Source organism: Desulfovibrio sp. GTC20076, assembly GCF_055385905.1.
The window spans coordinates 1,774,656-1,887,738 of the sequence record NZ_AP039366.1 but is presented as its reverse complement, the minus strand read 5'-3'; the positions used below and the strand labels follow the sequence as shown (position 1 = coordinate 1,887,738).

The 113,083-nt window shown below is 58.2% G+C and carries 105 protein-coding genes, 2 tRNA genes, 1 pseudogene and 1 riboswitch (2 of these 109 only partly in view); of the genes and pseudogenes, 78 read left to right on the top strand and 30 right to left on the bottom strand.

The genetic code is table 11. The features are described from left to right. Both ACZ495_RS08350 and ACZ495_RS08345 read left to right on the top strand, forming a co-directional pair. On the top strand, positions 1-172 hold the final stretch of the coding sequence (locus tag ACZ495_RS08350) for an amino acid ABC transporter ATP-binding protein (protein ID WP_012624227.1). The gene continues 596 nt to the left of window position 1, outside the view; 172 of the gene's 768 nt are visible here — the last part of the coding sequence; the start codon falls outside the window, past its left edge; its stop codon occupies positions 170-172. Between the two features lie 175 nt (positions 173-347). Beyond that, positions 348-1,598: a tRNA-specific 2-thiouridylase gene (locus tag ACZ495_RS08345; RefSeq protein ID WP_041723869.1), complete on the top strand. Its 1,251-nt coding sequence runs from the start codon at positions 348-350 to the stop codon at positions 1,596-1,598. Between the two features lie 187 nt (positions 1,599-1,785). Here the strand turns inward: ACZ495_RS08345 and ACZ495_RS08340 are convergent, their stop codons facing one another. Together ACZ495_RS08340 and ACZ495_RS08335 are read right to left on the bottom strand one after the other, a co-directional pair. Continuing rightward, positions 1,786-2,793 (bottom strand): DUF3298 and DUF4163 domain-containing protein, encoded by a 1,008-nt coding sequence (locus tag ACZ495_RS08340; RefSeq protein WP_464262042.1) that lies wholly within the window; start codon positions 2,791-2,793, stop codon positions 1,786-1,788. Positions 2,794-2,876: 83 nt separating this feature from the next. Continuing rightward, on the bottom strand, positions 2,877-4,097 hold the full coding sequence (locus ACZ495_RS08335; protein WP_012624230.1) for a sodium/hydrogen exchanger: 1,221 nt from the start codon (positions 4,095-4,097) through the stop codon (positions 2,877-2,879). A 309-nt stretch (positions 4,098-4,406) separates the two neighbouring features. Between ACZ495_RS08335 and ACZ495_RS08330 the strand changes: the two genes are divergently transcribed. The 3 genes from ACZ495_RS08330 to ACZ495_RS08320 all read left to right on the top strand — a co-directional run bounded on the left by ACZ495_RS08330 (position 4,407) and on the right by ACZ495_RS08320 (position 7,509). Beyond that, a complete protein-coding gene (locus ACZ495_RS08330) occupies positions 4,407-5,693 on the top strand; it encodes a YIP1 family protein (RefSeq protein WP_012624231.1) in 1,287 nt (428 codons plus the stop codon). Between the two features lie 311 nt (positions 5,694-6,004). After that, the gene (locus ACZ495_RS08325; RefSeq protein WP_012624232.1) at positions 6,005-6,790 is read left to right on the top strand and encodes a hypothetical protein; all 786 of its coding nucleotides are present in this window, start codon (positions 6,005-6,007) and stop codon (positions 6,788-6,790) included. A gap of 128 nt (positions 6,791-6,918) precedes the next feature. Beyond that, the gene (locus ACZ495_RS08320) at positions 6,919-7,509 is read left to right on the top strand and encodes a TrmH family RNA methyltransferase (RefSeq protein ID WP_041723871.1); all 591 of its coding nucleotides are present in this window, start codon (positions 6,919-6,921) and stop codon (positions 7,507-7,509) included. Between the two features lie 142 nt (positions 7,510-7,651). Here ACZ495_RS08320 and ACZ495_RS08315 read toward each other — a convergent pair whose 3' ends face one another. Beyond that, the gene (locus tag ACZ495_RS08315; protein ID WP_012624234.1) at positions 7,652-8,242 is read right to left on the bottom strand and encodes a cyclase family protein; all 591 of its coding nucleotides are present in this window, start codon (positions 8,240-8,242) and stop codon (positions 7,652-7,654) included. A 112-nt stretch (positions 8,243-8,354) separates the two neighbouring features. Here ACZ495_RS08315 and ACZ495_RS08310 point away from each other — a divergent pair, with 112 nt between their 5' ends. After that, a complete protein-coding gene (locus tag ACZ495_RS08310; RefSeq protein ID WP_296986458.1) occupies positions 8,355-8,879 on the top strand; it encodes a MarR family winged helix-turn-helix transcriptional regulator in 525 nt (174 codons plus the stop codon). A gap of 70 nt (positions 8,880-8,949) precedes the next feature. Here the strand turns inward: ACZ495_RS08310 and ACZ495_RS08305 are convergent, their stop codons facing one another. After that, the gene (locus ACZ495_RS08305; RefSeq protein WP_012624236.1) at positions 8,950-9,585 is read right to left on the bottom strand and encodes a hypothetical protein; all 636 of its coding nucleotides are present in this window, start codon (positions 9,583-9,585) and stop codon (positions 8,950-8,952) included. 216 nt (positions 9,586-9,801) lie between these two features. Here ACZ495_RS08305 and uvrA point away from each other — a divergent pair, with 216 nt between their 5' ends. Next, positions 9,802-12,762, top strand: coding sequence for an excinuclease ABC subunit UvrA (gene uvrA / locus ACZ495_RS08300; protein WP_012624237.1), 2,961 nt, complete (start codon positions 9,802-9,804; stop codon positions 12,760-12,762). A 347-nt stretch (positions 12,763-13,109) separates the two neighbouring features. Here the strand turns inward: uvrA and ahpC are convergent, their stop codons facing one another. Beyond that, a complete protein-coding gene (ahpC, locus tag ACZ495_RS08295) occupies positions 13,110-13,676 on the bottom strand; it encodes an alkyl hydroperoxide reductase subunit C (protein ID WP_012624238.1) in 567 nt (188 codons plus the stop codon). A 397-nt stretch (positions 13,677-14,073) separates the two neighbouring features. Between ahpC and ACZ495_RS08290 the strand changes: the two genes are divergently transcribed. Beyond that, positions 14,074-14,538 (top strand): Fur family transcriptional regulator, encoded by a 465-nt coding sequence (locus tag ACZ495_RS08290; RefSeq protein WP_012624239.1) that lies wholly within the window; start codon positions 14,074-14,076, stop codon positions 14,536-14,538. Positions 14,539-14,890: 352 nt separating this feature from the next. After that, positions 14,891-15,136: a FeoB-associated Cys-rich membrane protein gene (locus ACZ495_RS08285; RefSeq protein WP_012624240.1), complete on the top strand. Its 246-nt coding sequence runs from the start codon at positions 14,891-14,893 to the stop codon at positions 15,134-15,136. A gap of 440 nt (positions 15,137-15,576) precedes the next feature. Here ACZ495_RS08285 and ACZ495_RS08280 read toward each other — a convergent pair whose 3' ends face one another. Beyond that, positions 15,577-15,978: an acyl-CoA thioesterase gene (locus ACZ495_RS08280; protein ID WP_041723875.1), complete on the bottom strand. Its 402-nt coding sequence runs from the start codon at positions 15,976-15,978 to the stop codon at positions 15,577-15,579. Between the two features lie 123 nt (positions 15,979-16,101). Between ACZ495_RS08280 and ACZ495_RS08275 the strand changes: the two genes are divergently transcribed. Next, positions 16,102-17,178 (top strand): MltA domain-containing protein, encoded by a 1,077-nt coding sequence (locus ACZ495_RS08275; protein ID WP_012624242.1) that lies wholly within the window; start codon positions 16,102-16,104, stop codon positions 17,176-17,178. 118 nt (positions 17,179-17,296) lie between these two features. On the opposite strand, the gene fabZ is transcribed toward ACZ495_RS08275, so the two are convergent. The 7 genes from fabZ to ACZ495_RS08240 all read right to left on the bottom strand — a co-directional run bounded on the left by fabZ (position 17,297) and on the right by ACZ495_RS08240 (position 26,661). After that, positions 17,297-17,764 carry a 3-hydroxyacyl-ACP dehydratase FabZ gene (gene fabZ / locus ACZ495_RS08270; RefSeq protein ID WP_012624243.1) on the bottom strand — a complete coding sequence of 156 codons (468 nt, stop codon included), beginning with the start codon at positions 17,762-17,764 and terminating at the stop codon, positions 17,297-17,299. A gap of 294 nt (positions 17,765-18,058) precedes the next feature. Continuing rightward, positions 18,059-18,604: an OmpH/Skp family outer membrane protein gene (locus tag ACZ495_RS08265; protein WP_012624244.1), complete on the bottom strand. Its 546-nt coding sequence runs from the start codon at positions 18,602-18,604 to the stop codon at positions 18,059-18,061. 205 nt (positions 18,605-18,809) lie between these two features. Then, complete coding sequence (locus tag ACZ495_RS08260) at positions 18,810-21,236, bottom strand: N-acetylmuramoyl-L-alanine amidase (protein WP_464262041.1); 2,427 nt, start codon at positions 21,234-21,236, stop codon at positions 18,810-18,812. Between the two features lie 205 nt (positions 21,237-21,441). Further along, on the bottom strand, positions 21,442-21,774 hold the full coding sequence (locus ACZ495_RS08255; RefSeq protein WP_394026259.1) for a CGGC domain-containing protein: 333 nt from the start codon (positions 21,772-21,774) through the stop codon (positions 21,442-21,444). 228 nt (positions 21,775-22,002) lie between these two features. Continuing rightward, positions 22,003-24,765, bottom strand: coding sequence for an outer membrane protein assembly factor BamA (gene bamA, locus ACZ495_RS08250; RefSeq protein WP_464262040.1), 2,763 nt, complete (start codon positions 24,763-24,765; stop codon positions 22,003-22,005). Next, positions 24,746-25,432 carry an ABC transporter ATP-binding protein gene (locus tag ACZ495_RS08245; RefSeq protein WP_012624248.1) on the bottom strand — a complete coding sequence of 229 codons (687 nt, stop codon included), beginning with the start codon at positions 25,430-25,432 and terminating at the stop codon, positions 24,746-24,748. Before ACZ495_RS08245 ends, bamA begins: the two co-directional genes overlap by 20 nt. Positions 25,433-25,434: 2 nt before the next feature. Next, the gene (locus tag ACZ495_RS08240) at positions 25,435-26,661 is read right to left on the bottom strand and encodes a lipoprotein-releasing ABC transporter permease subunit (protein ID WP_072311774.1); all 1,227 of its coding nucleotides are present in this window, start codon (positions 26,659-26,661) and stop codon (positions 25,435-25,437) included. Positions 26,662-27,466: 805 nt separating this feature from the next. Between ACZ495_RS08240 and ACZ495_RS08235 the strand changes: the two genes are divergently transcribed. From ACZ495_RS08235 to ACZ495_RS08210, 6 genes are all read left to right on the top strand, one after another. Beyond that, a complete protein-coding gene (locus tag ACZ495_RS08235) occupies positions 27,467-28,039 on the top strand; it encodes a cytochrome c3 family protein (protein ID WP_394026254.1) in 573 nt (190 codons plus the stop codon). Then, entirely contained in the window at positions 28,036-28,482 is a 447-nt protein-coding gene (locus ACZ495_RS08230) for a hypothetical protein (RefSeq protein WP_012624251.1), read from the top strand. The genes ACZ495_RS08235 and ACZ495_RS08230 overlap by 4 nt, the downstream gene beginning before the upstream one ends. Before the next feature lie 138 nt (positions 28,483-28,620). After that, on the top strand, positions 28,621-30,888 hold the full coding sequence (locus ACZ495_RS08225; protein ID WP_464262039.1) for a nitrate reductase: 2,268 nt from the start codon (positions 28,621-28,623) through the stop codon (positions 30,886-30,888). 8 nt (positions 30,889-30,896) lie between these two features. Continuing rightward, positions 30,897-31,226, top strand: coding sequence for a chaperone NapD (locus tag ACZ495_RS08220; protein ID WP_464262038.1), 330 nt, complete (start codon positions 30,897-30,899; stop codon positions 31,224-31,226). Continuing rightward, positions 31,223-31,747 (top strand): 4Fe-4S dicluster domain-containing protein, encoded by a 525-nt coding sequence (locus tag ACZ495_RS08215; RefSeq protein WP_012624254.1) that lies wholly within the window; start codon positions 31,223-31,225, stop codon positions 31,745-31,747. The genes ACZ495_RS08220 and ACZ495_RS08215 overlap by 4 nt, the downstream gene beginning before the upstream one ends. Further along, positions 31,744-32,643 carry a 4Fe-4S binding protein gene (locus ACZ495_RS08210; protein ID WP_464262037.1) on the top strand — a complete coding sequence of 300 codons (900 nt, stop codon included), beginning with the start codon at positions 31,744-31,746 and terminating at the stop codon, positions 32,641-32,643. The genes ACZ495_RS08215 and ACZ495_RS08210 overlap by 4 nt, the downstream gene beginning before the upstream one ends. Positions 32,644-32,840: 197 nt before the next feature. On the opposite strand, the gene lysS is transcribed toward ACZ495_RS08210, so the two are convergent. After that, positions 32,841-34,427: a lysine--tRNA ligase gene (gene lysS / locus ACZ495_RS08205; protein WP_371261795.1), complete on the bottom strand. Its 1,587-nt coding sequence runs from the start codon at positions 34,425-34,427 to the stop codon at positions 32,841-32,843. A gap of 208 nt (positions 34,428-34,635) precedes the next feature. On the opposite strand from lysS, the gene ACZ495_RS08200 reads away from it, so the two are divergent. The 4 genes from ACZ495_RS08200 to ACZ495_RS08185 all read left to right on the top strand — a co-directional run bounded on the left by ACZ495_RS08200 (position 34,636) and on the right by ACZ495_RS08185 (position 38,298). Continuing rightward, positions 34,636-35,199 carry a glycine cleavage system transcriptional repressor gene (locus ACZ495_RS08200; RefSeq protein ID WP_072311762.1) on the top strand — a complete coding sequence of 188 codons (564 nt, stop codon included), beginning with the start codon at positions 34,636-34,638 and terminating at the stop codon, positions 35,197-35,199. Positions 35,200-35,379: 180 nt separating this feature from the next. After that, entirely contained in the window at positions 35,380-36,765 is a 1,386-nt protein-coding gene (locus ACZ495_RS08195) for a PFL family protein (RefSeq protein ID WP_012624258.1), read from the top strand. Between the two features lie 224 nt (positions 36,766-36,989). Continuing rightward, positions 36,990-37,316, top strand: a complete 327-nt coding sequence (locus tag ACZ495_RS08190) for a hypothetical protein (protein WP_012624259.1) — start codon at positions 36,990-36,992, stop codon at positions 37,314-37,316. Positions 37,317-37,887: 571 nt separating this feature from the next. After that, a complete protein-coding gene (locus ACZ495_RS08185) occupies positions 37,888-38,298 on the top strand; it encodes a DUF1090 domain-containing protein (RefSeq protein WP_464262036.1) in 411 nt (136 codons plus the stop codon). A gap of 101 nt (positions 38,299-38,399) precedes the next feature. On the opposite strand, the gene ACZ495_RS08180 is transcribed toward ACZ495_RS08185, so the two are convergent. From ACZ495_RS08180 to thiC, 3 genes are all read right to left on the bottom strand, one after another. Then, the gene (locus ACZ495_RS08180; RefSeq protein WP_012624262.1) at positions 38,400-39,185 is read right to left on the bottom strand and encodes a sulfite exporter TauE/SafE family protein; all 786 of its coding nucleotides are present in this window, start codon (positions 39,183-39,185) and stop codon (positions 38,400-38,402) included. Between the two features lies 1 nt (position 39,186). After that, the gene (locus ACZ495_RS08175; RefSeq protein ID WP_041724676.1) at positions 39,187-39,534 is read right to left on the bottom strand and encodes a DMT family protein; all 348 of its coding nucleotides are present in this window, start codon (positions 39,532-39,534) and stop codon (positions 39,187-39,189) included. A 419-nt stretch (positions 39,535-39,953) separates the two neighbouring features. Continuing rightward, positions 39,954-41,234, bottom strand: a complete 1,281-nt coding sequence (gene thiC, locus ACZ495_RS08170) for a phosphomethylpyrimidine synthase ThiC (RefSeq protein ID WP_012624264.1) — start codon at positions 41,232-41,234, stop codon at positions 39,954-39,956. A gap of 53 nt (positions 41,235-41,287) precedes the next feature. Next, positions 41,288-41,398: riboswitch (TPP riboswitch) on the bottom strand. 272 nt (positions 41,399-41,670) lie between these two features. Here thiC and ACZ495_RS08165 point away from each other — a divergent pair. Then, the gene (locus ACZ495_RS08165; RefSeq protein ID WP_041724677.1) at positions 41,671-43,035 is read left to right on the top strand and encodes a TrkH family potassium uptake protein; all 1,365 of its coding nucleotides are present in this window, start codon (positions 41,671-41,673) and stop codon (positions 43,033-43,035) included. 257 nt (positions 43,036-43,292) lie between these two features. After that, positions 43,293-43,952: a potassium channel family protein gene (locus ACZ495_RS08160; protein ID WP_012624266.1), complete on the top strand. Its 660-nt coding sequence runs from the start codon at positions 43,293-43,295 to the stop codon at positions 43,950-43,952. Positions 43,953-43,974: 22 nt separating this feature from the next. Here the strand turns inward: ACZ495_RS08160 and ACZ495_RS08155 are convergent, their stop codons facing one another. Continuing rightward, a complete protein-coding gene (locus ACZ495_RS08155) occupies positions 43,975-44,889 on the bottom strand; it encodes an IS481 family transposase (RefSeq protein WP_464262035.1) in 915 nt (304 codons plus the stop codon). A gap of 262 nt (positions 44,890-45,151) precedes the next feature. After that, positions 45,152-46,261 carry a M48 family metallopeptidase gene (locus ACZ495_RS08150; protein WP_296984990.1) on the bottom strand — a complete coding sequence of 370 codons (1,110 nt, stop codon included), beginning with the start codon at positions 46,259-46,261 and terminating at the stop codon, positions 45,152-45,154. Positions 46,262-46,434: 173 nt separating this feature from the next. On the opposite strand from ACZ495_RS08150, the gene ACZ495_RS08145 reads away from it, so the two are divergent. The 7 genes and pseudogenes from ACZ495_RS08145 (at position 46,435) to ACZ495_RS08115 (ending at position 58,476) form a co-directional block, all read left to right on the top strand. Further along, complete coding sequence (locus tag ACZ495_RS08145; RefSeq protein WP_464262034.1) at positions 46,435-46,926, top strand: FlxA-like family protein; 492 nt, start codon at positions 46,435-46,437, stop codon at positions 46,924-46,926. 131 nt (positions 46,927-47,057) lie between these two features. Then, positions 47,058-47,633, top strand: a complete 576-nt coding sequence (rbr, locus tag ACZ495_RS08140) for a rubrerythrin (protein WP_012624269.1) — start codon at positions 47,058-47,060, stop codon at positions 47,631-47,633. A gap of 980 nt (positions 47,634-48,613) precedes the next feature. Then, positions 48,614-50,017, top strand: coding sequence for a TolC family outer membrane protein (locus ACZ495_RS08135; protein WP_464262033.1), 1,404 nt, complete (start codon positions 48,614-48,616; stop codon positions 50,015-50,017). 266 nt (positions 50,018-50,283) lie between these two features. Further along, a pseudogene (locus tag ACZ495_RS08130) lies at positions 50,284-53,046 on the top strand (type I secretion system permease/ATPase). 643 nt (positions 53,047-53,689) lie between these two features. Next, positions 53,690-55,072 carry an HlyD family type I secretion periplasmic adaptor subunit gene (locus ACZ495_RS08125; RefSeq protein WP_041724680.1) on the top strand — a complete coding sequence of 461 codons (1,383 nt, stop codon included), beginning with the start codon at positions 53,690-53,692 and terminating at the stop codon, positions 55,070-55,072. Positions 55,073-55,093: 21 nt separating this feature from the next. Further along, positions 55,094-57,244, top strand: coding sequence for an HD domain-containing phosphohydrolase (locus tag ACZ495_RS08120; protein ID WP_012624273.1), 2,151 nt, complete (start codon positions 55,094-55,096; stop codon positions 57,242-57,244). An 80-nt stretch (positions 57,245-57,324) separates the two neighbouring features. Continuing rightward, on the top strand, positions 57,325-58,476 hold the full coding sequence (locus ACZ495_RS08115; RefSeq protein WP_464262032.1) for a glycosyltransferase: 1,152 nt from the start codon (positions 57,325-57,327) through the stop codon (positions 58,474-58,476). Positions 58,477-58,795: 319 nt separating this feature from the next. Here ACZ495_RS08115 and ACZ495_RS08110 read toward each other — a convergent pair whose 3' ends face one another. After that, entirely contained in the window at positions 58,796-61,678 is a 2,883-nt protein-coding gene (locus tag ACZ495_RS08110; protein WP_012624275.1) for an EAL domain-containing protein, read from the bottom strand. 888 nt (positions 61,679-62,566) lie between these two features. Between ACZ495_RS08110 and ACZ495_RS08105 the strand changes: the two genes are divergently transcribed. Continuing rightward, on the top strand, positions 62,567-62,881 hold the full coding sequence (locus tag ACZ495_RS08105) for a helix-turn-helix domain-containing protein (protein ID WP_012624276.1): 315 nt from the start codon (positions 62,567-62,569) through the stop codon (positions 62,879-62,881). 50 nt (positions 62,882-62,931) lie between these two features. On the opposite strand, the gene ACZ495_RS08100 is transcribed toward ACZ495_RS08105, so the two are convergent. Next, positions 62,932-64,044 carry a pyridoxal-phosphate-dependent aminotransferase family protein gene (locus ACZ495_RS08100; RefSeq protein WP_407844730.1) on the bottom strand — a complete coding sequence of 371 codons (1,113 nt, stop codon included), beginning with the start codon at positions 64,042-64,044 and terminating at the stop codon, positions 62,932-62,934. 298 nt (positions 64,045-64,342) lie between these two features. Between ACZ495_RS08100 and ACZ495_RS08095 the strand changes: the two genes are divergently transcribed. From ACZ495_RS08095 to ACZ495_RS08065, 7 genes are all read left to right on the top strand, one after another. After that, positions 64,343-65,722, top strand: coding sequence for an amino acid permease (locus ACZ495_RS08095; protein ID WP_012624278.1), 1,380 nt, complete (start codon positions 64,343-64,345; stop codon positions 65,720-65,722). A gap of 287 nt (positions 65,723-66,009) precedes the next feature. Then, positions 66,010-66,903, top strand: coding sequence for a DMT family transporter (locus ACZ495_RS08090; RefSeq protein WP_012624279.1), 894 nt, complete (start codon positions 66,010-66,012; stop codon positions 66,901-66,903). A gap of 572 nt (positions 66,904-67,475) precedes the next feature. After that, a complete protein-coding gene (locus ACZ495_RS08085; protein ID WP_072312208.1) occupies positions 67,476-67,700 on the top strand; it encodes a FeoA family protein in 225 nt (74 codons plus the stop codon). A gap of 14 nt (positions 67,701-67,714) precedes the next feature. Then, positions 67,715-67,939: a FeoA family protein gene (locus ACZ495_RS08080; RefSeq protein WP_012624281.1), complete on the top strand. Its 225-nt coding sequence runs from the start codon at positions 67,715-67,717 to the stop codon at positions 67,937-67,939. Next, positions 67,936-70,416 (top strand): ferrous iron transport protein B, encoded by a 2,481-nt coding sequence (feoB, locus tag ACZ495_RS08075; protein WP_464262031.1) that lies wholly within the window; start codon positions 67,936-67,938, stop codon positions 70,414-70,416. Before ACZ495_RS08080 ends, feoB begins: the two co-directional genes overlap by 4 nt. 18 nt (positions 70,417-70,434) lie before the next feature. Then, on the top strand, positions 70,435-70,752 hold the full coding sequence (locus ACZ495_RS08070) for a hypothetical protein (protein WP_012624283.1): 318 nt from the start codon (positions 70,435-70,437) through the stop codon (positions 70,750-70,752). A 65-nt stretch (positions 70,753-70,817) separates the two neighbouring features. Beyond that, positions 70,818-71,642, top strand: coding sequence for a DUF4198 domain-containing protein (locus tag ACZ495_RS08065; protein WP_012624284.1), 825 nt, complete (start codon positions 70,818-70,820; stop codon positions 71,640-71,642). A 302-nt stretch (positions 71,643-71,944) separates the two neighbouring features. Here the strand turns inward: ACZ495_RS08065 and ACZ495_RS08060 are convergent, their stop codons facing one another. The 5 genes from ACZ495_RS08060 to ACZ495_RS08040 form a co-directional block, all read right to left on the bottom strand. After that, complete coding sequence (locus ACZ495_RS08060) at positions 71,945-74,374, bottom strand: CehA/McbA family metallohydrolase (RefSeq protein WP_012624285.1); 2,430 nt, start codon at positions 74,372-74,374, stop codon at positions 71,945-71,947. A 1,004-nt stretch (positions 74,375-75,378) separates the two neighbouring features. Next, a tRNA-Thr gene (locus ACZ495_RS08055) sits at positions 75,379-75,454 on the bottom strand. A 71-nt stretch (positions 75,455-75,525) separates the two neighbouring features. Continuing rightward, positions 75,526-76,173 carry a ribosome biogenesis factor YjgA gene (gene yjgA / locus ACZ495_RS08050; protein WP_012624286.1) on the bottom strand — a complete coding sequence of 216 codons (648 nt, stop codon included), beginning with the start codon at positions 76,171-76,173 and terminating at the stop codon, positions 75,526-75,528. A gap of 26 nt (positions 76,174-76,199) precedes the next feature. Beyond that, a complete protein-coding gene (locus ACZ495_RS08045) occupies positions 76,200-77,111 on the bottom strand; it encodes a 4-hydroxybenzoate octaprenyltransferase (protein ID WP_394026227.1) in 912 nt (303 codons plus the stop codon). A gap of 148 nt (positions 77,112-77,259) precedes the next feature. Continuing rightward, positions 77,260-78,066: a MogA/MoaB family molybdenum cofactor biosynthesis protein gene (locus ACZ495_RS08040; protein WP_012624288.1), complete on the bottom strand. Its 807-nt coding sequence runs from the start codon at positions 78,064-78,066 to the stop codon at positions 77,260-77,262. Between the two features lie 152 nt (positions 78,067-78,218). Here ACZ495_RS08040 and queF point away from each other — a divergent pair, with 152 nt between their 5' ends. The 4 genes from queF to ftsY all read left to right on the top strand — a co-directional run bounded on the left by queF (position 78,219) and on the right by ftsY (position 83,496). Then, positions 78,219-78,722, top strand: coding sequence for a preQ(1) synthase (queF, locus tag ACZ495_RS08035; RefSeq protein ID WP_012624289.1), 504 nt, complete (start codon positions 78,219-78,221; stop codon positions 78,720-78,722). A gap of 83 nt (positions 78,723-78,805) precedes the next feature. Then, the gene (gene murJ, locus ACZ495_RS08030) at positions 78,806-80,536 is read left to right on the top strand and encodes a murein biosynthesis integral membrane protein MurJ (RefSeq protein ID WP_464262030.1); all 1,731 of its coding nucleotides are present in this window, start codon (positions 78,806-78,808) and stop codon (positions 80,534-80,536) included. Positions 80,537-80,557: 21 nt separating this feature from the next. Beyond that, complete coding sequence (locus tag ACZ495_RS08025; RefSeq protein WP_296984694.1) at positions 80,558-81,643, top strand: hypothetical protein; 1,086 nt, start codon at positions 80,558-80,560, stop codon at positions 81,641-81,643. A gap of 218 nt (positions 81,644-81,861) precedes the next feature. Then, positions 81,862-83,496 (top strand): signal recognition particle-docking protein FtsY, encoded by a 1,635-nt coding sequence (ftsY, locus tag ACZ495_RS08020; RefSeq protein WP_464262029.1) that lies wholly within the window; start codon positions 81,862-81,864, stop codon positions 83,494-83,496. A 195-nt stretch (positions 83,497-83,691) separates the two neighbouring features. Here ftsY and ACZ495_RS08015 read toward each other — a convergent pair whose 3' ends face one another. Then, positions 83,692-85,053: a tetratricopeptide repeat protein gene (locus ACZ495_RS08015; protein WP_464262028.1), complete on the bottom strand. Its 1,362-nt coding sequence runs from the start codon at positions 85,051-85,053 to the stop codon at positions 83,692-83,694. 744 nt (positions 85,054-85,797) lie between these two features. Between ACZ495_RS08015 and rpsJ the strand changes: the two genes are divergently transcribed. From rpsJ to ACZ495_RS07865, 30 genes are all read left to right on the top strand, one after another. After that, positions 85,798-86,115: a 30S ribosomal protein S10 gene (rpsJ, locus tag ACZ495_RS08010; RefSeq protein ID WP_006008400.1), complete on the top strand. Its 318-nt coding sequence runs from the start codon at positions 85,798-85,800 to the stop codon at positions 86,113-86,115. Between the two features lie 12 nt (positions 86,116-86,127). Further along, positions 86,128-86,757, top strand: a complete 630-nt coding sequence (rplC, locus tag ACZ495_RS08005) for a 50S ribosomal protein L3 (protein ID WP_041723886.1) — start codon at positions 86,128-86,130, stop codon at positions 86,755-86,757. 11 nt (positions 86,758-86,768) lie between these two features. Beyond that, a complete protein-coding gene (gene rplD / locus ACZ495_RS08000; RefSeq protein ID WP_012624295.1) occupies positions 86,769-87,401 on the top strand; it encodes a 50S ribosomal protein L4 in 633 nt (210 codons plus the stop codon). Positions 87,402-87,403: 2 nt separating this feature from the next. After that, entirely contained in the window at positions 87,404-87,694 is a 291-nt protein-coding gene (gene rplW / locus ACZ495_RS07995; protein ID WP_012624296.1) for a 50S ribosomal protein L23, read from the top strand. 2 nt (positions 87,695-87,696) lie between these two features. After that, complete coding sequence (rplB, locus tag ACZ495_RS07990; protein ID WP_012624297.1) at positions 87,697-88,545, top strand: 50S ribosomal protein L2; 849 nt, start codon at positions 87,697-87,699, stop codon at positions 88,543-88,545. 9 nt (positions 88,546-88,554) lie between these two features. After that, a complete protein-coding gene (rpsS, locus tag ACZ495_RS07985) occupies positions 88,555-88,839 on the top strand; it encodes a 30S ribosomal protein S19 (RefSeq protein WP_012624298.1) in 285 nt (94 codons plus the stop codon). Between the two features lie 9 nt (positions 88,840-88,848). Continuing rightward, on the top strand, positions 88,849-89,187 hold the full coding sequence (rplV, locus tag ACZ495_RS07980; protein ID WP_012624299.1) for a 50S ribosomal protein L22: 339 nt from the start codon (positions 88,849-88,851) through the stop codon (positions 89,185-89,187). Between the two features lie 3 nt (positions 89,188-89,190). Beyond that, the gene (rpsC, locus tag ACZ495_RS07975; protein WP_012624300.1) at positions 89,191-89,832 is read left to right on the top strand and encodes a 30S ribosomal protein S3; all 642 of its coding nucleotides are present in this window, start codon (positions 89,191-89,193) and stop codon (positions 89,830-89,832) included. Further along, positions 89,832-90,245 carry a 50S ribosomal protein L16 gene (gene rplP / locus ACZ495_RS07970; protein WP_012624301.1) on the top strand — a complete coding sequence of 138 codons (414 nt, stop codon included), beginning with the start codon at positions 89,832-89,834 and terminating at the stop codon, positions 90,243-90,245. Before rpsC ends, rplP begins: the two co-directional genes overlap by 1 nt. Continuing rightward, positions 90,245-90,475, top strand: a complete 231-nt coding sequence (gene rpmC / locus ACZ495_RS07965) for a 50S ribosomal protein L29 (RefSeq protein ID WP_012624302.1) — start codon at positions 90,245-90,247, stop codon at positions 90,473-90,475. Before rplP ends, rpmC begins: the two co-directional genes overlap by 1 nt. 1 nt (position 90,476) lies before the next feature. Continuing rightward, positions 90,477-90,740 (top strand): 30S ribosomal protein S17, encoded by a 264-nt coding sequence (gene rpsQ / locus ACZ495_RS07960; RefSeq protein WP_012624303.1) that lies wholly within the window; start codon positions 90,477-90,479, stop codon positions 90,738-90,740. Positions 90,741-90,749: 9 nt separating this feature from the next. After that, positions 90,750-91,118: a 50S ribosomal protein L14 gene (gene rplN / locus ACZ495_RS07955; protein WP_012624304.1), complete on the top strand. Its 369-nt coding sequence runs from the start codon at positions 90,750-90,752 to the stop codon at positions 91,116-91,118. 9 nt (positions 91,119-91,127) lie between these two features. After that, positions 91,128-91,460 (top strand): 50S ribosomal protein L24, encoded by a 333-nt coding sequence (rplX, locus tag ACZ495_RS07950; RefSeq protein ID WP_012624305.1) that lies wholly within the window; start codon positions 91,128-91,130, stop codon positions 91,458-91,460. 9 nt (positions 91,461-91,469) lie between these two features. Further along, entirely contained in the window at positions 91,470-92,009 is a 540-nt protein-coding gene (gene rplE / locus ACZ495_RS07945) for a 50S ribosomal protein L5 (RefSeq protein ID WP_012624306.1), read from the top strand. Positions 92,010-92,019: 10 nt separating this feature from the next. Further along, the gene (locus tag ACZ495_RS07940; RefSeq protein ID WP_012624307.1) at positions 92,020-92,205 is read left to right on the top strand and encodes a type Z 30S ribosomal protein S14; all 186 of its coding nucleotides are present in this window, start codon (positions 92,020-92,022) and stop codon (positions 92,203-92,205) included. A gap of 103 nt (positions 92,206-92,308) precedes the next feature. Beyond that, entirely contained in the window at positions 92,309-92,689 is a 381-nt protein-coding gene (gene rpsH / locus ACZ495_RS07935; protein ID WP_012624308.1) for a 30S ribosomal protein S8, read from the top strand. Positions 92,690-92,700: 11 nt separating this feature from the next. Further along, complete coding sequence (rplF, locus tag ACZ495_RS07930; protein ID WP_012624309.1) at positions 92,701-93,240, top strand: 50S ribosomal protein L6; 540 nt, start codon at positions 92,701-92,703, stop codon at positions 93,238-93,240. A 10-nt stretch (positions 93,241-93,250) separates the two neighbouring features. Then, positions 93,251-93,610, top strand: a complete 360-nt coding sequence (gene rplR / locus ACZ495_RS07925) for a 50S ribosomal protein L18 (protein ID WP_012624310.1) — start codon at positions 93,251-93,253, stop codon at positions 93,608-93,610. Between the two features lies 1 nt (position 93,611). After that, entirely contained in the window at positions 93,612-94,124 is a 513-nt protein-coding gene (rpsE, locus tag ACZ495_RS07920) for a 30S ribosomal protein S5 (protein WP_012624311.1), read from the top strand. Positions 94,125-94,126: 2 nt separating this feature from the next. Continuing rightward, on the top strand, positions 94,127-94,303 hold the full coding sequence (gene rpmD / locus ACZ495_RS07915; RefSeq protein ID WP_012624312.1) for a 50S ribosomal protein L30: 177 nt from the start codon (positions 94,127-94,129) through the stop codon (positions 94,301-94,303). 19 nt (positions 94,304-94,322) lie between these two features. Then, positions 94,323-94,784 (top strand): 50S ribosomal protein L15, encoded by a 462-nt coding sequence (gene rplO / locus ACZ495_RS07910; RefSeq protein WP_012624313.1) that lies wholly within the window; start codon positions 94,323-94,325, stop codon positions 94,782-94,784. A 226-nt stretch (positions 94,785-95,010) separates the two neighbouring features. Beyond that, the gene (gene secY, locus ACZ495_RS07905; protein ID WP_012624314.1) at positions 95,011-96,324 is read left to right on the top strand and encodes a preprotein translocase subunit SecY; all 1,314 of its coding nucleotides are present in this window, start codon (positions 95,011-95,013) and stop codon (positions 96,322-96,324) included. Between the two features lie 17 nt (positions 96,325-96,341). Further along, complete coding sequence (map, locus tag ACZ495_RS07900; RefSeq protein WP_012624315.1) at positions 96,342-97,136, top strand: type I methionyl aminopeptidase; 795 nt, start codon at positions 96,342-96,344, stop codon at positions 97,134-97,136. Between the two features lie 137 nt (positions 97,137-97,273). Further along, positions 97,274-97,387 carry a 50S ribosomal protein L36 gene (rpmJ, locus tag ACZ495_RS07895; RefSeq protein ID WP_005027799.1) on the top strand — a complete coding sequence of 38 codons (114 nt, stop codon included), beginning with the start codon at positions 97,274-97,276 and terminating at the stop codon, positions 97,385-97,387. 15 nt (positions 97,388-97,402) lie between these two features. Next, positions 97,403-97,771, top strand: coding sequence for a 30S ribosomal protein S13 (gene rpsM / locus ACZ495_RS07890; protein WP_012624316.1), 369 nt, complete (start codon positions 97,403-97,405; stop codon positions 97,769-97,771). Between the two features lie 124 nt (positions 97,772-97,895). Continuing rightward, entirely contained in the window at positions 97,896-98,285 is a 390-nt protein-coding gene (gene rpsK, locus ACZ495_RS07885; RefSeq protein ID WP_012624317.1) for a 30S ribosomal protein S11, read from the top strand. 44 nt (positions 98,286-98,329) lie between these two features. Further along, a complete protein-coding gene (gene rpsD, locus ACZ495_RS07880; protein ID WP_012624318.1) occupies positions 98,330-98,956 on the top strand; it encodes a 30S ribosomal protein S4 in 627 nt (208 codons plus the stop codon). Positions 98,957-98,968: 12 nt separating this feature from the next. After that, entirely contained in the window at positions 98,969-100,012 is a 1,044-nt protein-coding gene (locus ACZ495_RS07875) for a DNA-directed RNA polymerase subunit alpha (RefSeq protein ID WP_464262027.1), read from the top strand. Further along, positions 100,002-100,514: a 50S ribosomal protein L17 gene (gene rplQ, locus ACZ495_RS07870; protein WP_464262026.1), complete on the top strand. Its 513-nt coding sequence runs from the start codon at positions 100,002-100,004 to the stop codon at positions 100,512-100,514. Before ACZ495_RS07875 ends, rplQ begins: the two co-directional genes overlap by 11 nt. 114 nt (positions 100,515-100,628) lie before the next feature. Continuing rightward, a complete protein-coding gene (locus tag ACZ495_RS07865) occupies positions 100,629-101,033 on the top strand; it encodes a hypothetical protein (protein WP_464262025.1) in 405 nt (134 codons plus the stop codon). 218 nt (positions 101,034-101,251) lie between these two features. On the opposite strand, the gene ACZ495_RS07860 is transcribed toward ACZ495_RS07865, so the two are convergent. Further along, a complete protein-coding gene (locus ACZ495_RS07860) occupies positions 101,252-101,965 on the bottom strand; it encodes an SDR family oxidoreductase (protein ID WP_464262024.1) in 714 nt (237 codons plus the stop codon). Positions 101,966-102,487: 522 nt separating this feature from the next. Between ACZ495_RS07860 and selD the strand changes: the two genes are divergently transcribed. The 7 genes from selD to ACZ495_RS07825 all read left to right on the top strand — a co-directional run bounded on the left by selD (position 102,488) and on the right by ACZ495_RS07825 (position 111,388). Beyond that, positions 102,488-103,546: a selenide, water dikinase SelD gene (gene selD, locus ACZ495_RS07855; protein ID WP_081428274.1), complete on the top strand. Its 1,059-nt coding sequence runs from the start codon at positions 102,488-102,490 to the stop codon at positions 103,544-103,546. A 425-nt stretch (positions 103,547-103,971) separates the two neighbouring features. Continuing rightward, positions 103,972-104,055, top strand: a tRNA-Leu gene (locus ACZ495_RS07850). Between the two features lie 28 nt (positions 104,056-104,083). Next, positions 104,084-105,442 (top strand): trigger factor, encoded by a 1,359-nt coding sequence (tig, locus tag ACZ495_RS07845; protein ID WP_464262023.1) that lies wholly within the window; start codon positions 104,084-104,086, stop codon positions 105,440-105,442. Positions 105,443-105,535: 93 nt separating this feature from the next. Next, positions 105,536-106,144: an ATP-dependent Clp protease proteolytic subunit gene (locus tag ACZ495_RS07840; protein ID WP_012624324.1), complete on the top strand. Its 609-nt coding sequence runs from the start codon at positions 105,536-105,538 to the stop codon at positions 106,142-106,144. A gap of 2 nt (positions 106,145-106,146) precedes the next feature. Then, positions 106,147-107,439, top strand: a complete 1,293-nt coding sequence (clpX, locus tag ACZ495_RS07835; protein ID WP_012624325.1) for an ATP-dependent Clp protease ATP-binding subunit ClpX — start codon at positions 106,147-106,149, stop codon at positions 107,437-107,439. A 675-nt stretch (positions 107,440-108,114) separates the two neighbouring features. Beyond that, complete coding sequence (gene lon, locus ACZ495_RS07830) at positions 108,115-110,556, top strand: endopeptidase La (RefSeq protein WP_464262022.1); 2,442 nt, start codon at positions 108,115-108,117, stop codon at positions 110,554-110,556. A 409-nt stretch (positions 110,557-110,965) separates the two neighbouring features. Beyond that, on the top strand, positions 110,966-111,388 hold the full coding sequence (locus ACZ495_RS07825; protein ID WP_072312336.1) for a YbjQ family protein: 423 nt from the start codon (positions 110,966-110,968) through the stop codon (positions 111,386-111,388). A gap of 241 nt (positions 111,389-111,629) precedes the next feature. On the opposite strand, the gene truA is transcribed toward ACZ495_RS07825, so the two are convergent. Together truA and ACZ495_RS07815 are read right to left on the bottom strand one after the other, a co-directional pair. Further along, a complete protein-coding gene (gene truA, locus ACZ495_RS07820; RefSeq protein ID WP_464262021.1) occupies positions 111,630-112,409 on the bottom strand; it encodes a tRNA pseudouridine(38-40) synthase TruA in 780 nt (259 codons plus the stop codon). After that, a protein-coding gene (locus ACZ495_RS07815; protein ID WP_296984742.1) for a MotE family protein crosses the window boundary here: on the bottom strand, positions 112,409-113,083 show its 3' portion. The gene runs 708 nt beyond the window's last position; 675 of the gene's 1,383 nt are visible here — the last part of the coding sequence; its start codon lies off the right edge, out of view — the gene reads right to left on this strand; its stop codon occupies positions 112,409-112,411. The genes truA and ACZ495_RS07815 overlap by 1 nt, the downstream gene beginning before the upstream one ends.

Genomic DNA, 113,083 nt, shown 5'->3' with positions numbered 1-113,083 from the left:
AGAGGGTATGACCATGGTCTGCGTCACCCACGAAATGGGCTTTGCCCGTACCGTGGCGGACCGTCTTATCTTTATGGACCAAGGGCAGATCGTTGAGCAGGGCAGACCGGAAACCCTGTTTACTACCCCCCGCCATCCCCGCCTGCGCCAGTTTCTGAACCAGATCTTATAGAACAGGCGGTCTTTTGGGCAGGAGGGGTAGTTTTGTAAAGCAGGGCTGCCCTTCCTGCCATACTTTTTCCATCAAAATACCGGCGCTTGAGACGCCAGAAACGCCGCCCGCCCGTTCGGTGTCCAGCCTAGCAGTGGAGGGAAAACCAGTGGATTGCGGCGGCAGAGACCATGCGATGTCTACCGGTAACAGCACGTTATCCAATACCGTGGCCGTGGCCGTAAGCGGCGGCGTGGACAGTCTTTGCGCCCTTGTCATGCTGCAACAGGCAGGATACAGCGTATTGGCGCTGCACGGTCTTTTTTTGCCTGATGCCGCTCCTGAACCACCGCCTGGCCTTGCTGCGGCCTGTGCGGCTCTTGGCGTACCCCTGCATGTGGCAGACCTGCGGCCTGTTTTCGAGCGAGAAGTGCTGGCTCCCTTTGCCGCTGCCTACGCTGCGGGCCGCACGCCCAATCCCTGCGCACTATGTAACCGCGCCATAAAATTCGGTGCCTTGTTTGATGCCGCCATGGGGCTGGGCGCGCAGAGGCTGGCTACCGGGCACTATGCGCGGCTGGCCGCCGCGCCGGAAGACGCAGTGACGGCCCTTCTGCCGGAAGGACTGGACCCGGCGGCATCTCGGGACAATGCCCGCATTTCCGCCGTTGACAACGGTTGCGGCTGCACGGAAGGGCGGCATGGCGTGAGTGGGGCGCATCCGCCCCTGCTGGCTGCGGCGCATGACGCCGCCAAGGACCAGAGCTATTTTTTGAGCCTTGTACCGCGGGAGCGGCTGGCCCGGGCCTGTTTTCCGCTTGCGGAACAGGACAAGGCCCGCAGCCGTGAAATTGTGGCCCGGGCGGGTCTGGCCGTGCCTGTTCCCAATGAGAGCCAGGATATCTGCTTCGCTCCGGTTGTGAGTGGGGCTGCAACTGCGGGTCTGGCTGCTGCCGATGCCTACCGGCCTTTTCTTGAACGCCGCTGGCAGAAGGCCGCGCTTGTGCCGCCTGGTCCGGGACCCGTCTTTTTGCGTGATGCCGCGGGGGGACTGCGGGAGATCGCCCGGCACAAAGGCCTCTGGCGCTATACCGAAGGGCAGCGCAAGGGCTTGGGCATAGCCCACAGCGAACCCCTGTATGTGCTCGCCAAGGATGGCACGGCCAATGCCCTTGTGGTGGGGCCGCGCGCCTTGCTGGGCGTCACACGCTGCCTCACGGGCGCGGCCAACGTGTCCCTGCCGCAGCAGTACTGGACCGGTGAACTGCTGGTGCGCCTGCGGCACAGGCAGAAACCGTCGCCCGCTGTGGTGACGCTGGACGCCTCGGGTCGCCTGGATATATGTTTTGCGGAACCGCAGTTTCCTTCTGCTCCCGGGCAGGTCGCGGCTGTGTACGACGGCCGGGGGCATGTGCTGGCGGCCGGCATTGTGGAGACTATGACGTAGGCAGTGTTATGCTGATATGCTTTGGCTGTGAAGCAGATGAAGAGCTGCTTGCCTTGAAAGGCTTCCGCTCTAAAAGATAACTACGCTAAAAAGCCCCGACCGGTCTGCGGTCGGGGCTTTTTGATATTTGTGCCCATGTCCTGTGCCTGTGTGGAATCAGGCCGGCAGCACAGCCAGCAAGCACAGCTTATTTTCCCCAGATGCTCAGCAACGGTCTGGCGGCCAGCAGTTGGTCCAGAGGCATGTCTACCTTTTGCGCTCCGGCCGCCCAGGGCGCTACCTGGTATGGCTGAAAATTGATGCGCACTCCCTGTGGGGTCAGGGTAAGGCTGGCGAAATTTTCCGGTACGGGGTTAAGCCCCGTGCGCAGCATCTGTTCCTGCCGCATGCCGCCAAGACGCCGGGAAAGCTCGTTGTACGACCATTCGGACATGAGGCTCAACGCTGCATCAGGATCTTCGAAAAGGTCCACAAGGCCAAGTCGTTGTCCCGTAAGCAGGCTGTAATTGAGGGTCATGACGTCAAGGTTGCCGTGCGCACCGCCGGTATAGGTCCAGACTTCAAAGGTAATGCTCAGTCCTGCGGGCGAGGGGGCGGTAATGCTGTAAGATGCCCACAGTTCGTAAGGCGGGTGTTCTCCATCAAGGCCAGGGCCTGTAGAAAGGCCCGCCGCGCTACTGCTTTGATCGAAAGCCGTGGCAATGCCCGTGACCCACTGGCGGATGTCGCCGTCGATCTGTTTACTGCCCACGGAAGGATAGCTGATATTGATCACGGGGCTGCCCGGTTCGTTATGGACAAGCTGATGCTCGATAATGCCGGGTCTGCGCGCGCCGGAAATAATGGCAGCGGCGCTGTCGCGGGCGGACTGCTCCGCAGTGTCGGCACTGTCCTGTCCGGCGGCGTTGGTTCCGGGGGCATGGGCGTGATTTTCGGGCGCGGTATGCCCGGCAGGCTGTATGGGATGTGCGACATCGCCGTCAGGGGCGATTTCCGTCACATCAGCGATGGCTGTGAATTCTTGTGAAAGGGCGGGGGATGGCGTCTGCTGGTCCGGCATACGGGCCGCTTCGGCCGCTCTTTCTCCAAGCAGCAAGACCAAGAGCAGAAGAGACAAAAGGCGCGGCATGGATATAATACCTTGATAACCAGTAAAATGTGAAGGCGAAACTGCTTGCCCGAGGTACCGTTCCATACGTGCTCTCCGGCCATGCAGGCCGTTGATGCAAAAGTGCGGGCGGCGGCCTTGCCCCGCCCGCAACAGTATACATGCTTTGATTAAACTTTGAAGCCCTTGCGAAGTTCCCAGGTCTGCCGCCAGTTCTTGACAAGCAGAATCACCGCCAGCACAAGGTATACCTTGGCGTAAAACAGGTGCAGACGCAACGGGTCGTGGGGCAGGCCCAGAAGGCTCTCCAGATGCACCTCGTATAGCGGCGAAAGCAGCTGGAGGCTGAAGAGCAGCAGCAGCCACACGGCCTCACGCACATGCAGGCGCAGGTCCAGCAGCAGGGCCACGGCGAAGAGAGACTGCCCGGCTGTGAGTAATATTTCCTGAAACTGGTGTGTGTCAAGGTTTATGGCAGGGCTGAGGCCACCGGAAGAAACCGCGTATACACCGGGTATCATGCCAACCAGCAGGGTCCATTGATTAAGTTTTGACGAAAGCAGGCAGCCCAGGGCCAGTCCGGCGTTGCCTCGCGAGGCGAACATGACGGCCACGATAAATTCCGGCGCTTCCGAAGCCAGGGGGGCGATCCATTGTACCAGAAGAAATTCGTTGATATTCAACTGTTTTCCGCTGGCAACAAGCCCTTCGCTGAAAGATTCGGCATTGCCCAGAATAACTAGGGCCGAAAAAATAAAAATAGCCCCCACAGTGCGCAGCCGTATTTTTTTTGCCAGCCTGGCAAGAACTTCGGCCGGGCCTTCCAGTTCTTCTTCCTCCACGGGGCGGCGCATGATGATAAGTATATACCACACGTAAATGCCCAGAAGAACCAGACCGTCCACCCAGGTCAGTGAACCCTTGATGGGGATGAACAGGGCATAAATCGTGGCCATGGCCAGAAAAAGCACGTCGGTGCGTTTGTCGTCGTTGAGGGTTACCGCCGAGTGAAAGCGCCCGGCAAAGATCAGCACGATGGCCGACCAGCCCACGCCGATAAGCAGCCTGTTGGCGCCGGTCATATTGGCGATGGCATAGTGCGAATAGGGGCTTTCGGGATGCTGGCCGGCCATCCAGGTAAAGTACATGTCCACCGCATATTCGGGCAGCACGGCGATAAAGGCCACCACAGCCACTGCCACGGCCTGCGGCATGTCCATCTGCGCCACTTCACAGGCCCAGGTGAGCAGAAAGGATGCGCCGAGAATGGCCATGCCTGAAAGCAGCGTCACGATAAACGGAGAAATGTCCGGCGGAGCCAGATGCAGGGCAAGACCGGGAATGGTCATGAGCACTGCCAAAATGTAGGGCCGTAGGGCGCGTATGTTCATGATGTCTCCTTAAAAATAAAAAAAGACCTTGGCGTTGACGCCAAGGTCTCACTAATCGGCTTACCGACGGCGGCACCAGGCCCGAAAGCCATGCTGTTGATACCGCCCGGGTTTCAAGAACCCAGTTACTCCCCTTGTAGCAGCCAGCCTATAGCCACTCAGCAACGCTGTCAACAATAAGAGCTCTTTCCAGGCACACGTTTTTTGTCAGCGCGGCAAGGGCAGCGGCGGCCCCTTGCCAGCGCCGGGGCCTGCAGATAGTATAAAAAGGATTCGTGCCCATCTTTTGAGTTTACCGAGGAGAGTCTAGTGAACATTACCTGCCCGCGTTGCGGCTTCAGCCGCCAAGTGCCCGCCGACCGTCTGCCTGCGCGCGCGGTCATCGCCACCTGCCCCCATTGCGCCTGCCGCTTCCGTTTCGGGCCGTCCACGGGGGAACACGAAGTTCTGCCGGACGCGCCACAGGCGGAGCAGCAGGAAACCGCACACGGGGGCAATGCCGGTACACCTGCTGCTTCGGCTCAGGATGCCGCGCCAGATGTGGACGGACCTTCTCCTGCGCGCGGCCCTGAAGAAGACGATCCGCTGCCCCCCGGCGCCATTGTGCCGGGTTCCTCTCCCGGGACTTCCGGCCGGTCGGGTCGGGCAGGACAGGAAGCGCACGAGGAGTACAGCAGCAGGGAAGAAACTTCTGCGGGCGAAACGCGGCCTTTTGACCCGCGCAGCGCCAGAGGGGAAGAACATGCTGAGGAAGACCCCCGTGCCGCAGCCAGTCGCGCCTATGAACGTGAATACGGGCGCTATGGAACCAGGGGCGGCGCGGGAGGCGAGAACGGCAGCGTACATGACGACCGTGACATACATGACGCCCACGGTGCCCGTAATGAGCGTAATGCTCGTAACGAGTATGGCCGTAACGCCGAAGACGGGGGGGATCCCTATGGCGGACACGGCTATGATGACGAATATGACCATGCGGAAAGCGGCATCCCCTGGGAAACAGCCCCCGAACCGGATGGGTGGATAGCGGCATTTTACCAGACCTGCATGCGGGTCATGTTCGGAGCGCAACGCTTTTTCAGTCAGGTGCAGCCCGGTTCGCCGCAGATGCGCGCCCTGATTTTCTATCTGCTGGTGAGTGTGGTACAGGTTGTTGTGGAACGTGTCTGGTCGGGTGTGTTCATGTCGCTCATGGCCCCCAGTGCCGCCTCGGACCCGCAGCTTGAAAAGATGCTGGTCATGCTTTCGCCGCAGATGAGCCTGCCGATGGTCATGCTTATAAAAACGGGCATGTCCGTCATTCAGCTGTATGTGCTCAGCGCACTCATAAATTTTACCTATGGCTTTGTGCGCGGCAACCGCACCGACTTCAGCCAGGTGTTTCAGGTGATGGCCTATTCCGCAGCGCCCACCCTGCTGTGTGTGGTTCCCCTGCTGGGGTCTCTTGTGGGTTTTGTCTGGATGGTGGCCTGCGTGCTGATAGGCTGCCGCGCGGCCCTCAAGCTTACCTGGCCGCAGACCCTTATGGGGCTTGCTCCGGTGGTGCTACTGCTCGCCCCCCTGATTTTGCAGATTTTTCAGGCGGCACGGATGTAGGCCTGAAGCATGGCGTTTGCCCCCAATAGGCATCGCCGCCCGGCTGTTTCTTTGTGGACGGCCGGGCGGCGATACTTTTCAGCGCCGGTCGGCGCCTGCCGGGTTGCCGTATCCTGTCGTGCTGAAAGTCCCTGTTTGGCACGTTTCTGGCATCTGACAGGAAAATGGCACACACTGTGCCGCCCCACAGCGTTGGGGCATGCGGGGGCTTTTAACGGGAACGGCATTTCATCAGCTACAGTAGCCGCCGGTCAGCAGTTGGCAAGGTGAATGCCAGCAGCAGCGTGCGGCGGCCCCGGCCAGGAGAAAATATGCATACCTGCCTGAAATTTTCCGGAACGTGGCGTGAACAGGGCCTTGCAGCATGTGCATGGCCGCTGGCACGCATGGTCATGACCGTGGCGCTGGGCCTGCTGCTTTTTTTGCTTTGGGGCTGCTCGCGTGCTCCTGACGACAGCCGCCGTACCTATGATTTTACCGGCGACCTGAGCACGCCCATACAGGTGCAGGTCAACAATTTTGTGCGGCGGCAGCCTCCGGCCATCTACGTGCGTCCCATGGAGCCTCTGGGCTATCGCCCGACCGCGCTTTTTGTGCCTTTGCGGGCCGTGCAGCAGATCAAGGACCCCGTGACCTTCAGCACTATGTTTTCACGCCAGATCTGGCAGGTGTGGCTGTCGCTCAACGCTTTTTCGGCGCTTGAGTATGACGCCAAGGCCGGGCCTTTTGACCCGCAGCGCGCCCTTGCTCTTGCGCGTGCACGCGGGGCCGACATGCTGGTGGGCGGGTACATCAACCATTATATGGACGGTGGTTCCGGTGGCACCAGTTCGCTTTCGCTGGCCATTGAGGTGTATGACGCCAAAAGCGGTACGCTGCTGTGGTCCATGGCTCAGGGAGGGCTTATGGATGCCCGGCAGGTTCACGATTTTTATCTGTTCTCCATCACGGAAGTTAACCCTGAGGATCCCGCAGGCCTCATAGCCCGCGCCCTTGCCTGGGACATGGGGCGTCAGGTACTGGGATGGGTGGACCCGAGCCGTCCGGCAGGCAGGGAATCTTCGTGGACGGACATGCTGAAGTCCAAGGCATTCTGAGGGGTGTGCGCCTGCCCCTGCTCAAGCCCCCGGAACCTGTTGCCGGGGGCTTTTTGCGATGTGGCTTGCCTGCGCGGGTTTTTTTTGAGAAGTATCAGGACCTGAACAGAACAGCAAAGGAAGACCTCATGACCAAGGAACCCACGGAACGGCGCAAGGCCCGTCTGCTTGAAGTGCTGGCCCACCGCCAGCCGGACCTCACCCTGGTGCTGGCAAATATTCACGATCCGCATAATGTTTCAGCTATTTATCGTTCGTGCGATGCCTTTGGCGTCAGCCGCGTCAACCTGTATTATACCAATACGCCTTTTCCCGCGCTTGGGCGCAAGACATCGGCCTCCGCCAGAAAATGGGTGGAGAGCGCGCGCCACAAAGACAGCGCAGCGCTTATGGAAAGCCTGCGCGGGCAAAACATGCAGGTGCTGGCCACATCCTGCTCGCCCACGGCCCGTCCGCTGCGCGACTGGGATTTTACCCGTCCCACAGCCGTCATTATGGGCAACGAGCACAGCGGTGTAGAACCGGAACTGTTGCAGATGGCCGATGGCGAGCTTTATATCCCCATGTACGGGATGATCCAGAGTTTTAACGTATCTGTGGCGGCGGCCATTATTTTGTCCGAGGCTGCCCGTCAGCGGGAGGCCGCAGGCATGTACGCCACGCCGCGCATGGCTGCTGCGGCTCTGGAGGAAAAACTGCAGGAATGGCTGGAGAAATAGCCCGTTGCAGTCACGGAGTTTTTACCGCGCCGCTTTCCCGATGATATGTGCCGGAGAAAGCGGCGCGGCCGTTTGTGGCGGCACGCCTGCCTGCGGGTACGGTACGGGGGCTGCCGCCATACCACGGCGTGACCGTCCGGCTTCAGTCAGCCGCAAGCTCGGCCACAATGCGGCAGGGCAGGCCGGTGCTGCCCTCAAGGCGCAGGGGAAAGGTTCTGACCACAAACGTTTTTGCCCCTGCGGCAGTGCACAGTGCTCCAAGATTGTAGACGTTTTCCACCACAAATGTACCGGCTTCCGCACAGAAGAGGTCGGCTTTCCTGTGTTCTCCGGGCAGGCGCACTCCGGCGCAGTCTACTCCGATCATGGCCACACCCTGTTGCGTCAGGTTTTCCAGCAGCTCCCAGGCAAGCTCCACCGGAGTGTGAACGTAAGCCTTGTCGGCATATGCATGCTCTTCCAGCACGCCTGTGCGCAGAAACACAAAATCTTCTGCCTCAATGTCCTGCATGGGCAGGTCACTTGCCGTTATGTCGCGGCCCCTCACGTGGCGTACGTCAAATACCCGTCCCTGCCGTGTAAAATATTCCTGGGGCCAGGCTTTGCCCATAAGGTCAAGGTGGGTTCCCACATGGCCAAAAAGCTCCAGGGCAGGGTGTGGCAGGGTGGCAGTGGTGGCGGAAAGGGCGTCAAAAGTTTTTCGTGTCAACGGAAGGCTCAGGTCAATAAGCATTGCTTCTCCTTTTACTGCATATTTGTTTCCCGGGAAACAATGTAGGCATGTTTTGCTTCCTGGTCAACAAAAAGATGTTACACTGTTGCCCGAGCAAGCACAGGGAGAGGATATGTCTGAAAAAGAACAGTTAAGGCAGAGAGTTATCAACGGTCTTGTGCATCTTTCCCAGAGGATGGAAGAAGTGAACGGGCTGTTTGACAAGGCCGGCAACAATCTTGCGCAGGTGGAGCTTGGCGGGCTGATTTTGACAGAAATGCACTTTCTGGCCCTTATTGCAGGCGATGAGCCGGTCAACGGTGTCGCCGCAGCCAGAAAACTGGGGATGACGCGGGGCGGTATTTCAAAAATGGCGGCCAGGTTGCAGGTGGGGGGCTTTGTTCAACCGCGCAGGCTCCCCGGCGATAAGAAAAGCCTGTTGTACGAGCTGACGGACAAGGGGCGGCGGGCTGCGGACACGCACCGCACACTGCACAATCTGGCAGAAGATCTTTTATGGGAGCGCCTCAAGGCCAGCCCGGAAGAAGAGCTGGAGCGCTTTGCCCGCATGCTGGCCCGCACGGCAGAGGCCCTGGGCGAAGCAAACAGGCAGGTGCGCATCAATGCCACGGCCCTGCTGGCGGGTGAAAAAAAATAGTCCCTCCGGGGGGAGGGACCTGATGGATTGCGGCGTTTGCGGTTAGTGGCGGATCGCCCGAAATGCCCTGTTACTGCATTTCACTATGCGGCTGCACATGCTTTTCAAAGTTTTTGCCGTTCCACTGATAGCCGATATCGTTGGCTACCGGCACATGGGCCATGCCTGTGCTTGTCCAGAACAGGGGCTGCGCCCGCAGGCCGCCAAGGCCAAGGCAGATCATGACGGTGGCCTGAACGTCCGGCGGCAGTTTCTGGTCCTTGCCCAAAAATTCTTCCACAGGCGGCTCTGGTGGTGTGTCCACAGGCACAAGGCGGCCAGAGGCGTCCATGCGCCATAATTCTACCGTGCATACGGGGCCGCCCAGCGTGCCGACGGCCGCATCCACGGCGTCGCTGCCGTTATGCCGGAAAAGGCGCAGGGCTACGGCCACATCATGAAAAGGAAGGGTGGCGAAAACCATGATATCTTCGGTTTCTCCGGCCACTTCCCAAAAATCGGCCTGCCCGTTGACGAGCAGTTTCTGCTTTTCAACAGAGCCGAGGCCTTCAGGGGTATTTTCAAAAATACTTTCGGGCAGGGCGGCAAAAACTTCTCTGGCGCTGCGCTCATGCCCGACGGCAGCCGCGGCACAGTGGAGTGTCAGGGTGGTTGTCAGGGCGAGGGCCAGAACAAGAAAAACAGTGCGTGAGCGCTGGCGAAACATAGCATACTCCCTCCGCAAGACAGTTTGATGGACTTGCGGTTCGTAAAAATTTTTATACCGTGTTTGCCATTGTTTGTCCACGCAGGAACAAATAAGTTCTTTCATATTGATTTAGTAATGAAAACAGGCTATTAATTACATTCATTCCTGTTAGTCGCGTATGGGCGCGGCATCACCATCTTGCCAAGCGGCCCTGCCGCGCTTACATATGCCCGCATGAACACCAGCACCAACAAGTCCTGCATACATATCGAAAAGGCCCGTCAGCACAACCTTAAAAACATCAGCCTGGACATCCCGCGGGATGAGCTGGTGGTCATTTGCGGGCCTTCAGGCTCGGGAAAGTCCACTCTGGCCTTTGACATCGTGTACGCCGAGGGGCAGCGCCGCTATGTGGAGTCCTTATCGGCCTACGCCCGTCAGTTTCTGCCCCAGATGGACAAGCCCGATGTGGAAAAAATAGAAGGGCTTTCACCCGCCATTTCTCTTGAGCAGCAGAGCGTTTCGCGCAATCCGCGCTCTACCGTGGGTACGGTGACGGAAATTTACGACTTTCTGCGCGTTTTTTTCGCCCGGCTGGGGCGTATGTACTGCCCCCAGTGCGGCCGGCCCATCGAAGCCCGCGCTGCTGATGAAATCATCGCTGATATTCTTGCCCTGCCCCAGGGTACAAAATTTATGGTGCTGGCCCCTCTTGTGGAACTGCAGAAAGGTACGCATCAGGACAAGTTTAAAAAACTCAAGGCTGAAGGCTTTGCCCGTGTGCGCGTCAATGGGGCCTTTCACACGCTGGATGACGTGCCCGCTCTCGATAAAAACAAAAAACACAGCATTGACCTTGTGGTGGACCGTCTGGTCAATAAAGAGGGCCTGCGCGGGCGTCTGGCCGACTCGGTGGAGCTGGCCCTGCGCTACGGCGAAGGGCGGCTTGTAATCCACCTGCCCGACAGGGCTGCCGCCGGTGAAGAGGCCGACACCGTGCACTCCACCTCATCTGTGTGCACGCACTGCCGCATTTCCCTGCCAGCGCCCAGCCCCCAGCTCTTTTCTTTCAACGGCCCCCAAGGAGCCTGCCCACGCTGCGTGGGACTTGGCGGGGTGGACTATTTCGAGCCGCGCCTGGTCGCACCCAATATGGGGCTTTCGCTGAACACGGGAGTGCTTCTGCCTTGGGCCACGGGCAAGATGTTCAGCCGTTATGAAGAGGCGCTCAAGGCGCTGGGCAAGCGTTTCAGGTTCAGCCTGTCCACACCGCTGGAAGAATTTTCTGAAGACGCCCTGGCTGCGCTTTTTTATGGCGAGGACGAACACGGCAGACCTGCGCGTTCTTCTCAGGGCCTGCGCCGTAACTGGATGGGCGGCAATGTGGCCCTGGGGGCCGGCGGCGACTACCAGAGCGAGCATTTTACCGAGGCCAGAAGTGCCGGAGATGTAAGCGTAACTGCAAAACGCTGGCCCGGCGTGATTCCCCTGCTGGAAAGCGGTATGCAGTACGGCGATGCCTGGCGCGAAGCGCTTTCACGCTACCGCCAGACCATGGACTGTCCGGACTGCAAGGGCGCGCGGCTCAATGTCAACGCGCTTTCGGTGCGTGTGGACGATCTGAATATTGCGGATTTTTGCAATCTTTCGGTGGAGCGCGCCCTGGAATGGCTGGACAGGCGCACGTTCACGGGGCGCCATGTGGTTATTGCCGAGCCGCTCATGAAAGAGCTGACCCACCGTTTGTCCTTCATGCGCAGCGTGGGGCTGGAATATCTTTCGCTGGGGCGCTCCATGTCCACCCTTTCCGGTGGCGAGGCGCAGCGCATCCGGCTGGCAAGCCAGCTCGGCTCCGGCCTTGTAGGGGTGACCTATGTGCTGGACGAGCCGTCCATCGGTCTGCATCCGCGCGACAATGAGCGGCTGCTGGGTACGCTGCGCTCGCTTCAGGCTCGTGGCAATACGGTGCTGGTGGTGGAGCATGACGAGGCCACCATCTGCGAGGCTGATACGGTTATCGAGCTTGGTCCCGGTTCCGGTGCGCACGGCGGGGACATCATGTTTCAGGGCAAGGTGGACGATCTGCTTTCTCAGGCAGATACGCTGACGGCCCGCTATCTGCGTGGCGACGACACCATCGCTCTGCCCGATGCCCGGCGTGAGCCGCAGGGCGAGCTGGTGCTGCACAACGTGACCACCAACAACCTGCGCAATGTGGAATGCCGCATTCCCCTTGGCGTACTGACCTGCGTGACGGGCGTTTCCGGCTCGGGAAAAAGCTCGCTGGTGGTTGATACACTCTACAAGCATCTGGCCCTGAACCTGGGCCTGCGCGTGGACCAGCCCGGCACCATCGGCGGCCTGGCATATGAGGGCGGGGCTGCCCCTGTGGAGCGAATCGTGGCGATCGACCAGACGCCCATCGGACGTACCCCGCGCTCGAATCCGGCCACCTATACAAAAATATTTGACGAAATACGCAATATTTTTTCCATGACGCAGGACGCCCGCAAACGCGGCTACAAGCCGGGGCGTTTCAGCTTTAACGTGCGCGGCGGGCGTTGCGAAGCCTGCGGCGGCGATGGGCAGATACGGGTGGAAATGCACTTTTTGCCTGACGTTTACGTTACCTGTGACGTGTGCAAGGGCAAGCGCTATAATCACGAAACCCTTGAGGTGCGCTACAAGGGCCTGAATATCGCTGAGGTACTCAACCTTACCGTGCGGCAGGCCAGGGAACTGTTTGAAAACTATCCCGCGCTGGAGCGTCGCCTGGCAGTGCTGGAAGAAGTGGGGCTGGAATACCTGCGGCTCGGGCAGCCCGCCACCACACTTTCCGGGGGCGAGGCCCAGCGCATCAAGATCTCGCGCGAACTGGGCAAGCGTTCCCTGCCCGGAACCATGTACATCCTGGACGAACCGACCACGGGCCTGCACATGCACGAAGTGGGCAAGCTCATCAAGGTGCTGCACGCTCTGGTGGACAAGGGAGCCAGTGTGGTGGTCATCGAGCATAATACCGACATGATTCTGGCTTCGGACCATGTTCTTGATATGGGACCGGGCGGTGGAGAAAACGGCGGGCTGATTGTTTCCGCAGGTACCCCCGAGGCCATCGTGGCTGACCCCCAGTCCGTCACCGGGCGTTTTCTTATGCAGGAACGGCTGGACAGGATAAAGCGGCGCAAAAGCTGAGCGCACAGCGCACCGTACAGTCAGGATTGCACGGCGCGTGATGCAGGCAGCCGTGTGCGTAGATGCCGGGTGCTGCTCCGTGAAAATCCGGTACTGCAAAGATCAGGGAGTGGAAATATTGGGGGGCAATATCACAGGGACATTTTTTACACCGGTCGCGTCCCATATGGGCCAATTCCGGCGTAAAAAAGGCCTCTCCTTGTCCCTGGCAACACATACGTGTGTTGAAAATATGTTCTGACCAGATAACGATGATGGATATAAAGGAACCACCCGCGTAAGCGGGTGGTTCCGGTTTGGGGACAGTGCCAGAGGAGGGGTGAGGCTATGGGACTGAGAAATACAGGCTACAGCTTGCCCACCAGGTCAAGGCCGGGCTTAAGGGTGGACTTGCCGGGCTTCCAGCGGGCGGGGCATACCTGATCGCCGTGCTGGGCCACAAACTGGGCTGCTTCAAGCTTGCGCAGCAGCTCTTCGGCATTGCGGCCGATGCCGAGGTCGTGCACTTCGTAAGCTTTGATGATGCCTTCGGGGTTTACAATAAAGCTGCCGCGCAGGGCCTGACCGGCCTCTTCAATCAGCACATGAAAAGCGCGTGAAAGGGTGCCCGCACTGTCGGACAGCATGGGGTATCTGATTTTGGCTATGCTTGGGGAAGCATCGGCCCAGGCTTTATGCACAAAGGCGCTGTCTGTAGAGACAGAGTAAATTTCGCAATTGAGTTTTTTGAAGTCTTCGTAGGTGTCCGACAGGTCTTCAAGCTCTGTGGGGCATACAAAAGTAAAGTCGGCAGGGTAGAAAAAGAAAATGGACCAGTGCCCCAGCAGGTCTGTGTCGCATACATTTTTCAGCTCACCCAGGTGATATGCCTGCACATTGAAGGGTTCAACCTTGGAATTGATCAGATTTGCCATATTATTTTCCTTGCAGGCGGAACGCGCGTACGGCTCCGGAAAAGGTTGTGAATCGTCCTGTTTGAAAACAGTATTCAATCCTAATAAAAATGTCAAGTCTGTTGTAAAAATCCAGTGCAGCCAATGAAAAAAACTATGGCTGTACTCTTTGATTTTAAACCTTATATACAGGCTAGCGAACGGGAAGCAAAGGGGCAAGGCCTTCACGCTGTAGGGATTACCGGGATTTAAGCCCGTGACAGGTTCTTGTAATTCATTGCTTTTTGTTTGAAAGTGCGTCACAAGTAAGGATGCATTATCTGAACATTTCAACATAACGGACTCGAAAAACTCGCGCTTTGTTTTTCTTGGCATGAACGTGGAAAATATTTTACATTGCTCCCGGGGGTAGGCAATTATGACAGCAACACAGCTTAACGCCTGCCTGGCGGACTTTCTGGAGTTCATGAACCGCAAGGGCCTGAACACCACATCGCAACGGCGCATCATAGCCGAAGCCTTTTTTGAGCTGCCGGGCCACCACTCTCTTGAAGAGTTTTATCAACACATCCTGCAGCGCGATCCGGGTATCGGGCAAACTACAGTATACCGTACCCTCAAGCTGCTCTGTGACGCCGGTATGGCTATGGAAATTCACTTCAGCGACGGAATCACCCGCTATGAAGTAGCTAGGCCCGACAGTCACCACGACCATCTGGTCTGTCTGCAGTGCGGCAAGATCGTGGAAATCTGCGATCCACGCATTGAAACACTTCAGCGTGAAATGGCCGAAAAATACGGCTTCAGGTTGCGGGGCCATGTACACAACCTGTACGGCCTGTGCGAAATGTGCCGTACCCAGGCCGCTGAAGAAGACAAGTAAGAGTTTCATGCGGTTGCGGCAGGGGTGCAGCCTGCGTACCGCATGAAACTGCTTGCTGCTGGCGCAACAGGCTCGCCTGTTGCGGTCCCTTACGCAGCCGTCACATGTTTGTGGCCGTGAGTGGCTGGCAAAAACTACGGCCTGCGCCTGGTTTTGTCGCGGCGCAGGGATTTGGTGCGTCCTTGTTCGGGCGGCAGTGCGCTCGAAGCTGTTTCTGCTTTTCTTTATCCTTGAATATCCGTGCCGATTGGGTACAAAATGCGTTTATGCCATCGCGAGATAAAAATCGGCTTTTTACGAACTTGACTTTCATTTTCGATAAGAGCACTATGCAAGCGTGAGGTGATCTGAGATGGACATACAACTGATTATCGTGGCGCTCTGTATTGCAGCCGCAGCTTTTTTTGTTATCAGGCGTATGGTGCGCGCCATGCGCAAGGGCCAGTGCGGTTGTGGCTGCGACAGTGGTTGCGGCAGCACTGACCGTTCGCGGGAAATGTCCTGCTGCTGCACGGGGAAAAGCGCGGATGACGATGAGGCCCGGCGTCTGGAGTCTGCCCGCATCGATTCCGGGCATAAACCCGAAGAGCGCCAATAGGTTCTACACAGGCCGCTTCCTGCCGTTTTTTGTGGAACAGCCTATTTTTTCAGGCCGCCTGCGCGGTCATATACGGCCGCTATTTTCGGCCATTCACGGCTGGATGCCGTTGCTGCCGGAGCCTTTCCATCGGCAAAAGCGGTCAGCCTTGCCAGACAACGCCCCCTCCGCCCGTGTCTGCGCCGCCGTGCGGCGTTGGATAGCGGGAAAGTAAAGGCCCCGGAATATTCCGGGGCCTTTCAACATGTGTGGCCTGTTTTGGGGTGGATTTGCCGAGAAGCATCAGATTGCGCCAGTGAGGCACAGAAAAGCCGTTGTACTGCCCGGGGTGGTACGGGTATCCACCGCAGATTTTCCGTCGATTCCGCAGGTTCTTTGCGGTTGCGCCATGCAGTTCCAGCGTTCGCCGGCGGTGTTTTGTTTCCGGTTTTTCCGTTTGTTCAGGACAAAGATTTTCCGGCATCAAACGTGAGGCTGCGGAACCAGTCCGGCACGGGTACGGGGCGGCCTTCGGCGTTGACCAGAGCGTGCTGGGTCATGCCGGTAGCCAGAAGGCGCTTCTTGTCCTCGCTCCATATCTCATATACAAAGCGCATTGAGGCTCGCCCCCATTCGCTGATGCCCGCCCGCACCAACACAAGGTCGTCATAGCGGGCAGACGAGCGGTAGCGGCACTGGGCCTCGCGAACCGGCAGGATGATGCCTTTCTTCTCCACCTCGGCGTAGCTCATGCCGCAGCGGCGGATGTACTCGCTGCGGGCACGCTCGAAAAGGTGCAGATATTCAGCATAATAAAGAACGCCCATTGTATCAGTTTCACCATATGAAACGCGATGGGGCATCCAGATATCAGGAGTGGGGAACTCTTCATGCACGCGAATGCTCCTTGTTTATATGCACCTTGCACTTGTGGCGCGGTCGACCGGCCCTGTGGGGTCAGACCGGTTCTGGCGGCGCTGCTGCTCATGTGTCTTCTGCTCGGGGCCTGCGGCAAAAAGGTGGCCCCGCCTTCTCCAGAACCCGTGGGACCGCCCGTGGCTTTTGAAAGCCCGGAATTTTTTGTAAGCTGCCTGAAGCCTGTCAATCAGGACCTGACCAGCTGGAAAGATATGGCTCCTACCGTGCGCAAGTCTTTGCGCTATGTCAACAGCAAGCCCGCCACGGCCATTGCCGTGCAACGCCCGGGGTTGACCGTGACCTGGGGCGAGCTTTCGCGCACGTTGACCCGGCTGCAGGAGCTTTTGCCCCGTCTGGACAGGGAACCGGAGCTTTTTCTGGCAAACTTCCGCTGGGTGGAAGTGCCTGACGGCATAAAATATTCGGGCTATTACGAACCTGTGGTGCGCGCCAGTCGCACACGCAAGCCAGGGTATACCCAGGCCATCTACGGGTTGCCGCCGGACCTCAAAAAGGTGGCGGCCAAGCGCGGGCGCTACTATGACCGTCGCACCATTGAAGAAAAACAGATACTGGCCGGCAAAGGCCTGGAACTGGCCTGGGCCGCCGACCCCGTGGACGTATTTTTTCTGGAAATTCAGGGTTCAGGCCGACTGGTTTTTGACGACGGAACCCAGGCCTATATCAACTATGCAGGTCAGAACGGCCACAAGTATAAAAGTTCCGGACGCATCATGCGTGAAAAGGGCCTGCTCCGGGAAGGGCATATATTTGAGCAGCGCCAGTGGTTCAAGGATAATCCGCAGCGTGTGCGCGAGATACTGAACGAAAACCCCAGCTATGTCTTTTTTCGGTACGGAACCCGGGGACCAACCGGGGCCACGGGGCAGGTGGTGGACGAGTGGCTGTCGCTGGCTACGGACCGCACCTTCATCCCTTTGGGCTCTGTTGTGGCTTACGGCGTGAACATTCCTGACCAGCAGCGCGGCAAGGTCCCGCTGCGCGGTATCGGCTTTGCCCAGGATGTGGGGGGCGCCATCAAGAAAAACCGTATAGACGTGTTTTGTGGCGGTGAGGAAAGAGGCAATTATGTGGCCAGTCATCTGGATGCCAGAGGCCCGGCCTGGGTATTGCTGGCAAAATAAAAAACGGACGTCTTGGGCCGGTTGAGGCAAAGCCCGTTTGCAGCCTAGGGAGCATTATCCCCAGGCTGCAAACGGGCTTTTGTATGCTTGAATGTTTTCAGCGCTCTTCAGCGTGTGTTCAGTCTTTGGGCCTGTCGCCGATGGCGGCGGTGATCTGTGCTTCCGCAGCCAGCTTGCCATCTACAAAGGCGCGTGCTTCCATCTTGCAAAGTTTGAGTTTCATGCGGATGTTGGAACACTCGAGGTCCAGGCGATCGCCGGGGACCACTTGACGGCGGAACTTGACGCCGTCAAGCCCGGTGAAGAGAAAAAGCTTGTCGTCCAGGTCGCCCATGCCTGATGCAGCCAGCAGGCCGCCTGTCTGGGCCAGGGCCTCAAGAATGAGCACACCGGGCATAATGGGCGCGCCGGGAAAATGCCCCTGAAAAAACGGCTCGTTGAATGTGATGTTTTTGTACGCCTTGATATGCGAACCGGCAACGCATTCCACCACCCTGTCCACCAGCAGGAAGGGGTAGCGGTGGGGCAGCAGGCGCAAGATGCGCTGTATGTCCATGCTCTGGCTCTGTGGAACTGAATCCTGCATATTGTTCTGGCCTCCTGGCGAATTTGGCGTGTGTGTGACGGCGGCATCGCCCCTGCGGCGCTTTGCCTTGCGCCCACTGGAAGTTTTTATCTTTGTGATGTATGCGCAATGCTTGCTAGAGGTTCATCCGGCTGTTCGGCTGCACAGATGATCGCACAGGTGCGCCATCAATGAACGCATCGTGGCAGGCGCCTTGCCCGCGCAGCCTTCAGAACAATGGAAGGCGGCATTGCTGCAAAAAAAAGCCTCTCGCCCCGTCAGGGTCGAGAGGCCGTGTCGCTTTATTGCGGGGGCTTATTTTTTGCCGCCCTTGTCGTTCTTCTTTTCTTTGTAAAGTCTGTTCACTTCGGTGAGCACGTCCTGGGTCAGGTCCATTGACTGGTCGGCATACAGAACGCCGCCCGCGGTCACGTCCACCACAAAGTTGAAGCCCTTGGTGCGGGCCACTTCATAGGTAGCGCTGAAGACCAGGGTCACCATGTCCTGACGCAGCTTCACTTCTTCCTGCTCAACCTTGCGCAGGAAGTTGCGGGTCTTCTGGTCCAGGTCCTGTTTGGCGCGGATGAACTCCAGCTTTTTTTCTTCGCTGACCTTGGGATTTTTGAGCGATTCGGCCTTTTTCTTCAGGGCTTCGCCCTGCTTTTCCAGTTCGGCGCGTTCTTTGCCGAACTTCTGTTCCATCTGCTTTTTGGCGGCCTCGGCGGGTTCGCTCTGCGTGGCCACAGTTTGCATGTCCACTACGCCAATCTTGGCGGCGGGCACGGCGTTGCTGTCAGCCGCAAGGGCCGCTCCGGCCATGAGCATGCAAACCGCTACGGTCATCATCAAAACCTTGCGCATGTAAAGTACTCCTTCCCCGATTGCTGTTTTTATATTCGTCCTTGCGGAATTGGGATGACCCTTGCGCCGTAAGAAACTTGTATAACACTGTTTTTTGTGTATGGCCCATGCGCTGCACAAGCCGGGACCGGACCTTGCCGCGCCAGTGTAACTGGGCTTTATTTTTGCTGATACGACAGCACGGCATACATTTGAAATCCCTGCATCACATAGCATCGGCGCTTTCGGGCGTCAAGGAATTCTGGGCAGTCCGCCTTTTAAGCAGTCTGTCTTTGTATGCAAGTATGCCTTCAGCCAGTCCCTCGGCCAGTGCAAGACGATATTTGGCATTGGCGAGATTGCGGGCTTCGGCGGCATGGGTGCAATAGCCAAGTTCCACCAGCACAGCGGGCATTTGTGCACCGAGCAGTACGTGAAACGGCGCAGACTTGACCCCGTTGTTGCGGACGGCATACTCTCGTTTTTTCAGGCGGAACATGCTAAGTCGCTGAATATCCTGTGCAAGCCTGCGTGATTCGTCAACTCTGGCATTGAGCATAACATCGGCCAGCATTTTCTGCATGTCGCCCAGGCGATGGTCGCTGCCAGAGTTTTCAAGGGCGGCCACCTGGGCGGCCTCGCTGTTGCTTGCCAGGTCAAGGTAGTAAGTTTCAAAGCCGTTTACGGAGGGGTCTTCATTGGCATTGACATGAATGGACACAAAGATGTCCGCCCCGGCGGCATTGGCTCTGGTTGTCCGCTCCCGCAGTGAAAGGCCTGTATCCCTGGTGCGGCTGTACACTACGTCCACACCGTTGGCCTGCAGGAGGCGCCCCAGGGTCAGGGCCACGTCCAGGGTGATGGCACGTTCGAGAATGCCGTTATGATTGGTTCCGGGATCGCGTCCGCCGTGTCCTGCATCAATGAAGACCGTGCGCAGAGTCAGGCCGAGCTGACGGGCCATATCGTTGACCTGGCGGGAGTCCGGCAAGGGGGTTTCACGGGTCGGCGCAGGTTTGCCCTGCTCGGCAAAGGCCGCGCCGGATGCCTTGCGCGGAGGCAGGGGAGTGTTGCCCGCAGCCACGCGCAAGACGATGCGGCACGGGTTGCTTTCCACCTGGGTGTCAAAGCGTCGCACATCCCTGAAGCTGAACTGCATGACCGCGCCGCCGCCCTTGCGGTCACGCACGCGTACCGACTGCAACAGGCTGCCCTTGATGGTCACGCCCTGGCGGACATCCTTTACGACCGAAGCATTTTCCAGCTCGATATACAGGCTGGATGGAGCGCCTTTTTTCCCTTCCACAAGTTTTGCGTTGTAGCGGGCCGGAGAGGACAGCTCAAGCACGATTTCGACAGCGTTTTTGTTCAGGGAGTTCCACGAGAGCATATGTACTTCAGGTGAAACCGCTGCGGGCGGAGTAGGGTCTGCCTTGCCTGCCTGGGCTGCGCCGGACTGCCCTGTGAGGCGCGCGCGCATATCTTTGGCCTGGGGCAGCATGTCGCCGTGAGAATAGAGTGTGGCGATGGCGTCCAGCAGTTCCAGAGCTTCTGCAGTCTGGTTCAGCCGGTCGGCATCAATGATGGCCGCGCGCAGAAGTGCATCGTCAGCCAGGGCGCTTTTGGGAAATTCCTGGGCCAGGCTGAGGTACAGGTCGCGGGCTTGCCTGTACTCGGCAGGCAGGTGCGAGCAGTCCGCCAGCGCTTCCTGGCTTGCAGCCGCGCGAAAGAGCGCGCCAGGCGAAATGGCCCAGTTTTTACGGCTCTGATAGATACGCAAAAATTCTGCGGCCAGCTCTTCCCACGGCTGCCGCCAGCAGGAACGCACCTTGTCGGCGCGCAAGGCCTCCATATCAGCCTTGGCTTTGCGGTAGCGCGGCAGAAGCTGGTTTTGCGGCAGAGGAGCCGCCAAGGCCGCCGCAAGGCCGGGAGTGGCAGCGGCGACCTGTGCTGCGGAGGGGGCAGCGTTTGCGGCAGGGGAATTGCCGCCTTGTGCAGCCGGGGCCGGCTGGTCTTCAACGGCAGCCTTGTTTTCAGCCACTGCCACCTGGCGGGCTTCCGGCGCGGTGCGCCCCTGCGCGGAGGCCAGCAGGGTCTTTTCCAGCGCCAGAGCCTCGGGCAGCATGTCGCCCTTGGGGTACTGGCTTTTGATCCGCCCGATCAGTTCCAGCGCGCCCTTGTCGTCTTTAAGCCACGCGGCGCGAAGCTTGGCGGCGTGAAACAGCGCATCGTCGGCAAGGCGGCTGTCTGCATGGCGCAGGGCAACGGATTCGTAGCATTCGATGGCCTTGCGGGCATCGGCTTTGGCAAAGGAGCGGCGGGCGAGTTCTTCAAGGCTTTCCGCAGCGCGGAAGAGGGCGGCGGGCCGATTGGGCCAGCCGGGGTCAGCATCATAGATTGCACGGAATTCTGCGGCCAGCTTTTCCCACGGCTCGCGCTGGCCCGAGCGCTTGGCATCCATGCGCAGGCTTTCAATGCCCGCCTTGGCGGTATCGTAGCGTTTGGCTGTGGGAGGCAGGGAGGTGTAGCCCGTATCGTAAAAGCAGACCACCAGCAGGCAAAGGGCCAGCAAAAAGGCCAGGGGAGGCGCAAGCCGCCTGAGACCGCTTCTGGTCGAGGGCTGGGGTCGGGGGCTTTTTGCTTTGCGGGCCACGGAGACTCCTTGCTTGTCCTTGCGGCGCGTCCGTCAAGCTTATGACATGGCACGGCGCGTGAAAAATTCCTTATAGCCCTTGTGGGGCAGGTAATTCAGACTGTCGCAATCTTGCGCGCATGGCAAAAGACTGCGTATGTTTTGTTATTTGCATAAAGCATGCCGAAAAAATACACAACCGGAGGTCAAACGCATGCCTGCCCAATCAGTGGGTGTAGTCCATAATCCGTATGGAATCTCCAACGGCGCGGGTCACGACCTCACGCATTTTTCTGGCAAACGGGCAGGGGTAGCCAATGGGCGTACCTTTTTGAATACAGGACGCGAAGACAATGGTGTCGGCGCCGCGTTTAACGAGTTCCTGAGCGCGGAGCACGACTTTTTTGCCGGGACAGCCGCCGCAGGAAATGAAGCCCGTGATATTGATGTCCTCTTCAATACCCTCGAATGCCCCTTTTCTTTCGCGCACCATCTTGAAATCCGTGCTGCCCGGGCAGAAATCTTCTGTTTGCATGCATCTGATAATGCCGATGTCCATTATTTTCTCCATCAGGCGTGTCATATAAGGTGAGCAGAAAACTGAAAAGACGTGAAGCCTGGCCGGACCGCCGCACCGCAATGAAAACACTGCGGGGGAGAAGCCTTGACCTGCAAGGTTTCTCCCCCGTGGATGTTACGTCTGAACGGCTGCAAGCCGTGTGGGCATACTGTTCATCTATTCCGGATACCGTCCAGGGGATGGCTCCAAGTCCGGCTCAAACCCGGCCTAAAAGAACTGCCCCATGCTGAATTCGATTCTGCCCGGAGGCATTTCCTTATCGTAATCCTGCACCAGGGGGATGCCGTAAGCTATGCGCAGGTCGCCCATGGGAGAGCGCCAGCGCAGCTCCAGGCCGGTAGAGGCGACGATGTATCTGTCCCATTCGTCGCCCATGGTCTTGGAGTCAATGTTGAAGCCGGTGTCCACAAAGGGTACCAGAGCAAGCCCCAGGTCTTTCTGGAATGTCCAGATGTACTCCAGGTTGCCGACAGCCATGCGGTCGCCGCCGATCTGTTCGTTGCCGTGCTTGTAGTCGCGGGGCGAAAGGTCGGAGTAGCTGTAGCCGCGGATGGTGTCCATGCCGCCGACCCAGAAACGTTCAAACACGGGGACCCTGTCACTGGTGTTCTGGAACACACCGCCCACGCGTCCACGCAGGTGGACAGTGTTTTGCGGGTTGAAGGACCAGAAACCCTGCCAGTCGGCCACGCTCTTGACGAAGTTGTCTGTACCGCCAAGGCCGCCGCCGCCGTATTCAGCCCACAGGCGGGCAATGGTTCCCTTGGTGGGGCGTTCCTTGCTGTCGGTGGTATCGCGCAGGATGCGGCCCGAAACGGCACTGGTCCAGTTGATGCCCTTGTAGTCCTTGATGTAGGGCGAGCTGTTGTCAGCCACATCGTACAGGTGGTAGCGCTCAAGGCGATAGCCCACGCCCACGGACGTGTACTCGCCGATGGGGTAGCCGAAGCGCACGGTGTCGCCTATGGTATCCTTGGTGAAGTTGTCCCAGTAGTCGTGGGTGTAATAGATGTCGTTGCCGAACGAAAGGTCGGTATCGTACACACGCGGGTTGGTGAAGGACAGGGTTCCCGATGTGCGCCGCCAGGAGAAGAAGCCCTGGAGCTGCAGCCAGTAGCCGCGGCCGAAGAGGTTGCGCTCCATAATGGAGGCCGTGACGCCCACGTCATAGTAGCTGGAGTAGCCGATACCGCCCATGATGGCGCCGGTATTGGTTTCCTTGACCTTGACCTTGAGGTCCACTTCGTCTTCCTGCCCGGTGGGGATAAGTTCCATATCCACGACAGAGAAGTACCGCAGGCGGTTCAGGCGTTCGTTGGAGCGGCGCAGTTTGGCCCCTTCATACATGTCGCCGTCGCCCAGGCGCATTTCGCGCAGGATGACGTTGTCGCGCGTTTTGGTATTGCCTTCAACCACCAGGCGGCGGATGAAGACCTTCTGCTTTTTGTTGATCAGGTAGCCTACGTCCACCTGGTCGCTGCCGTCTTCTGCCTTGATGAGCTTGGTGTCCACCTCGGCGAAGGCGTAACCGTAGTCGGCGTAGTGGTCTGTCAGGCGCTTGGAGTCTTCCTGCATGACCGTCAGGGAGAAGTAGTCATTGGACTTTTTCCAGTCATCCATCTGCACCACTTCGAGCATATTGTCTTCGCTGTCGATGACGTCTCCGGCAAAGACCACGTTGCGCACGGTATAACGGGGACCTTCGTTGACCACAAAGGTGACGTAGATGCCATCGTCCTTGTAGTCTACCTGAGGTGCGCCGACCTGGATGTCGATGTAGCCTTCATTGAGGCCGTAGGCCGCAATGGCGTTGGTATCGCGCTCGAGGTATTCCTCTTTGAGCACGCCCGAGCCGGTGAGCCAGGAGAAAATGCCCCGCGGCTTGAGGGCAAGGTATTTGTCAAGGTCGCCCCGGCTGAGCTTGTTGAGGCCCTCGATGTTCACTTCTTTGACGTAGAGCTTGTTGCCCTCGTCCACAGTGATGACCAGCACTGCACCGCGCCCGCTCTGGCGGTCTTCAAGACGGTAATTGACCTTGGCAAGGTAATAGCCTTCCTTGCGGTACAGTTCGGTAATTTTTTGCAGGTCGTCGGAAAGCACCTGCTCGTTGAGCACGTTACCGGTTCTTGTGCCCATGGCGGCAATGACGTCTTCCTGGTCCACACCTTTGGACCCTTCGACAATGATGTTGTCGATGCGGGGTTTTTCCACCACGGTGAAGACCAGCACGTTGCCTTCAAGGCTGGCCTGCACATCGCTGAAATATCCCATTTCCCAGATGCGCTTCACTTCCTCGTTGATGGCGTGGGCATCGGGGGTGTCACCTTTGCGGATGGTCAGGCGCATGAGTACGGTATCCGGATCCATAACGCTCATACCGCGAACCTGTACATCGGCCAGGCCGCCCTTGGCCGCCGTGGGCGTACCCATGGGCACAAGGCCGGGGCCGTCGTCGCCGGACTGCGGGGCGGCGGGGGCAGCGCTGGCTCCCGTGAGTTCCGCAGCGCGTCCGGCCAGGGTGCTGGCGCAGTCGCTGAGGGCTACGAGCGAGTTGCGCTCAAAACCTGCGGGTACGGCTTCGCCCTGCTGCACGGGCACAAGGCGCGTATCCATGTTGAAGCCGTCGCCAAGCTGGTTGAAGCTGCCGTAAATGACAAGCTGCGCTCCGGCCTGACGGCCCAGGGCGCGCGCCGTGGCAAGGTCAATGGTTTCACCGCTGCTGCGTTGCAGTTGCCGCGCCGTATTCATAGGCACAACGCGCATGCCGCTTTGCTTGAGCTGGTCAGTGATGATCTGGGGTACGTCCTGAGCGGCATTGGGCATTTCCGGTCCGGCATTTACCTGAAAGGGCAGCACCAGAACAAGAGGCCCCTGTGACGCGCCGGCCTCGCGGGGCATAAGCTGGACGGCGCATACCAGAGCGGTGACGCAAAGAATGTTAGACAGGATATTACGCAAGATTTTTTTCATACAGTGTCCCCGCTTTCAGTTCCAGGATGCGGCCCATACCCGCGGCCAGTTCCCGATTATGCGTCACGACCACGAGAGTCATGCCCAGCTCGCGGTTAAGTTCATTCATAAGCGCGCCCACCTGCTCTCCGGTATGTTCGTCCAGATTGCCGGTGGGTTCGTCAGCCAACAGCACGCGCGGGCGCATCAGCACCGAGCGGGCGATGGCTACCCTTTGCCGCTCGCCGCCGGAAAGTGTGGCTACCTTGCCGTCCATACGGGCCGCAAGGCCGACGCGTTCAAGCATTTCCCGGGCCTTGGGCATAACGGCTGACTGGCGTTCACCGCCGATGATGGCCGGCATTGCCACGTTTTCCACTGCCGAAAACTCCGGCAAAAGGTGATGAAACTGAAAAACGAAGCCCAGGGTTTTATTGCGGAAGGCCGCTTTCTGGTCAGGTGTCATGTGGGCCATGTCCTGCCCGTCAAAATAGACGGCGCCCGTACTTGGAGTATCAAGAGCACCCATAAGATGCAAGAGGGTGCTTTTGCCCGAACCGGAAGCCCCCACAATGGCAAGAGCTTCGCCTTCGTTCACAACCAGGCTGATATCTTTGAGAATTTCAAGATTTTCCCCGGGTGCGGAAAAAATTTTGTTCACATCGGAAAATTTGTAGAGTGCAGACATGGCTACTCGTAGCGCAGGGCTTCCGCCGGTTCAAGGCGGGCCGCCTGGCGGGCCGGGTAAAGTGTGGCCAGAAAGCACAGCAGCATGGCGCTGGCCCCCACGATGAGCACATCGCTGAGGGTGATGCTGATGGGCAGGTGGTCGAGAGTATACACGTTTTCAGGCAGCTTGATGAACTGGTAGCGCTTGAGCAGCCAGCCCACTGTAAGGCCGAGCACATAGCCCAGCAGCGTACCGATAACGCCGATGATGCTGCCCTGGAACATGAAGATGCGGCGTATCATGCCGCGTGTGGCCCCCATGGACATCATGATGGCGATGTCGCGTGTTTTTTCCATCACCAGCATGACAAGAGACGTCACAATGGAGAAAGAACCAATAAGCACCACCATGGTCAGCAGGATGAACATGCCTATCTTTTCCAGCTTGAGGGCTGCAAAGAGGTTGGCGTTCATTTCCATCCACGAGCGCACATAAAAGGGCGATCCCAGTTCGGTGGCTACGCGGCTGGATATCTGATCGGCCTTGAAGAGGTCGTTCACGGTCAGTTCCACGCCCGAAAGATATTTTTCGGGCAGGCCGAGCACATCGCGGGCTGCGGAAAGATGCACGAACGCCAGGGACGAGTCGTATTCAAACATGCCTGTCTTGAAGACGCCCACCACCTCGAAGGGGCGGATGCGCGGCGCGTAGCCCGATGCGGTCTTCTGCCCGGACGGGGAGAGCAGGTTCACCCGGCTGCCTACCGTAAGGCCAAGGCGCTTGGCCAGTTCTTCACCGATGATAAGGCCGGGCGCGCCTTCTTTTTGCAGGTCGGCAGCAGAACCGGAACGCATCTGGCGCAGCATGGAGAGCACACGCGGCCCGGATTCAGGGTCAATGCCGCGCAGTACCACGCCCTTTACGCCGTTGGCAGTTGAAAGCATCACCTCGGTATAGACAAAGGGGGTGGCCCCGGTAACGCCCTTGATGGAACGGATGCGCTCCAGCAGGCCGTCATCGTTTTCAAAGGCCGAGGGCAGATAGGACATGACTATGGCGTGTGAATTGGCGCCGAGGATCTTGTCCCGCATATCGGTGGTCATGCCGTTGTACACGCCAAGCACCACCACCAGCGCGCCAACGCCGAGTGCCACGCCCAGAATGGACATGAGCGATATGATGTAGATGAAGGTCTGCTTGCGTCTTGAAAACAAATAGCGCAAGGCCACGAAGAGTTCGAACGACATTTGCGGCATATTGGCCCAGCTTGGCAGGATATTCAAGATATTTTTTAGAAAATGCTCCTGCCGCCGGTTTCCCGGTGGCAGAACTCCCCACATGGACGCAATAAAGGCGCGGCCCTGGCGCATGGCGTGAAGCGCTTGCCGGCAACCTCTGGCGGCCGTGGACGGCGACTCCGGTCCAGACCTTTTCTGTGCCGTGCCGCCGTCTGACGGGCATGGCTTATACGCTTACGGGGCAGGGAAATCCAGAGCTATTTTCAGCCTCTGGGGCAGCCCGCACTTCATTTTTGTTTCTGACCGCTTTTGTTCCTGACTACCGGCTGTGCACGGCACAACGATGTGTTCCGCCAGCGGGCATAATCCTGTCCCGTCAGTTTTTTCGTTTTCCTTTTTCTGCCCGGCTGCATCGGGGCGGGTTTTGAGCGCACGCGACACGGATGCGCCGCTGGCTGATGCCGGGGCAGGGCGCGTCAGTCCGCCGGCTGCCGGATTTCACGGCTGCGTGGTCTGCAGGGGTCATGCACGGACCGCCCAGAGGGAGTGGCATAGCGCCGGGAGTTGTCATGTTTTTATGAAACTGGTCATATTTTTATGAATGTCGGTCGGTTTCAATTGTGATGTTTTTCTCAAATAGTGAGTAATATCACACTTTTTCTTGAAACTGTGAACTGGCATGAGACTTGCTTATAATTATATAACATTCTGTAAAACAAGAACTTGTTCAAAGGGCGACAGCTTTTTTAATCGCACGGCAAGCGCAATCAATGTTTTCAAACGGTGCTCTTTTTATTGATGGAGGTGCACTCCCATGCCTTATCCGCGAAAGCGCGTCTGGATTATCGGCAGCGTCATTCTGGCAGCGTGTGTGGCGGTGGCGGGCGCGGGGGTGGCCTACACCTCCGGCACCAGCTTTTGCCTGTCCTGTCACGAAATGCGCGTATATCAGGAAGAGATGCGCCTTTCATCGCATGCGGCCGATGCCAAGGGCCAGCCCATCGGCTGTTCTCAATGCCACATTCCGTCAGGCAATGTGGTGCGCATGCTGGGGGCGAAGGCCTGGCTCGGCGTCAAAGACCTGTGGGTCCACACGACAGAAGGCGGGACAGATCTCGACCGCGCGGCCATGCAGCCCATAGCCCGGCGTTTTACCGATGACGCCAACTGCCGGGCCTGTCATCAGGATCTGGCAAGAAATGCCAAAAATGATGGGCCTGTTTCCGAGGTGGGCAGGCTTGCGCACGAAAACTACGAAGGCAAAAACGGTCAGGCCCGCAGCGGTTGCGTGGGGTGCCACCGTAATCTTGCCCACCTGCCTGTTTTTGACGAGCGTATCCCCACAAATCAGAAGTTCGCCCAGAAAATCAAGGAGATCCGGCCATGAAGTCCTGTAAGATCGTGCTTTTTTCCCTGCTGGCGCTGCTGATGCTGGGGGGCGCCTATTTCGCCTACATGGCCTGGGCTTTTCCCACTGACCGTTGCGAAGCCGCAAAGCATCTTTCTGCTCCACAGATGGAGGGCGACTGCTATAGCTGCCACGCCAAAAGCACACCTCGGGTGGCGCAGGAGTGGTATGAAAGCAAACACGGCATCACTCTTGTGCGTTGTCAGACCTGTCACGGCATGCCCGACGGCAAGGGGGCCATCCCCTTTGCCCGCAAGCCCGGTGTGGAGGTGTGCGCGCGTTGTCACTCCCTGTCCATGCAGCGTATGGAAGCCAAGTTCGGCAAACGTGATGATTGCGTAAGCTGTCATCCCTACCACCAGAGCCCCATGCATGGCCGGGCCTATGAATACCGCCTGCCCACCAACAAGACGGATCTGTAGCGCGTACGCGGCGGCCGCGCGCCGCAGGCTGGAGTTATTGCCTGAAAAAAACAGCCGGTCATTTCCGGCGGCACAGAAGCTTCCCGTATGACAGGGCCTGGGAATGGGCTGTGCCGGACCAACAGCGAGGTTGAACACATGAGTACTTCACGTCGTGATTTTCTGAAATATTTTGCCATGTCCGCCGCTGTGGCGGCGGCTTCCGGCGCGGGATTCGGCTCTCTGGCGCTTGCCGCGGACAACAGGCCGGAAAAATGGGTAAAGGGCGTCTGCCGTTATTGCGGCACGGGTTGCGGGGTGCTTGTGGGCGTCAAGGACGGCAAGGCCGTGGCTATTCAGGGCGACCCCAACAACCATAATGCAGGCCTGCTGTGCCTTAAAGGTTCTTTGCTTATCCCCGTGCTCAATTCAAAGGAAAGGGTCACACAGCCCCTGGTGCGCCGCCATAAGGGCGGCAAGCTTGAACCTGTGAGCTGGGATGAGGCCCTGGACCTCATGGCTTCCCGGTTTCGCAGCAGCATTGATATGTATGGTCCCAATTCGGTGGCCTGGTACGGCTCGGGCCAGTGCCTTACCGAAGAAAGCTATGTGGCCAACAAGATTTTCAAGGGGGGCTTCGGCACCAACAATGTGGACGGCAACCCCCGCCTGTGCATGGCCTCGGCCGTGGGCGGCTATGTGACCAGCTTCGGCAAGGACGAACCTATGGGAACCTACGCCGATATTGACCAGGCCACCTGCTTTTTCATCATCGGTTCCAATACATCCGAGGCGCATCCCGTGCTTTTTCGCCGCATAGCCCGCCGCAAACAGGTGGAGCCGGGCGTAAAGATCATTGTGGCCGATCCGCGGCGTACCAATACGTCGCGCATCGCCGACATGCATGTGGCCTTCCGGCCCGGCACCGACCTGGCCTTCATGCACAGCATGGCCTGGGTCATTATCAATGAAGAACTGGACAATCCCCGTTTCTGGCAGCGTTACGTGAACTTTATGGATGCGGAGGGCAAGCCTTCTGACTTCGAGGGTTACAAGGCCTTTCTTGAAAACTACCGGCCGGAAAAAGTGGCGGAAATCTGCCGTGTGCCGGTAGAGCAGATTTACGGCGCGGCCCGTGCCTTTGCGGAGTCCGCCGCGACCATGAGCCTCTGGTGTATGGGCATCAACCAGCGTGTGCAGGGGGTGTTCGCCAATAATCTTATCCATAACCTGCACCTGATCACCGGGCAGATATGCCGCCCCGGGGCTACGTCTTTTTCGCTTACCGGGCAGCCCAATGCCTGTGGCGGTGTGCGCGATGGCGGGGCGCTTTCGCATCTGCTCCCTGCGGGGCGGGCCATTCCCAACGCCAAACACCGCGCCGAAATGGAAAAGCTGTGGGGCCTGCCCGAAGGGCGCATTGCGCCCGAGCCGGGCTACCATACCGTGGCCCTGTTTGAAGCCCTGGGCAGGGGCGATGTGAAATGTATGATCATCTGCGAGACCAATCCGGCCCACACCCTGCCCAACCTGAACAAGGTGCACAAGGCCATGTCCCATCCGGAATCCTTCATTGTCTGCATTGAGGCCTTTCCGGATGCCGTTACGCTGGAATATGCCGACCTTGTGCTGCCCCCGGCGTTCTGGTGCGAGCGCGACGGCGTGTACGGCTGTGGCGAGCGGCGGTATTCGCTTACCGAAAAGGCTGTTGATCCGCCCGGCCAGTGCCGCCCCACGGTGAACACCCTTGTGGAATTCGCCAGGCGGGCGGGGGTGGACCCCCAGCTTGTAAACTTCCGCAACGCCGAGGATGTCTGGAATGAATGGCGCATGGTGTCCAAGGGAACCACCTATGATTTCTGGGGCATGACAAGAGAACGCCTGCGTAAGGAATCGGGCCTGATCTGGCCTTGCCCCAGCGAGGATCACCCCGGCACCTCGCTGCGCTATGTGCGCGGGCAGGATCCGTGCGTTCCGGCCGATCACCCCGACCGTTTCTTTTTTTACGGCAAGCCCGACGGCAGGGCCGTGATCTGGATGCGCCCGGCCAAGGGCGCGGCTGAAGAGCCGGATGCGGAGTATCCCCTGTATCTTACGTCCATGCGCGTTATCGACCACTGGCATACGGCAACCATGACGGGCAAGGTTCCCGAACTGCAAAAGGCCAACCCCATAGCCTTTGTGGAGATAAATGAAGAAGATGCCGCAAGGACGGGCATCAAGCACGGGGACAGCGTCATCGTGGAAACCCGACGGGACGCCATGGAGCTGCCCGCCAGGGTCAGTGACGTCTGCCGCCCCGGTCTTATTGCGGTGCCGTTTTTTGATCCTAACAAGTTGGTCAACAAGCTTTTTCTGGATGCCACGGACCCCGTCTCGCGTGAGCCGGAGTACAAGATTTGCGCCGCGCGCGTGCGCAAGGCATAGGAGGGGGTATGGCTATTGCCGGAATTGTCATCAGTGCGCCCCAGGAGCGTCTGGCTGGTCTGCGAGGATCGCTGCTTGATCTGCGGGGCGTGCTCGAGGTGCGTGAAGTGGCGGAGGCGGGCAAGCTGGCTGTGGTGCTGGAAAGCCCCTCACACACCCTGCAGCGTGATCTGGAGGAGATGAACGGGCTGCCGCATGTGCTCATGCTGGATGTGGCCTTTATCAATTACGAGGATGATCTGGACAGCCAAGGGCATATGGCCTGCCCGCCACACAGGCAGAAAGAACATTGTCTTGTGCTGTCAGAGGACGAAGCTGCCGCCGGGAGACTGCAATGAACGCGTTTCTTCCGCCGTTGCGTCCGCCCGGCGCAGCGGCGGAAGAAGAATTTTTACGGCTGTGCGTCCGCTGCGGACAATGCGTTGCCGCCTGCCCGCACAAGAGTCTGGAGCTGATGGGGGGGCTGGGGCGCTCGCGGCGCACGCCGCGCGTCGTGGCGGGCCAGACACCCTGCTATCTCTGCATGAAATGCCCGCCTGTATGCCCGTCCGGCGCGCTGGACGCCGGAGTGACGGACATGGCCCGGGCAAACATGGGCCGCGCCTATATTCTGAAGGATCGTTGCCACAATTACGCAGGGGGTGTCATGTGCATGACCTGCTATGACCGCTGCCCCCTGCGGGGTTCCGCAGTGGTGCTTTCCGGCGGCCTTGTGCCGGCCATGACCGCGGCCTGTGTGGGCTGCGGCATCTGCGAATACGTCTGCCCCGTGCAGGCTGTGGAAATATGGCCCGCATCAGCCGGGGGCTGCCCGGCGAGTGCGGCTCCAACGCTGGACGCGCCACGGAGCGGACTATGAGCGCGTATACTCTGGCCCGCAGATGCGTCCAGATAGGGGCGTTGGCTCTGTTCTGTACCTTGCCCTGGATCAATTGGGCCGGGCTGCGTCAGATCAGTGGCAGCCTGTTTTCATTAAATTTTTTCGGATTGCCCTTTGCTGATCCCGTGGCCGCCGCCCAGGTGGCGGCAGGGGGCCTGCTGCCTGCCGGGGCGCTGTTATGGGGTGCGTTATGCTCCCTTGCCCTTGCACTGCTTATGGGGCGCGTATTCTGCTCGTGGTTTTGCCCTTACGGGCTGTTTTCTGAACTGGTGTATGCTGCGCGCAGCCGTATGGCCCGCCGTTACGGCGCACCGATACTGGCAGCCAGACGGGCAACAGGGCGGGCAGCAGTGCGCAACCGCTCCGGTCGGGCCTTTGCAGCCAAGGGAGCGGTGCTTCTTCTGGGACTGTCGCTGGCCGGTCTGCTGGGGTATCCTGTGCTCAATCCGCTTGCCATGCCCGGGGAACTTTCGCTGTTTCCGCTGCTTGTCTGGCAGGGTGCGGGAGCCGCCCTGCTGTTTTTCGCCGTGCTTCTGCCCGTTGCGGCCTTGCTGCTTGAAGCCGTGAGCGGCAAGCGCCTGTGGTGCCGTTATGTCTGCCCGCAGTCTGTTCTGCTGGGCGCGGCGGCCCGCTGTCTGCCGGCCAGGGGACCTGGCCTGCGTGTGGCCTGGCATGCCGCAGATTGCACCTGCAAGGGGGAAAGGCCGTGCCGCGATACCTGCTCGCTGGAGCTTGATCCCCGGCGCCCCGGCGGCCCGGACAGGCGGGACTGCACCATGTGCGGCGATTGCCTGCGGGCCTGTGCCGACCGCGGTGGTGCGTTGCGCTGGACTGTCCTTGGGCGTTCGGGCCGCAGACCGCAGGATGCTGCCTGACCGGAGCGGCAGAGCTTTTCCGGTGCTGCCCGCAGAACAAAAGGTCTGTAACGGGCTGTACCGGCAACAAACTGAAAGGCCCGTTCCGGACAGGAACATACCGGCAGGTACGCTTTCTGTGGGGAACGGGCCTTTTTGTCAGCAGGCACCGGCCGTTTTGGGGGCCGTTTTCAGTACTGTTTCAAAAGTAAAATATTCTAGGATTCCGGCCGCAGCAGGGGGAAGAGGATGACCTCACGTATGGAGGCGGAGTCCGTCAGCAGCATGACCAGCCGGTCAATGCCCACACCCTGGCCGGCAGCAGGTGGCATGCCGTATTCAAGGGCGCGCAGGTAGTCTTCGTCCATACTGTGCGCCTCATCGTCTCCGGCTTCTTTTTCGCGCACCTGGTCTTCAAAACGCAGGCGCTGGTCCACGGGGTCGTTAAGTTCGGAAAAGGCGTTGGATATCTCGCGGCCGGTAATGAAAAGCTCAAAGCGGTCGGTCAGCGCGGGGTCGTTGTCGTTACGACGCGACAGGGGCGAAATTTCCGTGGGGTAATGGTAGATGAAGTGCGGCTGGACGAGCTTGCCTTCCACGTCCAGGTCAAAAAGCTTGGCGTGCAGCTTTTGCAGGCTTTCGCTGTCAGCGGCCTTTTCACCGCGCTGGCGGATGTAGTTTTGCACCCTGCTGTAGTCATTGTAAAATTCCGGCTGGTGGCCGCCAATGACGGTGAGCGAGTCGTAAAAACTCATGCGTGTCCACTTGCCGGGCGTGAGGTCGATCATTTCGCCCTGGTAGGGAACCACGGTTGTGCCGCAAACCGTCTGCGCCAGATGCGCAAAGAGTTTTTCCGTAAGGTCCATGAGATCTTCAAACGTGGCGTAGGCCCAGTAGAATTCGCACATGGTGAATTCGGGATTGTGCCGCGTGTCGATCCCTTCATTGCGGAAGTTGCGGTTCAGCTCAAACACTTTTTCAAAACCGCCCACAAGCAGGCGCTTGAGGTACAGCTCGGGCGCAATGCGCATGTACAGGCCCATGTCCAGAGCATTGTGATGGGTTTTGAACGGCTTTGCCGCCGCGCCCCCGGCCAGGGGCTGCATCATGGGCGTTTCTACTTCCATGAAGCCGTGGTCTTCCATAAAATGACGGAATTCGCGCACGATCTGGCTGCGTTTGAAAAATATTTCGCGGGCGCGGGGTGTGACGATAAGGTCCACATAGCGCTGGCGGTAGCGCGTTTCCATATCCTTGAGCCCGTGATACTTCTCGGGCAGGGGGCGCATGGAACGCGTGATGAGCTTTATGGTGCGGCAGGCGATGGTCAGCTCGCCCGTCTTGGTGCGGAAAAGATGCCCGGAAACGCCGACAATGTCGCCGATATCAAGCTTTTTCACCAGGCTGTGCGTGGCGTCGTCCAGATGTTCGCGCGCAGCGTAGCACTGCACGCGGCCCGTCTGGTCCATGATATGAAAAAAGGCCACCTTGCCGAAAGAACGGAGCGAAACGATGCGCCCGGCAATGGCGACGACATCTTCCTGTTTTTCCAGGGCATCGCCCTCCAGGTCGCCGAATTTGTCCAGCACCCAGGCAATGGAATGTTCCTTGCGGAAATCGTTAGGAAAGAGCGGTACGCCCGCGTCCAGGAGGTCACAGGCTTTGACTACGCGGTTTTTTACGACCTCGTTCAACCCTTCACGGGCGGCGAAGCTTTCCAACATGGGCATGAAATAGCCCGCGTACTTAGACTTGGTGCCCAGCTTGACGGCAGGCTTTTTATTCTTCTTTTCCCGATTTTCCACTGAAAAAACTCCTGAGATGCCCGGTCTTAAAGGATTGTAACGGTATGCCATTCACGAAGAAGCGTCAAGGATGACGTGCAGATGCTTTTCATGCCGCGCCAATACCCTGTTTGGCCTTGAAGTTCGCGAGGGTTGCGTATATAGATTTTCTTTCCTGTGACACCTTCCCGTGGCCCTGCCACGGATCATTTCCGTAAGGATACGCGTCATGCACAAGTATACCGCCTCTTTTCTGGGGCGCGACTGCCCCGGAGTGGTGGCCGCAGTCAGCCGCATTCTTGAAGAAAACGGCTGCAACATTGAAGAAGTGACCCAGAGCATTCTTTCCGGCGAATTTGCCGCCATTTTTGTGGTGGCCGCCCCCGATGCCCTGGATGCCCAGAACCTGCACCAGAAGCTGAGCGCCAGCCTGGCCGAGGCTAAAGTGGATCTTTCGGTGCTGGTACGGCCCGCCATTCAGGGGCAGTGGGGCCAGAGTCTGCACTGCGAACCATTTGTGATCACCGCCGACGGCCCGGACAAGCCCGGCCTTATCGCGGCCATGAGCCGCGTGTTTGCCCGGCATGATGTGAATATCGAAAGCCTCAAGGCTATTCTGGGCGAAGGCGGGGCCAATCATGCCCTTTTTGTCTTTGAGGTTATGGTTCCCGATGCCGTTGACCTTGGGCGTCTGCGCCGCGAGCTTTCCTGCGAGGGCCAGAGCCGCGACCTGAGGGTCAGCGTGCAGCACAGGGATATTTTTGAAGCCGTTCACCGCGTCAGCTCTTTTTAGGGCAGTACAGCTTTTGTATTGCTCTGGCGACGGCGTGAGCAGATGCCCGCCGTGGCGACCACACGCACGTACCTGCGCGGGCAAACGCCGTAGCGAGTGGGTCTTCACCTTGAGAACGCATATCATCAAAACCGATCTGATCCAGAGCGTTTTAGCCTTGCAACCATACAGGATACCGCCATGCTTTCCGAACGCGAAGTCATAAGCACCCTTAACATGCTCCGCAACGAGCACCTGGACGTGCGCACCGTCACCCTGGGCGTGAGCCTGTTTGACTGCGTGAGCCACGACCTAGAGCTTTTTACCGCCAATGTGCAGGCCAAAATCCGCCGTTATGCCTCACAGCTTGTTTCTGTCTGTGACGAGGTGGGAGACAAGTACGGCATTCCCGTGGTGAACAAGCGCATCAGCGTCAGCCCCATTGCGGTGGTGGCCGCGCCCTTTGGCCCGGACGGCATGGTGCGTGTCTGCAAAGCCCTGGACGAGGCCGCCAAAGAGGCGGGCGTGGATTTTCTGGGCGGTTTTTCCGCCCTGGTTGAAAAGGGTTTTGCCAATGGCGACCGTGCCCTTATCGAGGCGCTGCCCGAAGCCCTCGCGCAGACTGACCGCATATGCTCGTCCATCAACGTGGCATCGTCGCGCAGCGGCATCAATATGGACGCTGTGGCGCTTATGGGGCGGCAGATCCTCAGGGTGGCCGAAGCCACGGCCGACCGTGGCGGCATAGGCTGTGCCAAGCTGGTGGTTTTTGCCAACATTCCGCAGGACGTGCCCTTCATGGCCGGGGCCTACCTTGGGGTGGGTGAACCTGATGTGGTGATCAACGTGGGCGTTTCCGGCCCCGGTGTGGTGAAGAAGGCCCTGGACCGGGCCCGCGAGGCGGGCCGCAATGAAAAGGGCGCGCCCCTGACCCTGCTGGACATGGCCGAGGTGATCAAGCGCACGGCGTACAAGGTGACCCGCGTGGGTGAAATGATCGGTACTGAAGTGGCTACCCGTCTGGGCATACCCTTTGGCGTGGCAGACCTCTCCCTGGCCCCCACCCCGGCGGTGGGCGACTCCGTGGGCGAGATTTTCCAGAGCCTTGGGCTTTCAAGCATCGGCGCACCCGGTACAACAGCGGTGCTTGCCATGCTCAATGACGCGGTGAAAAAAGGCGGGGCGTTTGCCTCCTCTTCGGTGGGCGGTCTTTCGGGGGCCTTTATTCCCGTATCGGAAGATTCAAGCATTGAGGCGGCCGCTACCGCAGGCCTGCTCAGCATTGAAAAACTGGAAGCCATGACGAGCGTATGCTCGGTGGGGCTGGACATGATCGCCATCCCCGGCGATACCCCGGCGGCTACCATTTCCGGCATTATCGCCGATGAAATGGCGATCGGCATGATCAACCACAAGACCACGGCTGTACGCCTCATACCTGTACCCGGCAAGGGCGTGGGTGAGGAGGTGTCGTTTGGCGGCCTGCTCGGCAAGGCGGCCATCATGCCCGTGCCGGGCGGCAATGCTGAAGACTTTATCACCCTTGGGGGGCGCATTCCCGCCCCTATCCACAGCCTGAAAAACTGATGCCGTTTGCAACCATGCCAGTATAAATGAAAAATCCCGCCGAAGCGGGATTTTTCATTTATACTGGCATGGTAAAACCTGCGGGGCAGCACGGCGCGGGGCGTGTCCATCCGGTACAGATCGGTTTGACCGGGTGGTGAATATTTGTCATAGCTTTACTGTGCGGAACCGTACGCTTCGCAGGTGAAGCGCGCACCCGGAAAAACAGGATCAAGGAGACAACCATGCTGAAAACAAAAATTGTGGCAGCGGCCTTTCTTGCTATGTTTGTAGCGGGTTGTGGCTCATCGCTGGAGTGTGATTCCAGCGATGGTAAAAAATATGCCAAAAAAATCATGCAATCCTATGCACAGGAACTGGGTATAAAGGATCCGCATATCAGCTTTGAGAGCTTCAAGACCATGAGTGCGGATAAAAAATCCTGCAAATGCGTGGTTACTGCCGTCATGGGAGACAAGTCCGCCGAAAGCGCCACCGGGCTGAAGTATGCTCTTGAATTTGAGCTGCCGGAAACCGCAGACAGCCGTTACTATATTGAGATGATAAACTAGGTTCTCTTCAGGTGAACTCCCGGCACGTCTTGCTTCTGCCGCCCGGCTGCAAGGGATGAAAAAGTCCTTGTGCATGCCGTTTGCGGTGTATGCCGGCAGAGCGGTTGCAGGCCGCACTGGCTGCGACTGCGCGGGGCGCCCTGACGGCAACACGCCGCAGCGTTGCCGCGGGCTTTGCGCATGTAGGCAGCGCTGCTGTTTGTTGTGCCGCAACGCCGAAGTGTAGAACCTGAAAGTATTGCGAATATGTTTCGCACGTTGCCACGGTCTGTACGCAGTGTTTCTTGACGTGCCGTCAGGAGTGTCCGCGTTTCTGGTATGCTTTCCGGCAGCCTGTGTTTTGCCTTTTTCAGGCTGGCGGAGTCTTGCCACTGTTCATGCCCTTCCGCTGTTTTGTCAGCTTCACGCCTTTTGGCCGTGCCGCAGCGCCTGCCCGGCCTGATGCCGCCTTTCATGAATTCCGGCGACGGAAGCGCGCGTTTTTTTCTGCCTGTATGCAAGCCCGGCATGGGGGCGGCATGGCTGCGTCAATGCCGTTCTTTTATGTATAACGTCCAGAGAGGAAATTATAATGAAGTATTATGCAGCAATGCCTGTTTCGCTGTGCGTCGCGCTCATTACTCTTTTTGTTTGGGCCAGCGTCGCGCAGGCCGGGGGCGTCTGCCAGAAAAAAATGGCCCATATCCAGCGGCAGATTGATATCGCCAGGCAGCACAACAATACACAACGGGCGGCAGGCCTTGAGCGCGCCCTGGAAAATGTCCGCACATGGTGCACCGATGACGGCGAACAGGCCGAAGCGGAAATAGCTGTTATGGAAAAGCAGGAAAAAGTGCAGGAACGACAGGCGGAGCTGGACAAGGCTTTTGCCCGGGACAAGCAGGAAAGCAAGATCGCCAAGCGCAAACACAAACTACAGGAGGCCCAGCGCGAACTGCGGGAAGCCGAAAAAGCTCGTGATGCCCTGAAGTCCGGCAGATAACGGAAGTTTTATGGCGTTACGTTCAAAGAAAGATGGCGGCCCGGCGCAAGAGTCCGGACCGCCATCTTTTCTGCATGTCATTTCTGCCGCGTTGCCGCAGGCTACTGCACAAGAGGGGCAAGAAAAAACTGCCAGATCAGGGTGAGTAGCAGCAACGACAGCGAAACCATAAGAAAACGCCGCACCGCCGCGGGGCCGACGCGTATGGCCAGGCGGCTGCCAAGCCAGTTACCCACACAGCAGGCTGCGGCCATGGGCAGGGCCAGGCTCCACAATACCACGCCGTTGATCATAAAAACCACCACTCCTGCGAAGTTGGACGCAAGGTTCAGCACCTTGGAGGTGGCGGAGGCCTCCATAAGGCCCATGCGCAAAATCCAGTGAAATGCAAGAATAAGAAAGCTGCCTGTTCCGGGACCGAAAAATCCGTCATATGCGCCGATGACAAGGCATACCAGCGGCGTCAGTAGCCACAGGCGCGGGCCGTTCATGTCGGCTTCGCCGTAAGCACGCGCGCGCTCCTTGCGGGGCATGAGGGTTGCGCACATGCCTACAGGCAACAGCCCCACCAGAATTTTGCCCAGCAGGGCAGGCTCGGTGTGCAGTGCCAGACGCGCTCCGGCCCAGGAGCCGATCAGGGCAAAGGCCAGTCCTGTCAGGGCAACGCGCCATAGCACAAGGCGGCTGCGGGCAAAGTTGCCCAGGGCCACGCACGTGCCCAGGCAGGCGCTGAATTTGTTGGCGCCCAGGGCCGCATGCGGTGGCACGCCCGTAAGCAGCAGGGCGGGCATGGTCACAAGACCGCCTCCGCCGGCGATGGCGTCTATAAAGCCGCCCGCAAAGGCGGCGGCAATGCCTATCAGCAAAGGGATGAGGCCTATTTCCACATTACCACTCCTTGAAGATGATCCAGGCAGCCAGCACAATGAGGGCAAAACCCGCAACGTGGTTCCAGCGCAGGGGTTCGTGCAGCCAAAGGCTGGAAAAAATCATGAAAACCGTCAGGGAGATGACTTCCTGTATGGTTTTCAGTTCAGCAGCGGAAAAATGCCCGTAACCGATGCGGTTGGCAGGCACCTGAAGCAGATATTCAAAAAAGGCCAGGCCCCAGCTGGCAAGAATGACCACAGGCAAAGCCGCGCCCTTGTAGCGCAAATGGCCGTACCATGCGAACGTCATGAATATGTTTGATAAAATCAAAAGGCCAACGGTGGCCGCAGGGACGGGTATGTTCATGTCGTATCCGTATGCCTTGTCTGTCTGCCGGGCGGCAGGAGTGGAGCCGCCCGGCACGGTGTCGGGACAGTCCAGAGGCATACCCGTGCCGGTGCGGTGAGTCAATAACCGCACGAATGGCTGCATGAATGACAGAAAAAAGCGCCCGGCGTGTTCCGGGCGCTTTTTCCAGATTTTGTGCGGTCTGAGACCTGCCGTGCGGTTCCGGCGCGGCCCCGCAGGGGAGCCGCGCCGGGCGGGCATATCTGTGAGCAGGGCAACATTGAAAAACGGCTGTCTGCTCTGCGCGGATTTGTAAAAAACCGCCCCCCGAAGTGCTTGCAAGGCGAACATGTTTCGCCCGTCACGCCGAAGCAAGCCACCAGCGAGGGCCGCAGGGCTGTTTCGTCGCGCCATAAGCACGTTACGGCGCAAATGCCCTAGTGATCCTGAAGCATCTTAACCGCGCAGAACTTGCCGCACATGGCGCAGACTTCTTCAGTCTTGTGCTCCTCACGCCGTTTTTCAAGCATTTGTGGATCCAGGGCGGCTTTGGTCATGCCTTCCCAGTCCAGCGCCTTGCGAGCGGCGTTCATAGCTGCCTCACGTGCCACGGCGCGGGGGTGGCCCAAAGCCACTTCGCCTACATGCCCGGCCACGCGCGAAGCCATGACCCCGGCGCGCACGTCCGCCTCGTCAGGCAGGGTGAGGTGCTCGGCAGGGGTGAGGTAGCAGAGAAAGTCCACGCCTGCTTCCACGCCTAGTGCGCCGCCGATGGCTCCGGCGATATGGTCGTAGCCCGGGGCGCTGTCGCAGCACAGGGGGCCGAGAACATAGAGCGGGGCATTATGGGTGAGGCGCTTTATGCCCTGAATCTGGGTGCGCACCTGGTTGAGGGGCACGTGGCCGGGGCCTTCAATCATGCATTGCACGCCGCGTTCAAGCGCGTATCTGGCAAGGCGCCCCAGATTGATGACCTCTTCCCACTGGGCGGCATCGCCCGCATCAACGCCCGCGCCGGGGCGCAGTCCGTCGCCGAGGGAGAGGGTCACGTTGTAGGGAAGGCAGATGTCGAGCAGGCGGTCAAAATGCTCCAGCAAGGGGTTTTCGCGGTCGTTTTCGAGCATCCAGCGGGCCAGCATGGAGCCGCCGCGCGAGACAATGCCCAGAGCGCGGTTGTTTTTGACGGCCATTTCGGCTCCGCGCCGCGAAAGCCCGCAGTGAACGGTGACAAAATCCACCCCTTGCCGGGCCTGTTTGGCGATTTCGTCAAAAAGCTCGTCCGGGTTCATGCTGGCAATGTCGCGCTCCGCGTCCAGTATGCGCTGGCCCACGGCGTACAGGGGAACCGTACCCAGCGGCCGGGGGCAGGCCTCCAGCATGCCGAGGCGCAGGGCGTCCAGATCGCCGGCGATGGAAAGATCCATAACCGTATCGGCTCCGGCTTCAAGGGCGGCCTGTATCTTGCGCTCCTCGGTGCGGGGGCAGTTGTTCAGGGGAGACGTGCCGATATTGGCGTTCACCTTGACCCTGGCGGGCTGACCCACAAGAATGGGTTTGAGTCCCTTATGGGCGGGGTTGCCCAGCAGCACCATAGTTCCGGCCTCAAGGGCGGCGGTCACGCTTTGGGCGTCGAGCTGCTCTTCAGCGGACAGGCTGTCCAGATGGGAGTCCAGAAGACCACGCAATGCGGTATTCTGCGAAAAAAGTGTGGTAGACATGTGTGCCTCGCGGGTTGCGACGCAGGGCGCAAAAAAACCACAAGCAGCGGAACAGCTTGTGGCCGCGGCTTCCCTCCGGCAGTGCGAACTGCGTCAGGTTCAAGGGTCTGGGAAATCCCACTCTCAGCCGCGCAGTTGTCTGCACGGCTCCCCTAGCTCGAAGGAAACTATATCCTCGCCGCAGGCGTATGTAAAGTGCGGGTTGCCCTTCCGTAAAAACAGCATGCCCGGTTGACGTCAAGTCCGCAGCCTTGCGGCCGGCACAGGGGGGGCGTACGTCCTTGCCGGGGGCGAAGCGTCGCCGCGCGGCTGAAGCAGGGCAGGGATTGGGCATGGGCCGCGGTATTTCATATATTTTTCAAGGGGGAAGGGGCTGCGCGCCAGCGATATGGCCCATCGTCTTGCTTTCCTTCAGCGGCTGGCATAAATGGGGGGCATGCAGCGGAACAGATTTTTCAGCCCTCTTACGTGGCCCGTATTTTCCTTTCTTGTGGTTATTGCCGTGGGCGCAGTTTTGCTGCACATGCCGGCGAGCCTGCAGGAAGGCCAGAGCCTCAGCCCCATAGATGCGGCCTTTATCGCCACGTCGGCCGTTTGTGTTACAGGTCTGACGCCTGTGGACATCAGCGCTGTTCTCAGCCCCGCGGGGGTGATGGTGCTGCTATTTCTCGTGCAGTTGGGCGGCCTTGGCGTCATGACCTATACGAGCATTATTTTTTTGCTCTGGCGAAACCATGTGCCCTTTACCAGCCGCGAGGCCGTGAGTCAGGCGTTGCTTGGCGACGACTTCAACCTCAAGGGCTTTCTGTTGCAGGTGCTGGCCCTGGTGTTCAGCATCGAGCTTGTCACGGGCTTGTTGCTTTACTGGCACGATCCCGTGTTTTTTCATCCGATCAGCGCGGCTTTTCATGCTGTTTCTGCCTTCTGTAATGCGGGGTTTTCGCTCAGCCCCAACAGCCTCATGAACTTTCGGGATGATGTGACGGTCAACTGCATCATCACGGCCAGCGTTTTTTTGGGCAGTATAGGCTTTGGCGTGCTGCGTGAAGCCCTGGGCATCATTTCCGGCGGCCGCATGGGCATTCCTGTACGCAGGTTCAGCCGTTTCAGCCGCCTTGTGCTCAAGACAACGGTTTTTCTTATTGTGGTGGGCGCGGCGCTGGGCTTTGTCATCGAATTCTGGCGGGTGGGCAACGAGCAGGCGCTGGGCGATGGTTTTGACCTGGCCCTGACAGCTTTTTTTCAGGCTGCAGTGGCCCGCACTGCCGGTTTCAATACCGTCAATATGAGCAGCCTGAGCGAGGCCACCCTGCTGGTGCTCATGGCGCTCATGTTTGTGGGCGGCGGCCCCGGCTCATGCGCGGGCGGCATCAAGGTGGTGACTTTCAGGGTGCTGGTGGGCTATATTGCCGCGCAGTTCCGGGGCGACAGGCAGATCGTGCTTGAGGGAAGGGGCGTGCCGGCAGAAAACGTAAGCCGCGCGCTGACGCTGTTCTTTTTCTACTCGATGCTTGTAGGGTTTTCCACGTTTCTGCTCAGTATTACGGAATACGGCATACTGCACGGCACCGGGGTTGAGGGGCCGTCTTTTCTGCGCATTCTGTTTGAAGAGGTCTCGGCCCTCGGTACTGTGGGGCTTTCAATGAATCTGACTCCGGAACTGAGCGCCGAAGGCAAGGGTGTTATTATTGTCAACATGTTTGCCGGGCGCGTGGGCCTGCTGAGCCTGCTCATGGCTGTGCAGAGCCTGCAGCCCCGCAAGGCATATACAGTGGCGGAAACGCAATTGCCCATTGGTTGATGTATTGTTTCAGCAGGTTGTTCACAAAAGATTTATATATGATCGCGTTGCGAGGGGCGCTGCTTTCGGCTTGCTGCCGTAGCGGCATCTTCGGTCACAGACTGGCTGTTTTGGGGGCCTGATGCAATGCTGCACACCGAAAGGCCGCATTCGGATTTTGCCCGGCATACCCGGCGGGGCTTGCTCCTGTCCGGTCTTTGCCGCAGCGGAACGCTTCCGGCCTTCCGGCGCGGATACAGCACGGAGAAAGTAAAGATATGGCGGAAAAGAAGCTGGAAATAGGCGTTATCGGCCTGGGCAAATTTGGCCTGCGCATGGCGACCACCCTTGTTTCCCTTGGGCATACTGTGGTGGGCATAGATATGTCTGAAGCGCGGGTACAACGGGCCGAAGATGCGCTGGAGTCCGTCTACAAGGCCGACGCCACCAATATCGCCGTGCTGCGCTCACTGCATGTGCAGGACCTGGACTGGGTGGTTATCAGCGTGGGAGAAAGCGTTGAGCAGTCCCTCAGTATCACCCTCAACGTGCAGGAATTGGGCGGCCCCAAGATATGGGTCAAGGCCTCCAATGAGGAGCACCGCAAGATTCTTCAGCGGCTGCGCGTCAATCGTGCCCTGGTTCCCGAAATGGAGGCCGCCGTCATGGCTGCCCATCAGCTCACCTATCCGGGCATGCTGGATCTTATCCCCAAGTACGGAGGCATCGCGATTCAGGAACTGAAGGTAGACGAGTGGCACGGCAAAACGCTGGTGGAGCTTAATCTCATGCAGCGTTTCAATATTATGGTTCTGGGCATTCGTCCCGTGGGCGAGCATTCTTTTAACTTCGTCCCCCCGGCCATGACCGTTCTGCACAAGGGAGACACCATTGTGGTGGCGGGCAGGGCCAATTCCATGAGTGAACTGAAACCCTAGGTGTAGAGTGTCAACACGTTGTTCACCCTCCTAGCCTTGAAGCTGGAGGTTTTCTGCCAAGAGCCGAGTGTGGTCGCAAGAAATTATACCGATGCGTCCATATCGACAGATAAGCTGTTCTTTTCCATGAGTGGGTATACGTTTCGGCGTATGCCCACTCATTCAATGCTGTTCGAATGAAGCGTTCTGCCTTGCCGTTGGTTTGTGGTCTATAAGGCCGTGTGCGTTTATGCGTTATTCCAAACTCACGGCAAGCGTCTCGAAATTTCCAAGACCTATAGCAAGCGCCATTGTCCGTCAGAATTCGTTCTACTTTGATGCCGTGCGAAGCATACCACGCGATGGCAAACCACAAAAACTCTATGGCAGATTCCGCCGTTTCATCCGGCAGTACTGCCGTATACGCGGCCCTGGAAGCGTCATCCACACATACATGTAAATATTCCCAACCTGGTCGATGCCGACGGACTTGCCGTGTCCCCGTCTTCCTATGACCAACTCCATCAATCTTGCCGAGACGCTTGATGTCCAGATGAAGCATCTGCCCCGGCTTCGCCCATTGATAACGCTGTACCGGCTCTTTTTCTTCCAAAGAAGAAAGCCGGGAGCAGCCGAGTCTGCGCAAGGCACGAAACACAGTGCTGCGGCACAGGCCAAGGCGTAATGCGATTGCGTCGCCAGTCTGTCGCTTTTTCCGCAACTCAAAAATTCTGGAAACGTCCAGCTCCGTCAGCCGATTTCTGCAATGTCGAGGCCGGGAAGAGGCGTCTGCTAAAGAAGCAAGACCTCCTTCACGGTATCGCTTCATCCATTTTCTGGCGGTTCGCAGGCTTACTCCAAATCCTGCCGCCACCGTAGCGGCAGGATTGTCCAGCATCCGCTGTATCATTTCTTCTCGACCTCTTGCGGTCAGTTTGGCATTCTTATGGCTGTTCACCTTCTCCCTCGATCGGTTTGCTGTTGTCTGTTAACTCCAGCTTTACCGACTTGGGGGAGGGTGAACAACCTATTGGAACACTACACCTAGGTGTAGGGCAATTGCCGTCTGCAATGAGTTTATTGCAAATGCTTGCGCAGCCTGCTCGGCGAGCGCATCTTTCTTGACCTGCTTTTGGGGAGCGAGTGCGCCCGTTCTTCTGGCGCGTGGGGCGGGCAGCGGCTCCGGAGTGCAGAGCAGATCACAACTTCGGGGCGTGAGTTTAGGCGTCGTCTTCTGAAGGATCACCGCCGGGCAAGGCCCACCAGGGCAGACCTCGCCATGCATGGTCCAGAGCTTTTTCGCATCCGGGCCAGTCCGGGGAATAGCGGGCAAGCTCTGCCCTGTAGGCAGGGGAGTGGTTCATATGGCGCAGATGACACAGTTCGTGCCAGCACAGGTGTTCCAGCAGGGGGCGCGGCAGCAGCAGCGCCCGCCAGTTGAGGCTTATACGCCCTGCGGGATCATCCCCGAAGGTGTCGGCCGGGGCGGCTGCGTTGCGCCCTGCAGGTGTCAGGCCCGGACTGTCCGCGTCTGAAAACAGCCGGAAAAAAGTGTCCATCCAGCGCCCCGCCCTGCTGGAAGCCGGAGCGGCAGCGGAGTTTTGCCGCCTATGCTCCATCTCTGCCAAAGACGCGCCGTTTTGTCCGGCTTTTTTTTCTCCGCTGCGGGCATTGACGGCGGAGCGTCGTACGCGCGCACAACTGCCCCAGCGCGACCGCTGGTCCCGTATGCTGACTTTTTCAAGCATAAATCCGCCCTGCCGCGCCAGGCCTTCAAGATAGGGCGGCAGCAGCACGCTCGCCATGTTGCGGCACCATTGACGCAATGCCCGGGCGCACAGTGCCGTATCCTGCACCGGACCGAAAAGGCGCAGCAGGCCGGGGCTTTGCACCAGCAAAAGGCGTTGCGGCCCGGAGCGCACCAGCAGGGAGGCGCTGTGCTCCTGATGTTGCGCCGCAGCCAGCCGGCCGGCGGCAAGGTCGCCGTCAAGACACACCTGAAATGATATGTCAGGCAGGGGCAGGTTTATACTGGGGGGCAGCTGCTCCTCCGGGCTGCCGGACTGATGCTTTTTCCACGCGCGTTCCAGCCACGGCAAAAATTGCGGCAGGCTCTGTTCCAGAAGCACAAGGGGCATGCCTTCGGGAACCGTGAGGGTCAGGCGGCCGCGCGGGTCAAGCGTCAGGCGGGTGCGGCGGGCGCGGGCTGAAGGGCGCACCCTGGCTGCCAGTCTGGTTCCCCCGGCCAGAGGCAAGTGAATGTACTCCGGCAGGGGAGGGAAGGCGCCCGGGCCTTTCCGGAGTTGTGGTGCAGTTTTTTTTTCAGACATGGGGCGAGGCTGCCACAGGCGGCAAGCCCTTGTAAAGGGCCGTGGATGCATCCTGACAGAACCGCCGGGCAGAATTTTCCCCTTTATGCTCTGGCATGGCTTTTGCTGCTTTTTCGCAGGTACTGGCGGGAGGAATTGTTTTCCAACCGGTGCAAGGCATCCGAGGAGCAGACATGAGCGTGTCAGGCACATATGGCGTTGGCGGCCTTTCCGGTGTGGAAGGGATATGGGATCTCGGCGGCAGCGCCAGAAGCACCACAGCTTCCGGCAAGGGCGATTCTGGTGATACGGTGAATATTTCCGACAAGGCCAGAGAGCTTTTGCGCGAAAAACTTGGCCGCTACTCGGCTTCTACCAAATCGCCCGCGCCAGGTGCCCGGCAGGAAAGCTCCGGCAGTCAGGTGGCCGGACTTTCCGGTAATGACGGCAGTGACGGAGGCGAAAAGGCTTCAGGCGCAGGGGGCGCATCGGGTGGGCCTGGCGGCTCAAGTTCTGTGGAAAGTATAAAACAAAAAATAGAAGCCCTCAAAAGCCAGCTGGCAAGCCTTGCCAGCCAGGCCAGTGGCGGTGGAGCAGATACGGCCCTGCAGAGCAAGATACATGCCCTGCAGGCTCAGATTGCGGCCCTTGAAGCGCAGCTTGCGGAGGCCGAACAGGCAGGGTAGCCTATTGACAGTAACAAATATCAATTATATAAAGTCGACTTGGGGGATGGCTGCTGCTGTCCCTTTTTATTTCGTTTACGTCCAGACACCTTGTATACAGCATGTATTGCATGCGAAAGAGAGGTTTTGCCATGAAATCGTTAAAGGGAACCCAGACCGAAAAGAACATTCTGACTGCCTTTGCCGGTGAGTCGCAGGCCCGTAACCGTTATGACTTTTTTTCCTCCGTGGCCAAAAAAGACGGCTACGTGCTGGTGCAGGAAATCTTTCTTGAAACTGCCGCGCAGGAAAAAGAGCACGCCAAGCGCCTTTTCAAATTTCTTGAAGGTGGTGAGGTAGAAATCCAGGCTGCGTATCCTGCGGGCATTATCGCGGGCAGCGAAGCCAACCTGCTGGCTTCTGCCCAGGGCGAAAACTACGAGCACACTGAAATGTATCCTTCGATGGCTGCCACCGCCGAAAAAGAAGGTTTTTCCGAAGTTGCTTTTGTCATGCGCCATATCGCCGTAGCCGAAGCCTATCACGAAAAGCGCTTCCTCAAGCTCGCCAGCGATATCAAGGAAGGTCGCATGTTCATGCGTTCCAAGCCCACAGTGTGGCGCTGTATCAACTGCGGCTGTCTCGTGGACGGGGAGCACGCGCCCGAAATGTGCCCCGCCTGTGCGCACCCCAAGGCCTTTTTTGAAGAACTGAACTACAGTTTCTAGCCTGTCTGTTGCGGAGCCGCACACCTGCCGAAGGATATTTTCTGCTGCGCAGTGTGCGGCCCCGGATTTTTGCAAGATGGTTCGTCGCCTGTACAGGGCGCGCCTTGTGACGAGGCCCCCAGGGCGACCTGCCCGGGCTGTCTGCCGCAGGCAGCCCGAAAGCGATCATCTCACGGGGTGGAAGCCCCGGTTCAATCGTCATGTGCGTCCTGTCGCAGCTTCCCTCTGGAGCAAGGGCATCCCCGCGCAGTTTTTCTGCTGCCCGGGGGGGCAGGGCAGGCAGCCCGCAATCAGCCCCATGCTGCATGCCGAGCGGATAAGGCGCTCGTGGAGCAATGCTTTTTTGAAACCGCCCCGGCGGCGGTGCGGAGCATCTGAAGCACTGCAATGGACGTCTGCTGGCTTCAGAAGATGTGCTGCGGCATTGATCTGGCCTGATCTCTTGGATTGATTGACTTGCAGGCAATGCTTTTCATCGGTTTTTCCGTATGCAATTCTGCCGCTGCTGTTTGTCGGATCATTTTGCGTCATGCCATTTGGCGCCTGAGAGTAAAATTTTTCAGCCAGATACAAAAAATATAATACTATAGTTAAATATATTTATCTTTATTTTTTGATGCGTTATACGTTTTTCTGTTTTTGGTGAGGTATCAGGCTCTTGCTTTTATTCCCCAACTATTGCTAACTGTTAATAGTAGCAGGCACCAGCCAGAATCCGTTTGTGGGTGGCTGGACCTGCCGCATCTGACTTTTGTCGTGCCGGGCGTTATGCGGAAAAACTGCGTAACCTGTAGGGCTTTGAGCCAAAAGAGCTTGCAGGGCGCCCTTAATCCGGGTATTTCACCAAAAGCCTAAAGCATGCCGTTGTGGACGGTGGCGCACCCGGTTGCCGTATCCACAATGTGGGCCATTCTGGCCGGCATGCGGACAGAGCGAAAGGCCGCCATAAGGCGCGGCTTTTCATTCTTAGGGAGTGAACTGTGAAACAGTATGTTTTTACCTTATTGGGGCTGATTCTGCTGGCCCCGGCGCTGACTGTAGCTGCCGAAAGCGCATATCCGCCTCCTCCGCCCGCAGGGCAGGCCATAACCGTGGAAGATTCCATTTATGGCGTGCTGCGTACCAACAGGGCTTTGAGGGGGATTCAGGAAAACCGCAATGTGCTTGAGCACGAAGTTGACCGCGCCAAAGCCGGGTTCGGCCCCCGCGTGGACGTTACGGGGCGCGCTGGCGGCAGTGTGCTGAGCGATTCGAGCACACGCAATAAAGACCTGGACTATCAGATGTGGGGCCTGGCCGGCGTTAACGCCCAGCTTGTGCAGCCTATCTGGGACGGTTTTGCCACGCGTTCGCGTGTGCGCACGGCCAAGTCTACCCTCGAGTCCGTAAAGTATCGCGTGTTTGATACGGCCACTTCGCTGTCCCTTGAAGGTATCATTTCGCATATCGACGTTCTGCGCCGCAGAAAGATCCTTGAACTGGCCGAAATGAACGTAAGCCAGCACAAGGCGCTTGTGAACCAGGCACAGGACAGGGCCAGCCTTGGCGCTGATACCGCCGCCGACGTGACGCAGGCCCGTTCGCGCCTGCAGCGCGCCCTGTCGAGCCTGTCCGAGGCCAAGGCCGCCCTTCTTGTGGCGGAAGACAGGTATGTTCGCCTTACTGGGCTGCCCGCCGCGGCCAAAATGGCCCCTGTGACGATGCCCCCCGAGCTGTATAAAGGCCCGGATGCGGTACTGACACAGGCCGAGCAGAGCAACCCCAAGCTGTCTGCCTACATGCAGGACATCCGCGCCGCGCGCGGCGAGCGTGAGCTGGCCGACTCCGCCTTTTATCCCACGCTGAACCTTGAAGCCGGCCCCAACTATACGGACAGGGGCGGAGCTACCGACCGCTGGATATACAGCTTTGACGTGCTTGGCGTCGTGCGCTGGAATATCTTCAACAGCGGAGCGGACCTGGCCGAACGGCGTGCGGCTTCAGCGCGCATCCGGCAGAGCCGCCAGGTGATGTACGATTTTCTTGATGAGCTGAAGCTGGATATCGAAAGCACCTGGACCAACTATCAGGCCGCGCAGGAACAGTACTCGCACTACAGCAAGGCTGTGGAGTACAGCAAGTACACCCGCTCGGCGTATGTTGAACAGTTCCAGATCGGCAGGCGCAGCATTCTTGACGTGCTCGACACGGAGAATGAGCTTTTCAACTCCTCCACCCAGGCCGAAACCGCTCGCGGCAATATCCTGGTGGGCGCGTATCGCCTGAGCGCGCTTTCGGGCAACCTGCTGCTGCAAATGTCCATTAATACCGGTCCCCTTGGGCAGGAACCGCCCAAGGACGCCACTGACCCCCGCGAAGAATTCGCTCCCGGCTGGTTTGAGTAAGAGGTGTTTGTTCCCCGGTGCGCATGCGCGCCGGGGAACATCGCCTGATTTCTTTATTTATTTCCCCGCGTTCACCAATTTTCGCGTTTGCACCTGATTGCCTAACAGCTTGGCAATTCGGTCGCATTAACGTACTTTCATAAACGGTAAACCGTTCAAAGCGGTATGCCGGCCGCAGCGCCCGGCAAGGCATTTCCGCCTTGTGGCCCACGCTCCTGCCCCTTTACAAGGGCTTCCAGCCCTTGTGTTACAGCAATGGGAATACCATGGAACAGCCTGACACCACACAGATTTCAGGGAAGACCCCGGACGGAACGGCAGCCAGCGCGACTGCGAACGGTGCTGCTCCCACGCCGGCCTCCGCAACGTCTTCTGCTACAGGCACGCATGCTGCCTCCATAGGCCCGGCCTCGCCCGGGTCCGGGAGCGCGACGCAGAATGCCGGACTTTCGCAACTTTCCGGAGCCGTGACCATATTGCCCGGCCAGCAGGCAAAAGAGGCTGCCCCTGCGTCTGGGCAGGAGGGCATGCCGCCCGGCATGCCCAATGGCAGCGCTGTGCTCGGCAATGCCCACCCCCGCACGGAAGCTTCCAGTGAACGGGATGCCGCTGCTGCCGCTTCCGCTGAGGTTGCCGCACCTGCGCAGGACGCAGGAACCGCCGAAACGCAGCCGCAGTCCGCAGCCGAAGCCGGAGCAGTCCCGGATGCTGAAGGTGCTCCCGCGCCGGGCGACGCACAGGGAGTTTCAGGCCAGACGGGTGAAGCCGCCATGAACGCCATGGCCCAGGCCGCACGTCACGAAGCGGCCATGAAGTCCGGCCAGTCGGGCAGAGATTCCGGCATGGGGCCTTTGCGCCCGTCTGACGTTGACTTCATGCCCGGCCTGTTGCGCAGCCTTGCAGTGCTGTTGCGCTTGCGCGGCAGGGTGGTCAGCCCGCAGTTTCTTATGGCCGGTCTTACCGGCAGCAAGGTAACCCCCCAGGCGTGCCTCAGGGCTGCGCGCAAGGCCGGGCTTTCGGGCCGGATTGTCTTTCGCCCGGAGCTGGAGGATATTCCCACCCTGGTAATGCCCTGCATTCTTCTGCTGACCCGCGATCGCTCATGTGTGCTGACAGGCATGAAAGACGGCATGGCCGAGGTCATATTTCCTGAAACCAGCGATGCCGCGCAGGCGGTGTCTCTTGAAGATCTCAAGCAGGAATACTCCGGTTAGGCACTCTTTGCCGCTGTGGAATCCGCACCCGATGACCGCGCCGAGCGGCTGAGCATTTCGCACGGCAAGCGCTGGTTCTGGGATGTGCTGCGTTATTACGCGCCCATTTACCGGCATGTGGCTCTGGCCAGTGTGGTGATCAACCTCATTGCCGTGGGCAGCCCGCTTTTTGTCATGAACGTCTACGACCGCGTGGTTCCCAATAATGCCATTGAAACCCTGTGGGTTCTGGCTATCGGCATTCTCATAATCTATCTCTTCAACTTTTTGCTCTCGTCGTTGCGTACCCATTTTGTGGACGTGGCCGGGCGCAATGCCGACATTGTGCTTTCGAGTTCGCTGGTAGAGAAAGTGCTTTCAATGCGCATGGACGCCAAGCCAGAATCCACAGGGGCACTTGTTAATAACCTGCGTGAATTCGAGCAGTTACGCGAATTTTTCAGCTCTTCAAGCCTGCTGGCCTGCATTGATCTGCCTTTTCTGGTCATATTCCTGCTGCTTATCGGATTTATCGGCGGCCCGCTGGTATTCTTGCCTCTGGCGGCAATGCCCCTGATGCTGGGCATCGGCCTGCTGCTGCAGTCGCGCTCGCGGCGCAGTGCCGAGGCCAGTTACAAGCAGAATATGCAGAAAAACGCCCTGCTGGTGGAGATTGTGGGCGGGCTTGAAACCCTCAAGTCGTGCATGGCCGAAAGCCGCATGCAAAAGCTCTGGGAATCTGTGGTGGGGCTTTCCGCCCAGTCCAACAGCGAGGCCCGCAAGTACAACAATCTGGCCGTCACGTCTTCCATGCTCATTACCCAGCTTGTGACGGTGGCCATGATCGTTTGGGGCGTGTACCGCATATCCGACGGCCTGATGACCATGGGCGCCCTTATAGGCTGCAATATTCTGGTGGGGCGGACCATGGCCCCTCTGCTGCAGATGGCCTCGCTGCTTACGCGCCTTCAGAACTCGCATGTGACGCTCAAGGCGCTCGACATGCTCATGGTGCTGCCTTCAGAAAACCAGGTGGAAAAAACCTGCATGGATTTCGGCATGCTGCGGCCGTCATTCACTATGGAAAACGTGTCCTTCGCTTACCCGCAGCAGGAGCGTCTGGCCCTTGACCGCGTATCGCTGCATATCGAGCCGGGCGAGCGTGTGGGCATCATCGGGCCTATGGGGTCGGGCAAGAGCACACTGTCCAAGCTGCTTATCGGCCTTTATCAGCCCAAGGAAGGCGCCGTGAAATTCGGCGATGTGGACATACGGCAGATACCCAGCACCGACCTCAGGGGACGCGTGGGCGTACTGCCGCAGGACGTGGTACTGTTTTACGGCAGCATTCGCGACAATATTGCCCTGGGCGATCCCACCATCAATGACCATCTTATCCTGCGCGCAGCGGCTCTGGCGGGTGTGACAGATTTTTTGCGCAACAATCCCGCTGGCTTTGCCGCGCAGGTGGGTGAACAGGGCAGGGCTCTTTCCGGCGGGCAGCGTCAGGCTGTGGCGCTGGCGCGCGCCCTTGTGCGCGACCCCGAAGTGCTGCTTCTGGATGAGCCTACCAGCAACATGGATACGGACTCTGAGGTAATGCTGCAAAAGCGCCTGTATTCGGTCATGGATGGGCGCACCGTGGTGCTGGTGACACACCGCTTGTCCATGCTGCGTATTGTAAATCGCCTGATTGTTATGGAAAACGGCCAAATAAGAATGGATGGCCCGCGCGACGCCGTTTTGCAGCGTCTGCGTGACCGTTCACGGCAAAGCATGGATACGGCACGACAGGGACAGGGCGCTCCGGCGCAACGGCCCGCGGAGAATATGTAGCATGCAGTTGACACCACAAGATAAAGATAAAGCAAAAGGCCCCATTGCTCCGGCGGCAAGCCCTGCGGAATCCGCTGTGCCCGACGGTGCCCGGGGGCAGGAGTCCGGCGGTCCGGCCGCTTCCGGGGCCGTTTTTCCGGATTCTTCTTCCCGTACCGCGCCGCAGCCGGATTTTAATGCGGCTTTTTGCGGCACGGCCGAGAACGGGTTTTTGTGTTACCTGCCCTCGGGGCAGGCTCCCTTTGGCGCGCCAAAGCCGGTCCATAAAGATGATGCCCTGCCCGCCATGCCCGGTGCGGGATCGGAAGGAGCCGCGCCCATCGTCATGCCTGTGTCTGGCGAGCATGATGGTCACTGGACGGATGATCAGGTGGACGGCATCGGCTTTCTCCCGCTGGGGCATGGTGAGGAGAGCGGTCATGACATGCCGCACCCCGTCGGCCCGGAAGGGAGCGTTCCCGCGCCTGTCGAGCAGAGCGGCCCCAAGGCTTTTCTGCGCGACCTGCTCATGGGCGGCGAGCATGAGCAGCGGCCGGATAAAAGTCTCCGCCAGTCCATCGCCGAAACCCTGAACCGCCTGAAAGGCGGTGAGGGAGCGCCGCCACCCGGCCAGCAGCAGGGCAATCCCGGTCTTTTTGCCGCTATGGACGCACCCCTCAACGGCCTGACACCCGACGACATACAGTTTGCCAGCGAGGTGGACGCCGCGCTGGCGCGCAGGCCCCATTTCGGTGTCCGGGCGCTCTCCATCTGCGTGGCGGTCATGTTTTTGTGTCTCATCATCTGGGCTGCCTTTGCCAGTGTGGACGAAGTGACCCACGCCGAAGGCACGGTGGTGGGGTCACAGCGTACCCAAACCATACAGAACCTTGAAGGCGGCATTCTGCGTGCCGTTATGGTGCGCGAAGGCCAGATTGTGGACAAGGGGACAATACTGGCCCAGCTGGATAACGAAATGGCCGAGAGCGCGTACCGCGATGCCGTGAACAAGGCTATGGAAAACAGTCTGGCAATAGCCCGCCTTGAGGCGGAAATAAAAAGTGAGCCACCTGTTTTTCCGGAGCATCTTGAAGCATGGGCCAGTCAGCTTATTGGCCGCAGGGTGGACGAATCCGTCCTGGCCCGCGCCCGCCAGATCATGCAGGACCAGGAAAATGCCTATCAGGTGCGTCGTGTACAACTGAATGCTGAAGTCGAGGTATTGCAGTCGCAATACACCCAGCGCATGCACGATGTCGAGGAGCAGACAGCCCGCAAGGTACAGCTTGACCGCAGCCTGGCCCTGGCCATTGAGCAGCGTGATACTGCCTATGCGCTGGTGCAGCGCAACAACTTTTCCAAGATGGAATATCTCGGCCTGCAGCAGCGGGTGGTGGAGCTGCAGGGGCAGATTGACGCCCTGGCCGCAGCCATACCCAAGGCGCAGGCTGCGGCTGAAGAATCGCGGCAGCGCATAGCCTCGCGCCGTGCGGAGCAGGCCTCGGCCATTACGGAAGAAATCAATAAAAGGCGCCAGGAGCTGAACTCGCTGCGCGAAAGCATCTCTGCCGGACGCGACCGGGTGACCCGCACCGAACTTCGCGCGCCTGTGCGCGGCACGGTAAAGCAGATATACATTTCTACCGTAGGCGGCGTGGTAAAGCCCGGTGAACCCATCATGGACATCGTGCCCCTGGACGATACCCTGCTGGTGGAGGCCAAGGTCAAGCCGCAGGACGTGGCTTTTCTGCGTCCCGGGCAGGATGTGATGGTCAAGGTTTCTGCCTATGACTTTTCCATTTACGGCGGTCTTGAGGGCAAGCTTGAGTCCATCAGTGCCGACACCATTGAGGACAAGAAGGGCGAGCATTTTTATCTGGTCAAGGTGCGTACCCAGAAAAATGCCATTGTCTATCACAAGGAATATCTGCCCATTATCCCCGGCATGATTGTGACCACAGATATTCTCATCGGCAAAAAAACTGTTCTGGATTATCTGCTCAAGCCCATTCTCAAGGCCAAGCAGAACGCCCTGCGAGAGCGCTGATCCGTCGCGAAAGGAACGATTATGGCATTACAGGATTCTTCCGACATAAAGTCGCGCAACCGCGCCGCAGCCCGGATCATGCTGGCTGTCTTTGCGGTGATGGCAGTTCTTATCGTGACAGGGGCCAACTGGTACCTGCAGAATTCCCGCGAGCGCATGCTGCGCGAAGTGGGGCAGAATCTGCACGTGCAGGCCAACAACAAGGTGGCCCTGCTCACCGTGTGGTCCGGCGGCATTATAAAACAGGTTGAAATGTTTGCAGAAATGGATCTGCTGCGGCTTTTTGCCGCCGAGGTAAACAGTTCGCATCTGTCGCCGGACGTGCTGCTGCGCGAGTCACGAAAAGAGGTGGAAAGCGTACCGGTGCCGGACAGTTTTGCAGATCCGGATCATGACGGGTGGCGGTCGTCCACGCAGGACCCCATAAGCGCCATTCTGCCGCGTCTGCCCATGATGCTGCGGCAGCTCAAGGATTTTATTGAAAAGAACTCGTTCTGGGGTGCAAGTCTTATCAACACAGATCTGGAAGTATATCTGTCGCCCGGTGAACCGCCCGTTTTGAGCGAAGAGCAGCGCATGTACGTTGCCGAGGCCATCCGTACGCGCCAGCCTGTTTTTCTGCCTGTACGGCGGCAACACGGCGAACTGGTCATGGATATGGCATTTCCCATTGTGGCTCCGCTTTATGTGGATGCCACAGGCGACAGGGTGGTTTCCGTCTTGCTGGCAACCAACAACGTGCTGCCGGTCGTCAAGGCCATTACGCGGCATACGGGCGGCAAAGAGTTCAGTTCCGCCATACTGGAGCATTTCAACCAGCGGCTGCAGCGCATCGACCCAACCGTGCAGGAAGGCTTTGTGAATCTGCCGGGCTGGACGCTTGAGGGCGGGCGTTTGCCCCTGGCCATGCGCACCGAACCCGGCCCCGGCGGCAATGGCGAAGAAACCACATATACGCTGGCCGTGCCTGTGCCGCGACTGCCCTGGCTTGTGGACCAGGGAGTGGAGACCGTGCGGATTGACGCGTCCTACCATTCTCTGCGCAAAAACGTCATGCTGGGCGCGGTTCTGGTGCTGGCCCTGACGGGCATCATGCTGTTCGCCCTGTGGTGGTGGCTTGTAGGACGCAGGGAACGCGCAGTGGCCGATCAGCTGCGTCGTCTGTATCTTATGGTCAACCAGCAGAAGCAGATCATGGACGGCGTGAATTCAGCCCTGTCGGCAGGGGTTGTGCTCAACGACCTTAACGGAATCATATTTTACGCCAACCAGAGTTTTGCACATATGGTGGGTGTGGATGCAGGCAGCCTGCGCGGCCGTTCATATACCGATCTCGGTCCGGATATCGCGCGCAGCCTTGTGACTCATACTCTGGCGGTACACCAGACCGGCGACCTTTCAAGTTTTACCGAAACGCTGCCGGTAGACGGCAGCCAGCGCTACTTCTTTACGTCCTGCACGCCGTTTCGTGACGAGGCGGGGCGTATGTCGGGCGTGGTTTCTGTCTACAGCGACGTGACAGACCTCGCCGTGGCCCAGCAGCGGGCGCAGCAGATGGTCAACCAGACCGTCAATGCCTTTGTGCGCGCGGTTGAAGCTGTTGACAGCTATCTGCGCGGGCATTCATCCCTTATGGCGCAGCTTGCCGTGACCCTGGCCTATGGACTTGAAAAAACAGATGCAATCACTCTGGCTACCTTGCGTACGGCGGCCAACCTTTCGCAAATAGGCATGATTCAGCTGCCCAGAGAGCTGCTCACCAAGTCCGGTGTGCTTACGCCCGAAGAACGCTCGATGCTGCAACGGCATGTGGAATATGCCGTACGTGCCCTGGAAGGCATTGATTTTGGCCTGCCGGTTCTGGAAGCCATTTCGCAGATGTATGAAAGGCAAGACGGTTCCGGCTATCCGGCCGGACTTTCCGGCGATGCCATTTGCGAAAACGCCCGTATTCTGGCCGTGGCCAATACCTTCTGCGCACTGGTCCGCTCGCGTTCTTACCGTCAGGCCCTCGGCGTTGAACAGGCGCTGGGCATTCTGGAAGAACAGCCGCCCAAATACGACGTGCACGTGGTGGCAGCCCTGAGAAAATTCCTGGCTTCGGAGCAGGGCGCGGCCTTTCTTGCGCTGTTGCATGACAGCCGGGATGATAAATCTGAACATGAAGGCTAGCGTGGGTATACATGCGGGTATTGTTTTTGAATTCGACGTTTCCAGGGCGTTTTCGCTCCCTGGCCCAGGCGTTTGGGGCTGTGCGTGAAAATAAGGTGCTTTTTCTGGCCGAAACCGGACAGAAGCTAACGCTTGCCGGAGTTCGCCGCCTGCGTCTGCCGCCTGCCGCCCCCTGTGATAGTGATGACCCGGCGGAAAGGGAAATCGTCACGCGGCTGCGGCGTGGCGCACGCGCGGGCAATACTTTGCTGGGGCTGCGTAAAGACGGATTTTTTCCTGATATTATTTGTGCTTCGGCCAGTATGGGCGGCAGCTTTTATTTGCGCGACATTTTTCCTGATGCCTTTTATGTGGGGCAGGGCGACTGGTTTTATACTCCGGGCGAAAGCCACTGCTTTTTCACCAGGGGAAAACAGCGTCCGGCTGCGGACTTTGCTCCCGCAAGGGTCGCGAATCTTTGGGAATATAACGCCTTGGGAGACTGTGATCTGGCTGTGACCTCATCGTTGTGGCAAAGGGAGCAGTACCCTGAATTTCTGAGAAAAAGGTTGCACGTTGTGCACAGCGGCATTAATCCCCGTTTTTTTTCCCCGGTGGAAAACCAGGAGGAACACGCGCAAGAGCTTGTCAGCTTTTTGGGACCGCCGCATGAGCCGGCGCGTGGTTTCAACCAGTTTGTGGAATGCCTGCCGCACCTGCTTGCGCAACGTCCCAACTGCCTGGTTCTGATCGCCTGGCTTGAAGGCGCAGCCTCGGGTGGCAGTATGCGCGGAAGGGAAGAAGAAGCCCTGCAACGGGTAGACAGCCTGAACCTGCCGCCGGAGCAGAGAGTTCGCGTACATGTGCTCGGGTCACGCTCTCTCAGGGAATACCGGGAACTTTTGCGGTCATCTACTGCCCATGTTTACCTGGCCGCGCCGCATTCACTGACTACCGGCCTGCTGGAGGCCATGGCCTGCGGCACTCTGGTGGTAGGCTCTGATACGCCGCCTGTGCGGGAAATCATACGGGACGGCGTCAACGGTTTTTTATGTGGTTTCTGGGATGCGGAATGTATGGCCCGCACTGTTGCCAAGGTACTGGAAAATGCCCCTTCGCTTGTGCAGATACGCGTTGGCGCACAACAGACCATATTGCGGGAGTTCGATGCGGAGGTGCAGACGAGGCGGCTCATGAGCCTTATCCTGCACAGCATGGAACAGAAAAAAAGCAAGGAAAGCACCGGAGCATAGCCGGCTTGCCTTGCAGCACCAGCCTTTTTTAAAGCGTCCTGCAGGCCATGCCTTCCCAAAAGCAGATTACCTTTGAGAATATATGTTCTCAAAGGTTAAGGCACAATTACTTCGGCGTTTACCCGCGCAGATACATGCGCTTACGCCTCTGCAGCGAAGGTCTGCTCACGCAGCCGTCAGAGCAGTGTAAAAAGTACATCGTTCTAGGGCATTTCACACTTGAAATATTCTACACGGATTTGTCGCCAACTCCTTGTCGTCAAATGATTATAGGGTGAATTTACCGACCGCTAAACGATCATTTGAAGCGTTAATTGCTCTATGTGATGAGCATGGCCAGCCGGGCTTCAAATTCGTGCTCCGGCTCGGGTTTGGCATAGTAGTAGCCCTGAGCCTTGAAGCAGCCAAGCCGCATAAGAATGGCCGCCTGCTCGGCGGTTTCCACACCTTCGCAGATAACAGACATTTCAAGATCCAGAGCCATGCGTATGATATTGCCAAGCACTGTCTGCGCCCTCTGGCCGGGCAGGTCGCGCAGGACAAAGCTGCGGTCGATCTTGATGACGTCGGCATTGAGCATCTGCACGAGGCCCAGTGAGGAATAGCCCGCGCCAAAGTCGTCAATGGCGGTCTTGAAGCCGTACTGTTTGAGCTGGATCAGGCGCAGCCAGGCCGCCTCGGGGTTTTTCATGATGGCGCTTTCAGTAATTTCCACTTCCAGCAACTCGTGGGGAATGGCGTAGCGGTCGGCTATTTCTGCCAGTTGCCGGGGGAATCCGGGCCGGTCAAAATGTACGCGCGAGAAATTGCATGAAACAGTGTACAAGGGCAGATTGCGCAAACGCCAGCTCTGCATGGCCTTGCAGACCTGCGTGAAGACATGCATGTCAATGTCCATAATCAGGCCGTTGCGCTCGAACAGGGGAATAAAACTGTCGGGCATAAGCAGGCCGCGGGTGGGGTGCTTCCATCGCACCAGGGCCTCGCTGCCGATAATGGCGCCTGTGCGCATGTCCACCTTGATCTGATACCACGGGACCAGTTCGCCCTCCCTGAGGGCGGTCTCAAGTCTGCCGTTAAGTTCTTGGTGTAACAGGGTTTCCTGTCGCATCTGCTCGTCGTAGAGCATCAGGCTGGTGCTGCCGTTGCGTTTGGCCTCGCGGCGCGCATAGTTTGCCAGATCAAGCATGAGCTGCACATCGCGCCCCTCTGTGCCACTGACAATGTAGGCGCCATATACCGTTTTGACCTTATACGGCATTTCTTCTTTTTGCCGCCAGATATCCAGACTGTCATCCATATGGCGCAGCCGCGCCAGCAACAGCTCCCACCCTTCATAGCGCAGAAACATCGAGTACATGTCGGCCGATGCGCGGGCGCAAAGTTCACCTTCGCCCACATTACTTCTCAATATATCGCCATATGCGCGTAACAGCCTGTCGCCGCTGGAAAAACCAAACTGGTCATTAATGGCCTTGAACTGGCAGATATCGCCAAAAAGCAGCACATAGGCATGCTTGCCCGTATCTGCGAGCAGTTTGGCGCAGTCCTGGCGGAATTTATAAAGATTGGGCAGGCCGGTGAGCATGTCGCGGTGCAGCAGTACCTGTATGCGCTTGTTGCTGTTGGACTTGATGGCGAGGCTGATGCCCATGAGCAGGGTGACAGTGAGGAAGAAGAGCATGAGAGCGCTGAATGTACTTACAGGATTCTGGCTGATGAATTCTGCAAGCGTGGTTTCACGCTGCAACGGACCCGCAGCGGACACCATGCTGTCGACAGGGCTTTCCGGCAGAAATTGCAGGCCCTTGTCCAGGATGGAATACAGGCGCAGATCTGCCTGGCGCGAAACGCCCATCCTGATATTGCTGATGTATTTGTCCGCAGGATTCACAGACAGGCCCGCGTAACGCGGGTTTTTCAGCAGGTGGGCTGCGGCGTAGACGTCAGAATAGGTCATGTCCGTTTCGCCGTTGACGAGGGCGTCCAGGCATTCTGTGAGGTTGTCGTAGTAGTGCGCTTGCTTGTCCTTGTTGTCGGCGGCCACCTGGCTTGAAATCAGGCAGCCCCGGCGCAATGCGATGCGACGCCCGTTTTGGGGCGAGCCGTCACGTCGGTATATCTGAACCACCGCCGTGCGCAGATACGGACGCGTAGTACGCATGAACAGCTCTTTGTCCCACAGAAAATTTCCGGAAAGAGCGCAGACAATATCTACTTCGCCGCTGGTGACCATGCTCAGGGACTGGGACATGGACATGGGAACAAACTGGAACCTGAGCCCCGTTGCCTGACGGATTTTATCAAACAGGTTTGCAACAATCCCCGAAAAAGCCCGTGTCTGAGGATCTTCCCAGGTCAGCGGGGGCCAGTCCGGGTCATACGCCACGATAACGGGTTTGCCCTCATTCAGGTACAGATGTTCATCAAGAGTAAAAAGAGACTGTTCGGCCATATTGACGGAGAGATATTTGCCGTACAGCTCATGGGTGGCAGAGACACGCCGCGCGATCCGGCGCTGCTCTTCGTTGAGCGTGGCAAGCAGCCGTGATTTCCTGGGGGTGACGGCAAAATAGAAAGGTTCCGGAGAAAAATGTGCCACCACGCGGAGGGGAGTGTCGTTACGAGGCTGGCTGGTGGCAATGGCGTCCACCTCATTGTCGCGCAGGGCTTGCAGCAGGGCCGGGGTGGTGGTGTAGGCAACCGGGGACAGGCGTATACCCATCTTGCGGGCGTAGGCTGCAAGGGCGGGAGCATCCCTGGCGCCGGAAATAACACCTACACGCATGCCGTCAAAACTCGCTGGTTTGTCATATCTGTAACGGGCATCGTCCGGTTTGACGGCGATGGAGACAAAGGAAATGGCAAGGGGCAGGTCGGGAAAGAGCATGCTGTTTTCCCGGCCGGAAAGGAAAAACGTGCAGGGCAGCAGGTCTATCTGGCCTTGCTCGAGCAGTTGAAGACCGCGCGGCCAGTCGTCGCAATCCACGATCTTGTAGCGTATTCCCGTATTGGTCGAAATTTCGTGCAGAATTTCAAAGACCGTTCCCCGGTAATGCCCGTTCCGGTCACGGGTCATATAGTCGCCGAACTCAAAAAATCCCACGCGCACGACCTCTCCGGCAAGAGCGGACGTGGACAATAACAGGTAAACTGCAATGGCGAGGACCGGAAGAAAAATTCTGTACCGAAATATCTTCATGAGCGCTTTCCTCAGGTTTAACAGATCGTTAGGGAAGCGTGTGCTCGATGCTGCCAACGCAGCACTATCGTGTGTTTTTTGAGGGGATTGCAGGGCCGCCGTGACCTTCAGGCTGTGGGCGGACATCGCCGCACAATAAAAGAGTTTACCCGCCATGGCGTACGGGTATGACGGGAGGAACAGCCTGCGATTCTGTCGCAAACGTGCAGCAGAATCGCAACAAATGATAAATCACTCTACCTTTATGGAATTGCTGATGCAAGTATCAAAAGTTTATTGCACTTAGTATATGATTTTTATTGCGGAAATATTATTATTTTTTATCTTAATATGTTGAAATAAAAGCATAAAAATATATATTTGATACAGGGAATGACACCATGTTGCTAATGATGCCAGTTCGTATTGCTACTTTGTAGCGCGTAGTGGAAAGAAGACAGCTCATTTTTTAGTGCATATTTTTATAAAGATGTAATTATATATTTCGCTATAGCTATTATGTGTTAAAGTTGTAGATGTATATTTATATTTTATTGATGCTGTTTATTTGTATTTATATATCTAGACTAATAATCATATATTATTAATATAATATTGTTATGTGTAATGCATAACTATGATGTAATGATTATTTTTTGTTATATACAAATATAATAATATTTAAAATTTATGCACATGAATGTTTTTAAAATTGTCATTTGTGTAAACTGTGTATGCACTGGAAAAAGAAATAACAGGAATTCTTGATATATGGATGGTTTTAAAGAGGTATTTTACGGCTCACCGCGGCAAAAAAAGAATAAATATGGAAAAGATGTAAACTATAGTTCCCGATTTGTGAGTGCTATAGTTCATATTCATCGGCGTGTTTTGGTGTAATTAATACTTATGAAAGTATATCCGTACCTTTCGGGCGCCATTGCAAAGGTGATTGAGGCCTTGCGCGCAGAGCGCGGCATGACCAAGTCATCGCTGGCTGACTTTGCCTGTCTCGAGCGACGCTATCTGCGCGATATTGAACAGGAACTGAAACGACCGACGGTCAATGCCGTCTACTCTATCTGTGAGGCGCTGCGTGTGCCGCCGGAGGAGTTTTTCAGGAGGGTTTCGGAAGAAATTGAGAAAAAAAGAAACAGTGAGCGCCGCGTCCATTGTGGAAAAAATGCGTCGGGCATGAAAAAAATTGATGGAAAAAAGGTCTGAAAGCGAAGCGCGCGCGGCGGGTGCCCCGCGCGCGCTCCTGGTTGCAAGGGCTACCGGCCGAGGCAGGCCCGGACAGCGGCAAGCAGTTTGTCAATGGCTTCGGGCCGTGCGCCTTCGCCCATAACGCCCACGCGGATAACCTTACCGGCAAGCGCCCCAAGGCCGCCCGCCACTTCAATCTTGTGCTTTTCGCGCAGGCAGGCGCGCAGGGCGTTGGCGTCCACGCCGGCGGGAGGAATGAAAAGGTTCACCTGAGGTGCCGCGCCTTCCTTTACATACAGGCTGAAGCCCAGTTCTGCCAGGCCGTCCGCCAGGCGGTGATGCATGGCCTTGTGCCGTGCAAAGGCCGCGTCCAGCCCTTCCGTCAGCAGGTTGTCCAGCGCCTGGTGCAGGCCGTAGTACATGTTGATGGGCGCGGTATGGTGGTATACGCGGGGGGAGCCTTCCCAGTATTTGCGGATGAGTGAAGCATCAAGGTACCAGTTGGGTACTTTGTGCTTGCGCCTGGCCATGGCGTCCATGGCGGCCTCGGAGAAAGAGGCGGGAGCAAGGCCGGGAGGTACGGAAAGGCACTTTTGCGAACCACTGTAAAAAGCGTCCACGCCCCAGTTGTCCACCTGCATGTCCACGCCGCCGAGTCCGGCCACGCTGTCTACCATATAAAGAGTGTCGCTGCCCTTGACCAGCTCACCGATCTCGGCAATGGGGTTGTTGACGCCCGTTGATGTCTCGGCATGCACCACGGCCAGGATCTTGTAGTGTTTTTTGCCCAGCTGGGTTTTGACGTCCTCGACCTTTACGGGAGTACCCCAGGGGCTTTCAACCACGTCCACCTCTGCGCCCAGGCGCGAAGCCACCTCTACCATGCGCGAACTGAATACGCCGTTGTTGACGACAAGCACGGCATCGCCCGGTTCCACCAGGTTCACAAAGCATGCTTCCATACCCGCAGAGCCGGTGCCCGACAGGGGAAAGGTTACCACGTTGCCGGTTTTGCACACGGCCCGCAGCTGGTCCTGGATGGCATCCATAACCTTGATGCAGTCGGGGTCAAGATGCCCCAGGGTGGGCAGGCTCATGGCCTGGAGAACGTTGGTGGCAACGGGGCTGGGGCCGGGGGCCATCAGCAGAACATGGTCAAGCGATCCCAAAACTGTACTCATGGCAGTCTCCTGTGGTTGACGGCTAATACTCGTCAGGGCTGGGTATTTCGACGTCCGTACAGACGGACGTCCGCTGCGCGGTACGCAGCTTAAAATTTTTATTTTTCAAAAAAATTTTACGATACCATGCGGCATCTGTCCAGCGGGCGAATGGACTTTTCGCACGCCACGACAAAAAACTGTGCTTTGCCCTCATGCCGTAAAGGCTGCGGCGGAGCAGCCGCCATGTGCCGGCGTCTTTTCAAAGTTTCATAATCCTGATATGCCTTGCCGAATCATTTTAACACACGAGCCGGCTATGAAAAAAGAAACACCAGAGCTTCACCGTGCCTTGAAGAACAGGCACATCCAGTTGATCGCCCTTGGCGGGGCCATTGGCACGGGCCTTTTTCTCGGATCTGCGGGAACCATCCAGATGGCCGGGCCGGCTGTCATACTGAGTTACGCCATTGGTGGTTTTATCGCCTTTCTCATTATGCGCCAGCTTGGCGAGATGATGGCGCAAGAGCCTGTGGCCGGCTCTTTCAGCAATCTTGCCTACAAATACTGGGGCGAGTTTCCTGGTCTTCTTTCCGGCTGGAACTACTGGATTCTTTATGTTCTGGTGGGCATGTCCGAACTGACGGCCGTGGCTGTTTATGTGCAGTACTGGTTTCCCGGCATTGAGCCGTGGCAGACCACGGCTTTTTTCTTTATTCTCATCAATGTGGTCAACCTGGCGCAGGTTGGCGTTTTTGGCGAAATGGAGTTCTGGTTTGCTTCCATCAAGGTGGCGGCCATTGTGGCCATGATCGCCCTGGGGACGTTTCTGCTTGCCACCGGGGGGGCCGGACCCGATGCCAAAGTAAGCAATCTTTGGGAGTATGGCGGCTTTTTTGCCAGGGGTTGGGGGGGCGTGTTTACCTCGCTTGCGGTGGTGAGCTTTTCTTTCGGCGGGCTTGAGCTTGTGGGCATAGCTGCGGCGGAAACTTCTGATCCGCAAAAAACCATTCCCAAGGCCGTCAACCAGCTCATCTACCGAATCCTGATCTTCTACATCGGCGCGCTTACCGTGCTTCTGGCGTTGCACCCCTGGAACCAGCTTGGCGCTTCCGTTGACAAAAGCCAGTGGGCCGAGGCCATGGTCGCCAGCCCCTTTGTGCAGATTTTTGACCTCATAGGTATTCCTTCTGCTGCGCACGTGCTCAACTTTGTGGTGCTGACTGCGGCCCTTTCCGTATATAACAGCTGTGTCTACTGTAACAGCCGCATGCTTTACGGCCTGGCGCTTCAGGGCAACGCGCCCAAGGTTCTGGCCGCTGTGAGCGCCAGGGGGGTTCCGGTTTATGCGCTGATGATTTCTTCCGGCGCAACCCTGCTGTGCGTATTGCTGAACTTCATTATGCCCGCCAAGGCCCTTGGCGTGCTTATGGCCCTGGTGGTGACGGCTCTTGTGATCAACTGGGCCATGATAAGCCTGACCCACCTGAGATTCAGGGCCGCCAAGATAAAGGCCGGAGAAAAGATAGTTTTCAGGGCATTCTGGCATCCCTGGTCCAACTACCTCTGTCTTGTCTTTATGATGGTAGTGTTTGTAGTGCTGGTGCAGATAGACATGGCCGTTTCTGTTTATGTGGCTCCCATCTGGCTGTTCTTCGTGTGGCTGGGCTACAAGATGAAGAAGCACTATACGCAGTAGCGCCGCTTCAGTTTTTCGGCTTTGCGGGCGCCTCTCACGAGGTGGCCGCAAAGCCCCTCTTTTCAGGCTGCCTGTTTTTGCGAAAGGTCCCTTTCTATTGAAGGGGCCTTTCTTTTTTGCCGAGACCCGGCCGGATCGGCGTGACAGGAGCATGGCTTCCCGGCTGGAACCATTGCCGGCCGGTTCACATTTGCAGTGGTGCGGGCTATCATGGATGATCTGCCGCATTTTCCGGCAGCGCGTCTGCGGGGACTGCCCGCCCAGAGAGGAGAGAAAGGTTCACACCTATGCAGGACAAAAGTATTTTTCAGCTCAGCCGGGGCGAATGGGCGCTGGTTGGCATAACCATAATATGGGGCACGACCTTCCTTATCATCCGCAACGCCCTGGACGTGACCGGGCCACTGTTCTTTGTGGGCCTGCGTTTTGGTTCGGCGGCTGTGGCGCTGACGCTTGTTTCTTTGCCTGTCCTGCGCGGCCTGACCCTGCACGAGCTTTTTGCGGGTTCGATCATAGGGCTTTCGCTGCTGGGGGGCTACGCCCTGCAAACCTTTGGCCTGCAAACCATTACTGCCAGCAAGTCGGCATTTATAACGGCTTTTTATGTGCCTACAGTGCCGTTGCTGCAATGGCTCTTCATGCGGCGCGCGCCCAGCAGAATGGGCTGGCTCGGCATTGGCTGCGCGCTGCTGGGCCTGATCATGCTGGCCGGGCCGGACGGCGTTTCGCCGGGTTTCAGCACCGGGGAACTTCTTACCTTGCTGGGGGCCGTGGCCTGCGCGCTGGAAATTTTGTTCATCAGCTATTTTGCCGGTACGGTTAACGTACGCAGGGTCACTGTGGTGCAGGTGACGGTGACCGCGCTGCTGAGTTTCAGCCTGATGCCGCTGGCAGGAGAATCCGTACCGGAGTTTTCCTGGCTGCTGGTGTGCAGCGCCGGGGGGCTGGGGCTTGCCACGGCCCTTATCCAACTGGTCATGAACTGGGCGCAGAAAAGCATTTCGCCCACAAGGGCCACCCTGATCTACGCGGGCGAACCGGTATGGGCGGCCATTTTCGGGCGTATGGCCGGAGAGAGGCTGCCTTTTATGGGGCTTGTGGGCGGCGCGTTTGTGGTGGCGGGCGTGCTGATAAGCAATCTGAACCCGCGCCGTAAGGGAAAGGAAAAAAAATCCGCATAAGCGGCAGGCGGCCTGAAGTATCCGGATATAGTCCCGGCAGTTGGCGGACAGCCATTTTGCGAGACGGGCAGGGCACCCTGCACGGATCCGTCAGGTTACGGCCGGGTCTGGCAATGGGCTGTCAGTGGAGCCGCCCGGAACTGTTTTTTATAGGTATGCTACCGGAAGGGACTGCGCCCGGCGCGATCTCTTCCGGTCTGTTTTTAGAGCATTTTACACGTGAAATGCCCGACAGGGATTTGTCTCCAACTCCTTGTCCCAATTGCTTATAGGGCGGCTTTGCCGACCGTTAAGCAATCATTTGAAGCGTTAATTGCTCTGGGGGGGCAGCTTTGCTGACGCATGCCCTACAGGCAGCAGCATAAGAAGGATTTTGCCTGCCCTCCGGGCCGGTATGCTGTGAGCAGGTGCTGCAGGAAGACTGGTACTCCCGATACTGTTGAGGCAAATGCGGGTTACAGGCGTTTTTGTGTGTTTTTCAGAATATTTTTTTCCATGTTGACGTATAGCTGAGAGGGGGGTATTTAAAACGAAATTCAATTTTGATTTCACTAAATATCGGATATTACATTATGTCGCACTCGAAAACACTTCAGACGGTCGGCACGGGCCAGACAGTCTTTGTTCTTGCCGTCAACGCGGCAGAGGCCGAATTGCAGCGCCTTGAATCCATTGGCGTTTTGCCCGGCGTGGAACTGGATGTGCTGGCCGACAATGGCGGGCCTATTCTTGTGGCTGTGGGCGAGGCACGGGTGGCCGTAGAACGCGAACTGGCCGCATCGGTTATTGTTGCGTAAGCAAGGAGCATTTGATGACACTCAGCAAGATGGTTCCGGGCGATACCGGCAGCGTGAAGGATGTCAGCGCCACCGGCGCCCTAGGCCAACGGCTGATGGACCTGGGGTTTTACCCCGGCGCACGTGTGCGTGTTGTACGCAACGCGCCGCTTGTGGATCCTGTGGAAATTGAGCTGGACGGTTACCACGTCAGTCTGCGTCATGACGAAGCTGATCTTGTGGAGGTTGACGGCCAATGAGTTCTCCCCTGCTAGTGGCTCTGGCCGGGCAGCCCAATTGCGGCAAGTCCACACTGTTCAACATGCTTACCGGGGCGCGCCAGCACGTGGCCAACTACCCCGGTGTTACCGTTGAGAAAAAGACAGGATATTTTGACCTCGGCGGCCGCAAGGTAGAGCTTGTGGACTTGCCGGGAACCTACAGCCTGACCTCCTATTCGCTGGAAGAAAAAGTGGCGCGTGATTTCATCCTTGAAGCTTCGCCTCAGGTCACCATCAACGTGGCCGACGCGGCCAACCTCAAGCGTCATCTTTATCTGACCCTGCAACTGCTGGAAATGGAAGCGCCGCTCGTACTGGCCCTTAACATGATGGATGTGGCCGAACGGCGCTCTATCAAGGTTGATGTGGATGGGCTGGCCAACGAGCTGGGCATTGCCGTTGTACCCACGGTGGGTAAAAAGAGCAGCGGCGTGCAGGCATTGCGCGCGGCCCTGACCACCGCAGGGGAGGGCGGGCCGAGGTCTGCGTTTGCCGTGAATTACGGCCCCATGGAGCCGTATCTTGCCGATCTTGCTGCCCTGCTTGCCAATGAGGAAGCCCTGGCCGGACTGCCCCTGCGCTGGCTTGCTGTGAAGCTTATGGAGAATGACGAAGCCGCCATTGCCCTGGTGCAGAAGCGCTGCGCAGAGGGGGCCGGCATTCCGGCCAGGGTGTTCGCCATGCGCGAGAGCTTTGCCGCGCAGGGCGTCAATGCCGAAAGGCATGTGGCCTTTGCCCGCCACCGCACGGCCGCGGCTCTGGCTTCGCGGCATGTGACCCTGCCCGCGCAGGGAACCACAAGCCTTTCCGACAAGGCTGACAGGTTTGTCTGCCACAGGTTTTTCGGCCCGGTGATTCTGCTCGCCATTCTGCTCATCCTGTATCAGGTATCCATCGTTTTTGGCGGGGATGTGGCGGCCATGATCTGGCCCCTGTGGGACAATGCCCAGAATGCCCTGGCGGGACTTTTGCCCGCATCCGGCTTTCTGGAAGATCCTCTTCTGCGTTCCCTGGGCGTGTGGGTTATGCGCAGTGTTACGGCAATTCTTAACTATCTGCCCATATTCTTTCTGCTTTTTGCCCTTATCGCTATTCTTGAAGACAGCGGATACATGCCGCGTATGGCCTTTATTCTTGACCGCGCCTTTCGCCGTTTCGGCTTGCACGGCCAGTCCACGCTGCCGCTTATTCTCGGCGGCGTATATGTGGGCGGCTGCGCCATCCCCGCGGTCATGGCGACCAGGGCCATTCCGGACGAGAAAGCCCGCCTGGCTACCATTCTTATCGCACCAATGATGAACTGCCTGGCCAAGGTGCCGCTGTATCTCATACTGATCAGCGCCTACTTTGCCGCCAACAGCGGCATGGCCATGTTCTTTATTGCCACCATTACCCTGTTTATGGCCCTTCCTGTGTCAAAGGCCCTTTCGCTTACCCTGTTGCGGGGGAAACCCAGTGCGCCCTTTATTATGGAGATGCCGCCCTATCACCTGCCCACCATCAGGGGAGTACTTGCGCGCGCCATCGAGCGGGTGTGGATTTTCATCCGCAAGATTTTCACCGTGGTGCTGGCTGTGGCCGTGGTTATTTTTGCGCTCATCAATTTTCCCGGTCTTGGGGAAGAGCGCATGGCCGTGTACGAAAAAAAATCCACAAAAGCCATGAGCGATTTTGTCAAGGCTGTGGACAAGACCACACTGGCCGGGCAGTTCACCCTGGATGACGTAACGCCTCTGCTGCTTTTTGAAGAAGACCTCAAGGATGCCAAACGCAGCGTGACAGATCAGGAAGCCTCAAACAAGATTGATGCGGTTTTTCAGGAAAAAAGCCCGATCTACTTCACCATAGTGCGCGCTGTGGGGGCGGACGGCAAAGCCCTGCGCCCGGCGCTGCGCAAGCTCATCAGTGCGCGCAAGCAGCTGCGCCGTGAACTGCGCGAAGAAACCTTCGAGCACAGCGCCCTTGGTATTGCGGGCAAGGCTCTGGAACCGGTGACGCAGTATGCCGGCTTTAACTGGAAGATCAATATTGCCCTGCTTTCGGCCTTTGCGGCCAAAGAAAACAGCGCCGCCACCCTCGGGGCCATTTACGGGCTTGATGGCGATGCGCCTGTGCAGGACAGCATGCGTGAAGACGCTACCGGCTTTACCCCGTTGCATGCCCTTGCGCTCATGCTGTTCATGGCCCTGTATCCGCCCTGCGTGCCCACCTCCGTTATGGTGCGGCTGCAATCCAATTCCACGGGCTGGATGCTTTTTTCCATCATCTATCAAACCTGCCTGGGGCTGGCGGTGGCCGTTCTTGTGTTCACCGGCGGGACGTTACTGGGGCTTTCTGGCTGGCAGGCCATGTGGATATTCTACGGCCTGTGCGTGGCGCTCACCATCGTTATGGGGATGATACCCGAGCCTGAAAGCAGAAAAAAAGTGGACGCTAAAAAGCCGGTGACGGCATAACATCTTAAGGAGGATCTGATGAAAAATCTCTTTCTGGCCGCAGTGCTCGGCCTGACCATGCTCTTCGCTACCGCCGCCATGGCGCACAGCCCCCTGTGCAGCTGCTTTGACAACGGCGACGGTACCATTACCTGCGAAGGCGGCTTTTCTGACGGCTCTTCTGCCTCCGGCGTGAAAATGCTGGTGGTGGACGGCAGCGGCAATACTCTGCTTGAAGGCAAGATGAACAAGGACAGCGAATATAACTTCAAAAAGCCGGAAGGTGCCTACAAGGTCATCTTTGACGCCGGCGATGGCCACAAGGTGGAAGTGGACGGTTCGAAGATCGTTCAGTAGCAGGCCGCGCTGCGATTTTTTTGAAAAATGGAAGACTTTGAAATTCAAATTCTAATGGAGGTTTCATGAAAAGCATCAAAACCCTGATCTTCGCCGGGCTTCTGGCCCTGATGGCAGTGCCTGCCCAGGCGCACTTCATGGTCATGTACACGCCGGAAGTGGCCAAGAGCGAACCCAGCGATCTGGACGTCCGCATTGTCTTCACTCACCCGGCAGAAGCCGGACATACTATGGATATGGGCGGGGTGAAGGAGTTTTATGCCATGTATCAGCGTGGCGAAAATGAGCCGAAAAAAATCGACCTCATGAGTTCGCTGAAGCCCATTACCTGGAAAAATCCCGAATCCTCCGGTCCGGCTTTTTCTGCCCTGATTCCCCGCAAGGACATGCGCTCCATGGGCGACTATACGTTTGTGATGGTCCCCGGCTACTATCTTGAAAAAGAAGAAGACGTCTACATGCAGCAGATCACCAAGCTGGTGGTCAACGTGGGCGGCATCCCCGGCAACTGGAACTCCGCGCTGGGCCTGCCTTGCGAAATCGTGCCCCTGATCAAGCCTTACGGCGTATGGACCGGCAACGTGTTCAAGGCGCGTGTGCTTTCCAACGGCAAGCCCGTGCCCAACGCCGAAGTGGAAGTGGAATACATGAACCACATGCCCGACCTCAAGGCCAATGCCATGACCAAGAAGGGCATCGTCAAGTACCCGCATGATGCTTTTGTTACCCAGACCATCTTTACCGATGATCAGGGCTACCTGACCTTCGGCATTCCCAAGGCCGGCTGGTGGGGCTTTGCCGCTCTTGGCGTAGGCCCGGACAAGGAATACAAGGGCAAGGAGCTTTCCCAGGATGCCGTTATCTGGGTCAAGGCTGTGGATATGAAGTAGGCTTTGACGGGCAAAGCGGCTGATTGCCGTGGTGGTCGGCTGCTTTGCATCTGCGCTGCCTGTGCCGCGCAGGATTGTCTCAGTACGGCATTCGTGCAGAGGAAACCGCATTTTCGCTGCATGAGGCCTTGAAAAAAGTGTAGTGTTTTGACTGTCTGTTCAGTTATGGAAAAAGTACCGTAGTGTGTGTGAAAAATGCCCGGTTTACCGGGCATTTTTCGTTTTTTGCAGCGCAGGCCACAAATAGCGTCCACGCAGCGTGATCGTTGCGTGGACGCTGTTCGGAGCGGATTTGCCGCGGCTTATTTTTTCACTTCAACCCATACAGGATTGGTGACGGCGTAACGGCCTTTGCCGTCCATCACCACAAAGTTGTACCAGGTGTCCTTTTGGGGCGCAGCTTCAAAGGTGTAGGTGACGGCATCCTTGGTGTCACTGAATTCTTTTTTGCTTACAGGCTTGCCTTCGCTGTATACCTCGATGCTTTTCAAGCCATGTACGGCCTGCAGCTCTGTGCTGAGCGTGACGGTCTCCCCGGCCTTTATGGTTCTGGTGGAGCCGAACATGCTGCCGGCGGCAGGAGTAATGACAGGCCCCATGGTCACATAGCTGTTGCCGGCCTTCAGGGCCGCCATGTAGGACTTGGGGCTTACCTTGCCGTCAACGTATGCGTAGGTTCTGATAATACCGGGATAGAGAATGGACGTTACATCGTGCTGGTCCGAACCGGAACTGAGGTAAATCTTTTTCCCCTTGTTCCAGTAGTCCATGGCGGCATCAAGAGCGCGCTTGTCCATATTTTTAGGATCGGTCAGATCAATGGTGGACTGGATTTCAAGCAGGTCAAAGTCGTCGCTGCCGGGCGCATAGCCGTCCTTGACGCCGTCCCTGTTATGGAGGAAGCCGTAGTCGGTATACGGATGATTCATGACCACCAGCGCGCCCATGGCGTGTCCGGCCTTGATGATCTCTGCGGGAGTAAGGTCGGGCGAGATGGGTTTTTGCTTGTGGTCCACCCCGAGAATGCCCCAGTGCCCCCAGCCGGGAGAAACTTCAAGGCTGGAAAGGAAGGGGTTTCCGGTTGACTTTGCAAGTTTTTCCATTTCGGCATTATTGCCCACAGAGTCGTGGTCAGACACGGCAAGACAGACCAGCCCGGCAGCCAGCTGGCCCTTGTGCAGTTCCTTGATGGGGGTGGCGCCGTCGCCGATGTCGGAATGCTGATGGATGTCCGCGCTGTACCATTTTCTGCTGGAGGTCTGGATGGCAGTGGGAATGGTAATGGTTTTTTTGAGTACTTCTTTGGGGGTGACGGTCTTTTTGACCACCGCGGGCAGACTTTCAAAGTCGCTGCCGTGAGTGATGGTAAACGTCAGCTCATTTTCCGGAGCAGGGATGTCCGCCCGGATTTCGTATGTTTTGGGGTCGGAGAAAAAGACCGTTCCGCCGAGGGTTTTCACCGTCGAGGTAGTGCCCTCAACCTTCATCTTGGCATGGATTGGTTCGCCTTTTTCGTTCACGACCTTAAAGACGGCTTTGGCGCCGTCCTTTACGGTAAACTGCACCTTCTGGTCAGCCGTAAGCGCCATCAGCTGACTGCCCGAAGGGGTGTAGCCCTTGGCCTCGACATGGGTACTATAGTTCCCCTGGGGAAGCCGCATGGAAAACTTGCCTTTCGCATCGGTCATTTTCCATACAAGGGGCTGCAGGATGTCTTTTTTTACCGCTTCGGCGCCGTGCGACTTGACGGTTTCCTTGTACGCGCCTTCCTTGCTGATGATAACAAAGGCTCCGGGAACCGGCTTGCCGCTGCTGTCCTTGACCTGACCCTGCACGAGGGCAAAGGGAAGCGACGGGTCTTTTTCTTTATAGCGCTCAAGTATGGGGGCGGTTTCGCCCTTGTCCACAACGATTATTTCGCCGGTGTACTCGTAGGTTTTGCCCGGTTCAATGGTCCGCAGCACATACAGGTCTTTGTAGCCGCTGGAGCCTTTGTAGGCGTTAGCGCCGTCAACCTGCACGGCAACGGCATAATCCTTGCCGTAGGTGACAATAAAGTCGCCAAAGCGTTCCTGCACGTCCTTGTCGGCGCCGATAGCTATGCCGGTGGCCTTGAGGTCGGGGTAGTAGCCAAAAGGACCGTACATGCTGGCGGCCAGGGTGCTCAGGGAGTAGCCGCTGTACATGTTTTCATAGGCTTCGTTGCCGGCGGGATTGTGTACCGTGGTTTTCAGGCCGATGTAGTTTTTGTCCGCCTCAAGCGTGTACTCGATGGTGACTTTGAGGGGCAGGGTGTGTCCCTTTGTCCAGTAGCGGCTGTTTACCGTAACGACGATCTTGTCTTTGTCCTGCTTGCACAGGATGTCCTGATGGGGAACATGAAGCAGGTCTTCATCATTGTACGAGCCGGTGGCAGACCAGAGGTCGTTAAGAAATTCGATGTCATTGACCAGGTCTGTGCCGAACTTGCCGTCTTTCATGACGGCAACGTCGAGGATGCTGCCACTGGTCATATTCCAGTAGTTGTTGGAGCCGACAGCAAAAGAGACAGCGATTTTGCCGTTATAGATGGTGAAATCTTTTTCGTGAATGGCCATGCCCTGATCAATGGGGGTAGGACCTTTGACAACGCCCAGAGGAAAGGCGGGCGATGTTCCGGCAAAACACACAGTGGGCAATGCTGTAGCGGCAAGCAGCCCCGCTGTGCCGATAAGAAATTCTCTGCGCTTCATGTTCTCTCCTGTAGTAAAATGTAGCCCGGCAAGTGTGGCCTGGACTGATAAAACGTGTGTGCAACCGCGCTTTGCCGTGTGTACGGCCAAAGCCGCAAGGCAGATGCGCACATAAAATTGTGCTTTTGCAGCAACACCGGAACCGGCCGGAAGAGCGTGAGAGAATTTTCTGGAGGCAACCTATACCGCCAGGGGCGGCACGATTGAAAACAGGAAGAAGGAGGCAGGCGGCAGCCAACAAAAAAGATGTATAATCTTATGTTACAGTAACCTGCTGCGACATGTTTTCCTGCGCAATGCGGCAGCTACGCTGCGCGAGCAGTGAAAAAACGCAAGGTCAGGCATGTGCCGTCTGCTGTGCGGGCGTCAGGCCAAAGGCTCTGGCTGCTCACAAAGCATCTCTCCTGTAGGCAGAAGTTCCAGCAGTTTCCCGCTACGCCTCTATAAAAGGCCGTATTCTGACTTGTTAGAGCCTAGTATATCTTCAGGATTTTTCAATAAAAATTTTTGAAATACTAAAAGTTATTGAATAAAGAATTTTATATACGAAGGCCGAAGTGCCCAATCGTACAGGCATGTCCTGCGGGTACGGGGACCTGTTGCACAATGTGCGTGCTGTGATAACCACGTTGCAATAAAGCCGATGACGTGCGGGCGTCTGCTGTTTTACAGGCATGGCGGCGGTGCGGCCGGTGCGGGCTGGTTGCAGCGGGTGGTGCACGGCAACACAGGCGGGTTGTGCGGATTGCTGTGAGCGTTGATGGCACGCAGGCGTGGAAATGCATGGGGGCTGGCTGTGGACTGTGGTGTAGCGGGGGCAGCGAGGGGCGCGGTGCCCGCTATTTCCTGTACTGCATTGGCGATATTGCGTTTTTTTGATGCGCGATATGTGATAATACCCGGAAGCGGATGGCTGTGAAGCGGCTGGCCCAGGTCGGAGAGCGCACAGGCTCAGGCGTGCAAAAGAAAAAAGGTTACTGCCGGAACAGTAACCTTTGATTTCGTGGAGCCCTTGAGCAGGATTGAACTGCTGACCTCATCCTTACCAAGGATGCACTCTACCGACTGAGCTACAAGGGCGTTGTAACGAAAAATGCTTTTAGCTCATACCTGCTTTATGGTCAAGTATTTTGTGCAGGGTTTTTGCATTTTTATGCAGATTGCTCGTTGCTACCCGCGCCCGATTCAACCAGCAGCTTGTGTAGCGCGCGAAAAACGGCCCGTCGCGCATGGGGTGCGCTGCCATCGGCCATTTCCTTGCGGGCCTTGAGTACCAGGCTGCGCAATTCTTCGCCTGCGGCTGCCCGTCCTTTGCGCGGGTTTTGTCCTGCAGCGGCGGTCTGTGGGCCGTCGGATTCTGCCGGATTTTCAGCCTGCGGGCGGGGCAGGGCATCCAGCAACTGGTCAAGCTCGTCTGCCGGTGCAGAAAGCAGACGGTCGCGCCACTGTTCTGCCCGATGCAAGGCTGCGGTGGCCGCCATAGTGCCTGCCTTGCGGCGCTCCAGAGCGGCACGCAGGGGTTCTGCATCATCCATTTCGCGTATGAGGCGGCCGATGAACTGCATCTGGCGGCGGCGCCCTTCATGATTGCGTATGCGGGCATACAGGGCCAGGGCTTCTGCAAGTTCCGGGGGCGGATTCAGGGCCTGCACTTCCTGCGGCCCAAGGCGGGCAAGTTCTTCACCCAGGGCCTGAAGAGCGTGGCTTTCGCGCTTTTTGGCCGAACGGCTGGGCTGCTCGAAGTCCTGTCCCTGGCCGTCATCATGGGCCTGCCATTGATACTGTTTTTTACGAGGCATGAAACATCCTGGAGCAATTGTATTTTTTAGAGGTAAATGCCAAGAATCACCCCGGCCAGCACCACGGGAGAAATGATGCCGTTAAGAGTGAAAAAGGCCGTGTTTACGTGGCGCAGGTCTTGCGGGCGCATGAGCCTGTGCTCCACAAAAAGCATAAGGGTAATACCCAGCCATACCACATACCAGGGCCAGCTCAGGCCGGCAGCAACGCCTGACAGCAGCAGGAATATGGATGTCATGGCATGCGAAAAGGCCGCCAGAACAAGCGCGGTTTCCGTGCCGAAGGTGGCCGGTATGGAATGCAGCCCGAAAGCCGCGTCAAAGTCCATATCCTGAAAGGCGTAGTAAACGTCAAAGGCGGCCACCCAAAAGGTAACGGCAAAAAACAGCAGTATCGGGGCCATGCCCAGGCTGCCGGGATCGACGGAAAGCCATCCGGCCAGCGGAGCAAGGCCGAGCGTGGCGCCCAGCCAGAAGTGGCACAGGGGCGTAAAGCGTTTGAGCACACTATAAATGGCCGAAAAAACAAGCGCAGGAACGGAAAGCCACAGGCAGACCTGGTTCATGCAGGCACAGGCGACGACAAAAATGACGGCCATAAGCCCGCAAAATGCCCATGTCTGCCTGGTGGAGATGACCCCGGTAACAAGGGGGCGGTTCTGGGTGCGCGGGTTGTCGCTGTCAAAGGGCAGGTCCACAAGGCGGTTGAACGCCATTGCAAAAGACCGGGCCGCCACCATGGCGATGGTCAGAAAAACCAGGCTCCATGCCGGGGGCATTCCCCGCGCGGCCAGAAACGCTCCGGCCCAGGCGTACGGCAGGGCAAATATGGAGTGCTCGATCTTGATCATCCGGCAGATATCCGAAAATTTGCCGAAAGGGGAGGACAGACGCCCCAGGTGCGGGCTGATCCGGCCAAGAGGATTTTGGAAACGCATTTTTTCTCCTTACAACTGATCCTGATCCGTACGGAAAATATTTTTTGCCAAAGTCCGCCGCGCCCGTGCCGTACATGCCCCGGCAACGCACCGTTTCCGGTGGCAAGGGTGCCGCGCAACCGTCAGAGCGGCTTTAGGGCAAAACCGGCTAGCCGCCGCAGTCGGCGGGGTCGCCCTGGAGCTTGGCCAGGGCGTGGGGCAGGGCAGGCAGCACGGCGGCCAGATTTTCTATGACGGCCTTGCGGCTGCCCGGCAGGTTTATGATGATGCTTTGCCCAAGCACGCCAGCCGCAGCCCGTGATATGACGGCGTGCGGGGTTTTTGCCATGCTCGCGGCCAGCATGGCCTGGCTGAAGCCAGGCAGGCTCACATCCAGCAGGGCTTCTGTGACCTGGGGCGTGATATCCCGGGGGGAAAGGCCTGTGCCTCCCGTGGTGCAGATGAGGTCATACCTCTGGCTCAGGGCGAGTTCCGTCAGCAGGGCGCGCAGCGGGGCTGCTTCGTCCGGAAGCACAAAACCCTGGCTGTGGCACAGGGGCATGGCGGCAGCCACCGCGCCTGCAATGGCCGGTCCGCTCAAATCCTCGCGCATACCGCGCGAGCCTTTGTCTGAAAGGGTCACCCAGGCGAGACTGTAGCCCTTTTTGCGGGCGGTCATCTCCAGCGGTCCCTCGGGCAGGTCGGTAAGGGCCGTCAGCAGAAGGCAGTGAGATGCATGACTGGCCGTGCCGTTCTGCGTGTCGGGAGCGGGCAGCCACATACGGCCGGTCACCTTGAAAAGAGGGGTGCCGCAGGCTCCGCAAAAGGTTGTGCCCACCGGTACTGGGGGCAAGGCCCACTGTTCTGGAGCCATAAGGCCGTGCCACGGAAAATGTTTTTCAAGAGGCATGCCCCCCGGCAGGAGCGGCAGACACTGGTCCTTTTGGCAGGCGCGCACATGCAGCAGAATGTTCATAAACATGCTCCGGAAAAATCACTGGCGGGTGTCGGATTCGTGAGAATAATAGAATATTGTAGCCGCAAGCGCGATGGGTTACAAGTCCAATACGCGCCCGCGCCTGCCCGGTCCGGCCGGGCGCGGAGCATATTTTTCAAGGAGTTTAAGCTATGACCACTCGCAGCCAGGATCAGACCCGGGACCTCAAGGTTCTCGGCACAGGCCGCCTTACCTCCCCAGAAGGAGGCCCCAGCGTAGCCTTGCTGGAGGCTTTTCCCAACTGTTTTCCGCAACGGCCCTATGTTATCAGCATCAGCTTTCCCGAATTTACATCGCTCTGCCCGGTGACCGGTCAGCCCGACTGCGGGACTATAACCGTTGAATACATTCCGGACGAACTGTGCGTGGAATCCAAAAGTTTCAAGCTGTATATGTTTGCTTTTCGCAATCATCAGTCTTTTATGGAGACCATCACCAACAACGTGCTGGAAGACCTGCGAGCACTGCTCAATCCCTGCTGGTGCCGGGTCAAGGGCCTGTTCGCGCCGCGTGGCGGCACGCGCATCCATGTTTTTGCCGAGGCCTTCAAGGACGGCATGCCCGAAGAACAGAGCGCTCTTGTGCGTGAAACCGTTCGTTCCTGGAAGTCCGAACCGGACCCGCACCGGCCGTAAGCGCCGCCGCGCCGCCTGCTCTTGTCCGGCGGCGCGGGTTTGCCAGGACTTGCGCCGAAAAGCCCGGCCCAGGCCTGATAGCCATGAGCAAAGACTACCGGCAGAAAGATGCGGCCCCATCAGGCGGCCTTGCCCGCATTGCGGCCCTTTTGGGCGGCTTTGCTCTTTTTTCGCGTCTGCTCGGTCTTGTCCGTGATATGGGCATGGCCTGGCTTTTGGGCGGCGGCGCGGCAGCTGATGCGCTGGTGGCGGCCATGCGTCTGCCGCATGTGTTGCGGCGGCTGCTTGGCGAAGGCTCATTGTCAATGACGCTGACCGCCAGTCTTGTACGCTTGCAGCTTGGCGGGGACGGCGGACCGGGGGGGGCAGAAAACGCTGCCACGGGGCTTTTGGCCCGTGCTCTCTCCTTGCGGCTCGGCATTGTGCTGATCCTGTTTACCCTGGTGGCCCTTGCGGCAGCCCCCTGGCTTGCAAAAGCGCTGGCTCCGGGCTTCAGCGGTGCTGAACTGGAGCGCACGGTTTTTCTTTTACGGCTCTGCCTGCCATATGTGCTTGCGGCGGGCATGGCGGCGCTGGGCATGGCCCTGCTGCACAGCATGGGCATATTCTGGCTTCCGGCGCTTTCTCCGGCCCTGTTCAACATGGTTATGCTGCTGGCTGCAGGGGCTGCGGCCCTGGGGTTTTTTCCTCCTGCGCCAGCCCTTGCCGCGGGTATGCTGTGCGGAGGAATTGCGCAGTGGCTGGCGCAGTGGCTGGCCGTACGGCGCCTTTTGCCCGGAAGTTTCAGGAACGGGCCGCCGGGCACGCCACTGAACGCGCTTGGGCAGGCGCATGGTGCGGGTGCGGAACGCACGCGGGCGGTCAACAGGGCTGCCTGGCGCTGTCTGCGTCTTCTGCCCGGCGGGGTGCTTGGGGCTGCGGCTCCGCAGCTTGCCATGCTGGCGGCCATGGCGCTGGCCTCCGGTCTGGGGCAGGGGCAGGTGGCGGCGCTGTATTATGCCGAGCGTCTGCTGGAGCTGCCATTGGGGCTTGTGGGCGTCTGCCTGGGCATGGCCAGCCTGCCTGCTTTGAGCCGCCTGGCTGCTGAAGGTAATTTCAGCCGGTTCGGGCAGCATCTTTCGGCGGCTCTGCGCCTCACCCTTATGCTCAGCTTGCCCGCAGCCGCGGGCTTGGCGGCCTTGGGGCCGCAACTGGTAGAAGGTCTGCTGGGTCATGGGGCTTTTGACCGTCAGGCCGCGTTTGAAACCGGCCTGGCCCTGCTGGCCTATGTGCCAGGGCTGCCCGCCTTTGCCTGCAACCGTTCGTTGCTGGCGGCCTGCAACGCTCTGGGGCTTGTACGGCACACAGCCGTGAGCGCCCTCTGGACCGTGGGGGGGACCCTGGTCGCCGGACTGGCACTGGTACGCATGCTCGGGCCGGAGTATTCGATACTGGCCCCTGCTCTGGCGGTGAGCTGCGGTCTTTGGCTGCAATGTGTCCTGCTGTTGCGCCTGCTTGGCAAAAGGCTGCGGGAAGGCGACGTTTGCCCGCCCGCCGGGCGTAGAGGCTTCTGGCCCGGCCTGCCGCTCTGGCTGCCCGGCCCGCAGGTCATGGGGCGACACGTGCTTGCCGGAGGCCTGACCGGCTTTGCGGCCAATGCCCTGTTGCGCCTGTGTGCGCCGTGGGGCTTGTGGCCGTCTCTGCTGGCGGGCATTGCTGGCGGGGTTGCCGTATGGGCCTTGGTGCTGCTGGTCCTGCGCGATCCGGATCTGTTTCTTCTTGCCGGGAGCTTGCGCAAGAAGCCACGTGTCCCTATAGTTGATGGCAGTGCCTGAGGAAGCGCAAGGATTGCCCGCATGAAAAAAAAATTCTCGCTGCATTTACGGATCACGCCCGGACGCGCGGCTCTGGTCATATGGGCCACGGGGCTGCTGCTGCTTGCGTTGTGCTCTTTATGGGCCATGCGTGAAGACAGCGAGGCGGCGCGTGAACGCCTTGCCGTGCAGGCCCGTAATACCGCGGTGCAACTTTCTGCCCTGCTGGCCGTTCCGGCGTGGGATGTGGACGAACTGGCAGCCCGCACCATTGTGATGGCCGCTATGGAAGACGAGCGCATTTATGCCGTCAAGGTACAGACGCCCCAAGGCATGCTTGAAGGGCAACGCCGCAATTATCAGTGGGAACCTGTACCCTGGGATGATGAAATGGCCGAAGATGCCGTGGCGGGGCTGAGTCCATTGCGGGTGGAGGGCCGCCCTGTGGGCACGGTACAGGTTTACGTTGCGCCACGCGTGAGTCAGGAAGAAACAGCTCTTGCCGCGCGGCGGGAGCTGTGGCGTTTTGTTCTGAGCGGTATGCTCTGGACAGCGGGCCTGGCCGTGGTATTCAGGCTGCGCCGTGGCCGTGGGTCAAAGATTGCGCATGGGGCGGATATGTCTTCCGTACCTCCTGAGTCCGCCGCGGCGGAGATGGCGAGAACGGAAGCAGCGCCCTCCGGGGCGCAGCCCGTAATGTCCGGCATGGCGGAGCTGGCTGGAGCCTGCCCCTGTGATGCTGACAGGTCCACGCCCGGAAACGGAAATGACGAAGGTCTTGAGGCGCTGCTGCCCAATGCGGCGGGCGAGATTGTCAGTCCGGTGCTCGGTCTGGCCTTTATGCGCAGGCATGACCATGCCTGGCATGTTGCCGCCGGGCTGTTCCGCCATTGCTTTGCCCATGCACCGGGCCTCATGAGCCGCCTTTATGAAGAGGGCGACAGAACCTCGCTGTGCCGCCTTGGGCATCTGCTGGAAAAAGCGGCTCCCTGTCTTGGGGCAGAGCGTCTGGCCGGCGCGGCCAAAGACATGCAGACGGCCCTGCATGGACCAGACGGACTGCGTGCCACGCTGGCTGTGGAAGAATGCGTTCTGGCCCTTGATGAAGTGCTGGACAGCCTGCGGTAAACAGTTTCAAAGAGGCACGGCCTGCCGAAAACCTCTTTTGCCTGATGTGCCTGTGCGCAGAAAATTTTCTGAAGCCTGCTGCATTGTGACACGGCAGGCGCGACATGCGTTTTTGTTGAAGGTTTGCACCGTGCGCTTATAGCGCCTGGGCGGCCATAGCCCGGGATTTCGGGCCTGTACCGTTTTTGTCTTGGGGCACGAGTCAAGAAGGAGAAGGAATGGGATTTTTTTCAGCCATAAAAAAGATTTTCAGCACCGGAACCACAGAGGGGCAGGAACAGGAAAAGCTGGAGCCGACCGGAGAGCAGGTTCCCGGCGAAGTCGCCGCCCCCGAGCAATCGGCAGCACCGTCAGAAGCCACGCAGCCTGCCCCGGAGCAAACCGGGCCGGAGCCTGGTCTGGAACAGGCCGGCAGCCGGGAATATGCTTCTGAAGCCCCCCCCATGCCGCACGAAGAACCTGCACGGGAAGTTTCTGTGCAGGCAGGCAGCGCGCCGGAACACTCTGGGCAGGAGAGCGCGGCGGTGGAGCAGCCTCTGTCTGCTGGAGAAAGCGCGGCAGATATGGCGCATTCGGCCGAAGCCGACCGAGTTGCGGGCGCGTCTTCAGTTTCTTCGCCCCACGGGACTGAGCCGTCTGCCGTCGCTGCTTCCGGCGATCAGGCGCTGACCCTGCGCCTGCGCGAGGCCGAACCGCGTCTTTCTGTCTGGCTGGGCATTGTGCTGGAAGGCGTGGACGAAACCGGCGATTTTTTGTGGCAGCGCCTTTCTTTTCTGCTTGGCGCGCTGGAAGCCCCGCCCCATGAGGCACAGGCTTTTGTGGAGGACTTCCGCCACTGGACGCAGCGTATGGACTACCGGCAGGTGGACGAATTCCGTTCGGAATTGCAGTACCGCCTTGCCCTTGCCCTTGATCTGGAAGATGAAGAAGACGAGCGCAGTCGACTTTTTATCAAGATTACCGAAGGGTTGGCCCGCACACGTGAGCAGTTCGCACGCGGACTGGACACCCTTTTTTCTGGACACGGCGAACTTGATGACGCGTTCTGGGAAGAGCTTGAAGAACTTTTTATCATGGCCGACCTGGGCTATGAGCCGTCCATGGAGCTTGTTGAGCGCCTCAAGGAGCGTGCCCGCAAGGAAAAAGTTACCGAAGCCTCCGGCATGCGGGCCTTGCTCATGGCTGAAGTGGAAGAGATATTCCGCGCACCACGCCGCATTGCTGCGGTCAACTCGCCAGAAGTGGTGCTGATGATAGGCGTCAACGGCGTGGGTAAAACCACCACCATCGCAAAACTGGCCCACCGTGCCCGCATGCAGGGCAAAAAGGTCATGATTGCCGCCGCCGACACCTTCCGCGCCGCTGCCATAGAGCAGCTTCAGGTGTGGGCCGAGCGTGTGGGAGCGCTTTTTCATGCCAAGTCCGCCGGGGCTGATCCGGCGTCTGTGGCCTACGAGGCCATGGACCGCGCCGTCAGGGAAGGGGTGGATATTCTTTTTGTGGATACTGCGGGCCGCCTGCAGACCAAGGTCAATCTTATGGAAGAGCTGACCAAGATTCGCCAGGTACTGGGTAAAAAGCATCCCGGCGCACCCCATCGCAGCATTCTGGTCATTGACGCCACCACGGGGCAGAACGCCCTGTCGCAGACAAAGCTGTTCAAAGAAGCGGCCGGGGTGGACGAGCTTATCCTGACCAAGCTGGACGGTACGGCCAAAGGGGGCGTTGCCATTGCGGTAGCTATGCAGCATCATTTGCCCATCACGTTTGTGGGGCTGGGCGAAAAAATGGAAGACCTGCGCCCCTTCAACGGCGAAGACTACGCCCGTGCACTGCTCGGGCAAAAAGAATAGGCAGCGTGATTTCACACATGGGGTTGAGCCTCGTGTGCGGATGGCATGTAAATGTTTTTCTGGAGGGAGCGTAAAAAACTCTCATTGCCGATATGCAAAAGCGGCCCGCCTGACGGGCCGCTTTTTGTCGCTCTGGGGCGGGAAGAACGGGCGGCAGTACAGGGGCTGCCGCCGCAGGGCGGTTTTTTGCTGTCGCTACATCATGCTGCGCTCAAGGCCGCGCCGCGCACCTGCATGGCCAGGCTCCATATCAAGGGCCGCCTGAAAGAACTGGGCCGCACGCTGCTTTTCGCGTGACTGAAGAAAAACAGCGCCATAATTGTAGGCAATGGTTACGCTGGCCCGATACAGGTCCGGGTCCATATCCAGCGCCTTAAGCAGGTTGGCCTTGGCCTGCAGAAAATCCTGCCCTTCGGCAAAGGCCATACCCATATTATAGTAGAGGTTGGCATCTTCGGGCGCAATCCTGACTGCCCGTTTGTATTCCGTAATGGCGTCCTGCCAGCGGCCCTGTTTGCGCAGGCTGATACCAAGCTGGTTAAACAGCGCAAGATCACTTTTGGAAAGATATTTTCCTTTAACATCGAGGCTGTTGCGCAGGAATTTTTCGGCCTTGAGCGGATCGCGCTCCGCGTACACCCCGGCTATGCGGCCGGAGAGCGCGCTTAGCCCCTCCACTGCCTCACGGTTCATCTGCACAAGCGCCCTGTCAAAAAAGTCTTCCGCCTGCTCCGTATTGTCCAGGGCCAGATGCACTTCACCCAGGCTGACTTTGCGGTTGACGTTGAGCGGTGAAATGTGGTCGAGCTTTTGCAGGTAGCGCAACTGGTTTTCCCTGTCGCCCAGGTGTTCGTACATTTCTGCCAGCCGCTGCAACGGGGCCAGGTACAGGTCGGCCGCGGCTGCTGCGGCTTCATAGGCCTCTCTGGCAAGGTCATACTCGGCAAGGCCCCGGTGGGCATCACCCATAACGAGGTAGGCGGCGGCGCTGCCGGGCTTGATTTCAAGAATTTTGCGGCTGGCGGCCAGAGCCTGTGTATATTCCTTGCGTTCAAGCAGGCCCTTGGCCAGGTCAATGGCCTGCCCAAGCTTGCTCTGGGGTTTAATGGTAAAGGCCATTTTTTCAATAAGCGTGTTCATTGAAACAGGTTTGGCAATGAAGTTGTCCGCGCCGACTTCGTGCAGCAGCATGAGCCTGTCGCGTTGCACCTCACTGGTGAGAATAATAATCTTGAGCGCGGTATAGGCCTGCTTGATCTGGCCTACAAGAAAGCTCAGGTCCTGTCCGCCAATGCTGCGTTCAAGAAAAAGCAGAGGGGCAGGGTGCCGTTGCAGAAGGTTGCGCAGTTCGCCGGGCAGGTGGCGGGGGTCAGTAAGGGCGGTAAACTGCCCGGGGGCGGAGAGGCCCAGTTCTTTTGCCAGGGTAAGGCGCAGTTGCGTGCTGAAGGCCTGGTCATCAGTAAGGGCAATGACGTGCCCGCCTTCCTTGCTTATATAATTGATGACAGTGTCCTGATAGGATGTCTGCCGGGCTTTCAGGGCCGGGTCGGATGCCATGACATCTCCTTTGGGGATTCAAAAGAATAAAACGGCCGGAACCGGCCGTGAAAACAGGGGAAATGTTTTCCGTCTCCGTGGCAGACCACAGCATGGCGGAATTGTATTGGCTCATACGTAGTTTTTTAGTGTGTTGTCAAGTGCGCGCGGCAGAGGCAAAAACAAAAAATATGGCAAAAAGCCTTGACGCCGCGCCGTGTGTTAGCTAGAACAACGCTTGCCCATGAGGACAGGTGTCTTCAATGGGTATTTCCCTGGACGGCAGGGAAGGGCAGGTCGAGCCTGCTCTGCTGCACCTGGCGCGGTCAATCGCGATCGCACAGGATTTGACATGTGCAGGCGTTACCAGATGCCGGACAATGTCGAGCCGTTCCAGCCCAAAGACGGATCCCACCGCTGCCCCGGAGGCGCGCGTGACCCGGGGCTGTAAGGTAGAGGGGTATACCCCTCATTTGGTGACCCTGCGGGACCGCCTTGCCACCTTTTCTTGGTGGCCTGGCCTGGGCGACGCCGGGGAGCATCATGCGGATGATGCAGGCGCGTTCAGGCGTCCAAAATCTTCCGAATTTCCTGATTATCAGGCATGATGCGCGCATTAGCGCAGCCCCTTACGTTGCTCCGTTCCGTCCCTTCCAGGGTGAGGTCGGCCTTCGGGTCATACTTCATGGCCCCGCGTATGCTGTGAAGAAGCCCGCACTGCCGGTGGTCGGCAGGTGGGATGTTTTTGCAAACGGAGTAGGCACAATGACGACAGTTAGCAGCGATCGCATTCGGATCAAGCTCAAAGCCTACGATTACCGCATACTGGATAAAGCCGTTGCGGAAATCGTGGATACGGCGCGCAATACGGGTGCTGGAGTGGCAGGGCCAATCCCTCTGCCCACCAACATCCACAAGTACACCATCCAGCGTTCCGTGCACGTGGACAAAAAGTCCCGTGAACAGTTTGAGATGCGTATCCACAAGCGCCTTATGGATATTCTGGAACCCACGCAGCAGACCGTCGACGCGCTGGGCAAGCTTTCCTTGCCCGCCGGTGTGGACGTGGAAATCAAGCTCTAGCGAGAGGCAGTCATGGCTGAGAAAATGGGAATTTTGGGTCGCAAACTCGGTATGACCCGCATATTTGACGGTAACGGCGCAGCCGTGCCCGTCACGGTGATTGAGGCAGGGCCTTGCCCCGTCACCCAGGTCAAGACCGCGGATTCCGACGGCTATAACGCCGTGCAGATCGCGATGACCAACGCTAAGGAAAAGCATGTGAGCAAGGCCATGCAGGGCCACTTTGCCAAGGCTGGCAAGGGCCTCTTCCGCCATCTGCGCGAAATCCGTCTTACGGCTGCTCCTGAGCAGGAACTGGGACAGGAACTTACCGTTGAAATGTTCGCTGCCGGCGACACCGTCAAGGTGACCGGCAAGAGCGTGGGTAAGGGCTACCAGGGCCGCATGCGCCGCTGGAACTTCGCCGGTTCCAAGGATTCGCACGGCTGCGAAAAGGTGCACCGCAACAACGGCTCCATCGGTAACAACACTTTTCCCGGTCGCGTGTTCAAGGGCCGGAAAATGGCCGGTCACTGGGGCAATGAAACCGTTACGGAAATGGGCCTGACCATCGTTGACGTGCGTCCTGAAGACAACGTCATTCTGGTCAAAGGTTCCGTGCCCGGCCCCAAGAACGGGCTGGTGCTGATCCGCAAGCAGTAGAGGAAGCAGCAATGGCTACCGTGAAAGTATATGACCAGAACAAGCAGGAAAGCGGTGAAGTTACGCTGGCTTCCGACGTGTTCGAAATCGAGGTGAGGCCCGAAATCCTCAACCTCGTGGCACGCGCGCAGATGGCGGCCAAACGCGCCGGGACGCACAATGTCAAAACCCGCGCCTTTGTTTCCGGCGGCGGCGCCAAGCCCTGGAAGCAGAAGGGTACCGGTCGCGCTCGCGCCGGCTCCAACCGTTCGCCCATCTGGCGCGGCGGCGCGATCACCTTCGGCCCCAGCCCCCGCGACTACACCTTCAAGGTGAACAGCAAGGTGCGCAGCCTGGCCCTCAAGATGGCCCTTTCGAGCCGTCTGGCCGCTGAAAGCCTGATGGTGGTCAAGGGCATTGTGCTGCCCGAAGCCAAAACCAAACATTTTGCCAAGGTGGCCGACACCCTGGGTCTTACCAAGGCCCTCATTGTGGCGCCCGAGGAAAATGCGGACCTGACCCGTTCGGCCCGCAACATCCCCGGCCTCACCCTGACTACGGTGGACCGCCTGAGCGTGCTTGAAATCCTGAAGCACAAGCAGCTTGTGCTGCTGGAAGGCGCTGTGGAATCTGTGCAGGCGCGCTTCGAGAAGAAGGGAGCTTAGTTATGGAAATCACTTCTGTTCTGCTCAAGCCCCTGCTGACCGAAAAGACGACCATGCTCAAGGACGAAGCGCAGCAGGTGGCCTTTATGGTCCACACCCAGGCCAACAAGCTTGAAATCAAGCAGGCCGTGGAAAAGGCTTTTGATGTTAAAGTGGAAGCGGTTAACGTGGTTCGCCGCGCGCCCCTGAACAGGGAGCGCCAGGGCCGCGTTGTCGGCCGCAAGCCCGGCTGGAAAAAAGCGTATGTGACGCTGCGCCAGGGCGATAAAATCGAGTTCTTCGAGGGAGTATAAGCATGGCTGTCCGCAAGCTGAAACCGACTTCCGCTGGGCGTCGTTTCCAGACGGTTTCCGATTTTGAGGAAATCACCCGGACGCGCCCCGAGAAGTCCCTCACTGTCGGTCTGACCAAAAAGTCCGGCCGTAACAACCTGGGCCGCATCACCAGCCGCCGTCGCGGCGGTGGCGTCAAGCGTCTGTACCGTATTATTGACTTCAAACGCGACAAGACCGGCATTGAAGCCCGCGTGGCGCACATCGAGTACGATCCCAACCGTACTGCCCGTATCGCCCTGCTGCATTATACAGACGGCGAAAAGCGCTACATTCTGGCCCCTGTGGGCCTGAAGCAGGGCGATGTGGTCATGAGCGGCGTCAACGACCGCAACGGCGAAGTGGCCGACATCATGCCCGGCAATGCCCTGCCCATGCAGCGCATTCCTGTGGGCACGGTCATCCACAACATCGAGCTGTACCCCGGTAAGGGCGGCCAGCTCTGCCGCGCCGCCGGAACCTACGCCCAGCTGGTAGCCAAGGAAGGCAAGTATGCTCTCCTGCGCCTGCCCTCGGGCGAAGTGCGCAAGGTGCTGGTTACCTGCGTGGCCACTGTGGGCCAGGTGGGCAACGTGCACCACGAAAGCATCAGGCTGGGCAAGGCAGGCCGCAACCGCTGGCTCGGCCGCCGTCCCAAGGTCCGTGGCGTGGCCATGAACCCCATCGACCACCCCCTGGGTGGTGGCGAAGGCAGAAGCTCCGGCGGCCGCCATCCTGTGTCGCCCTGGGGCATGCCTGCCAAGGGGTACAAGACCCGCGACAAAAAGAAGGCCTCTTCCAGGCTTATTGTTAAACGCCGCGGCCAGAAGTAGGAGTAGCTCATGCCGAGATCATTGAAAAAAGGGCCGTTTGTTGACGGCCATTTGATGAAAAAGGTCGACACCGCTGTGGCCAACAGTGACCGCCGCGTGCTCAAGACTTGGTCGCGCCGCTCGACCATCCTGCCCGAAATGGTGGGACTGACCTTTGCGGTGCATAATGGCAAGAAGTTCGTGCCGGTGTTCGTCACCGAAAACATGGTGGGCCACAAACTGGGCGAATTTTCGCCCACCCGTACCTACCATGGGCATGCCGCCGACAAAAAGGCCAAGGCCGGCAGGAAGTAGGGTAGCGATATGGAATCTAAAGCTATTGCGAAGTTCCAGCGCGTTTCGCCGCGCAAGACCCGTCTTGTGGCCAAGAACGTGCAGGGTCTTGGAGTGGAGGAGGCTATGAACCTTCTGCGCTTCACGCCCAACAAGCCCGCGGGGGTTCTTTACGGCGTGCTCAAGAGCGCGCTGGCTAATGCCTCCCAGCTGGGCGGCGTTGATGTGGATGCCATGGTGGTGAAGGAAGTCGTTGTTAACGAAGGTCCCACCTGGAAGCGCTTCATGCCCCGTGCTCAGGGCCGGGCTACCAAGATCAACAAGCGCACGAGCCACATCACCGTTATACTCGCAGAAGGGCAGGAATAGGCTATGGGTCAGAAAGTACATCCGTTCGGGTTCCGGCTTGGGTACAACAAGAATTGGCAGTCCCGCTGGTTCAGCAAGAAGGAATACCCTGCCTTTGTCTACGAAGACAGCAAGATCCGCGCGTTCGTCAAAAAGCTCCTCTATCATGCAGGGCTTTCCAAGATCGAGATTGAACGTGCTGGCGGCAAGGTACGGCTTATTCTGTCCACGGCGCGTCCCGGCATCGTTATCGGGCGCAAAGGCGTGGAAATTGAAAAGCTGCGCAATGACCTTCGTCAGAAGTTCGGACGCGAGTTTTCTCTGGAAGTGAATGAAATCCGCCGTCCTGAAGTGGACGCCCAGCTTGTGGCCGAAAATATCGCCCAGCAGCTGGAACGCCGTGTGGCCTTCCGGCGCGCCATGAAGCGCACCGTGTCCATGGCCCGCAAGTTCGGCGGCGAAGGTATCAAGGTAACGTGCTCCGGCCGTCTGGCCGGTGCTGAAATCGCCCGTACCGAATGGTACCGCGATGGCCGGGTGCCCTTGCAGACCCTGCGCGCCGATATCGATTACGGCTTTGCCGAAGCGCGCACCACCTACGGCATCATTGGTGTCAAGGTGTGGATATACAAGGGTGAAATCCTTGACAAAGAGGTTGATCAGTAATGCTTGCGCCCAAAAAAGTTAAATTCCGCAAATGGCAGAAGGGCCGCCTGCGCGGTCTGGCCACCCGCGGCGCCACCGTTGCCTTTGGCGATATTGGTTTGAAGGCCGTACAGCATGGCCAGCTCACCAGCCAGCAAATCGAAGCCGCGCGTATCGCCATGATGCGCCATATCAAACGCGGCGGTAAAGTGTGGATCCGCGTGTTCCCCGACCGCCCCGTGACCGCCAAACCTCTGGAAACCCGTCAGGGTTCCGGTAAGGGGGCGCCGGTCGGCTGGTGCGCTCCGGTGAAACCCGGTCGCGTGCTGTATGAAATCAAGGGCGTCAGCCTTGACCTTGCTCGCGAAGCGCTCACCCGCGCCGCGCACAAGCTGCCCGTGAAGACCGTCATCGTGGTGAGGGAGGGCATCTAATGGCCGCCAAGAAAAAAACCGACAAGGGCGCCCGGCCCGTCGCCGCTGATCTTCGCTCCATGAGCGTTGAAGAGCTGCGCGGCAAGCTGGCCGAACAGCGCCAGGAACTGATGACCGCCCGGTTCAAGCATGCCGCCGCGCAGCTTGAGAAGACTTCCGAGCTGAAAGCCATGCGGAAGCAGGTGGCGCGCATCGAGACTGTACTGAACGAAAAGGAACAGAGGGCCTAAAATGCAAGCTCTGGAAGATCGTAAGGGCAGAACGCTGACCGGCATTGTGGTGAGCGACAAGAACGACAAGACCATTGTCGTGCGCGTTGAGACCCTGGTCAAGCACCCTCTGCTCAAAAAGTATGTGAGGCGCCGCAAGAAGTTCACGGCTCATGATCCCATGAACGAATGCGGTATGGGCGATAAGGTCAAAATTGTGGAGTTCCGTCCGCTTTCGCGCAACAAGCGTTGGCATCTGGTCTCCATCATTGAAAAAGCCGTATAGGGTAGTGCCATGATTCAGGTAGAATCCACGCTCCAGGTTGCCGACAATTCCGGCGCCAAAAAGGTTGCCTGCATCAAGGTGCTGGGCGGTTCACACCGCCGTTACGCCTCTGTCGGCGACATCGTGGTGGTTTCCGTCAAGGAAGCCATACCACATAGCAAAGTGAAAAAGGGCGACGTTATGAAAGCTGTTATCGTGCGCACCGCCAAAGAAGTGCGTCGCATGGACGGCAGCTACATCAAGTTCGATGGCAACGCCGCGGTGCTGCTCTCCACTCAGGGTGAGCCTATCGGCACCCGCATCTTCGGCCCCGTGGCCCGTGAGCTGCGCGCCATGAACTTTATGAAAATTATTTCGCTGGCCCCGGAAGTGCTGTAGGAGACCGTCATGAAAATGTATCGTATCCGCAAGGACGACAAGGTGATGGTAATCGCCGGCAAGGACGCGGGCAAAATCGGCAAGGTGCTCAAGATCCTGCGCAAGAAGGATCGCGTGCTGGTGGAAAAGACCAATATGGTCAAGCGCCACATGCGCCCCAACCCCTATGCCCAGCAGCCCGGCGGTATCGTGGAAAAGGAAATGCCGATCCACGTGTCCAACGTCATGGTTGTCTGCTCCGCTTGTGGCAAGGCCACTCGCGTGGGTTACAAGACCATTGAGTCCGAGGGCAAGGAAAAGAAAGTGCGCTTCTGCAAAAAGTGCAATGAAGTCATGGAATAAGGTGATACGATGACACGCCTTGAAAAGATATATAGAGAGAAGGTGGTTCCGGTAATGCAGAAGGAGTTCAGTTACTCCTCATCAATGCAACTGCCCGGGATTGAAAAGATCTCTCTGAACATCGGCCTTGGCGCCGCCAGCCAGAACAATAAGCTGATGGAAGAAGCCGTGGCTGAACTTTCGGCCATTGCCGGCCAGAAGGCCGTGGTGACACGCGCCAAAAAATCCATCGCTGCTTTCAAGCTGCGCGAAGGCATGCCTATCGGCGCTCGCGTCACCCTGCGCAGGGACCGCATGTGGGACTTTCTTGACAAGCTCATGAACTTTGCCCTGCCCCGGGTACGTGACTTCCGCGGTATTCCTGATCGTGGTTTCGATGGGCGCGGCAACTTCACCCTGGGCATCAAGGAGCACACCATCTTCCCCGAACTCGAGGTCGACCGTGTGGAAAACCCCAAGGGTATGAACATCACCATTGTCACCACGGCGGCCACGGACAAGGAAGGCAAGTTCCTTCTTGACCAGCTGGGCATGCCGTTCCGCAAGTAGGAGTTAAGCTATGTCCCGTACTTCTTTGGAAGTAAAGGCCAAGCGCAAGCCCAAATTCAGCGCTCGCGCTTACAATCGCTGCCCGCTCTGCGGCCGGCCCCGGGCTTTTCTGCGTCAGTTCGGCATCTGCCGTATCTGCTTCCGAAATATGGCCCTTCGTGGCGAGCTGCCCGGCGTGCGCAAGTCGAGCTGGTAAATTTCCGGGCGCGAAAGCGCCCGGATGGCGCGTTTTTGGCGCGCCGCGGGAAGTGGCGGCATTGGGCCGTTAACCCCGCCCCCAAACTCTTAGGAGCTTCTCGATGTTGACAGATCCCATTGCGGATATGCTGACCCGCATCCGCAACGCACATTTGGCCCTGCACAAGGAAGTAAATGTGCCGCGCTCGAGGATGAAGGAATCGTTAGCCGCCATCCTCAAGCAGGAAGGTTACGTCGAAGACGTGGCCGTGGCCGACAGCAACATTACCATTACCCTCAAGTATCTGAAGGGCAAGCCCGTCATCAGCGGCCTCAAGCGCATCAGCACTCCTGGCCGCCGCGTGTACGTGGGCGCTCACAAGATCCCCAGGGTGCAGAATGGCCTCGGCATATGCATTTTGTCCACGTCCAGCGGCGTGCTGGACGGCATGACCGCCCATGAAAAGAAGGTGGGCGGCGAACTTCTGTGTGAAATCTGGTAGGCGGTGCGAGCATGTCCAGAATAGGTAAACTGCCCATTCCCGTTCCCAATGGCGTTGAAGTCAAGATCGGAACGGATGTTGTGGAAGTGAAAGGCCCCAAAGGCTCGCTGAGCACGCCTGTCTGCTCCCTGCTCCAGTACGAACAGGCCGACGGCCATGTTGTACTGACCCGCATCGAAGACGACCGCGTTACCCGCGCCCAGCACGGCCTGCGCCGCTCGCTGCTTTCCAACTGCATCGACGGCGTCACCAAGGGCTTTTCCAAGGCCCTGGAAGTCATCGGCGTTGGTTACCGCGTGGCGGTGAAAGGCAATATCATCGAGCTTCAGGTGGGCTATTCCCATCCGGTGCTGGTGGAACTTCCCGAAGGTCTCAAGGCCACTGTGGAAGGCCAGGTGCTGACCATCAGCGGTATTGACAAGGAACTGGTGGGCGAAATGGCCGCCAGGATTCGTCGCATCCGCAAGCCCGAACCCTACAAGGGCAAGGGTATCAAGTACGCTACCGAGACGATTCGCCGCAAGGTCGGCAAGTCCGGCGGCAAGAAGTAGGGGGCGCGTCATGAAGTACAGCAAGAATGAATCGCGGCAGCGCCGCAAGATCCGCATCAGCAAAAAGGTCAGCGGCACCGCCGAGCGCCCGCGTCTGGTCGTTTACAGGTCCAACCTGCATGTCTACGCCCAGATCGTGAATGATCTGGACGGAGCCACTCTGGTGGCCACCTCCACCCTTGCGCTTGGCAAGAACGAATCGGGGCTGCACTGCAACAAGGGCGGCGCTGAGAAGGTGGGCATTGAAATTGCCCGCATGGCCAAGGAAAAGAATATCGACAAGGTCGTATTCGATCGCAACGGGTATCTTTATCACGGTCGCGTCAAAGCCGTAGCCGATGGCGCCCGCGAAGGCGGCCTGGAGTTCTAATATGCGTCAGGAAAATACCGAAACACAGCAGAACGAGTTGGGCGAAATCGAAAAGATCGTTTCCCTCAACCGCGTGGCCAAGGTGGTCAAGGGCGGACGCCGGTTCAGCTTCAGCGCTCTTGTGGTGGTGGGTGACGGAAAGGGCGGCGTGGGCTTTGGCCTGGGCAAGGCCCAGGAAGTGCCCGAAGCCCTGCGTAAGGCGACAGAGCGCGCCCGCAAGAACCGCGTTCAGGTGGCTCTTGTGGACGGCACCCTGCCTTATGAAATTCTGGGCCGCTTCGGCGCCGGACGCGTCATGCTCAAGCCTGCCTCCGAAGGTACCGGCATCATCGCCGGCGGCGCTGTGCGCGCCATCATGGAAGCTGCCGGCGTGCGCGACGTGCTGACCAAGGCCATTGGCACCAATAATCCGCACAACGTGCTTCGCGCCACCATGCAGGGCCTTACCGCCCTGCGCAGCGCCGATGACGTGTCGGCTTTGCGCGGCAAGAAGCTGGAAGCTCCGAGGAAGTAGTCATGGCAGAAATCAAGGTAAAACTCGTGCGTTCGCGCATCGGCGCTTCGCCGGCGCAGCGCAAGCTGCTGGACTCCCTTGGCCTCAAGCGCCGCGAGATGGTCAAGACGTTCAAGGACACCCCGGCCATCCGGGGCATCATCGCCAAAGTTCCGCATATGGTGGCCGTTGTCGAATAACGGCCGGAGGACATATACCATGCAACTGCACAATCTCTATCCTTTCCCGGAAGAGCGCAAAACCCGCCGCAGGGTGGGTCGTGGCTCCGGCTCCGGTCTGGGTTGCACGGCGGGCAAAGGCCACAAAGGCCAGAATGCTCGTGCCGGCGGCGGCGTGGCCCCCGGCTTTGAAGGCGGCCAGATGCCCCTGCAGCGCCGCTTGCCCAAGCACGGCTTCAAGAACGCCCCTTTCAAGGTAACCTACGACGTGATCAATCTTGACCGTCTGCTGGAAGCCTTTGAAGGCAAGGATACTATTACGCTGGACGACATCTACGCCCGCGGCCTCGCCCGTATGGGTGCGCCCGTGAAAATTCTTTCGCGCGGTGAAGTCAAAAGCGCTCTCAAGGTCGAAGCTCACAAGTTCAGCCAGACTGCTGCGGAAAAAATCCGTGGCGCCGGCGGCGAAGTGAGCGAGCTTGAAGCTGTTCCTGCGGCTTAACAGTTGACGCCAAACCGGCTGGTTTAACGACCAGCCGGTTTGTTCCGCTTCCGGACTGTCGGGCGGAAAAGGTGAAGGCCCTGCAACGAATACTCCATTTCGATTCCGGCGGCCTTCAGGGCATGGCCCTGTCAATGCCTGGCATTGGCCTCATTGTCTTCGTGAGCGAAGGGAATGAGGCTGTGCATATACTGCGCCTGAGGCGCATAAACGCAAAGAGTCTTACATGGCAGTAGGAACGGCAAACACTGTGGCGGGTCAGCCTTCGCTGTTCAAGCGACTTGGCTGGACCTTCCTGATTTTGTGCTGCTACCGTATTGGTGTGCATGTGCCCATTCCGGGTGTGGACGCCTCCGCCCTTGCTTCTTTTTTTCAAAGCATGCAGGGGACGCTGTTCAGCCTTTTTGACATGTTCTCCGGCGGTGGCCTGTCCAACGTTTCCGTCTTTGCCCTGGGCGTCATGCCGTATATTTCGGCCAGCATCATCATGCAGCTGCTCCAGGTCATCAGCCCGGACGTGAAGCGCATGGCAAAGGAAGAGGGGCAGGCCGGGCGGCGCAAGCTCACCCAGTACACCCGCTACCTTACCGTGCTCATCACTCTGGTGCAGGGCCTGGGCATCGCCGTAGGCCTTGAGAACATGACAAGCCCTGCAGGTACGCCCGTGGTGCTTAACCCGGGCTGGCAGTTCCGCATGGTGACCATGACCACGTTTACCGCCGGTTCGGTGCTGGTTATGTGGCTTGGCGAACAGATTACGGAACGCGGCATCGGTAACGGCATTTCGCTGATCATTTTCTGCGGTATCGTTGTGGGCATCCCCCGTGGGATCATTCAGTCCGTGGCGCTTATACAGGCTGGGGACATGAGCATTTTCATGGCAGTGGTCATCGTGGTCTTCATGGCTGCAGTGCTTGTGGCCATTGTTTTTGTGGAACGGTCGCAGCGGCGTATACCCATAAGTTATGCCAAGCGGCAGGTGGGCCGTAAAATGTACGGCGGGCAGAACTCGCATCTGCCCCTGCGTCTCAATACGGCTGGCGTTATTCCGCCTATTTTCGCCTCTTCATTGCTGCTTTTTCCGGCCACCATCGGCCAGTTTTCCAGCAATGAGTATGTAAAGCATGCGGCCGAGCTGTTCTCTCCCCAGGGCGTGGCTTACAACGTGCTTTATGTGGCCCTCATGTTCTTCTTCTGTTACTTCTATACTGCCATCATCTTTGATCCCAAGGATATGGCTGAAAACCTCAAGAAGAACGGCGGCTTTATCCCCGGCATACGTCCCGGCGAAAAGACACAGGAATATATTGATACTGTACTGACGCGGCTGACCCTTTCGGGGGCCACCTATATTTCCATCGTATGTCTTCTGCCCATGTTGCTCATCAGCAATTTTAACGTGCCGTTCTTCTTTGGTGGTACGAGCTTGCTGATTCTTGTGGGCGTGGCTATGGACTTTATGAATCAGGTGGAATCGCATATGATTTCCAGCCAGTATCAGGGCCTGATGGCCAAGGCGCGCAAAAGCGGCCGGCTGTAACCAACGGGTGATGGAGTATGAAGAAATATCACGGCGCGTACATCAAGAATGAGCGTGAAATCGGCTGCCTGCGCGAAGCTAACCGCATGGTCGCCAACGTTCTTGATGCCGTGGGCGACATGGTGGCTCCCGGCCTTCCCACTATGCGCCTTGAAGAGCTGGCGCGCGATATGTGCGCCGATTACAAGGTCAAACCGGCCTTTTTGGGCTACTGTGGCTATCCATATGCCCTGTGCTGCTCGGTCAACGAGCAGGTGGTGCATGGTTTTCCTTCCGGGCGGCTGCTTGAGGAAGGGGATATTGTCAGTGTGGATATGGGCGTAGTCTTTGAAGGCTTTGTTGGCGATGCGGCACGCACCTTTCCTGTGGGCAAGGTGAGCGACGAAGCCAGAAAACTCATGCGGATTACCGAGGAAAGCCTCTATGTCGGCATTGAGCAGGCGCGGGCAGGCAATGATGTGTATAACATCGGCGCCGCCGTGCAGGATTATGTGGAAGCCGCAGGTTTTAACGTAGTGCGGCGTTTTGTGGGGCACGGCGTGGGCGCCAAGATGCACGAAAAGCCCGAGGTGCCCAACTTCAGGCCCGGCATGCGCGGGCTGACCCTGCAAAACGGCATGGTGATAGCCATTGAACCAATGGTCACCATGGGGACCTACGAGGTCGACATACTTGACGACCAGTGGACTGCGGTGACGCGCGACGGCCTTTGGGCCGCGCACTTCGAACACAGTGTTGCCATTACGCCGTCCGGGCCGCAAATCCTCAGCATCTCGGATCGTGGACTCAACCGGCACACCATCGAAGGTTGACAGAACAGGTAAAGCCGGATAAAGATTTCCGTTCACGTCCTTTTGTTTGGAGGACGTCGGTCAGCCGTCTGTGCGGCCTGTGCCGGTATGCCGGAGACTTTATCTGTCAAAGCAAAGGCTCTTATTGGAGAAATGGAATGAAAGTAAGACCTTCCGTCAAGAAAATATGCCCCAAGTGTAAGGTTATCCGGCGCAAGGGAGTGCTTCGAGTTATCTGCGAAAACCCCCGGCACAAGCAGCGCCAGGGCTAGGGCAGGAGATGTATTGTGGCGAGAATAGCAGGTGTTGATTTGCCTCGCGGCAAAAGGGTGGACATTGCGCTCACCTATATTTATGGCATCGGCCGCACCACGGCCATGAAAATTCTGGACACCACCGGCGTCAACTGGGAGCGTAGTATCGACGATCTCTCTGCTGACGAAGTGAACGAGATCCGTAAGGAACTCGAGCAGCACTACAAGGTGGAAGGCGATCTTCGCCGTGAAGTATCCAGCAATATTAAGCGCCTTATGGACATTGGCTGCTACCGTGGCCTTCGTCACCGTCGCGGCCTGCCCGTGCATGGCCAGCGCACCCATACCAACGCGCGTACCCGCAAGGGTCCCCGTCGCGGAGCCGTGGGCAAAAAGAAGTAGGGCGTGCGGCTGCGCTTGTCGCAGTTTGTAAAGCGGACGCAGCATTCGTGCTGCCGTGAGGACGAACGGATTTTCCGCCGCGCGCGGAGCATAAATCTGACAAGCTCCATCCAGAGGGATAGTTATGGCCAGACCCAAAAAAGTGGTCAAGAAAAAGGAAAAGAAAAGCGTGCCGGTGGGCATTGCCCACATCCAGGCTTCGTTTAATAATACCATTATTACTTTTACGGATACGCGCGGAAACGCTGTTTCCTGGGCCTCTTCGGGCCAGAGCGGCTTCAAGGGGTCGCGCAAGTCTACGCCTTTCGCCGCTCAGGTGGCTGCCGAAACAGCCGCCCGCAAGGCACAGGACAACGGCATGCGCACTGTCGGCATCTATGTGCAGGGTCCCGGTTCCGGCCGTGAAGCTGCCATGCGCGCCATTTCGGCCGCCGGCATGAAGGTTGCCTTCATTCGTGATGTCACGCCCATTCCGCACAACGGTTGCCGGCCGCCCAAGCGCCGCCGCGTCTAACCGGCCTGCCCCGGCAGAGTCCGTAACGTAAGAGGTATTGATAAATGGCAAAATATACTGAAGCCAAGTGCCGCATGTGTCGTCGCGAGGGCTGCAAGCTCTTTTTGAAGGGCGACCGTTGCTTTACCGACAAATGCGCCTATGATCGCCGCCCCTATGCCCCCGGCCAGCATGGCCGCGCCCGCAAAAAGGTGAGCGAATACGCGGTGCAGTTGAGGGAGAAGCAGAAGACCCGCCGTATTTACGGCATTCTGGAGCGCCAGTTTCACGGCTACTTTGTTAAAGCCGACATGCAGAAGGGCGTTACCGGTACCAACCTGCTCGTCATTCTTGAACGCCGCCTGGACAACGTGGTTTACCGCCTTGGTTTCGCCAACTCGCGCAACCAGGCCCGCCAGCTCGTGCGTCACGGTGTTTTCACCCTCAACGGCCGCAAGGTGAACATTCCTTCCTTGCAGGTGCGTCTGGGCGATACCATCGAAGTGCCTGAAAAGAATCGTAAGATTCCCGTGCTCGCTGAAGCTCAGGAAGTTATCGCCCGCCGCGGCTGCCCCGCCTGGCTGGAAGCCGACGGCGCCGCTTTCAAGGGTACTGTCAAGGCAATGCCGCAGCGTGACGACATCCAGTTCCCCGTCAACGAGCAGCTTATCGTCGAACTTTACTCGAAATAACCGGGGGTTCGCATGCTTATCAAACAGGGCGAACGCCTTATCAATGCGCGCAATTGGTCCGAGCTTGTCAAGCCCGACCAGATTTTGCGCGAAGAAGAGACGGCCAGCGGCACGCACGGCAAGTTTGTCTGCGAGCCTTTGGAGCGGGGCTACGGCACCACCATCGGCAATGCCATGCGGCGCGTCCTTCTGGCCTCCCTTCAGGGGGCGGCCTTTGTGTCGGTGAAAATCATCGGCGTACAGCACGAGTTCACCACCATCCATGGCGTGCTGGAAGACATCACTGATGTCATCCTGAACATCAAGCAGGTTCGACTGCGCATGGATACGGAAGAACCCCAGCGTCTGACCCTGCGCGTTGAGCGCAAGGGACCGGTGACGGCGGCCGACATTGTGGCCAATCAGCACGTTGAAGTGCTTAACCCTGATCTGCACATCGCCACTCTTACCGAAGACGTGGTGCTGGAGATGGAGTTGGAGGTCCGCATGGGCAAGGGCTATGTGCCCGCCGACATGCACGAGGGCCTGGCCGATGAAATCGGCCTCATCAAGCTGGATTCCAGCTTTTCCCCGGTGCGCAAGGTCGCCTATACGGTGGAACAGGCCCGCGTGGGCCAGATGACCAACTATGACCGTCTTCTGCTTGAAGTGTGGACCGACGGCTCGCTGACGCCTGAAGATGCCATTGCTTACAGCGCCAAGATCATCAAGGATCAGATATCCGTATTCATCAACTTTGATGAACGTGTATCCGGCGACATGCGCAACGGCAGCGGCGAAAGCGGAGAAGTGAACGAACATCTGTTCAAAAGCATTGACGATCTTGAGCTTTCCGTTCGTGCCACCAACTGCCTGCGCAGCGCCAATATCGGCCTTGTGGGTGAACTGGTGCAGCGTACTGAAGCCGAGATGCTCAAGACCAAGAATTTCGGCCGCAAATCGCTGGACGAAATTGAGGGTGTGCTTTTGGGCATGGGGCTTGACTTCGGCATGAAGGTCGACTCCTTCGACAAAAAATATCAGGAATGGAAAAGGAAGCAGCAAAATGAGGCATAGCAATTCCGGCAGGAAATTCTCGCGTACCCCTGCGCACCGTAAGGCCATGTTGCACAATCTCGCCAAGGCGCTGCTGATCCACGGCAAAATCCGCACCACGGAAATCAAGGCCAAGGAGCTTCGCCGGGTTGTGGAGCCTCTGATTACCCTTGCCAAGCGCAACGACCTGCACGCTCGCCGTCAGGCCTACCGTGTGCTTAACGATCATGCCCTGGTCAAGCGTCTTTTTGACGAGATCGGCCCTGTCTTCGTCGGTGTACCCGGCGGCTACACCCGTATTCTCAAGATGGCCATGCCCCGCAAGGGCGATAACGCCCCCATGGCGATCATTGAACTGAGCCGCAGCAGTGAAACCGCTGCCGCCGAAGCCCCCAAAGCCGCCAAGGCCGCTCCCGTCAAGGAAGCCAAGCCCGCTGCTGAAGAAGCTCCGGCCAAACCCAAACGTACCCGCAAGCCCAAGGCTGACGAAGCTGACGCTGAAGCTGCCAAGGAAGAAAACTAAGCCGGCAGGCGAAGATTCTTCACGGGTTTAAGGTTATTGATATGAAAGGGCGCTACGGCGCCCTTTTTTTGTAAGTAAAAACCTACTACAGCAACCACCACTTGAAATGCTCCCATGATCTTCATCTGGTTCGCCTGTGTGGTGGCGGCAATGGGGCCTGCCAGGGTTGCACCTCCTCCAGGGCCTCCTTGTACTCCTTCTGGATATTTTCAGCGTTTTCAGATGGCTGCTGTGCGATGGGTGCGCAGCGTATGCTCCGGAGCCTCTTCTCGTCGCCCGATGGTCTCCTTTCGCGTAGCGCAATGCCCCAGCAAGGTCAGGCTGGATCTGGAAACTACCCGCAAAATGGTGCAGTCCGCCGGCTTATATCTTTTCGGGCATAAGCCGGAGACGATTTCAAGGGAGATTACTCTACCTGCACTACAGTTGTCGGATATTAAAAACAGTGGCGTGGAGTTTTTGTATTTGCCGCGTATGGCCTGCCTTGAATTTCATCAAGAATATTGGGAACAAAGGTAGGCAGTTATTGCAAGGCATGGAAGAACGACCATATACCGCATTAAGAAATGGCATCGCCGGCGCACGTGTCCGTTTTGCGCAGGCGATGCCCAAGAATTTTTTCATGAATTGTGGATATGAGCTATTGCAAGTGTCACATGCTCTACAAGGAGTTGAAGACAAATCCTTGTAAGGCGGATTTGCCGACCGTTAAGCAATTATCTGAAGCGTTAATCGCTCTAGTATTCCGACAGTTCCCGCTCCACTTTTTTGGGATCAGCGGCGAGGCCTTTCTGAATGCTCTTGGCAAACGCATCAGGGTAGATGTCCTCGGTGCCGTTTTTCATGCCTTCGAGAATTTCCAGCGCGACAGCTTCAGGGCGGGCCTTGGGCATTTCAAGACCGTCAGTCATGCGTGTATCGACAGGACCTGGGTATACGCCGATGACAGTCGTTTTTTGTCCGGCCAGTACACCGCGCAGCCCCTGGGTAAGTGAATGCAGGGCTGCCTTTGAGGCGCAGTAGGTGCCGATGGAGGGCATATTTACCAGGCCGATGACAGAAATGATGTTTACTATGCAACCGCCGCCATTGTTGCCCAGAACCGGCGCGAAAGCAGAGCACATGGCCAGTGTACCGAAGTAGTTGACCTCCATTTCGGCCCGCGCCGCCTGGGGGGCGCCGAGCAGGCCGCTGCCGCCCATGCCCGCATTGTTCACCAGGATAGTAGTGTCGCCGCATGCGGCAACGACATTTTCAATGGCGGCGGGCTTGGAGATATCGAGCTGGACAGGTAGGATTTTTTCGTTATTCCGCAAGTGCTCCAGTGATGCCGTATCGCGGGCGCAGGCATAAATCTTTTTGGCTCCGGCTGCCAGAAAGGCGTTGATCAGCGCCTTGCCAATGCCGCCGTTGGCGCCTGTGACAAGAATGGTCTGTGCATTGATATTCATTATACTTTCTCCATATAAAATATTCGACCGTGGTGTCGGGACGAATTTTTGTGATGTAACTTTATTCTCGTATAATTTGCTGTTGTTATGGATAAATTGTTCTTTTTTCAGCATATCCAAGAGATACAGGAGGGGGCGGGCCGTGCCGGATCTGGAACCCCTTACCTTTGATAATATATATTCTCAAAATGTTAAAGGCGCACAATAGCATAACTCACTGGTGGCGCCTTCGGCGTAAAACCTTTCGGACAACGACCGCACAGGCACATGCCTGCTTGCACCCATGCGGCATGTTTGAGTTACACGTGTTCCGTGGCTGCCACTATGTCCCGTACAGCCGGGCAGCCAGCGAAAGGGCGGCATTGGCGCGGCATGTATGCTTGAGGCAGAAACGGGTGGCGAGCAGTCACTGCCTGCTGTGACCCGCCTGGGCGGGGCGGCAATAGCGGCCCTGCTGGCTGTTTTGACCTTTGTGCCGGAAGAGCGCATACTACAACAGCAAATTTACGCAAGGAGACGCGCATGAAGCTTCTGGAAAAAGCTCGCGCTGCCGGCTGAGCCGCAAAACTTGCTCCAGGGGCCCTGGAGCGGCTTTTGCATGGACTGCCGCTAGGCACCCGGCCGGATCTCGAAGCCCGTGTGCTGGCAGGCCGCGCCCGCAATGAAGATGCGGTGGTGCTTACCGTGCCGCCCGGTCGCGCCATTGTGCAGACCGTAGATATACTTGCGCCCATTGTTAATGACGGCTTTCACTTTGGCCGTATAGCTGCGGCCAATGCGCTTTCAGACGTGTACGCCATGGGCGGTGAGCCGTGGAGTGCCATGAACGTTGCTTTTTTTCCGCAGGCTCTGGCCGAAGAGGACCCTGACGGCATTCTTGCAAGCATCCTTCGTGGCGGTCTTGAGGCCATGAATGAGGCCGGAGCCGTGCTGGCCGGAGGCCATACGGTTCAGGACGAAGAGCTGAAGTACGGCCTTGCCGTCACAGGCATTATTGATCCGGATCACATGGCGCGTAATGACGGCCTGCGGCCCGGGCAAAAGCTTCTGCTGACGAAGCCGCTGGGTACAGGTGTACTGGCTACCGGGGTCAAGGCCGGGTGGGACGGCGCGGACCAAAGCGAAGCGGAGCTTATACGCTGGTGTTCACGCCTTAACAGTGTGGGCGGTGCGGTCATTCGTACGCTCAGGCTTGCTGCGGCCACGGATATTACCGGCTTCGGCCTGGGGGGGCACGCCCTCGAGATGGCGCTGGCGTCCGGCGTGTGTGTGGTTTTTGAAACCGAAGCCTTGCCGCTCATGCCGCGTGCCCTGGAGTATGCGCGCGACGGCCTTATTCCGGCTGGCAGCCACCTTAACCGCAAGCATTGCGCCTGTTCTTCCCTGGTGGAGAAAGGCGTGGATGAAGCGCTGGAAAGTCTGGCCTTTGATGCCCAGACGTCGGGGGGGCTGCTGCTTGCCGTGCCTCCGGATCAGGTGGATGAGGCGTGCGCCCTGCTGCATGCCGGCGGTGACCTTGCCTGTCTTGTGGGCGAGGTTGCAGAGCCGAGGCCGGACGGCAAGGCACTGGTACTGCGCTGATATTTTTCGGGCAACAGATATCCGCACGGTGCTTTCATGCTTTTGCCGCATCGTCGGTAACGGCGTATTTGGGGCCTTTGCCCCGTTACCGGGTGCATGGGCCAGAGAGTTTCACCTTGAAAACGCTCCGGCCGCCGCGCAAGCAGGCGTCCGCCGTGGGGGGCACAAGCGTAACCTGCCTGTGCGGTCAAGACCGGGCAGGCGTGTCCCAGCCTTTGAGGGTGTGTATTCGCAAAGGTAACATGCTATAGGGGGTATTGCTGTTTTTTTATGCCTCCGGCTTGCCATAAGGCCTGGAAGTATTATCTTAAGGAAGTTGCGTCTCCGCCATTGTTTCCGCATGCTCCGCCGCCCGGTTTTTCACAGCCGACGTGGCCGGACGCCGCTTGCGGGCCGAGAGCAAGTGTGCTATGGAAACACGCTTTGCGAGAGTGGCGGAATTGGTAGACGCACTGGACTTAGAATCCAGCACCATAGGTATGGGGGTTCAACTCCCCCCTCTCGCACCATCACGCCCACCCAGAAAAGGAGTCCCTCGTGGAATATAGCGCTGAAGACATTTCGCCGGTCAGAAAAAAAGTCGTCATCACTACGGAACCCCAGGAAGTTGAAGCTTCCATCATGGGCACGATCGCCCTGTACAAGACTTCCGTACAGGTTGACGGTTTCCGCAAGGGCAAGGTTCCGGCCTCGGTCATCGAGCAGCGCTTTCGCGACAAGATTTACGAAGAAGCCCGTCAGGACCTCATCAACGTGCACATCAATGACGTGATGCAGAAGCTCGACGTCATGCCGCTGGCCGGTCTTGATGTAGACACGCCCGACGCTTTCGAGCGCGGCAAGGGCTTTGCCTATACCATCGAATTTGAAGTGCTGCCCACGTTTAATCTGCCCCCTTACGAAGGTATGGATGTGGAGCAGGAAAAAGTTGTGGTGGACGAAAAAGAAGTGCAGGAAGTGCTCGACCGCATCCTGCGCGACCGCGCCCAGCTTGTGCCCGTGGAGGGCAAAGGCCCCGCTGTGGATGGTCAGATAGCCACCGTTGACTTTGCCGCTTTTGAAAACGGCGAACCCGTGGAAGGCGTCAAGGCCGAATCCTTTGATCTGGCCCTGGGCGAGCGCCAGGCTCTGGAAGATTTTGAAGCTCTGGTCAAGACCATTCCTTATGGTGAAGAAGGTGAGGGCGAGATTCACTTTCCCGAAGACTTCATTGCCAAGGATCTGGCTGGCAAGACCGTGACCATGAAGGTCAAGGTGCATGCCATCAAGGAGCGCAAGCTGCCCGCGCTTGACGATGAACTGGCCAAGAGCCTTGGCCTTGAAAGCGTTGAAAAGCTGAAAGAAGCCATCACCAAGAGCTACACTGAAAGCCGCACCGGCCTGAACAGGAGCGCGGCCCAGAAGAGCCTGCTGGACGGCCTGCTCAAGATGGTTGCATTTGAGCTGCCCCCGAGCCTGGTGGAAACCCAGATGAACACGCTGTTGGCCGACATGGCCGGCCGCCTGGAACGTCAGGGCCGCAGCCTCGAAAGCCTCGGCAAAAGCATGGAAGACCTGCGCAAGGACATGCAGCCCCAGGCTGACGAACTGGCCCGCGCCCAGGTGCTGCTGCTTTCTGTTGCCAAAAAAGAAGGTCTGGACGTTACCGACCACGAAGTTACCACGCAGATTTACCAGCTTGCCATGCGCACCGGTGAAGACTTCAAGGCCCTGCGCGAACAGTATGAGCGCTCGGGCATGATCTTTGTGCTGCGCGACCGCATGCTGGCGGACAAGGCCATGGATCTCATCTACGCCAAGGCCAATGTCAAGGAAGTGGAGCCAAAAGCTCCCGAAACCGGAGCAGAGGCCGATGCCGCGCCGGGCGCATCCGCCAGCGCTCAGGAAAGCAAATAATAATCAGGGAAGGCGGCCTCTGGGCCGCCTTTTGCTTTTTTCGCGGCTCGATGCCGCATATATCGGCCCCCGGGCCATGTCAGTGAGGCTTTCATGTCGCTTATACCTATGGTTATTGAAACCACCGGCCGTTCCGAACGCGCCTACGATATCTATTCGCGCCTGCTCAAGGACCGCATCGTTCTGCTGGGGTCCGAGGTCAACGACACCGTGGCCTCGCTGATCTGCGCCCAGCTGCTTTTTCTTGAATCGCAGGATCCGGAAAAGGAAATTTCTCTCTATATCAACTCGCCCGGCGGCTCGGTTACCGCTGGTCTTGCCATCTATGACACCCTGCGCTTCATTTCCGCGCCTGTTTCCACGGTGTGCATGGGGCGTGCTGCCAGCATGGGCGCTTTTTTGCTGGCCGCGGGCAAACCGGGGCTGCGCTACGCCCTGCCCAACAGCCAGATCATGATTCACCAGCCTTCGGCCGGGTATCAGGGGCAGGCCACTGATATAGAGATTCATGCCAAAGAGGTGCTGCGGCTCAAAGAGCGCCTCAACCGCATACTTGCCGAAAATACCGGTCGTCCTTACAAGGATATTGTCAAGGCGACCGAACGCGATAACTTTTTGACTCCTGAAGAAGCCAAAGACCTGGGCATTATCGACCGCGTACTGGTTTCGCGCCAGGACATGGCTCAGGAAAAGAGCGAATAATCATGGCCAAGAACGATAAGAACAAGGTCAGCGAACCTTTGAGCTGCTCCTTCTGCGGGCGCAGCGAACTGGAGGTGCGCAACCTCATCGTGCAGGACGGCGCGAGCATTTGCGACAAATGCGTCAAGGCCTGCAACGACATCATTGTGCGCGACCAGATGGAAGTTACCGAGGACGACGGGCCGCTGCTCTCGCCTCAGGAAATCAAGGACAGGCTCGACCAGTACGTCATAGGGCAGCACGAAGCCAAGAAAATTCTTTCCGTGGCCGTGCACAATCACTATAAACGCGTGTTCTATGCCGACGCCCTGGGCGACGACGTGGAACTGGAAAAAAGCAATATCCTGCTGGTGGGGCCTTCGGGCAGCGGCAAAACGCTGCTGGCAAAAACTCTGGCCCGTGTGCTGCGCGTACCCTTTGCCATAGCCGACGCCACCACCCTTACAGAGGCGGGTTATGTGGGCGAGGATGTGGAAAACATTCTGGTCCAGCTGCTGCAGAATGCCGACTATGACCTTGAAGCCGCCAGCAAGGGTATCATCTACGTGGACGAAATCGACAAGATTTCCCGCAAGGGCGACGGCCCCTCCATTACGCGCGACGTGTCGGGCGAAGGCGTGCAGCAGGCCCTGCTGAAAATCATTGAAGGCACCGAGGCCAACATTCCTCCCAAGGGCGGGCGCAAGCACCCGCAGCAGGAATTTATCCGCATGGATACGCGGAATATCCTGTTTATCGTAGGCGGAGCCTTTGTGGGCCTGGACAAGATTGTGGAATCGCGCATGAGCGGCGGGGCTATGGGCTTCGGGGCCAAAGTCCGCTCCAGCAAGGAACTGCCCCTGGGCGAACTGCTGGACAGGATACATCCTCAGGACCTGGTCAAATTCGGCCTGATTCCCGAATTTGTGGGGCGTATTCCCATCATCACCCACGTGGATGAGCTGGACGAAGCGGACCTGGTGCGCATCCTTACCGAGCCGAAAAATGCCTTGGTGCGTCAGTACCAGAAGCTGTTCGGCCTTGAAAATGTGACCCTGCGTTTCACGCCCAATGCCCTCAAATCCATTGCTTCCAAGGCCATTGAGCGCAAAACCGGCGCGCGCGGCCTGCGCAACGTGATGGAGCGCATTATGCTTGATATCATGTTCAGGCTGCCCTCCATGCCCAATGTGCGCGAATGCCTCATCAACCGCGCCGTGATCGAAAAGGGCAAGGAACCTGTGCTCCTGTTCGGTGAGGCGGACGAAAACCTTGTGCAGGAAAAAAAGCAGGCAGGTGGCGACCGGGCATCCTAGGGCATTTTTATTGTAAAATGCTTGGATGGCGGTGTGACATGGTTCCTGCTTCTGGCTGCCTGTCTTTGCCGCAACGGTTGAAGACGGTTTTGGGCGGGCAGCGGCTGCTGCTCCGGCGGCTTTCGGAAAAATTCGCCGCTGAAACAGCTTTTTCTTGAAATATCCGGTGGCTCGCGTGGTTTTGCTTCCAGTTTCGGGCAAAACCACGCAGGCCCAGGACAGGTTTGCCGCGGCAGCCGTGTGCCTGCCGGAACTGCATATTGTGAAGTGCGCTCGAGGGGCGTGGCGTATGCCGTTCTTCGCGCAAAAGGAAATTTTAATCCGGAATTTGGGCGGCCTGCTGCCGCAATGCCATGACATCGTGGCACGGCTGGGTTTTTTCCGCTCTGACAGGTCGGGCGCTGCACGATCTACAGGCCATTCTGTCGCGCGGCTGTACCCCTGCCCGGAATGCCCCGGCAGCGCAGGCAAGGACGCCGGGGCCAGATGGGTACAGAAGTACCGGACTTTTGACGTATGCGCCCCGGGGTATGTTCCCGGCTGTGTTTATGCCGCCTGGCGGTGCGCTGTGGCGCACGCGGCGACAGAGTGTAACCCGTCTTTACCGTAATCCGCTCTAATCTCCCAAGCTATGGGGCCGTGCCAATGCGGCCCGCGGCCTTTCAGGGGAAAACTATGACTGAATCCGTACGCGGTACTGGAAAACTTGTGGAACTGCCCGTCATGCCTCTGCGTGAGGTGGTCATGTTTCCGCGCTCCATCATGCCGCTTTTTGTGGGGCGTGAAGCCTCCATCAAGGCCATAGAGGCCGCTCAGGCCAGCTACAGCAAACAGATTTTTCTGGTGGCCCAGCTCGAGCCGGAACTGGAAAAACCCGAAGCCGGAGACCTGGCTCCCGTGGGTGTGGTCAGCAAGGTTCTGCAGATGCTGCGCCTGCCCGACGGCACCATAAAGGTGCTGTTTGAAGGCATGTATCGTGCCGATTGGGAAGACATGCACGAAAACGAGCAGTGCGCCGTTGTGCGCGCGGCCCGGCGCGGCGAGGCGCAAAGCCGCCCCGAGGAGCGCGAAGCTCTTGTGCGCGCAGTGCATGAGGCTCTGGAAGAGTTTGCCAAGGGCAACAAGAAGCTCTCGCAGGAATCTGTGCTTTCCATGATGGCGCTGCATGAGCCAGGCCCGCTGGCCGATTCCATTATCCCCAATCTCAAGGTGGACTACCGCAAAAAGCAGCAGGCCCTGGAGATGGACAACGTGACCGAGCGGCTGGAGCTGGCCTATGAGCTGCTTCACGGTGAGGTGGCGCTGGCCACGGTGGAAAAGCGCATTAAAAATCGTGTCAAGGTACAGATGGAGCGCAATCAGCGCGAGTATTACCTTAACGAGCAGATCAAGGCCATCAACAAGGAAATGGGGCGCGACGACGACCCCCAGGCCGAGGTGGACGAGATAGAGCAAAAGCTCAAGGCGCGCGACATGCCCGAAGAAGCGCGCCAGAAAGCCCTTGGCGAAGCCAAAAAACTGCGCAGCATGCCGCCTTCGGCTGCCGAATATACGGTTGTGCGCAACTATGTGGACTGGATTCTCGATCTGCCGTGGAATGACCTCAAGCAGGTTGATATCAATATCGAAAAGGCCCGCAATATTCTGGACGGCGACCACTATGGTCTTGAAAAGCCCAAAGAGCGCATCCTTGAATACCTGGCAGTGCAAAAGCTTTCCCAGGGGCTGAAGGGGCCGATTCTCTGTTTTGTGGGGCCTCCGGGCGTGGGCAAAACGTCTCTGGCGCGGTCTGTGGCCAAGGCCACAGGGCGGGATTTCGTGCGTCTGTCACTCGGCGGCGTACGCGATGAGGCCGAAATTCGCGGCCACCGCCGTACCTATGTGGGCGCGCTGCCGGGCAAGATCATCCAGTCTCTCAAGCGGGTGAAATACAACAATCCGCTCTTCTGCCTGGATGAAGTGGACAAGATGACATCCGACTACCGGGGCGACCCGGCATCGGCCCTGCTGGAAGTGTTGGATCCGGAACAGAACCATACCTTTATGGACCATTATCTGGACCTGGAATATGACCTGTCCAAGATATTCTTTATCACCACGGCCAACTCGCTGCACACCATTCCCGTGCCTTTGCTGGACCGCATGGAGATAATAGAGCTGAACAGCTACCTTGAAACAGAAAAGCGCCATATCGCGCGACACTTTCTGCTGCCCCGCCAGATAGAAGAGCACGGACTCAAGGAGAGCAACATCCGGGTTTCGGATAATGCCGTTCTTGAGATCATCCGTTCCTATACCCGCGAGGCGGGCGTGCGTAACCTTGAGCGCGAAATTGCGGCCCTGTGCCGTAAAACAGCCATCAAGCTGGTGGAAGAGGAAAATCTGGACAAATGCGTGAACATCTCGTGCCAGAGTCTGCCCTCCATGCTTGGCGTCAAAAAATACCGGCATGACGAGCGCGAGGCTGAGCCGCAGGTGGGCGTGTGCGCCGGGCTTGCCTACAATCAGCGCGGCGGCGAAATTCTGCTGGTGGAAACAACGCTCATGGCCGGTTCTGGTCAGGTGGTGACCACTGGCAAACTTGGTGAGGTCATGACTGAATCGGCCAAGGCCGCGCTTTCCTATGTGCGCTCGCGGGCCGAGGTGCTGGGGCTTGACCCGCGCTTCCACCGCAAGGTGGATATTCATGTGCATGTACCCTCCGGAGCCACGCCCAAGGACGGTCCCTCGGCAGGCATTACCCTTGCCACGTCAATTACCTCGGCCTTGCTGGGCATTCCGGTTCGCAACGATGTGGCCATGACGGGCGAGATATCCTTGCGGGGCCGTGTGCTGCCCATTGGCGGCCTGCGCGAGAAACTGCTGGCCGCGCGGCGCAGCGGCATCAAAAAAGTGCTTATGCCCCGCGACAATGAAAAAGACCTCAAGGAAGTGCCGGACGAGGTGCTGAAAGACCTTGAAATTGTTTTTGTGGATCATGTGGATGAAGTGTTGCCCCATGCCCTGGATGCCGGTGTGGAGGAAATATTCTCCGGCCGGGCCACGGCGCAGCCCATCTGCCGTATCCTGCGGCCCGAAAAGCATGGCGAAGAAGACAAAAAACAGCCCGCCCAATAAAATCACTTTGGCAACGGCAGAGCATACCTGAAAAGCCCGCGTAAGCGGGCTTTTCAGGTTATGGTTTTAGAGCAATTTCTGACGGCTGCGTGAGCGAACGTTCGCTACAGAGGCGTATAGCGCAGGTTATCTGTGCGGTTAAACGCCGAAGTAAGTGTGTTTTAAACTTTGCGGAGACATATTCTCAAAGGTAATCTGCCCTGGCCCGGCGAGCGCAACAAAAAGCATCCGCTATGCGGGCGCTGCTGACTGGCGGCACCAGCATGCCCCGTCAATTTGATGACGAGAGAAAAAATTTCCGCACAATTATGTTGATTTATATGGATAATTTTTTTTGGCAAGACCTTTGCATATGGTTTGTATCCGGCAGCGTGCCGCGCTGCCATTCCACTGCTTCTGGAGGTCAGGCATGTTCTTCTTACTGGGCGGTCATGAAAAAAAGGCGCGTAAGGCTGAAAAACAGGTGCGCATGTCGGACGCCAACGCGCGGGTGCGCGAGGTTTTTATGGCCGGGCGTTTTCCCGTGGTGACCACGCATCAGGTGGAAGGCCGCCGTATTGCCAAGGTACTGGGCCTTGTGTGCTGCCGGGGCTTTGACTCTGACGAAGCCTTTTTCGGCATGGCAGCGCGTGCCATGAACAAGGGGGCGCAGGCCATCGTTGGGTATAGCGAAAACGTGGCCTTTCACCCTGACGGCAGCAAGTATTTTTCCTGCTTCGGCACGGCAGTCATGTTTGAGTATGACCCTATGGACCCCGAAGCCCTGCCCATCATGCTGCAACAAAAATTCAGGGCGCAGGAACAGTCTTCTGACCTGAATGAAATGATATAGGGGAGCGTTTTTTCGCTTTGAAGTGTTGCGTGGCGAGGGACCTTTTTGCAAAAAAGTTCCTCGCCCTCTTCCCCCCTAAAAATTTTATTCCTGGTCGTACGGGCCAGAAACAGTGTCTTGCAGGCATGGTACTGTTTCAAGCGTGAAATATATAAAAGTCCCCATCTTGCGGTGGGGACTTTTGCGTTAGTGAGCGAAAGAATGGTTTGTTGCCAATGTGTGCTGCGGGCAGCATATAAAGCTATGGCTCTGGATATTTCACACTCACCAGCGCCAGCCCCTCGGGTGGGGCCGTTACCGAAGGCACTGCCTGGCGGTCGCGGGCTGCAAGCAGCTCAGGTATCTGCGCGGGCTGTATTTTGCCTTGACCGCACGCGGCAAGCAGACCGGCCACATTGCGTACCATCTGTTTCAGAAAGCCATCGGCCGTAATGGTAAGGCGCAGCATGGGGGCGTGGGGGGGGTAGTATTCGCAGGGGGCCAGTGCATCCAGGCGGGCGTCTATAATGGTACGTTCGGTACTCTCCACATCCGTACCGGCATTACGCAGGCCAGCGAAGTCGTGCCTGCCCAGAAGAAAGGGCAGGGCATCGCGCATGGCGTCCAGGTCCAGCATGCCGCAGTTCCATACATACGGGCGCACGTGCGGCGGCAGAAAGCGGCGGTCCTGCCAGAACTGGTAGGCATAGGTTTTGCGCAGGGCGTCTTTGCGGGCATGAAAGTCCGGGGCAGCGGGGGAGGCGTCCAGTACGCGGATATCGCGCGGCAGCACGGCATTGAGGCTGTGCCGCCAGTCAAGCCCGGCCCGGGTATCGGGGATGTCGCAATGGGCCACCTGACCGTGGGCATGCACACCGGAATCAGTGCGGCCCGAACCGTGAACGCGCACGGCTTTACCGGCAATGGTACGCAGTGCGGCTTCAAGAGCGCCCTGCACCGTAGGCGGCGGTTTGGGTTTTTCCTGAATCTGCCAGCCGCTGTAGCCAGTGCCCACGTAGGAAATAAGAAGTTTCAGGCGCATTATTCTGGCAGCTTCATGCGGGTGATGATTTCCGTCAGTTTGGCGGTTTTTGCCGGGTTGACGTAGGTGAGGATGTCGCCGGACTGCTTGGGGGACATGCCCGTCAGAATGCGCACAGCCACGCGCTCATCCATGCTTTCCAGCGCCTTGGCGGCGGCTTTGGGCTTCATCTGGGTGTAGGTGAGCACGAGACGGCGGATTTTTTCGTCTTCAATACCGCGCGCTTCGCGGATCATGTCTTTCATTTTTTGTTCGGCGTTCTGGATGTCCTTGAGCCGTTGGTCCATCTGCTGGCGCAGCATGAGAATATCCTGCTGCTGCCGGGCAAGTTCCTGCGCCTTGAGGTTGGGATCCGTCCCCGAGGGGACCGGACGGACTGCCGGGGGCGGCACGGCGGGCAGCCCCGGCTGGTTGCTCTGGGGCAGGGCGGGTATGCCCGCTGCACCCGAGCCGGATGCGGAGCCGAAACTGTTGGAACCGGAAGCGCCGCGTGGGGGCAGGGGGGCGCCGTCCGTGCTTTGCCCGCGCGGAATATTGGCCGGAATGTCGGGCGCTCCCGGCAAGGAGTAGGGCGCGGCCTGCTCTGCCGGGGCAAAGGGTGAGGTCGGCGCAGAAGACGGCGCTTGCGGCACGGGCATATCCAGTGCCGCCGCATGGGCGGCCTGCACGCTGCC

What these genes read in the sequence shown, in the direction of transcription:
- rpsS (WP_012624298.1), top strand. Translation starts at nt 88,555, where the DNA reads ATGCCGAGATCATTGAAAAAAGGGCCGTTTGTTGACGGCCATTTGATG.
- uvrA (WP_012624237.1), top strand. Translation starts at nt 9,802, where the DNA reads ATGAACACCAGCACCAACAAGTCCTGCATACATATCGAAAAGGCCCGT.
- ACZ495_RS08105 (WP_012624276.1), top strand. Translation starts at nt 62,567, where the DNA reads ATGAAAGTATATCCGTACCTTTCGGGCGCCATTGCAAAGGTGATTGAG.
- ACZ495_RS08345 (WP_041723869.1), top strand. Translation starts at nt 348, where the DNA reads ATGTCTACCGGTAACAGCACGTTATCCAATACCGTGGCCGTGGCCGTA.
- ACZ495_RS08090 (WP_012624279.1), top strand. Translation starts at nt 66,010, where the DNA reads ATGCAGGACAAAAGTATTTTTCAGCTCAGCCGGGGCGAATGGGCGCTG.
- fabZ (WP_012624243.1), bottom strand. Translation starts at nt 17,764, where the DNA reads ATGCAGGATTCAGTTCCACAGAGCCAGAGCATGGACATACAGCGCATC.
- ACZ495_RS08210 (WP_464262037.1), top strand. Translation starts at nt 31,744, where the DNA reads ATGAGCGCGTATACTCTGGCCCGCAGATGCGTCCAGATAGGGGCGTTG.
- rpsE (WP_012624311.1), top strand. Translation starts at nt 93,612, where the DNA reads ATGCGTCAGGAAAATACCGAAACACAGCAGAACGAGTTGGGCGAAATC.
- ACZ495_RS08145 (WP_464262034.1), top strand. Translation starts at nt 46,435, where the DNA reads ATGAGCGTGTCAGGCACATATGGCGTTGGCGGCCTTTCCGGTGTGGAA.
- ACZ495_RS08175 (WP_041724676.1), bottom strand. Translation starts at nt 39,534, where the DNA reads ATGAACATACCCGTCCCTGCGGCCACCGTTGGCCTTTTGATTTTATCA.
- rpsJ (WP_006008400.1), top strand. Translation starts at nt 85,798, where the DNA reads ATGACGACAGTTAGCAGCGATCGCATTCGGATCAAGCTCAAAGCCTAC.
- ACZ495_RS08085 (WP_072312208.1), top strand. Translation starts at nt 67,476, where the DNA reads ATGTCGCACTCGAAAACACTTCAGACGGTCGGCACGGGCCAGACAGTC.
- clpX (WP_012624325.1), top strand. Translation starts at nt 106,147, where the DNA reads ATGGCCAAGAACGATAAGAACAAGGTCAGCGAACCTTTGAGCTGCTCC.
- rpsQ (WP_012624303.1), top strand. Translation starts at nt 90,477, where the DNA reads ATGCAAGCTCTGGAAGATCGTAAGGGCAGAACGCTGACCGGCATTGTG.
- ACZ495_RS07840 (WP_012624324.1), top strand. Translation starts at nt 105,536, where the DNA reads ATGTCGCTTATACCTATGGTTATTGAAACCACCGGCCGTTCCGAACGC.
- rplQ (WP_464262026.1), top strand. Translation starts at nt 100,002, where the DNA reads ATGAGGCATAGCAATTCCGGCAGGAAATTCTCGCGTACCCCTGCGCAC.
- ACZ495_RS08120 (WP_012624273.1), top strand. Translation starts at nt 55,094, where the DNA reads ATGGCATTACAGGATTCTTCCGACATAAAGTCGCGCAACCGCGCCGCA.
- ACZ495_RS07940 (WP_012624307.1), top strand. Translation starts at nt 92,020, where the DNA reads ATGTCCCGTACTTCTTTGGAAGTAAAGGCCAAGCGCAAGCCCAAATTC.
- rplN (WP_012624304.1), top strand. Translation starts at nt 90,750, where the DNA reads ATGATTCAGGTAGAATCCACGCTCCAGGTTGCCGACAATTCCGGCGCC.
- feoB (WP_464262031.1), top strand. Translation starts at nt 67,936, where the DNA reads ATGAGTTCTCCCCTGCTAGTGGCTCTGGCCGGGCAGCCCAATTGCGGC.
- ACZ495_RS08070 (WP_012624283.1), top strand. Translation starts at nt 70,435, where the DNA reads ATGAAAAATCTCTTTCTGGCCGCAGTGCTCGGCCTGACCATGCTCTTC.
- ACZ495_RS08235 (WP_394026254.1), top strand. Translation starts at nt 27,467, where the DNA reads ATGCCTTATCCGCGAAAGCGCGTCTGGATTATCGGCAGCGTCATTCTG.
- ACZ495_RS08100 (WP_407844730.1), bottom strand. Translation starts at nt 64,044, where the DNA reads ATGAGTACAGTTTTGGGATCGCTTGACCATGTTCTGCTGATGGCCCCC.
- ACZ495_RS07865 (WP_464262025.1), top strand. Translation starts at nt 100,629, where the DNA reads ATGATCTTCATCTGGTTCGCCTGTGTGGTGGCGGCAATGGGGCCTGCC.
- rplB (WP_012624297.1), top strand. Translation starts at nt 87,697, where the DNA reads ATGGCTGTCCGCAAGCTGAAACCGACTTCCGCTGGGCGTCGTTTCCAG.
- secY (WP_012624314.1), top strand. Translation starts at nt 95,011, where the DNA reads ATGGCAGTAGGAACGGCAAACACTGTGGCGGGTCAGCCTTCGCTGTTC.
- ACZ495_RS08320 (WP_041723871.1), top strand. Translation starts at nt 6,919, where the DNA reads ATGACCAAGGAACCCACGGAACGGCGCAAGGCCCGTCTGCTTGAAGTG.
- ACZ495_RS08225 (WP_464262039.1), top strand. Translation starts at nt 28,621, where the DNA reads ATGAGTACTTCACGTCGTGATTTTCTGAAATATTTTGCCATGTCCGCC.
- ACZ495_RS08325 (WP_012624232.1), top strand. Translation starts at nt 6,005, where the DNA reads ATGCATACCTGCCTGAAATTTTCCGGAACGTGGCGTGAACAGGGCCTT.
- rplR (WP_012624310.1), top strand. Translation starts at nt 93,251, where the DNA reads ATGAAGTACAGCAAGAATGAATCGCGGCAGCGCCGCAAGATCCGCATC.
- rplF (WP_012624309.1), top strand. Translation starts at nt 92,701, where the DNA reads ATGTCCAGAATAGGTAAACTGCCCATTCCCGTTCCCAATGGCGTTGAA.
- ACZ495_RS08190 (WP_012624259.1), top strand. Translation starts at nt 36,990, where the DNA reads ATGCTGAAAACAAAAATTGTGGCAGCGGCCTTTCTTGCTATGTTTGTA.
- ACZ495_RS08195 (WP_012624258.1), top strand. Translation starts at nt 35,380, where the DNA reads ATGCTTTCCGAACGCGAAGTCATAAGCACCCTTAACATGCTCCGCAAC.
- ACZ495_RS08275 (WP_012624242.1), top strand. Translation starts at nt 16,102, where the DNA reads ATGTGTCTTCTGCTCGGGGCCTGCGGCAAAAAGGTGGCCCCGCCTTCT.
- ACZ495_RS07825 (WP_072312336.1), top strand. Translation starts at nt 110,966, where the DNA reads ATGTTCTTCTTACTGGGCGGTCATGAAAAAAAGGCGCGTAAGGCTGAA.
- ACZ495_RS08255 (WP_394026259.1), bottom strand. Translation starts at nt 21,774, where the DNA reads ATGGACATCGGCATTATCAGATGCATGCAAACAGAAGATTTCTGCCCG.
- ACZ495_RS08340 (WP_464262042.1), bottom strand. Translation starts at nt 2,793, where the DNA reads ATGGAACGGTACCTCGGGCAAGCAGTTTCGCCTTCACATTTTACTGGT.
- ACZ495_RS08245 (WP_012624248.1), bottom strand. Translation starts at nt 25,432, where the DNA reads ATGTCTGCACTCTACAAATTTTCCGATGTGAACAAAATTTTTTCCGCA.
- ACZ495_RS08065 (WP_012624284.1), top strand. Translation starts at nt 70,818, where the DNA reads ATGAAAAGCATCAAAACCCTGATCTTCGCCGGGCTTCTGGCCCTGATG.
- rplD (WP_012624295.1), top strand. Translation starts at nt 86,769, where the DNA reads ATGGCTACCGTGAAAGTATATGACCAGAACAAGCAGGAAAGCGGTGAA.
- rplV (WP_012624299.1), top strand. Translation starts at nt 88,849, where the DNA reads ATGGAATCTAAAGCTATTGCGAAGTTCCAGCGCGTTTCGCCGCGCAAG.
- thiC (WP_012624264.1), bottom strand. Translation starts at nt 41,234, where the DNA reads ATGTCTACCACACTTTTTTCGCAGAATACCGCATTGCGTGGTCTTCTG.
- rpsH (WP_012624308.1), top strand. Translation starts at nt 92,309, where the DNA reads ATGTTGACAGATCCCATTGCGGATATGCTGACCCGCATCCGCAACGCA.
- truA (WP_464262021.1), bottom strand. Translation starts at nt 112,409, where the DNA reads ATGCGCCTGAAACTTCTTATTTCCTACGTGGGCACTGGCTACAGCGGC.
- rplO (WP_012624313.1), top strand. Translation starts at nt 94,323, where the DNA reads ATGCAACTGCACAATCTCTATCCTTTCCCGGAAGAGCGCAAAACCCGC.
- ACZ495_RS08015 (WP_464262028.1), bottom strand. Translation starts at nt 85,053, where the DNA reads ATGGCATCCGACCCGGCCCTGAAAGCCCGGCAGACATCCTATCAGGAC.
- ACZ495_RS08240 (WP_072311774.1), bottom strand. Translation starts at nt 26,661, where the DNA reads ATGTCGTTCGAACTCTTCGTGGCCTTGCGCTATTTGTTTTCAAGACGC.
- rpmJ (WP_005027799.1), top strand. Translation starts at nt 97,274, where the DNA reads ATGAAAGTAAGACCTTCCGTCAAGAAAATATGCCCCAAGTGTAAGGTT.
- ACZ495_RS08165 (WP_041724677.1), top strand. Translation starts at nt 41,671, where the DNA reads ATGCAGCGGAACAGATTTTTCAGCCCTCTTACGTGGCCCGTATTTTCC.
- ACZ495_RS08185 (WP_464262036.1), top strand. Translation starts at nt 37,888, where the DNA reads ATGAAGTATTATGCAGCAATGCCTGTTTCGCTGTGCGTCGCGCTCATT.
- ACZ495_RS08025 (WP_296984694.1), top strand. Translation starts at nt 80,558, where the DNA reads ATGAAAAAAAAATTCTCGCTGCATTTACGGATCACGCCCGGACGCGCG.
- ACZ495_RS08060 (WP_012624285.1), bottom strand. Translation starts at nt 74,374, where the DNA reads ATGAAGCGCAGAGAATTTCTTATCGGCACAGCGGGGCTGCTTGCCGCT.
- ACZ495_RS08305 (WP_012624236.1), bottom strand. Translation starts at nt 9,585, where the DNA reads ATGTTTCGCCAGCGCTCACGCACTGTTTTTCTTGTTCTGGCCCTCGCC.
- ACZ495_RS08045 (WP_394026227.1), bottom strand. Translation starts at nt 77,111, where the DNA reads ATGCGTTTCCAAAATCCTCTTGGCCGGATCAGCCCGCACCTGGGGCGT.
- queF (WP_012624289.1), top strand. Translation starts at nt 78,219, where the DNA reads ATGACCACTCGCAGCCAGGATCAGACCCGGGACCTCAAGGTTCTCGGC.
- rplW (WP_012624296.1), top strand. Translation starts at nt 87,404, where the DNA reads ATGGAAATCACTTCTGTTCTGCTCAAGCCCCTGCTGACCGAAAAGACG.
- ACZ495_RS07875 (WP_464262027.1), top strand. Translation starts at nt 98,969, where the DNA reads ATGCTTATCAAACAGGGCGAACGCCTTATCAATGCGCGCAATTGGTCC.
- rpmD (WP_012624312.1), top strand. Translation starts at nt 94,127, where the DNA reads ATGGCAGAAATCAAGGTAAAACTCGTGCGTTCGCGCATCGGCGCTTCG.
- ACZ495_RS08335 (WP_012624230.1), bottom strand. Translation starts at nt 4,097, where the DNA reads ATGAACATACGCGCCCTACGGCCCTACATTTTGGCAGTGCTCATGACC.
- rplC (WP_041723886.1), top strand. Translation starts at nt 86,128, where the DNA reads ATGGCTGAGAAAATGGGAATTTTGGGTCGCAAACTCGGTATGACCCGC.
- rplE (WP_012624306.1), top strand. Translation starts at nt 91,470, where the DNA reads ATGACACGCCTTGAAAAGATATATAGAGAGAAGGTGGTTCCGGTAATG.
- ACZ495_RS08150 (WP_296984990.1), bottom strand. Translation starts at nt 46,261, where the DNA reads ATGTCTGAAAAAAAAACTGCACCACAACTCCGGAAAGGCCCGGGCGCC.
- ACZ495_RS08095 (WP_012624278.1), top strand. Translation starts at nt 64,343, where the DNA reads ATGAAAAAAGAAACACCAGAGCTTCACCGTGCCTTGAAGAACAGGCAC.
- rpsD (WP_012624318.1), top strand. Translation starts at nt 98,330, where the DNA reads ATGGCAAAATATACTGAAGCCAAGTGCCGCATGTGTCGTCGCGAGGGC.
- ACZ495_RS08285 (WP_012624240.1), top strand. Translation starts at nt 14,891, where the DNA reads ATGGACATACAACTGATTATCGTGGCGCTCTGTATTGCAGCCGCAGCT.
- rpsK (WP_012624317.1), top strand. Translation starts at nt 97,896, where the DNA reads ATGGCCAGACCCAAAAAAGTGGTCAAGAAAAAGGAAAAGAAAAGCGTG.
- ACZ495_RS08215 (WP_012624254.1), top strand. Translation starts at nt 31,223, where the DNA reads ATGAACGCGTTTCTTCCGCCGTTGCGTCCGCCCGGCGCAGCGGCGGAA.
- ACZ495_RS08280 (WP_041723875.1), bottom strand. Translation starts at nt 15,978, where the DNA reads ATGCCCCATCGCGTTTCATATGGTGAAACTGATACAATGGGCGTTCTT.
- bamA (WP_464262040.1), bottom strand. Translation starts at nt 24,765, where the DNA reads ATGAAAAAAATCTTGCGTAATATCCTGTCTAACATTCTTTGCGTCACC.
- rpsC (WP_012624300.1), top strand. Translation starts at nt 89,191, where the DNA reads ATGGGTCAGAAAGTACATCCGTTCGGGTTCCGGCTTGGGTACAACAAG.
- map (WP_012624315.1), top strand. Translation starts at nt 96,342, where the DNA reads ATGAAGAAATATCACGGCGCGTACATCAAGAATGAGCGTGAAATCGGC.
- ACZ495_RS08315 (WP_012624234.1), bottom strand. Translation starts at nt 8,242, where the DNA reads ATGCTTATTGACCTGAGCCTTCCGTTGACACGAAAAACTTTTGACGCC.
- ACZ495_RS08230 (WP_012624251.1), top strand. Translation starts at nt 28,036, where the DNA reads ATGAAGTCCTGTAAGATCGTGCTTTTTTCCCTGCTGGCGCTGCTGATG.
- ahpC (WP_012624238.1), bottom strand. Translation starts at nt 13,676, where the DNA reads ATGGCAAATCTGATCAATTCCAAGGTTGAACCCTTCAATGTGCAGGCA.
- rpmC (WP_012624302.1), top strand. Translation starts at nt 90,245, where the DNA reads ATGGCCGCCAAGAAAAAAACCGACAAGGGCGCCCGGCCCGTCGCCGCT.
- ACZ495_RS08110 (WP_012624275.1), bottom strand. Translation starts at nt 61,678, where the DNA reads ATGAAGATATTTCGGTACAGAATTTTTCTTCCGGTCCTCGCCATTGCA.
- rplP (WP_012624301.1), top strand. Translation starts at nt 89,832, where the DNA reads ATGCTTGCGCCCAAAAAAGTTAAATTCCGCAAATGGCAGAAGGGCCGC.
- ACZ495_RS08265 (WP_012624244.1), bottom strand. Translation starts at nt 18,604, where the DNA reads ATGCGCAAGGTTTTGATGATGACCGTAGCGGTTTGCATGCTCATGGCC.
- ACZ495_RS08310 (WP_296986458.1), top strand. Translation starts at nt 8,355, where the DNA reads ATGTCTGAAAAAGAACAGTTAAGGCAGAGAGTTATCAACGGTCTTGTG.
- murJ (WP_464262030.1), top strand. Translation starts at nt 78,806, where the DNA reads ATGAGCAAAGACTACCGGCAGAAAGATGCGGCCCCATCAGGCGGCCTT.
- yjgA (WP_012624286.1), bottom strand. Translation starts at nt 76,173, where the DNA reads ATGCCTCGTAAAAAACAGTATCAATGGCAGGCCCATGATGACGGCCAG.
- lon (WP_464262022.1), top strand. Translation starts at nt 108,115, where the DNA reads ATGACTGAATCCGTACGCGGTACTGGAAAACTTGTGGAACTGCCCGTC.
- ACZ495_RS08220 (WP_464262038.1), top strand. Translation starts at nt 30,897, where the DNA reads ATGGCTATTGCCGGAATTGTCATCAGTGCGCCCCAGGAGCGTCTGGCT.
- ACZ495_RS08080 (WP_012624281.1), top strand. Translation starts at nt 67,715, where the DNA reads ATGACACTCAGCAAGATGGTTCCGGGCGATACCGGCAGCGTGAAGGAT.
- rplX (WP_012624305.1), top strand. Translation starts at nt 91,128, where the DNA reads ATGAAAATGTATCGTATCCGCAAGGACGACAAGGTGATGGTAATCGCC.
- ACZ495_RS08040 (WP_012624288.1), bottom strand. Translation starts at nt 78,066, where the DNA reads ATGAACATTCTGCTGCATGTGCGCGCCTGCCAAAAGGACCAGTGTCTG.
- ftsY (WP_464262029.1), top strand. Translation starts at nt 81,862, where the DNA reads ATGGGATTTTTTTCAGCCATAAAAAAGATTTTCAGCACCGGAACCACA.
- ACZ495_RS08125 (WP_041724680.1), top strand. Translation starts at nt 53,690, where the DNA reads ATGGACGCACCCCTCAACGGCCTGACACCCGACGACATACAGTTTGCC.
- ACZ495_RS08200 (WP_072311762.1), top strand. Translation starts at nt 34,636, where the DNA reads ATGCACAAGTATACCGCCTCTTTTCTGGGGCGCGACTGCCCCGGAGTG.
- ACZ495_RS08290 (WP_012624239.1), top strand. Translation starts at nt 14,074, where the DNA reads ATGACAGCAACACAGCTTAACGCCTGCCTGGCGGACTTTCTGGAGTTC.
- ACZ495_RS08160 (WP_012624266.1), top strand. Translation starts at nt 43,293, where the DNA reads ATGGCGGAAAAGAAGCTGGAAATAGGCGTTATCGGCCTGGGCAAATTT.
- rbr (WP_012624269.1), top strand. Translation starts at nt 47,058, where the DNA reads ATGAAATCGTTAAAGGGAACCCAGACCGAAAAGAACATTCTGACTGCC.
- ACZ495_RS07860 (WP_464262024.1), bottom strand. Translation starts at nt 101,965, where the DNA reads ATGAATATCAATGCACAGACCATTCTTGTCACAGGCGCCAACGGCGGC.